Raw genomic sequence first — 115,343 nt, forward strand, 5'->3', positions numbered from 1 at the left:
CCGTGCCGCTGATGAAGGTGGTGGAAGTCATCGATGGCCTGCGTAGCGATCCGGCCGCCGGCGACGCGCTGATGGACCTGGCCCGCCGCATGGGGCACACGCCGGTGCGCGCGCGCGATATGCCGGGGTTCATCGTCAACCACGCGGGCCGCGGCATGAACACCGAAGGGCTGCGCGTGGCGCAGGAATCCGTGGCCACGTTCGCGCAGGTCGACGCCATCATGCGCGAGCAGGCAGGTTTTCGCATGGGGCCCTTCGAGTTGATGGACCTGACCGCGCTGGACGTGTCCCATCCCGTGATGGAATCGATCTACCGGCAGTTCTTCGATGAACCGCGGTTTCGTCCCTCGCCCATTACCACGGTGCGCCTGGCCGGGGGACTGCTGGGGCGGAAGGCGGGCGAAGGGTTCTACCGCTATGGGGACGCCCAGAAGCAACTGCCGGCGGAACCGGCCGCGCCGGCCTTGCCGTCCGACCTGAAGGTATGGGTCAGTGGCATTCATCCGCAAGGCCATGCCGCCGTGGCCGCGCTGCTGGACCAGCTCGGGGTCCAGCGTGCCTCGGACAGCCGTGCGCCGGATGACGCGCTTATCGTCGTGACGCCCTATGGCGAGGACGTTTCCACCGCGGTATTCACGCAGGATCTGGATCCCGCGCGCACGGTGGGCCTGGATGCCCTGCATGGTTTCGACCCCAAGCGACGGCGCACCGTCATGGCCTCGCCCGCGACGCTGCCGCAGTGGCGCGATGCGGCGCATGCCCTGTTCGCGTCGGATGGCGCACCCGTCAGCGTCATCGAGGATTCACCGGGCTTTGTCGCGCAGCGCATCGTCGCCACCATCGTCAATATCGCCTGCGACATCGCGCAGCAGCGCATCGCGACGGCGCAGGACATCGACAAGGCCGTGACGCTGGGCCTGGGCTACCCCATGGGTCCGCTGGCCATGGGCGACGTCCTGGGCGCCGCGCGCATCCTGGAAATCCTGCGCAATATGCAGCGCGTCACCGGCGACCCGCGCTACCGTCCCAGCTTGTGGTTGCAGCGGCGCGTGCAGCTCAAGATGTCATTGCTGGAAGGCTAGTCCGGCTGCTTGTTCAGTTTCCCGCAAGCAGGAGTGCGGGAACATCGCCGGCCTCGGGTCGGCGATGTTGTTGGTTTTCGAGATACGGCGATGGCCGTGCGGCCCGCGATACCGATATCGAGGAGACCTCGCATGGCCGATACCCCCACCATTCTGACCCGCCGCGGGTTCATTCGAGCCGGCGTGCTGGCCGGCGCGGCGCCGGCGCTGCTGGCCGCGACCGCGGCCGGCGCCGTCGACGAGGCCGATACGCAGAAGCCGGGCGCGCCCGTGCAAGCCGCCGGCAAGCCGCCGCAGGCCGATAGCGCCGCCGCGCAGGCGGATACCAAGGGTGGGCAGACCGTGGCGCTGGCGAACTACGCGGCGGCCTTGCGCTACGAGGACGTGCCGCCGGAAGTCCTGCAGCGGGCCAAGGACGGCATGACCGATGCGGTGGCCACCATCATCTACGGTGCCCAGCTTCCCTGGAGCAAGATGATCATCGCCTATGCCCGGCAGAACGGTGCGGGCGGCAAGAGCCAGATCCTGGGCAGCGGCACGCAGCCGGTGCATCCCCCCATGGCCGCCCTGGCGCAGGGCGCGATGGCGCATGCGTTTGAACTGGACAACTTGACCAAGCCCGACAGCGGCGCCCATCCCGGGGCCGCGCTGTTCTCTTCGGGGCTGGCGGTGGCGCAGGACCGCGGCCTGGGCGGCCGCGCGCTGCTGGCCGCCTTCGTCGCCGGTGCCGAAGTCATGTTGCGCGTGGGCTATGCGACCAAGCATACGAATGAAGAGCGGGGCTTTCATGCGCCCGGCACGACGGGGCCTTTCGGGTCGGCCATCACTGCCGGACACCTGATGGGCTTCGACAAGACGCATATGGTCAATGCGCTGGGCATCGCGGGCTCCTGCGCGGGCGGCCTGCTGGCGTTCGCGCATGCCGGCAACGGCGCGATGGTCAAGCGGCTGAACGTAGGGCGTGGCGCCGAAGGCGGCGTGGTGGCGGCCGACCTGGCGGTGCAGGGCTTTACCGGCCCCACCAACGTGCTGGAAGGCGAGGGCGGCTTCCTGCGCGCCTTCTGCCCGGAGTTCGATCTGTCGCAGCTGACGCGCGGCCTGGGCACGACGTACGAAACCATGAACCTGATGATCAAGCGCTATGCATGCCACATCACGGCGCATACGCCGGTGGAGGCGATGCTCAATCTGCGCAAACAGCATGGCTTCACCGCAGCGGATATCGCTGCGATCGGCGTGGCCGGCAATCGCCGCATGGCAACCGTCAACAACATCCCCGAGCCCGCCGACGCCTTGCTCGCGCAGTTCAGTATCCCGTTCTGCGTCGCGCTGTCGATGTACCGCAATCCAGTCGATCCGCGCTCCTTCGACGAGCATGTCGCGCAGGACGAGAACATCCGCGCATTGTCGCGCAAGGTCAGGATGACGATGACGCCCGGGCAGCCCAATAGCGACCTGGCGAGCACGGTGACGGTCACCTTGAACGACGGACGTACGTTCAGCGAGGAGGTCACCGCCTTCACCGGCACGCCGGAACGTCCGCTGGACCGGGCCGGCCTGCGCGAGAAGTTCATGTTGTTGACGCGCGATCATCCCGAGCAGGCGATGTCGCGGCTGTTCGACCGGATCCAGAATATCGAGAAGGAAAAGCAGCTGGACTGGCTGCGGGTGTAGGCAGCCGCGCGCGGCCCCGCCGCGCGTCCTAGAGGACGACCAGGTTGTCCCGGTGCACCAGTTCCGGTTCGGTCATGCTGCCGAGCAGCGCTTCGATGCGGGACGACGGCTGGCGCATGATGCGGCGGGTGTCGGCCGCGGAATAGTTGACCAGTCCGCGCGCGCATTCGCGGCCGTCCGCGTCCACGCAGGCGACGACGTCGCCGCGTTCGAAGTCGCCCTGCACGTCGGTCACGCCGATAGGCAGCAGGCTTTTGCCTTCCTGGCGCAGCGCGCGCACCGCGCCCTCGTCCAGCACGACGCGGCCGCGCAGGCGCAGGTGGTCCGCCAGCCATTGCTTGCGCGCCGACCATACCGGCAATACCGCGCGCAGCTCGCTGCCTATGCACTCGCCGCGCGACAGGCGCACCAGCACGTCGCGTTCGCGTCCGGATGCGATCACCGTATGCGCGCCGCTGTGGGCGGCGCGCTTGGCCGCCAACACCTTGGTCAGCATGCCGCCGGTGCCGATGCCGCTGCCCGCGCCGCCGGCCATGGCTTCCAGCGCGGGATCGCCGGCCTGTGCATGCGAGACGAAGCGCGCGTCGGGATACTTGCGGGGATCGGCTTCATACAGGCCGCGCTGGTCCGTCAGGATGATCAGCGCGTCTGCTTCGATCAGATTGGTGACCAGCGCGCCCAGCGTGTCGTTGTCGCCGAAGCGGATCTCGTCGGTGACCACGGTGTCGTTTTCATTGACGATGGGGACCACGCCCATGCGCAGCAGCGCGAACAGCGTCGAGCGCGCGTTCAGATACCGGCGGCGGTCGGCCAGGTCTTCGTGCGTCAGCAGGATCTGGGCCGTGCGCAGCCCGTATTCCGCGAAGGCGGCTTCGTAGGCCTGGGCCAGGCCCATCTGCCCGACCGCGGCGGCGGCCTGCAGCTCGTGCATGACCGACGGACGCTTGCGCCAGCCCAGGCGCGCCATGCCTTCCGCGATGGCGCCGCTGGAAACCAGCACAAGCTGCCTGCCTTGTTGGCGCAGCGCGGCGATCTGCTGCGCCCAGTGCGCGACGGCCGCGCGGTCCAGGCCCCGGCCCTCGTTGGTGACGAGGGTGGATCCAACTTTAGCGACCAGCCGGCTGGCGGCGGCGATGACGGATACGGCAGGGGTGTCGGCGGACATGACGAAAGCCGGAACGTATACGGGTGGCGGGCAATGGGGCGCCGCGCGATCGCGCCGCGGTGGATTGCGATTATGGCTTATTCGTCGCCGCTGCGCGGATCCGCGGCCGGCCGCGTGTCGTCCGGGCGCGGATCGGCCGCCGAGCGCGTGTCGTCGAAACGCGGATCCTCGGCAACATAGCTGCCGTCCGCCTGGTCCTGTGCGATCTGCTCCTTGCGCCGCTCCTCGTCCAGGTAATCCTGTAACGCCCAGATCAGGTCTTGCGTGCCCTCGCCCGTCAGCCCGGATACCGTGTGAACGGGGCCGGACCAGTCGAATTGCTCGCAGAAGCGGGCCTTGAGTGCCTGGGCGTCCTCGGCGGGCACCATGTCCAGCTTGTTCAATACCAGCCAGCGCGGCTTGGCCGCCAGGTCTTGGTCATAGCGGCGCAGTTCCTCGACAATGGCGCGCGCATCGGCCACCGCCTGCGGGATGGGGTCGGCCTCGGGATCGGGCGACGAAACGTCCACCAGGTGCAGCAGCACGCGCGTGCGCGCCAGATGGCGCAGGAACAGGTGCCCCAGGCCGGCGCCTTCCGACGCGCCTTCGATCAGGCCGGGGATATCGGCCACGACAAAGCTGCGTGCCGCAGATGTGCGCACCACGCCCAGGTTGGGATGCAAAGTCGTGAAGGGATAGTCGGCGATCTTGGGCTTGGCGTTCGAAATCTTGCTGATCAGCGTGGACTTGCCTGCGTTCGGCAGGCCAAGCAGGCCGACATCGGCCAGCACCTTCAATTCCAGGCGCAGACGCCGCTGCTCGCCTTCCTTGCCCGGCGTCCATTGGCGCGGCGCGCGGTTGGTGCTGGATTTGAAATGCAGATTGCCCATGCCACCCTGGCCGCCCGCGGCCAGCACCACTTCCTGGCCGTGCCGGCTCAGGTCGAACAGCTGTTCACCGGTATCGGCGTCATGCACGATGGTGCCCACGGGCACGCGCAGCACGATATCGGCCGCGGCGGCGCCGTACTGGTCCGAGCCTCGGCCGTTTTCACCGTTGCGGGCCCGATGCAGGCGCGCGTAGCGGAAATCGATCAGCGTATTGATATTGCGGTCGGCGACCGCGATGATGCTGCCGCCGCGGCCGCCATCGCCGCCGTCCGGCCCGCCCTTGGGAATGAATTTTTCGCGGCGAAAGCTCGCCACGCCGTTGCCGCCCTTGCCGGCAATGACTTCAATGGTGGCTTCGTCGACGAATTTCATGATGGCGATGCGCGATACCGCGCGATTCCGGTTTTGAGATTATTAAAGGATAAAAGCGGCCACGCCGCGCCGACAAGTCGGCTTGCTCGCCCCAGGTCTTTTGTCTTGGGGCTGCCCGGCGATGCATGTTGCCCCGACGCTGCGCCGACGAGTCGGCTTGCTGCCCCCGGGAGGGGCCTTTTTGTCTTGGGGCCGCCCGGCCACAAAAAAAGCCCTGCCGCACGCGACAGGGCTTTCTCGTGGTGCGGATAAGGAATCGCGCGCTTATTCGGCGGCGATGATCGATACCGTCTTTTTGCTCAGCGCGCCCTTGGTGCCGAACTGCACCTTGCCGTCGACCAGCGCGTACAGCGTGTGGTCCTTGCCCATGCCGACGTTCACGCCGGCGTGGACACGGGTACCGCGCTGACGCACGATGATCGAGCCGGCCGGGATCTGTTGACCGCCGTAGGCCTTGACGCCCAGTCGCTTCGATTCTGAATCGCGACCGTTCCGCGTAGAGCCGCCGCCCTTTTTCTGTGCCATGTTTAGCTCCTGCTATGGATACCGGTGCGCGTCAGGCCGTGATGGCCTCGATGCGGATTTCGGTGTAGTTTTGACGGTGGCCCTGATGCTTCTGATAGTGCTTGCGACGGCGCATCTTGAAGATCGTGACCTTGTCATGCCTGCCATGCGCAAGAACGGTCGCCTTGACCACGGCGCCCGCGACGATCGGCGTGCCAACTTTCAGCTGGTCGCCTTCGCCCACGGACAGAACCTGGTCCAGGGTGATTTCTTGCCCAATGTCAGCAGGTATCTGTTCTACCTTGAGTTTTTCGCCGGCTGCGACACGATACTGCTTGCCGCCGGTTTTTATGACCGCGTACATGGGTAATTTCCTATAAGGGTGATCCAGCGCGTAAAACGCTGAACTCATGATTCTAGCCCGGCCGGTGGCCAATGTCAAAAAGTCATGGCAGGGCAACGAGTTACGTGTTGCGGCGGTGGTGGCGGCGGCCCGCGGAGGTCGCGGATGGCGGCCGCCGCACGGTCGCCCGGCGCGGGTGGCCTCATTCGTGCCGAAGGGGTGTTGTCGCCGCACCGTCGTGGAAGACGGTTGTCCCCTTCGTTGTGGAGGAGCGGCTTGCCGCACCGGTGGCCGGGAGAACCCTCCCGCGGGATGGCGGCCGCCCGCGGCAGCGCGGTTTCGTCAAAGTGACACCGTATAATTCGCACGACCCCGGCCGGCTTGCATGGCGGGCGCGGGCCCGCGACATGAGCTTGCCGCTCGTCTTCCCACACCGGATACGTCTTGAATCTCCCCGAGCTTATTGCCCCTGTTGCCGACGACATGAAGGCGGTCGACGCCGTCATCCGGGCCCGGCTGAATTCCGACGTTGTGCTCATCCGTACCATCGGGGACTACATCGTGGGTGCCGGCGGCAAGCGCATGCGCCCCGCCTTGCTGCTGATGGTGGCGCGTGCCCTGGGGTATACCGGCATCCATCACCATACGCTGGCGGCGGTCGTGGAATTCATCCACACCGCGACCCTGCTGCATGACGATGTGGTGGACGAGTCCGATCTGCGGCGCGGGCGCCAGACGGCCAACGCGGTTTTCGGCAACGCCGCCAGCGTGCTGGTGGGCGACTACCTGTATTCGCGCTCGTTCGAGATGATGGTCGATGTGGACTCGATGCGCGTCATGGCCATCCTGTCGCAGGCCACCACGGTCATCGCCGAAGGCGAAGTGCTGCAATTGCTGAACGTGCACGACCCGGACGTTTCGCAGGACCGCTACCTGCAAGTGGTTCGCTACAAGACGGCCAAGCTGTTCGAAGCCGCGGCCCAGGTAGGCGCGGTGCTGGCAAACGCCACGCCGGAACAGGAACAGGCCGCCGCCGCGTACGGACGCCATATCGGCACGGCGTTCCAGCTGGTCGACGACGTCCTGGACTACAGCGGCGATGCCGGCGCGCTCGGCAAGAACGTGGGCGACGACCTGCGCGAAGGCAAGCCGACATTGCCCCTGATACGCCTGATGGAAGTCGGTACGCCCGCGCAACGCGAACTGGTGCGTACCGCCATCGAAACCGGACACGCCGACTTCGAGGCCGTCGCTGCCGCCATACAAGCCACGGACGCCTTGAGCCACGCCATGGAAGCCGCACGCGCGGAAGCCGAACTGGCGCGCCAAGCACTGGCCGGCTATCCGATTTCCGTTTATCAGCAATCCCTGCTAGAATTCTGCGCTTTCGCGGTAAACCGCGATCGATAGCTTGTAGATCGATAACGGGGCGTAGCTCAGCCTGGTAGAGTACTGCGTTCGGGACGCAGGAGTCGGAGGTTCGAATCCTCTCGCCCCGACCACTCAAGTGGTCAAATACCCGGAGCCAGATCAGTGGTTAGCTGATCTGGCTCTTTTCTATTGTGGATGTCGGTTCAGCGCAGATGCCGCCGCTCTCCCGGCACATCACGTTCATGATCGCGTCGCCCGCCAGCACAGCAGCGATCCCACGCACACCATGCCCGCGCCATTCCAGTACCCCGCGGCCAGCGGCGCGGAGAGCATGACAGCCGCCAGCGCCGAAGAGAAAAGCGGAATGAAGTAGGACGCCACGGCCAGCACTGCGATGTTCCCGTGCAGGATGCCGACGTTCCAGGCGGCATAGCCGAAGCCCATGGCGGCGCCGGCCAGCGCGATTTGCACCGCGACGCTGACGTCCAGGTGCATGGCCGTATCGGCGCCGCCCAGGTACTTGATCCAGAACGCCAGCGCGGTAAGCCCGAAGAACAGCGTCGCGCCGTTCTTCCCATTGGCCATCCTGGCCGTCGCCGTGCAATACGCCGCCCATATCAGCGCGCCCGCGAAGGCCAGGCCATAACTGAGCGGGTTGCCGCGGACATTGGCGAGCGTGCCGGCGAGGCCCAGTCCTTGTGCGCCGCCCTGCGCCCACCACACGCCGATGAAAGCCAGCAGCACACCGGGGATGATCAGCGCGCTGGCTTTATGCTTGTTGAATACAACGGCGAACAGGATCGTCAAGCTTGGCCACAGGTAATTGACCAGGCTTACTTCGATGGCCTGGCGGCTGCTCGTAGCATAACCCAGGGAAAGGGCCAGGCACAACTCGTAGGCAACGAACAATACGCCGCCCACATATAGATAGGCGCGTGGGAAAGCGCGCGGCCGCGGGAAACCCATGGTGGTGCAAAGCAGGATGAAGCCCACCGTATAAATCATCGCGGCGCCGCCCGCCGGCCCCATGGCCTCGGCCACGCCGCGTATCAACGCCACGATGGTGCTCCATAGCACCACCGCCGTCAGGCCTATCAACGTCGCCCGGTTCCTTGTCATATCCTCACGTCCAGATCTTCCATGGCCGCGGGCATCATAACGAGAACGGCGATAACCCTCTTCGCGAAGATCGGGGCCGCCGCTCCGGCCATCTCACGCGGCGGCCATGCGGTACGGTCTTCGTGACCGGCATCGCGCGGACGACGCCTGTATCCAGGCGCACCGAGCATGCGAGCCAGGCCGCACCGATGATCGGAGCGATCGGCACAAAAAGCCCGGTCAACCCGGTCGGTGCGCCAGCTTGCGCCGCATCCAGCCGTCCACGGAAAGAAAGCCCGCGCCGCCGACGCACAAGGCGGCGAGTCCGGCCAGATAGAGGAGGTCGGTTTCGTAGCCCGGTTGGCCAAAATGCGCGCCATGGGGGCCGAACGATTGCAGCTTGATCGAGCTGAATCCATTGGGCAGGTGCACGCTGACGATGGCGACGATCAGGACGGCCGCCATGGGGACGGTCGCCACGGGAATGAATGCGCCCAGCATGATCAGCAGGCCACCCAGCAGTTCCACGATGATGGTGGCCCATCCCGCGAGCGTCGCCAGCGGCATGCCCATCGCGTGCAGTATGTGTATGAAGTCGTCCGGTCCGCGCGCCAGCTTGGCCCAGCCATGCTGCATGAATCCGAACCCGACGATCAGCCGCAGTGGAATCGCATAAAGATCGCGGGCCATGGGCAAGGGGGAAAAGGCGAATTTGCGGGCGAGCAAGGACAGGTTCATGCGTGCTACCTCTACATCGATGTGCCGCGGTTCGCGCGGCGGGCTGCGTGCGCGGTGGGACGCCGGGCGACTCATCGGGCGGCGAAGTACCCCGCGGCAATGATGGCGAGCACCAGGCCGGCGATCGCCATGTGCGCGTAGTCGCGCTCCTTCAGGAACAGGGCGAGCATCAACGCGACGCGCGCAATGGGAAGCAGAATCAACACGGCGATGCCGATGCGGGACAGGTCCAGGGCGGCGATCGCCGCGCATGCCGGATAGCCGGACAGCGCGGGCAGGCCGGCCAAGGCGCCGCCCGCCACCAGCAGGCAAGCCGCCCACGTGCCCAGGCGCAGCAGCCATCCCAGCAGCGTTTCCTGGCGTGGTGCGCTGGAGGTGGGCGCCGTCATCCGGCAGCCCCGGGCAGCGTTACGCCCGCGGCGGCGAGCAGCATGCAGACCGCCAGCAGCATCAGCACCGCGATAAAGGCGATGCGCAGTTTGTCGCCCGGCACCTTGACGATGGCATGGGCGCCGGCCCAGGCGCCGACCACCGATCCCAGCATGACGGGTGGGGCGATGGCCATGTCGATGTCGCCGCGGGCGAAATAGGCGGCGGCGCTGGCGGCGGCCGTCACGCCGATCATGAAGTTGGAGGTTGCGGACGAGACCTTCAGCGGCAGCCGCAGGGCGCCGTCCATGGCGGGAATCTTCAGCACGCCGCTGCCGATGCCCAGCAGCGCTGAGATCATGCCGGCGCCGTACATCAGGCCCAGGCCCAGCGGCACGCGGTCCACGCGGTACGGCGTGCTGTGCCCGGAGGCCGGGTCGCTATAGCTGCCGTGCAGGCGCAGGCGGTCGGCCAGCCCGCGCGTGCCCACCGGCCCGGCGGAAAGGACCACGGTGCGCCGGGCCAGCATCTGCCGCGACGATATCGCCAGGATCAGCGCGAACAGCGCATACAGCCAGGCCGTCGGGATGGACCCCACCAGCCATACCCCGGATAAGGCGCCCAGGGTCGTGGCGCTTTCCAGGACGATGGCCAGCCGCACATTGGGCAGGCGCGCCCGCAGCAATGGCGCCGCGCTGGCGCAGGAGCACGCGATCACGGAAACGATGCTGGCGCCGATCGCCACGCGGATATCCAGGCCGAACAGCAGCGTCAGGATGGGAACGATGAAAATGCCGCTGGCCATGCCCAGCGCGCCGCCGAACGCGCTGGCACAGAATGCCGCCAGGAAGAGCCAGTGAAATTCCGAGCCGATCATGGCGGGCATCCCGGGATCAGCCGCGCGGGCGGCGGCGCAGCAGTGTCGAAAACCGGATCAGGTCGCCGCGGTAATACAGCTTCTCGTAGTCGATGGGCCGGGGCCCCGCGCAATACGACGTGCGTTCGATCAGGAAGATGGGCGCCCCGACGGCAACGTCCAGGGCCTGGGCGACACGCCTGTCGGCCACCGTGGCTTCGAGCTGATAGCGGGCTTCGACCAGCGGCAGGTCGTATTTGTCTTCCAGCAAGGCGAAGATCGGCTCGGCTTCCAGATCGTGGCGGACGATTTTTTCGCCGATGGCCAGGGGCAGGTAGGTCTCGTCCAGGGACAGCGGGACGCCGTCGGCCAGCCGCACGCGCTCGATGCGGTAGACCTCCGTGCCGGCGGACAGGGCCAGTTGTTCGGCCACGGCGTCGGTGGCCGGCACGATGCGCTTGCCCAATACCCGCGCGGTGGGGTGGCGTCCCAATGCCAGCATGTCTTCCACGAAACCGCTGAGCTCGGTCAACTGCTGCTGGATGCGGGCATCGGTGACGAAGGTACCCTTGCCCCGGCGGATTTCCACCAGGCCGCGCGCGACCAGGTTTTCCACCGCCTTGCGTACGGTCGTCCTGCTGACGGCGAAACGGGAAATGAGCGCGTCTTCCGAGGGCAGCTGGGTGCCGGCGGCGAGCTCACCCGCGGCGATATCGGCGGCCAGGGCGACTTCGACCTGGGCGTAGAGGGGCGTGCCGTGGGGCAGGTTTTCCATGGCGACATCGTGACGTCATGATGTCATGATGTCAAGTCTTTGCAAGCCACGGTTGGGTATCATCGAAGTTCCTTTGTAACGGGAGCATGCCATGGCCCAGGACAAGTGGTCTTCCAAGCAATACCTGATGTTCGAGAATGAGCGCACCCGCCCCGTGCGTGATCTGCTTTCCGCCGTGCCGACGGCCGAGGCGCGCCAGGTCATCGACCTGGGCTGCGGTCCAGGCAATTCCACCGAAGTGCTGGCGCAGCGCTTTCCGTCCGCCCGGGTCTCCGGGCTGGACAGCTCGGCCGACATGATCGCCGCCGCCCGCAAGCGCATGCCCGAGGTGCATTTCGAGGTGGCGGACATCCATGCCTGGAAGGCCCCGTCGACTTACGACGTCATCCTGTCCAACGCTGTGTTCCAGTGGGTGCCGGGCCACGAAACGCTGTTTCCCGCGTTGGTGGCGAACCTGGCCGAAGGCGGCAGCCTGGCCATCCAGATGCCCGACACGATGGAGGAAAGGCCGCATCGCATGATGCGGGAGCTGGCGGCGGACGGCCCCTGGGCCGACAAACTCAGCGACGTAAGCCAGGCGCGTACCGCGCTGCGGCCGGCGCAATGGTATTACGAGCTGCTGGCCCCGCACTGCCGCCGCGTGGATATCTGGCGCACCACCTATTACCACGTGCTGAAGGAAGGGCCTGTGGCCATCGTCGAATGGTTCAAGGGCAGCGCGCTGCGGCCCTTCCTGGACCCGCTGGACGAGGACGAAAGGCGAACCTACCTGGCCCGCTACACCGCGCTGGTCGAGCAGACGCACCCCCCCTTGGCCGACGGTTCCGTCCTGCTGCCCTTTCCACGCCTTTTCATCGTCGCGACACGTTGAGCAGGCATCCCGGGCGGCGCCGGGCTGCCTCGGCTTGGACGGCAATGGCCGGCTGGGGCAGCCAATGGCCGACCCGGGCCCAATGGCGGATCAGCGGCGGTGCGTGCGGCCTCATGCGGCGGCCGCACGTTGGCCGGGCCGCTACCAGGCGCCGCAATACTGGCCGGCGCGTTCCTTGATGGACGGCGCCAGCCGTTCGAAGGCGATCAGGTAGATCGCGCCTTCCGACGACGCCGTGGACCCGTGCACGGTGCCCGCCGGCAGGTCGATGACATCTCCCTTCCTGCACACGTAGTCGACGCCGTTGGCGTAAACCGTCAACGCGCCGTCCACGATGATCAACGTTTCGTCGGTGGGGTGGCTGTGCGTGGGGTGTTCCTTGCCGGGGGCGTCGCGTTGCACCTCGATGCAGCCCTGCCGCGGCAGCAGCGCCCGCAGGCCGGCCGCCAGATCGATGTCGCCAAGCAATCCCTTGATCACTTCCATGCTGTCCTCGCTTCAGATTTCGGTTTCGGATGCCAGGTCGGCAGCGCGCATGGCGTGGAACGGGCAACCCGTGGCGGGCCGGTTGTCGTCGCCTAGGAAGTACTGCTTGTATTCCCGGTTCGAGGGATCGCCGTAGGCGCCAAGGTCCCCCGACGGCGGAATCATGTCATAGGTGGCCAAGCGGTCCCGCACCTTCGCGACGCTGGCATTGCGCGAACGCTGCGTGCCCAGGATATTGTCGAAGACCCAGCGCGGCTGGAAGGTGATCATGAAAGAGCTGGAGCGCCGGCTTTGCCGCTGGACGTGGGCCGGCGTATTGCATACGACGAAAATCGGTTCGCCGGCAAAGCAGAACTCCCAATGCGGCGAATCCAGTTCGGCCGGGATATCGGCCGGCCATTCCACGTCGTCCAGCGAGGCCAGGCGGCCGAGCAGGGCCCAGAACTTGGCGCGATAGGCCTCCAGCGGCAGCAGCGGGCGGGGGCGGAAAAACACGACCAGCGATGTGTTGGGGCCGTAGCTGCGCGACGCGGCGACATAGGCGCGCAGGTTACGCGCCAGTCCTTCGATGTCGTCTTCATCGAGGAAAAGATAGCGCAGCTGGTCGGCGCGATATCCCGCGACGCCGAAGATGCAGGGAAAGGCCCGCGTATCGCTGTTGAGCGTGCTGGCCAGTTCCTGGAAAAGAATGGCTTGCCATGTGCCACCGGTGTGGCGTTGCTGGACTTGGGAACGGCTTAGATAGTCATTCACGGCTTTGTCTACCCATTCAGGTGGAGGGAAATGAATCGACTTGCCATGACGCGCGCGCGGCGTGATGCCGCATCGGCACGATGAGGGGGGCTAAGCTTGTTGCGTCATGCGCATCGCCGCCGCGCCGATACAGCCCAGGGCCGAGACGGCCGCCATGAAGAGAACGAATCCGGTATAGCCCTGCGCCGTGTAGGACAAGTGGCCGGGGCTGCCCGTGGCCGAGGCGGCCAGCAGGGATCCGATAAGCGGCTGCACCAACGCGGCCGTAATGCCAGCCAGCGTGGTGTTGAAGGATGCTCCGATGCCGATCATTTCGGTGGAGTACAGCTTTCTTACCGCTTTCAATACCAGCGGTACGGTGCCGCCGGCCACAAAGCCCAGGACGCTGAAGCACGCGATGGCGTATACATAGCCTAGCGATGCCAGCAATGCCGGAAGCAAGGTAAGCAGGATCGCAGCGCGCAGCAGGCAATTCCACAGCAGCGCGCGTCGCACGTTGCGGACGCGGTCCGACAAATGGCCGAGCAGGATGGAGCCGGCCACGTTGCTCACCAGGAATGCCAGGATGCAAGTGCTTGCCTGGTCCTTGCTGATCGAGAGCGTATCCCGGACCATGGGCAAGCCCCATACGCCAGATAGAGTAGTGACGGAGGCGAAGTGCGACGCGAAAACGACGGCGCATCCCCAGCTGCCGGCATTGCGCAGGCGGCTGCGGAACAGGCGCAGCGTCTGTCCGAGCCGGGGCAATAGTTCTTTCGGCGACATCGGGGCCTGGTCCGTTCGGGGGAATACCAGCGCGGAGGCCCCCAGGTTGACGGCGACGGCGCAGGCGACGATGGCGAAGCATTCGCGCCATCCCAGTTCCGATACGGCGTAGGCCAGCGGAGTGGTGGCGATCACCCCGCCGAGATAGCCGGATACCTGCGACAAGCCCGACATCAGGCCGAAGCGGCTTTGCTTGAATTTCAGGGCGACCAGTTTCAGCATCGCGGTGAAGACCAGCGCATCCCCGCAGGCCACCACCAGGCGCGCGGCGAAGGCGGCGGCGACGGTGGGCGCGAGGGCGAAACAGGCCGTGCCGGTCAGCGACACCAGCAGGCTGCCGAGCAGGACGCGCCGCACACCCAGCGTATCGACCAGGATGCCCGCCGGAATCTGCATGGCCAGATAGCCGTAGAAATAGCCGGAGGCCAGCATGCCCAGGCCCGCGCCGTCGATGGAAAACGACGCCGACAATTCGTTCAGCATGGATTGCGGCGCGAGCCGCTGCATGAACGCAATGGAATAGGCCAGCGCGATCAGGATCCAGGATGCGTACGCGCGTGCGGTGGGCCGGTCGCTGCCCAGCGGCAGCGATGGCGGGGAAAGCGAGGCGGCCTTGCTCATGACAATGTGGGTCGGCGGACGACGCCCAGGGAAAACAGTGCGTCGGTGGAATTGGGCGCCAGCGTGGCGATGCGCTTGCCCACATGCACGGCGGCGCCGCGATAGGTCGGCTTGCGGTGCTTGATATGGCCGTAGACGTCGCGCATGACCAGCGCGGGCAGTTCCAGTACCCGATCGGGATACAACCGCTTGGCGGCCAGCACCGCCAAGGCCAGCAGGCCGGCCCGGCCGCCGTTTTCCTTGGGCGGGTCGGCCTGCAGGTCGGGTACGACCTCCGCGCAGCGGCGCGCGTTGGCCAAAGCGACGATGGCATTGCGGGTCCGCCAGCAATACAGCAGCCGCGACTGATGCGGCCGCTGGCGGAAGGCCTCGGCGAATATCAGGTCCGTGATATCGCTGTATACCCCCAGGCCCTGGTAGGGAGGCGCCAGTTCGGTACCGGATCGGTACAGGCAAAGGTCGCCATTCATATCGAAGTACTGGTAAATCGAAAACCCGACGAGCTCCTTGTCGGCAAGAACGAGTACCAGGCCGTAACCGCTACGGAAAGGACTGTGGGTCGGCGTCCAGTGCGGTTCGGTGACATCCCAATTCATGCCGATAAGGCGATTGAAGGCGTCCATGGTGGCGGCGCGCTCGTCGACCGGAAAATCCTCGGCCCGGGGGAACGACCGGAGGGTGATGGTCTTTCCGTTCGAGAGAAGCTTGATCGGCATCGCGCAGCCCTGCCTTCTATATCGTTTTTTTGAAATACTCTTCGAACCTGCCCGTATTCCCGCGCGTTTCGCGCCGCGGTACGCGGATCGGTTCTTCCCCCATGGCAGCGGAATTCTCGACCATCCGCACTAAATGGTTCGCCGGTTTACGGTCAATTTTCGATAGAATTGGGTCAATACCCAAGCCCGTCCCCTTTCACCTAGCCGCGTCATGCAAGCGCCCGTCATCGCAGTAATCGCCTTCGACAGGATCAGCGCGTTTCACCTGTCGGTGCCGTGCGCGGTATTCGGCACGTACGGCGGGGTACCGGGGGCGCCGCGGTTTGCGCTGAAGGTGTGCTCCTCCGAAGGCGGCACCTTGGCCACCACCACATCGGGATTTGCGGTGGTGACCACCCCCTCGCTGGATATCACCCAGACGGCGGACGTGGTGGTGGTGCCCAGCTGGCGCGATCCCAAGGAAATCCCCCCGGCTGCCCTGGTCGATGCGATCGCGGCGGCCAGCGCGCGCGGCGCGCGGGTCGTGGGGCTGTGCCTGGGCGCCTACGTGCTGGCGGCCGCCGGCATCCTGGACGGCCGCCGCGCCACCACGCATTTCGCCTGGGCGGACCACTTCGCCAGCCAGTATCCCCGCATCAAGGTCGAACCCTCCGTGCTGTATGTGGACGACGGCAATGTGACGACCTCCGCCGGCACGGCGGCCGGCATCGACTGCTGCCTGCACATCGTGCGGGGGCTCTACGGCGCCAAGGTGGCGGATTTCGCCGCGCGGCGGCTGGTGGTGCCGCCGCATCGCCATGGCGCACAGGCGCAACTGCCGCCGCAGCCGTTTTCCACGGAAGGCGCCGGGTTTCGCCTGGCCGAACTGCTGGACTGGCTGCGTGGAACCATCGTGGAAAAACACACGGCCGACAGCCTGGCGGAACGCCTGGCCATGAGCCGCCGCACCTTCAACCGCCGTTTCCTGTCCTTGACGGGATGCAGCCTGAGCGAATGGCTGCTGGCCGAGCGGCTGCGGCTGGCGCAGAAGCTGCTGGAAACCACGGAGCTTCCGCTGGAAGTCATCGCCGGACGGGCGGGTCTGGGCAGCGGATCGTCACTGCGCCAGCACTTTTCCCGCAACTTCCAGATATCGCCTTCCGCCTACCGCCGGCAGTTCAAGCGGCAGGCCTGACGCCGCCTAGCGAACTTTCTTGCGCAGCCGCTTGAACCAGCGCGGCTGGTCGATGTCCTGGATGGCCTGCTCCAGTTTCAGCCCGTACATGTTGAGGAACTCGCGCGCGGTGGTTTTCCGGATGAGCGCCTGCATGTCCTTGTCCACGGCCCGGCAGACCGGGGGCAGCACGTCCGGCGTCCCGCGGTCCAGTCCGTGCGCGGCCAGGCGCTTGTCGACCAGGCGTTCGAATCGAGTCCGGAACATGCGGGGGCCGACGCGGAAAATTGCGATGTCGGACCCGTTTCCGGCGGCGAACAGCTGGCCGTCCGTTCCCATCAGGCGATCGAGCGTGCCATAGACGCGGCCGCGATGGTTGTAGATGTGATCGCGCCACCGGTCCGCGCGCTCCGCCAGCCGGGGCGCGGTGCGCCGGATGACCGACTGCAATGGCGACCACGAGGCAAGGAAGTCCAGGAATCCCGTGTTTTTGGCGTTTGCGATGGCCGCGCGGGCGGCTTGCACATCGCCATCGTTCACCACGGAGAGGTGAGTGAACTGCATCCTGAACAGCATGGTGGGAAGGTGCACGACGCGCTGCAGCAGGCTGTGCAGATGCAGCCATTGCTCGACTTCGTCGAAGGGCACGTCCTTTTCCCGCGCGCGCCGTTCGAGTTCCGGCCTCAGGTCGCTGAAGAACTGGGTGAGGGTATGCACGTTCAGCATGTCCTCTGCGTGGTGCATCAGCTCGACCAGGCGAAGGTCGTACTTGCCTGCCATCACGTCGGCGTTCAAGGACGCGATATGCAGGCTGTTCACGGTGTAGAGGATCTGGTCGTCGCAGGACGACGCGCCTTCGCGGGCGATGCCCAGGCATTCTTCCAGAAAGTCCTCGTTGCCCCGAGTGCACATTTTCGCCAACAGCGTGACGAAGCGCTGGCGGAATGCCGGGTCGGGATGCAGGCTCCAGCCCTCGTGCAGGCGGTCGAGCATCGCGGTGAGCGCGGCAGCGCCATTGGCGTCGATCTGTTGTGCGTGGCGCCATGCGTGCGCCGCGTCTGTCGGCGCCAGCGAGACTTCGCCAGGCAAGCGCGGCGCGAACCAGTTGGCGGCCGCGTTTTCCAGCATGTCCTTGGGATACAGGGGGGCCATCACGGCGTTGACCCACCCCGCGCGTTCCATCGCTTCGACGGGCAGCATGTCGACCATCGTTTCGGGAAATTCCGTCACGAAGCGGGTAGCCATGGTGTAAGTCTCGATATAGTCGGCGTCGGCCTCGACAAGCTCCACGTCCGGCGACAGGGTGCCGCGCAGCGCGGTGTTTTCGCAGACGGTCTTGTCCAGGGTCACGTGGCGTAGCTGGGCGCCGTAGCCATCCGGCGGCGTGACGATGGGGTTGCCCGCCAGGTCGATCTGCGTCAACGTGCTTGGCAGTTGATCGAGGGATGGAAAGGCCGTCAGCGCGTTGTCGGCCAGTACCAGCCAGGCCAGCCCGGGTACCTCGCGCAACGGTGGGCATGCGCGCAGGTTCAGCGAATGCAGCTGCAAGGGCCGGTGCGGATCGCCGGCCTGATACCACTGATTGACCGTTTCCCACACGGTCGCGCGGTCTTCATCCGGGTGCGCGGGCGCGCGGACGTAGGCTTCCAGGGTGTATTGCCATTGCGGGATCTTGCTGCCCAGCTGTTCCTGGAAGGCCAGCGTGGAATAGTCGCCGTAGCCCAGGCTGGTCACCTGGCGCAGCTGTCCGGTACGGCTGGCCAGGTACGTGGCCAGGTCGACGAACAGGTCGATGGCGGACTTCGCGCCGGGGGCGGGGTATATGCCGTCGTCGGTGTCCGCGGGCGTCCCGGCCGGGGACGAGGGCGGGCTCTCCACGGTGAAATGGATGAGGAAGGGATTGGCGGCCGCGGCATCGTCCGTGAACGCGGCGGGTCCGGGGTCGGCGGGGCCGTCCAGCGCGATCACGGGCCGGTCGCCGGCGGGGATGTCGCAGGTCGCGATCTCGCGCAGCAGGGCGGCGCCGATTTCCGTGCCGTTGATCATGCGCAGCGCGGCTTCCAGATGCGGGCTGTCGAGTTCGTCCGCGCCGGGCCCGGCCTGGACCTGGACCGAGAGCAGGCCCCACAGGCTGCGCAGGGGCGGTTCGGCGATGGGGGGCGGCAATTCCGCCGGCTGCCATGCCGCGCCGATGCCGGTAACGGGTGCTGTCATGGCCGCCAGGCCTCCTGTCCGTGCGTGAAGGCGCTGCCGGTGCGCGTCCGTGCGCGGCAATGGCTGCGACGTTGTCTCATGGTTGTGTACTCCCTTCAAGGCGCGTTGAGTGCCCCTGCCGTTCCGCGCTGTTCCCTGTGCGGATGAAATGCGCGTGCCGGAATGCGAGCGCGCCGCCCCGGCGGTCGGCGCACGCCGGCGTCGCCGGCGTTTTTTTCCGTAAAAGGCGTACGCCGGCACGCGAGAAGCCGGTGGACGCGTAACAGGGCGGCTGGTAAAACAGGCCACATGCGACTGGTGAACTGGAATATTCAATGGGGCCGCGGCGTGGACGGCAGAGTAGACCTGCGCCGCATCGTCGACGAGGCACGGCGCCTGTGCGACTTCGACGTCCTGTGCCTGCAGGAAGTCACGCGCGGTTTCCATGGCGATGCGGCCGCGGGCGGCCTGCCGGGCGGGCCCGACGCGGATCAATTCGCCGCGCTCGGCGCGCTGCTGCCCGGATATACCGTGCTCAGCGGTATCGGCGCGGACCTGCCCCCCGCGCGGCTGGGCGCGCCGCGCCGCCAGAACGGCAACGCCATCATTACGCGCTATCCCGTGGGCCCCGTATTCCGCCACAGCCTGCCGTGGCCGTCCGACCCCACGGTCAAGTCGATGCCGCGCGTGGCGCTCGAAGCGGTGTTGCTCAGCGATATCGGCCCTGTGCGGGTGACCACCACGCACCTGGAGTTCTATTCGGCGCCGCAGCGCCTCGCGCAAGCGCAGGCTCTGCGCGACTTGCACGTGGAGGCATGCGGCCATGCCATGCGGCCCAGTCCGCATGGCGACCCCAGCGGCCCCTTCGCCGCGGTGGAGCGTCCCCTTGCCGGGCTGGTCTGTGGCGACTTCAACAGCGCGGTGGACGACCCGGCCTATCAGCGCATGCTGGAGCCCATGCCGGCCGGCGTGCCGTCATTTAACGATGCCTGGCTGGCCCGGCATGGCCAAGTGCCGCACGCACCGACGGTGGGCGTGTACGACCGCGTGCAGTGGCCGCAGGGGCCCTTTGCCTGCGACTTCGTTTTTGTGACGCCGGACCTGGCCACCCGGCTTGTCCGGTGCGACGTCGACCCGCAAAGCGCGGCATCGGACCACCAGCCCGTCGTCGTGGAATTCCGCTGACATGACGCCGTGGCGGCCGCGAGCCTTCCGCGTCGCGCGCCGGTGGGGGCGTGTCCTGGCGCTGCTGGGCGCCGCCGTGCTCGTGCTGGCTGCCGCGGCCGGCGGGGTCGCGTGGTGGGCGATGCATGCCAGCCTGCCGCGCCTGGACGGCACCATCGACGCCACCGGCTTGTCAGCGTCCGCCACGATCGAGCGCGATGCCCGGGGGACCGTGACGGTGACTGCCGCGAATCGCCTGGACCTCGCCTATGCGACCGGCTACGCGCATGGCCAGGATCGCTATTTCCAGATGGACCTGCTGCGGCGGGTGGCCGCCGGCGAAGTCGCCGCGCTGGTGGGCGCGGACGCCATCCCCCTGGACCAGCGCAATCGCATGCATCGGTTCCGCGCGCGTGCGCAGGCGGCCTATGCCGCGCTGCCCCCCGGCCAGCGTGAGCTGCTGCAGCGTTATGCCGATGGGGTGAACGCGGCCCAGGCGGCGCTGCCGGTATGGCCCTTCGAATACGGGGTGCTGGGCGTGCGGCCGCAGCCCTGGCGTCCCGAAGACACGCTGCTGGTGGTGGACGCGATGTATCTGGACCTGCAATCGGCCGAATTGAATCGCGTGCTGTCGCGCGGTTTCCTGCGCGATGCGGTGTCCGCCGACATGCTGGCCTTCCTGACGCCGCGGGCCAGTACGCTTGACGCGCCGCTGGACGGCCTCGCTCCCGACGCGCCCACGCCGCGCGTGCCGCGCGCCCGGCCCGACTGGCTGGATGGGCGCGGCGCCGCGCGATCTCGCGCGGTTCCGGTGGATCGCAATGCCGGTGCCGCGGCGCCGGGGGACCATCACTCCGCGGGCCGGGCGGACGGTGATCTTGCCGCCGCGGTCGGTCCGCTGTTCGCCGGCATCTTCCCGCAGGAGGCCGCGTCCGATGAGGGCGGGGAGGTCGGCAGCAACGCCTTTGCCGTGGCCGGGTCGCACGGCGTGGACGGCGCGGCGCGGTTAGCCAACGATATGCACCTGGGGCTGCGGCTGCCCAATATCTGGTATCGCCTGACGCTGGTGCTGCGCGATGGGTCGCCGCGCCGCATCGCCGGTATCAGCCTGCCGGGCACGCCCGTGGTGGTGGCGGGCAGCAACGGCGACGTGGCATGGGGCTACGCCAACAGCTATGGCCACTACATCGACCTGATACACCTGCAGCGCGATTCCGCCGATCCGCGTCGCTATCGCGGCCCGTCCGGCGAATGGGAAACCGCGGTCGAGCACGATGAATGGATACAGGTGAAGGGCGGTGCGCCGGTACGAAGGCCGGTCCTGGAGACGCGTTGGGGACCGGAGCTTCAGGTAGGCGACGATACCTATGCCGTCGAGTGGGTCGCCTACCGGCCCGATGCCGCCGACCTGGGCCTGCTGGGCATGGAAACGGCGCGCGATGTGGACGAGGCGCTGCGCGTGGCGCAGCGCGCCGGCGTACCGACGCAGAACATCCTGGTGGCGGACCACGCGGGCCATATCGGCTGGACGCTGGCCGGCCCGTTGCCCTTGGCCACCCGGGATCCCGACGGCTATCCGGTCGACGCCGCGAAGGCGGCCGCGCCGGCCGGGCGCCTGCCGCCCCGGCAGTATCCGCGTGTCGTGGATCCGCCTTCGGGCCGCTTGTGGACGGCCAATAACACCCAGCTCGGCGAGGCCGCGCGCCAGCGCGCGATCGGCGACGGCGGCGCGGACGTCGGCCTGCGCGGCACGCAGATCCGCGACGCCCTGTTGGCGCGGGACCAGCACGATGAACAAGACCTGCTCGCCATCCAGCTGGACGACCGCGGTCTTTGGCTGTCGTTCTGGCGCCAGCTGGCGTTGGACGTGCTGGACGCGTCCGCGTTGACGCGGCATCCGGACCGCGCCGCGTTCCGCCGCATCCTGCTGCAGTGGAACGGCCGCGCCGATGTCGACCAGGCAGGCTATACGCTGGTGCGCGATTTCCGAGAAACGCTGTATGGCGCCTGGTTCGCCGGACTGGACGAACGGCTGTCGGCGCGCGCTCCGGAACTCGCGCCGTTGATTTCGGTGGGCCGCGCTTCCTCGCGGCTGGAGGCCGTCATGCGCGCCCTGGTCGATGCGAAGGCGTGGGTGCCCGCCCATTACGGCGACTGGCGCGCGTTCGTGCTGGCCGCCATCGACGAAACCATTACCCGCAACCGACCGCGCGGCGCGCCGCTGGAGCAGGCGGATTGGGGCGAACGCAACCAGCTGGCGATCGGCCACGCCTTCGCGGGCCTGCTGCCCGAGCCGGTGCGGGCGTGGTTCGCGGCGCCTGTGCAGGCGGTGCCGGGGGATATCAATATGCCGCGCGTGCAGCGGCCGTCCTTCGGCGCGTCCGAACGCTTCGTCGTGGCGCCGAGCAGGGAAGCGCAGGGAATACTCGAAATGCCGGGGGGCGCGTCAGGGCACCCCATGTCGCCATTCTTCCTGGCGGGGCACCAGGATTGGGTGGATGGCGCCGCGTCGCCCTTCGTGCCGGGCGCGGCGGCGCATACGCTTACGCTGCAGCCTTGATGCGTCGGCTATCCGGCGCCTTGCCTGGCCTTCGTGCCGCTGCCCTGATCTGGGGTGCCGCTACTCGGCCTTGATTTCGTAGGGCGAGAACCGGCTGAACGGCAGCGGTGTCGTGGCGGTCACGTTCCAGGTCTGCTTGTCGGGCAGGTTGAAAGTCTGGGCCGACGTGGTGCCGATGACATTGCCCTGGGCGTCCTGAAGCTGGAACAGCACCGACACGCGGTTCAGCGTCTTGCCGCTGTCGTTATGCACGGTGGCCCGGATGTAGGTGGTGCCCTTGCCGGTATCCTTCACCGCCGCCAGGTTGTCGATCGTGACGCCTTGAGGCAGCGATTGCGCCGCCGCGCTGAAGGCGGCGGCGGCAAGGATGGCGGTGGCAAGCAGGCGTTTCATGGGGGTTCTCCCGCGATAGGCGTCGCCCCCAGGATATCAGCGGGCGACCGGTAGCTCGAATCGTAGCGGAAGTCCGGTCATGCGTTCGAGCGCCGCCGGCTCCGTGTCGCCGAACATGTCGATGACGTAGACGCCGTCGGCGCGGATATCGAAGACGGCGACGTCGGTATAGACGCGCGATACGCAGCGCACGCCCGTCAGCGGATAGGTGCATTGCGGCACCAGCTTGCTTTGGCCGTCGCGCGTGGCCAGTTCCATCATGACGAAGACCTGCTTGGCGCCGCTGGCCAGGTCCATCGCCCCGCCCACGGCGGGGATGGCATCGGCCCCGCCGGTGTGCCAGTTGGCCAGGTCGCCGTTGACCGAGACCTGGAACGCGCCCAGCACGCAGATGTCCAGGTGGCCGCCACGCATCATCGCGAAGGAGTCCGCGTGGTGGAAGAAGGACGTGCCCGGCACCTGGGTGACCGGCTGCTTGCCGGCATTGATCAGGTCGTAGTCCTCCTGGCCCTTGGCCGGCGCGGGGCCCATGCCCAGCATGCCGTTTTCGGTATGCAGCACGATCTCGCGGTCGGCGGGCAGGTGGTTCGCCACCAGCGTGGGCAGGCCGATGCCCAGGTTCACGTAGGCGCCTTCCGGGATGTCCTGGGCGACGCGAGCCGCGATCTGGTCGCGGGTCAGTTTGGTGTTCATTGGTTTACGCTCCCATCGATGCGCACCACGCGCTTGACGAAGATGCCCGGGGTGACGATGGCTTCCGGTTCCAGTTCGCCCAGTTCGACGATTTCGCGGACCTGGGCCACGGCGACCTTGGCCGCGCTGGCCATGATGGGCCCGAAGTTGCGGGCGGTCTTGCGGTAGGTCAGGTTGCCCCAGCGGTCCGCGCGCTCGGCCTTGATCAGGGCGTAGTCCGCATGCAGCGGCAATTCGAAAACATACTGCTTGCCGTTCAGCTCGCGCGTTTCCTTGCCCTCGGCCAACGGGGTGCCGTAGGCCGTGGGGGTAAAAAAGCCACCGATGCCCGCGCCGGCGGCGCGGATGCGCTCGGCCAGCGTGCCTTGCGGGACGAGTTCCAGTTCGATCTTGCCGGCGCGGTACAGGCCGTCGAAGATCTGCGAATCCGCCTGGCGCGGAAACGAACAGATGATCTTGCGCACGCGGCCGGCGCCCAGCAGGGCGGCAAGCCCCGTCGTGCCGTTGCCGGCGTTGTTGTTGACGATCACCAGGTCCTTGGCGCCCTGGGCCAGCAGGGCATCGATCAGCTCGATCGGCTGGCCAGCGGGCCCGAAGCCGCCGATCAGGATGGTGGCGCCATCCGGGATGTCGGCCAGCGCCTCGGCGGCGCTTTCTACGAGTTTGGAAATCATGGGCGGTCCGGAAACATGGGGAGGTTCTACAATCCAGGATGCTTTCACGGCACGCCGGCCACCGTCAAGGCACTGTCCTCAGCGTGAACACTTTTGCCCTGGGGCCTGTTGACGGCCCCCACCTTGTTTTCGTGCGCCTGGCTGCCGCCGCGGGATATGACTTATGACAAGAAAACCCTACGACTCCAATCAGCTGCTAGGCGACGTTGCCTACGAGTCGGTACGCGAAGCGATCCTGGCCAATGACCTGAAGCCGGGCGACCGCGTGTCCGAATACAAGGTGGCGGAATGGCTCGGCATCAGTCGCACGCCAGCCCGCGAAGGGCTGCGCCGCCTGGAAAACGAGGGCCTGCTGACCCAGCATCCGCGCCGTGGCCTGGTGGTGGCGTCCATCGACGACGAGGCGGTGCAGGAGCTGTATGCCGTGCGCGAGTTGCTGGAAGGCGCGGCGGCGGCCTTGGCGTCCAAGCGCGCCACCGATGCGGAAATCGCCACGCTCAAGCATCTGGTCGACCATGAGTCCTCGATACGCGACCAGCCGGAGCAGATGTACGAGCACAACCGTACCTTCCACGACCTGGTGTACCGGGCCGCGCACAATCAATTCCTGCTGAAGTTCCTGCTGATCACGGCCGACACGCTCTCGGCGTACCGGAACATATCCACGCTGGTCATCGAAGAACGCCGCGAGCAGGTCATCGAGGAGCACCGCGAACTGTACGAGGCCATCGCCGCGCACGACGAGGCCGCGGCGCGCGCCGTGGCGGCCCGGCACGTGCAAAACGCGCTGCGGGCCCGGACGCGCGTCCAGCATACGAAGCTGGTCGGCGAGGCGCCGCGCCGGCCGCCGCTGGGCGGGGAAAAGCAGTCAGGCTGACGGCAGCGGCAGCGACGGCTGCGCCGGCAGCCGCATGAGCCTGTCGTACCAGTCGCCGGCGTCCCGCGCGCCCAGGGCTTCTTCGGTCAACAGCAGGAAGCGCCGCCGCAGTTCGGGGCCGGACATCGGCGTTTGCGGCATGCCCTTGTAGTCGCATGCCAGGGCCTCCAGGCGGCGTCCGTCGCGCAGCGTCACGGCGATGCGCGCGCTCCATGCCGACGGCAGCGCCTGTGCCGCGGACAGCGCGATCCGCCCGCACAGGTCCGCGATCGCGGCGTCGTCCAGCGCCGATGCGTCGAACGCGCGCGGGTCCTCGGGATCGCGGTACAGCGACAGGGCGACGCAGAAGGGCACGCTGTATTGCGCCGTCATGATGTCGCCGGGACGGCGGATGTCGTGATGGCTGACCACCTTTTCCGACATGCCCAGCGCCAGCTCGGCCACGTCGCCGCCGGCAAAACCGTGCGCGGCCATCATCTCGCGCAGGGCCTGCATGGCGGCCTGCGGCGTGACGTGGCAGGCATAGCGCTTCATGCAGATGCGCAGCGTTTCCCATTCGTTACCCAGGCCGGCCGTCAGCCGCTGCGGATCGGCATCGCGGCAATAGGTGTCCAGGAAGCCGAAGCGGCCTTCCAGGATGGTTTCGGGGCCGGTGTAGCCGTCGGCCGCAAGGCGCGCGGCCAGGATGCCGGCTTCGCACGCGCGGCCCATGTGCAGGCGCTTGACCATCGCGCCCTCGCGGGATTTGGTGAAGGCCAGCAGGCCCGCCGACAGCGATCCCGCGATGCCCAGGGCGCGCGCGATCCCGGCGGCGTCCAGCCCCAGCAGCACACCGGCGACGACGGCCGCGCCATAGGGGCCGGTCAGGCCCGGCGCATGGAAGCCCAGCTTTTCGCTGCTGTGGCGGGATGCGGCGCCGATGCGGAACAGCACTTCGCAGCCCGCGACGAAGGCGGTCAGCGCCCGCCGCCCGTCCGCGCCGGTTTCCTGGGCGACGGCGGCCACGACGGGGACCAGGGTGGCGCCCGGATGCACGCCGGCGCCGGGATAGCGCAGGCTGTCCTGTTCGAAGGCGTGGGCGGCCGCGCCGTTGGCCAGTGCCGCCTGGGGCGCCGTGACGCCGGGGCCGGCCGCGCCGAAGATGGTGCACGCGCCCTGGCCGCCGTAGCGGCGGGCGTAGGCCGCGGTCATCGTGCTCCAGGGAAAGCGCGCGCCGTAGACCATGCATCCCAGGGTGTCCGCGATGCAGGCCGCCGCGCGCTCCCGGACGTCCCCCGGGATGTCCTCGAATCGCAGGCTTGCGGCGAAGTGCGCCAGCGTCCTGGACGCGGTGTCGGCATCGTGCTCGGACGTCTCTTCCCGCGGCGGCTGGGGAGGGGAAATCGGGGGAAGTGACATGGCGCGATCCTGGGGTGTAGGCGTCTTTCAAAAATAGTATACCGTGGTATTCTAAACACGAAGGACAAGCCGCGGCCGGGACAAGGCCGCGCGAAACAGCGCTGGACACGGCCCGTGCCCGCCCTGCAAGGGCGCCGCGGCGCGCCGTCGCGCCAGCAGGAGGAGATCGGCGTATGGACATGCGGAGACGACGGCTCAATGCGTTGGGACTGGCGCTGGCCGGCGCCGCGGTCGTGCCGCGCGTGCGCGCGCAAGGCCCGGAAGAAGCCGCGAAATATCCGTCGCGCCCGATCCGCCTGCTGATTCCCTTTGCCGTGGGCGGCGGCACCGACATCATCGGCCGCGAAATCGCCCACCAGATGACCTTGGCCTGGAACCAGTCCGTCGTGGTGGAAAACCGGGCCGGGGGCAACAGCACGATCGGCCTGGAAATGGCGGCGAAGTCCGAGCCGGACGGCTATACCCTGACCATGATGACGGCCAGCGCCACCGTCAACGTCACGCTGCAGGGGCACAAGCAGCCCTACAACCTGCTGACCGATTTCGCGCCCATCTCGCAGATCACCTCGCAGCCCTACGTGCTGGTGGTCAATCCCAATCTGCCGGTGCGCAGCGTCAAGGACCTGATCGCGCTGGCAAAGGCGCGTCAGGCCAAGCCGATGACCTACGGGTCCTCCGGCATCGGCGGGCTCAGCCACCTGTCGGGCGCGCTGTTCTCCTCGCTGGCGGACATCCCGTTGACGCACGTGCCGTACAAGGGCGGATCGCCGGCCATGACGGACGTCGCCGGCGGCCAGATCGACATGCTGTTCTCCACCCGCCTGCAGGCCGATGTGCTGATCAAGGCGGGCCGCCTGCGTCCGCTGGCGGTCACGACGGACAGGCGTTCGCCGGCCTCGCCGGAGCTGCCCACCATGCAGGAAGCCGGCGTGCCCGGATACAACGTCGCGGGCTGGTACGGCATGCTCGCGCCGGCGCATACCCCTGCCCCCATCGTGAACAAGCTGAACAAGGAAATCGTGCGCATCGTCGCGCTGCCCGAGGTGGCGCAGCGCATGGCGGCCGACGGATCCGAGCCCACCAGCAGTTCACCGGACGCCTTTCGCGCCCACATCCGCGCCGAAGTGGAGCGGTGGCAGGCGCTTATCAAGAAAATGGGAATACCGACCGAATGAGCGATCCAGACGAACTCGAACGCGGCGGCGCATCCGCCGGGGCCGCGGGCCTGGCCCGCGAACTGGGAAACCGCATCGCCGCGCTGGCCTACGAGGACCTGCCCGGCGACGCCATCCATTGGGCGCGCGTCGGCCTGCTCGACACCATCGGCGTCACGCTGGCGGGGGCGCACGAGGAGGCGCCGCGGCTGGCCGCGCAGGCGCTGGACACCCAGGACGGTCCGGCGCTGGTGCTGGGCACGCGGCGCCACATTGGCGTGCTGGACGCGGCGCTGATCAACGGCACCGCCTCCCATGCGCTGGACTTCGACGACTGCAACAACACGATAGGCGGCCATCCCTCCGCGCCGGTCCTGTCGGCGCTGCTGCCGTTGGCGCAGCAGCTGAACGCCAGCGGGCGCGACTTCGTACTGGCCTATGTGGCGGGGTTCGAGGCCGAATGCAAGCTGGGGCTGGCGGTCAACTTTCACCACTACACCAAGGGCTGGCATCCCACGGCCACGCTGGGCACCTTCGGCGCCGCGGCGGCCTGCGCCAAGCTGATGGGCCTGGACGGCGATGCCACGGCCACCGCGCTGGCGCTGGCGGCCTCGTTCGCGTCGGGCATCAAGGCGAACTTCGGGACGATGACCAAGCCCTTGCACGTCGGCCATTGCGCGCGCAACGGGCTGTACGCCGCGCGGCTGGCGCGCCTGGGCTTCACCGCCAATCGCGCCACCGTCTTCGAGCACAGGCAGGGGTTCCTGGATGTGTTCAACGGGCCGGGCACCTACGACACGCGCCGCGCGCTGGACGCCTGGGCCGATCCGCTGGATATCGTCCAGCCTGGCATCGCCATCAAGCAGTATCCGTGCTGCGGCAGCACGCACCCGGCACTGGACGCCATGCTGGACCTGGCGCGCCGCCATCGTCCACGGCCGGACGACGTGGCCCGCGTGGACGCCTGGATCCATTCGCGCCGCTTGGCGCACACCAACCGGCCCGACCCGAACAGCCCGCTGGACGCGAAGTTCAGCCTGCAGTACGTCCTGGCGCGCGCGCTGCTGGACGCCAAGGTCGGCGTCGCCGACTTCGAGCCGGACGCCTATATGCAGCCGGCCGCGCGCGCGCTGCTGGGCCGCATCCACGTGGCGCCCTACGACCAGGCGGAGGAGGAAGTCTTTCCCGCCACCAACCACTTCGGCGGCCGCGTGCGCATCACGCTGCGCGACGGCACGGTACTGGAGTCGCAGGTGGACCAGCCGCTGGGGCGCACGTCGGCCAATCCGCTGCCGCCCGCGCTGCTGCGGGACAAATTCGTGCTGTGCGCCGAGCGCGCGCTGCGCAAGGATGCCGTGGGCGCCATCGCCGACGGCATCGAACGTGTTGAAACCCTGCCTCGCATGGAGGCGCTGATGGCGCTGATCGCAAGCGCCGCCATAGACTGAGGACCCGGAAGTGGAAGAGCATATTCATCGTTATGACGTGGTGGTGGTCGGCAAGGGCAACGCGGCGCTGTGCGCGGCGCTGTCCGCACGCGAGCATGGCGTGCGGGTCGCCATCCTGGAGGCGGCCTCCGAAGACGAATCGGGCGGCAACAGCCGCTTCGCCGGCGGCGTCATGCGCTTCGCCTACGAGTCGGTGGAGGACCTGAAGAAAGTCACCGACCTGACCGAGGAGGAAATCGCGACCAGCGATTACTTCACCAACACCACGGACGAATACTTCGACGACCTGTTTCGCCTGACCAGCTATCGCACCGATCCGCAGTTGTCGGAAATCCTGGTCACGCAAAGCCTGGACGTGATGGTGTGGCTGCGTTCCAAGGGCGCCAAGTTCGTGCCGAACTACGGGCGGCAGTCCTCTCTGGTCAACGGCCGGCGCAAGTTCTTCGGCCGCCTGCCCATCGAAGTGTCGGGCGGGGGCGCGGGCCTGGTGCAGTTCCTGGACAAGGCGGCCAGGAACGCGGGCATCGACGTGCACTACAAGACGCGCGCCAAGTCGCTGATCACGGAGGGCGACCGGGTCACCGGCATCCGCGGGACCCAGGACGGCCAGCCCGTCGTGTTCGAAGCCAAATCGGTGGTCCTGGCCTGCGGCGGGTTCGAAGGCAATCCGGAGATGCGCGCCCGCTACTTGGGGCCGGGGTGGGAACTGGCCAAGGTGCGAGGCTCGCGCTTCAACCAGGGCGACGGGCTGCGCATGGCGCTGGAAGCCGGCGCCGCTGCCCACGGCAACTGGTCGGGCTGCCACGCGACCGGCTGGGACCTGAACGCGCCGGAGTTCGGCGACGTCAACGTCGGCGACCAGTTCCAGAAGCATAGCTACATCTTCGGCCTGCTGATCAATGCCCATGGCAAGCGCTTCGTCGACGAAGGACTGGATTTCCATTCCTTCACCTACGCCAAGTACGGCGGCGAGGTCCTGAAGCAGCCCGGCCAGTTCGCCTGGCAGGTGTTCGATTCCAAGGTCACGAACCTGCTGCGCTCGGAATACCGCATCAAGATGATGACCAAGGCCACGGCGGATACGCTGGAAGAGCTGGCGCAGAAGCTGGAAGGCGTGGATCCGGCCGCCTTCCTGGAGACGGTGAAGTCCTACAACGCGTCGATCCGCAAGGACGTGGCTTTCGATCCGACGATCAAGGACGGCTTGTCCACCCAAGGCATCGAGCCGCCCAAGTCCAACTGGGCGCAGGCGCTGGATACGCCGCCGTACCACGCCTATGCGACGACCTGCGGCATCACGTTCACCTTCGGCGGCCTGCGCATCGATCCGGAAAACGGCCAGGTGCTGAACGTTCACCTGAACCCCATGCCGGGCCTGTACTGTGCCGGTGAAATGGTGGGCGGCCTCTTCTACTTCAACTATCCCAGCGGCACGGGGCTGGTGTCCGGGGCGATCTTCGGGCGCATCGCCGGGCGTGGCGCGGCGGAGGCGGCGCTGGCCTGACGTGGCGGGAGCCTCGCGGCACGGGCGGGCGAGAATGCCGGCACGCCGGCCGGGGATCCCGGCCGGCGGTCTTTGACGACAGGGAGTCGCGGCGGTTCTAATTGCACGGTATATCCCCTGAACCGTCGCGCGCGATTCCCGCGATCGCGCGGCGGTCGGCCGGTGCGCCGGCCTCGATACTTCGGAGTTTCCGTGCAAAACCACGAGCGCCGCGCCCTGGTGCTGTTTTCCGGCGGGCAGGATTCGACAACCTGCCTGGCCTGGGCCCTGGAACGCTATGCCCATGTCGAAACGGTCGCGTTCGATTACGGCCAGCGCCATCGCATCGAACTCGATGCGCGGCAAAACGTGCTGCGCGAATTGCGGGCCCGCATACCGCGGTGGGCGTCGCGCCTGGGCGACGACCACCTGCTGGATCTGTCCGTACTCGGGCAGGTAGGCGATACGGCCCTGACCAGCGACCGGCAGATCGAAATGCAGGCCAACGGCCTGCCCAATACCTTCGTGCCGGGCCGCAACCTGCTGTTTCTGACGCTGGCGGCGGCCCTGGGCTATCGCCGGCAGCTGGACGTGCTGGTCGGCGGCATGTGCGAGACGGACTTTTCCGGCTATCCCGACTGCCGCGACGATACGATGAAGGCCCAGCAGGTGGCCCTGGCGCTGGGACTGGGCACCCGGGTCACCATCGAAACCCCGCTGATGTGGCTGGACAAGGCCCAGACCTGGGCCTTGGCGCAGCGGCTGGGCGGTGACGATCTGGTGCGGATCATCATCGACGAAAGCCACACCTGCTATCTGGGCGAACGCGGCGTCCGCCATGACTGGGGCCATGGCTGCGGCACGTGTCCGGCCTGCGCCCTGCGCAAGGCCGGCTGGGAGCGCTGGGCCGGCGGCCAGGCCGCGCCGTTGCCGCCGGCGTAGGGCGGCCTGTCCGCAGTCTTGTCACGCTACGCCGGGCGGCGCGGCTGTGCGTCTCGCCTTGGCGGCCCGGCCGCCGATGCGCGTACCTATTCCGCGGCCGCGCCGCCCGGCGGGGTCGTATCGCCTTCGCCCAGCGCGCGCTGCATCAGCACCGTATCCCGCCATTCGCCCAGTTTGTGTCCGACCGACCGCAGCGTCCCGACGGGATGGAAGCCGCAGCGCGCGTGTACCGCCAGCGAAGCCGCGTTGGCGCTGTCGCCCACCACGGCCAGCATCTGCCTCCATCCCAGCGCCGTGCAGCGCTGGATCAGTTCGGCCAGCAGGCGTCCGCCTATCCCATGGCCCGCCATGCCGGGCTTGACGTAGACGGAATCCTCGCAGGTATAGCGATACGCCGGGCGGGGCCGGTACAGCGTGGCGTAGGCGTAGCCGGCGATCTGCCCGTCCAGCTCGGCCGCCAGGTAAGGGAGCTTGTGGGCCAGCACCGCCGCGCGCCGCTGCTGCATTTCCTCCAGGCTGGGCGGCGTCAGCTCGAAAGAGGCCGTGCCATGCAGGACGTGATGACTGTAGATGGCCTGGATGGCCGCCATGTCGTCGGCCGAGGCGTCGCGGATGATCGGGCCGGAAGAGAGGGTAGGAGGCATTGCGTGAAGACGGCAAAGGGATCGGAAGGGACCGGACGAAAAATCCGCGTGGGACAGCCGGCCGGGATCGAAGCGATGCGGAATTATGCGACAGTCCGCGCAAAAGCGGGAAGCGCCGGCATCCGGACATTCCCCGGCACGACGACGGGGATCAGGTGCAGGGGCGGCATCCCGCGGCAAGGGCCCGGCCCGCGCGGCCGCCGGCCTGGCCCAGGCGTTATGATTGCAAGCTTTTGGCCCGGTCCGCCCGGCTAGCCGCGCCCGCGCGGCGCGGGCGTCCTGATAAAACCCGCTCTTTCCGAGACGACACGCCATGCCGCAATACCGTTCCCGCACTTCCACCCACGGCCGCAACATGGCCGGCGCCCGCGCCCTGTGGCGCGCCACCGGCATGAAGGACGGCGACTTCGGCAAGCCCATCATCGCGGTGGTGAACTCCTTCACGCAGTTCGTGCCCGGCCACGTGCACCTGCGCGACCTGGGGGCGCTGGTCGCCGGCGAGATCGAAAAGGCCGGCGCGATCGCCAAGGAATTCAACACGATCGCGGTGGACGACGGTATCGCCATGGGACACGACGGCATGCTGTATTCGCTGCCGTCGCGCGAACTGATCGCCGACTCGGTCGAATACATGGTGAACGCCCATTGCGCGGACGCCATGGTGTGCATCTCGAACTGCGACAAGATCACCCCGGGCATGCTGATGGCCGCGATGCGCCTGAACATCCCCGTCGTCTTCGTCTCGGGCGGGCCGATGGAAGCGGGCAAGATCAAGTCGCCCACGGACGGCAAGGTGCTGGCCAAGATCGACCTGATCGACGCCATGATCAAGGCCGCCGATCCCAAGATGTCCGATGCGGAAGTCGCCGAGTACGAGCGCAGCGCGTGCCCGACCTGCGGCTCCTGTTCCGGCATGTTCACGGCCAATTCCATGAACTGCCTGACCGAAGCCCTGGGCCTGGCCCTGCCGGGCAACGGCACCATCGTGGCCACCCATGCCTGGCGCAAGGGGCTGTTCGAGGAAGCCGGCCGCCTGGTCGTCGAGCTGTGCCGCCGCTATTACGAGCAGGACGATGCCTCGGTCCTGCCGCGCAATATCGCCACCCGCGCCGCCTTCGAAAACGCCATGACGCTGGATGTCGCCATGGGCGGGTCCACCAATACCGTCCTGCACTTGCTGGCGGCCGTGCAGGAAGCCGGCGTGGATTTCACCATGGCGGACATCGACCGCATCTCGCGCCGCACGCCCTGCCTGTGCAAGGCCGCGCCGGCCACCGACAAGTACCACATCGAGGACGTGCACCGCGCGGGGGGTGTGATCGGCATCCTGGGCGAACTCGCCCGTGCCGGCCTGCTGGATCTCTCGGCGGGCAATGCGCACAGCGGCACCCTGGGCAAGGCGCTGGAAAAATGGGATATCAACGGCGGCGCCGGCGAGCAGGCCCGCACGTTCTACCGCGCCGCGCCGGGCGGCGTGCCCACCCAGGTGGCCTTCAGCCAGGACGCGACCTACCTGACCCTGGACCTGGACCGCAGCAACGGCGGCATCCGCGACCTGGCCCATGCCTATTCCAAGGATGGCGGCCTGGCGGTGCTGTACGGCAACCTGGCCGAGAAGGGCTGCATCGTCAAGACGGCGGGCGTGGATGAAAGCCAGCTGGTGTTCAAGGGCCGCGCGCGCGTCTTCGAAAGCCAGGACGCTGCCGTCGAGGCTATCCTGGGCGACAAGGTCGTGGCGGGCGACGTCGTGGTGATCCGCTACGAAGGGCCGAAGGGCGGGCCGGGCATGCAGGAAATGCTCTATCCCACGTCCTACCTGAAGTCCAAGGGGCTGGGGAAATCCTGCGCCTTGTTCACGGACGGGCGTTTTTCCGGCGGCTCGTCCGGCCTGGTCATCGGCCACGCGTCGCCGGAGGCGGCTGAACGCGGCACCATCGGCCTGGTGCACGACGGCGATGCCATCCACATCGATATTCCCAACCGCCGCATCCACCTGGATGTCAGTGACGCCGAACTCGCCGCGCGCCGCCAGGAAATGGACAGCCGTGGGGACAAGGCATGGAAGCCGGGCGAACGGCAGCGTGTCGTTTCCCAGGCGCTGCAGGCCTATGCCGCGCTGGCCACCTCGGCCGACCGCGGCGCCGTGCGCGACGTCAGCCAATTGACGCGGCGTTGATAGGCGGACGCCGGCCTGCTGGAGCAGCCCGCGGTCCCGGATCACCCGCACACGCTGTGTGGGTGACATAAAAACCCGGGCCCATGGAACTGAACGCCGGCCTATAGAACTGAACGGCCCCCCGAAAGCTGGACGGAAAATCCGGCCTTCGGGGGGCCGTTCACTTCAGGATCGGCCTTTTCTCGTCCGCGGCGTCCGTACGTGCCAGCGGCGCGGCGCCGCAGGCACTCGCCTCTACGCGCATTCCGAAGCGGGCTGTACCGCGATCACCGGCCCCGTCCGGCGGTCCAGCCGCCAGCTGTATAGCGCCACCAGCAATCCCCCCGCCGTCATCAGGCTGGCCACCCACGGCAGCGCGGCCAGGCCGGGGCCATGGTCGATGGTGAGTCCGCCCACCCAGGCGCCCGCGGCATTGCCCAGGTTGAAGGCCGCGATATTGAAGGCCGAGGCCAGGTTGGGCGCGCCGGCCGCCTTTTCCAGTACCCGCATCTGCAAGGGCGGCACCGTCGCGAAGCCCGCAGCGCCGAGCAGGCCGACGGTGATGGCGGCGGCGATCTGGGCGTGCGCCGTGAATGCGAATACCGCCTGCAGCAGCGCCAGGATCAGCAGCGTGCCCACCAGCGTGGGCATCAGCCGGCGATCGGCGAATTTGCCGCCCAGCGTGTTGCCGATCACCAGCCCCACGCCGAACAGCAGCAGGATGGGCGACACCGCGGTGTCCGGAAAACCCGCCAGCTGCGTCAGGATGGGCGCGATATAGGTAAAGGCCGCGAACACGCCGCCGAAGCCCAGCACGGTCATCAGGAAGCCCAGCAGCACCTGCGGACGGACCAGCGTGCGCAGCTCTTGCGCGAAATGGGCGCGGTGCTCGTCCCGGCTGCGCGGCACCAGCAGCGCGATGGCGATCATGGCCACGACGCCGATCGCCGTTACCGCCCAGAACGTGCTGCGCCAGCCGAAATGCTGGCCCAGCCAGGTACCCAGCGGCACGCCCATCACGTTGGCCAGCGTCAGCCCGGTAAACATCAGCGCGATGGCGGAGGCTTTCTTGTCCGCCGCGACCAGGCCGGTGGCCACGACCGAGCCGATGCCGAAGAAGGCGCCATGCGCGAAGGAGGTCAGTACGCGGGCCGCCATCAGCGTGCCGTAGCCGGGTGCCAGCGCACAGGCCAGGTTGCCCACGGTGAAAAGCAGCATCAGGCCCAGCAGCACCGTCTTGCGCTGCAGGCGCGACATCAGCGGCGTGACGATGGGCGCGCCGATGAAGACGCCCAGCGCGTAGCCGGTGACCAGCAGGCCCGCCGTGGACAGGCCGACGCCCAGGTCCGCGGACAGCTCGGGCAGCAGGCCCATGATGACGAATTCGGTGGTCCCGATGCCGAAGGCACCAGCGGCGAGTGCCCATAAGGCGATAGGCATGTCAGTTCCCGCAAAAAGGTTGGAAGCCTGCATTCTGCGCGCCGCCAACCGGGGGAAACAGACCGCCAGGAACAAAGGACTTGTACGCCCAGCGCAAAAATCCCTGCATGGATATCCGTCAGGGGCCTCGTCGGAGAGACCCGCCGGGAACCCTCGGCGTCAGAGATAGCCTTGTTCCATCTCGCGGCGGAATTGCAGGGCATCCTGGGCGTCGTCATAGTCCACGTCCGACCATTTCAGGGCCTGGGTCGCCCGGACGGGGCTCTTCAACTTGACCTCGTGCGCCAGCCCCAGCGGCAGGTAGCCGCCTTCCACCGAGTCGCGTGCCGGCATGAGCCGGCCGTAGACGGTGTAGCCGCCTTCGCCGTCCAGCACCTGCCCGGGCTTCATATCGCGCTTGGCCGTGGCCACGACGTCGCCGTGCCAGCCCGTGGGCGCGCCGGTGGGTTCGCGCCGCAGGGCCACGCTGGCCACGCTGATGCCCAGCTCCATCCCCATCAGGTGGTAGGGCTTGTACATGGCGGAATAGTTGCCGGTCGGGTCGGTCACCACGCCGTATTCCTTGAAGCAGCGCCGTACATAATCGCTGTCGGCCGCGATGACCACATACACGCCCCAGCGCAGATCGCGGTAGACCGGCCGGCCGTCGCGTTCCAGCGAGGACACCACTTCGACCTGGCCGCGGTGATGCAGGGTGCCGCCGTCCTCGCGTGGACGCAGCACCCGGGCCAGGTCGTCCACGCCGCAAGGCGGGAAATGCAGGCCCGACGGCGCAGGCAGCAGCCCGGTCGAATTGGACACCGCCGCCATTTCGATAGCGCTCTTCGTGCCGTCCAGGAAGCTGTTGAACATCTGGGCGTTGAAGTCGCCGGCGGCAACCATTTCCGGCGTGAAGCCGTAGTAGGGCCAGACCGTATCCGGTGTCGAGGTATGGAAAGCAGGCAGGTATTTGGTGCCCTTGCCGGCGGCAATGACTTCGAAGCCACTGGCACGTGCCCAGTCCACCATTTCGCAGATCAGGGCGGGCTGGTCGCCATAGGCCAGCGAATAGACGATGCCGGCCTCGCGCGCGCGGCGCGCCAGCAGGGGGCCGGCCAGCGCGTCGGCCTCCACGGTGACCATGATGATGTGCTTGCCGTGTTCGCAGCAGGCCAGCGCGTGCCGGATGCCGGCCGCGGCGCTGCCGCAGGCGTCGATGACCACGTCGATTTCAGGATGCGCGATGATGGCCAGCGCGTCTTCCGCGCAATACACGCTGCCGTTGCGGCAGGCCTGCCCGATCGAGGTGGCCTGCAGGGCGGCCGCGGGCCAGCCCACCTTGGTCAGCGCCGCGCGCGCCGACGCCGGCTTGAGATCCGCCACCGCCACCAGCCGCATGCCGGCGGTGCGATGCGCCTGGCTGAGAAACATGGAACCGAATTTGCCGGCGCCGATCAGGGCGATGCGTATCGGTTTGCCGTCTGCCTCGCGTTGCTTGAGCATGCGATGAAGATTCATTGTTGTCTCCTGGCGCCCCCGTTGGCGGATCCAGCCAGCTTACCGCAGGCAGGCGCGCCCGCGAGGGGCCGGCGTGGCGGGAATGTCGCGCCTACGGCGTTTGGGCGATCTGTTACGGCCCTAGCCGTCGGCGCGATAGAGTTCGCCGCCCAGCACATCGCGCCAGTTCGACCACGACAGGCGTGGCTTGTCCGAAACGTGCCGGTTATAGGGCGCGTCGTAGACGATGTGCCGCCAGCGCGGGCGGGCCGCGCCTTCGATGGCCGGGCGGTCGTCGATCAGGATATCGCCCTGCACCAGCGTCTTGTCGCGCGTCAGGATCAACCTTTCGGTCCACGGGCGGCCCAGGTGGCGCTCCACCCATTGGTATTTTTCCGCGACGCAGTTTTCGTATTGGCGCAAGGGAGAACTGCAAATGCGTACGTCCATGCCCACGGCCACCAGCTCGCGTATCGCGTCCAGGGCGCCCGGTACGGGCGGCAGATCGCGGATGAAGCCGGGAGCGGTGTAGAGGGCTTCCGCGCGCGGCCGCAGCGCCGGCGGATAGTCTTCCAGGATGTGGAAGGACCGGCGGTCCTCGAATTCCACTGGCGGGATGTCCGGATGGGCCAGGCGCCAGGCCGCGACGAAGGCATTTTCGAAATCGGCGAGCACGCCGTCTTGGTCGATCAGGATGAGCATGGCCCTGCGCGGGAAGGCTTAGAGGGAGACTATTGTGCCCTACGGCCGCGCGCGCGACGACCGCAGGCCCATGCAGGCAAGCTCCATGGCCGCGCCCCCACGAGCGCGCTACGGCCGCACACTTCCCGCTTGCGCGCTACGCCTGGGTCGAGGCCACGATGCGATAGCGTCCCGACCCGTCCTGCATGGAAGCCACCAGCACATACCGCTCATAGCGCCATTCGATGCGCGATGGCGCGGGCGCCGGCAATTCCCGTGTGTCCGCGTTGCGCAATAGCGTGACGTGCGGACGGAAATGCGGCTCGGGCCGCGCCGGGTGCAGCGCGCGTACCCAGTCCCATAATTGCCGGTGTTCGGCCCCCAGCTGCGCCGCGCCTTCGTCGGGATGCCCGTCTTCCGCGTCGGCCGGTCCTGCCCATACGATGCGGGGCCGCGGGAATGCACCATAGCGGCTAAGGATGACGGTGCCCGGCTGGATGCGCCGTCCCTGCGTCTCGCGCACCAGCGCGGGCAGCAGGTCGGCGGGGGTATCGCCCAGGAAGCCCAGGGTCAGGTGCAGCGTGTCGGGCCGCATGATGCGGCCGCCGCAGGTGGCGTGGGCGCGGGCGGCCCAGCCGCCCAGCTCGCGTACCGTCGCCGTGTCGGGCCAGAGCGCGAAGAACAGCCGGACGGACGGGCCGGGTGGATCGGATTGGGACGACGCGGGCATGGCTGGCATGGCGGATGGGGGCGGGAAAAAGGCCCCCAGTTTGCCATTCGCGTCAGCGCCGCGCCACGGGCTGTGCCAAGTGCGTGGCGTCGTTCCGCTCGGGGACGGCGGTGTCCGGGCCACCGGCCGGCGGGGCATCAGCCTGCCGCGCCGGGTCGCTGTCGGCCTGTTGCGCCGGTTCGGTGCCGAGTCCCCAGCCGCCGCCCAAAGCCCGGATCAGGTTTACCGTGGACCGGGCACGCTCGCCATCCAGCTGCACGGACACACGCTGCTGCGTGAGCACCGTGCGGTCGGAATCGATCACGTCCAGGTAGCTGATCGAGCCTTCCTTGTACTGGGTATGCGACAACTGCGCGGCACGCGCGGACGCCTGCACGGCGCGGTCCTGGGCCTGGGTCTGTTCGCCCAGGATGCGCAGATTGGCCAGGTTGTCCTCGACCTCGCGGAACGCACCCAGCACCGTCTGGCGATAGTTGGCCACGTCTTCCTCGTAGACGGCGCGCGCGCGGTCCAGCCCGGCCTGGCGGCGTCCCGCGTCGAAGATCGGCAGGCTCAGCATGGCGCCGGTCAGCGGTCCCAGCAGGAAGGTGCGGCTGGACCACTCGAACAGGTTGCCCAGCTCGGACGATTCATAGCCCGCGTAGCCGGTAATGTTCAACTGCGGAAAGAACGCGGCGCGCGCGGCGCCGATGCGGTCGTTGGCGGCCGCCATGGCGCGTTCGGCGGCGGCGATATCGGGCCGGCGTTCCAGCAGCGAGGACGGCAATCCCGCCGGCACATTGATCCCGATGCGCGCCAGCGGGTTGGGCGGCAGGGCGAATTCCGCCGGCGCCTTGCCCAGCAGCACCGCCAGCGCGTGTTCGGATTGCGCGCGGCGGCGGTCGATGCCCAGCGCCTCGGACTGCGCGGACGCCAGTTCGGAACGCGCGCGCGCCACGTCCAGCTCGCTGATATCGCCTTCCTTGTAGCGGCGTTCCACCAGGTCCAGCGTCTGCTGGCGCAGTGCCAGCGTCTGCACATAGATCTGGCGCTCGGCGTCCAGCTCGCGCACGATGAAATAGTTCTCCGCCACATCGCCTTGCAGCGCCAGCTGCACCGAACGCAACAGCGCTTCGCTTTGCTGCGCATCGGCGGTGGCCGCGTCGACGGTGGACGACACCCGGCCGAACAGGTCGGCCTCGTAGGAAACGCCCAGTTGCCCGCGCCATAGCGTGCTGGTGGTCGCCGGCCCGTTGTCGGGCAGTCCCTCCGACGCGGGCGAGGCCCGCTGGCGCGTGGGGCCGAAGTTGGCGGTGACTTCCGGGAACAGGCCGGAACGCGTCTGGCGTTGCAGCGCGCGCGCCTGGGCCAGGCGCGCCGCGGCGGCCTTCAAGTTCTGGTTGGCCTCGGCGGCCTGGCTTTCCAGGGCGTTCAGCGTGTCGTCGCCGAACACCTTCCACCATTCGCCGCGCAGCAGCGCTTCGGACGGTTGCGCGGTCTTCCATTGGCCGGCCTGTTGCGGCGGCAGCGCTTCCTTGAAGGCCGCCGTCACGGGCGCCGTCGGCCGTTGGTAGTCCGGCGTCAGCGAGCAGCCCGCCAGGATCGTTGCCATCAATGCCGACAACGCGTAGCGGTTCAGGGTTTTCATGCGGGACTTCATGTCTGTCATCCAGTTCGATTTATTCGGCGCCGGGCACGGGGTGGCCGTGGGCCGGGGTTTGGCCGTGCGGCGCGGTCGTCGGGGCCTCATGCTTGCCGGCCGAATGCAGCTTGCGCGGATTGAGCGAGCGCAGCGTCACGTAGAACACCGGCGTCAGGAACAGGCCGAACAGCGTCACGCCCAGCATGCCGAAGAACACCGCGATGCCCATCGCGTGGCGCATTTCGGAGCCGGCGCCCGAGGAGTACACCAGCGGCACCACGCCCATGATGAACGCGATGGAGGTCATCAGAATGGGGCGCAGACGCAGGCGGCAGGCCTCGACCGCGGCATCGAAGGCGCTGCGGCCCTGCATTTCCAGCTCGCGGGCGAACTCCACGATCAGGATGGCGTTCTTGCATGCCAGGCCCACCAGCACCATCAGCCCGATCTGCGTGAAGATGTTGTTGTCGCCACGCGTCAGCCACACGCCCGCCAGCGCGGCCAGGATGCTCATGGGCACGATCAGGATCACCGCCAGTGGCAAGGTCAGGCTTTCGTACATCGCCGCCAGCACCAGGAACACCAGCAGCACGCTGATCGGGAACACCCAGACGCCCGCGTTGCCGGCCAGGATCTGCTGGTAGGTCAGGTCCGTCCATTCGAACTTGATGCCGCGCGGCAGGGTCTGCGCGGCGACCCGTTCGGCCGCTTCCTTGGCCTGGTCGGACGAATAGCCGGGCGCCGGACCGCCGTTGATATCGGCGGCCGTGTAGCCGTTGTAGCGAACGACCATCTCGGGTCCGTAGGTCTGCGACACACGCACCAGCGAGGACAGCGGCACCATGTCGCCCGCGGCGTTGCGCGTCTTCAGCAGGCCGATATCCTCGGCCCGGGCGCGGAAGGGCGCATCCGCCTGGGCGCGCACCTGGAACACGCGGCCGAACCGGTTGAAGTCGTTCACGTACAGCGAACCCAGGTAGATCTGCATGGTGTCGAAGACATCGGTCACCTTCACGCCCAGCTGCTTGGCCTTGACGCGATCCAGGTCGACGTCCAGCTGCGGCACGTTGATCTGGTAGTTGGAGAACGATCGTCCCAGTTCAGGAGCCTTGGCGGCCGCCGCGACGAAGGCCTGCGTGGCGCGGTCCAGCGCCTCGTAGCCCAGCGCGGCGCGGTCCTCGATCTGCAGCTTGAAGCCGCCCAGCGTGCCCAGGCCCATCACCGGCGGGGGCGGGAAGACCGCGATGAACGCGTCCTTGACCGCACCGAACTTCTGGTTCAGGGAAGCGGCGATCTTGTCCGCCGGCAAACCCGCGCCCACGCGTTCCTCGAAGGGCTTGAGCGTGACGAACACGATGCCGGCGCTGGAGCTGTTGGTGAAGCCGTTGATCGACAGGCCGGGGAAGGACACCGCGTGGTCCACGCCGGGTTCCTTCATCGCGATGTCGCCCATGCGGCGGATCACGTCCTCCGTGCGGTCCAGGGATGCGCCGTTGGGCAGCTGGGCAAAGCCCACCAGATACTGCTTGTCCTGCGCGGGCACGAAGCCGCCGGGCACGATATAGGAGATGGCCACGGTGCCAGCCAGCAGCAGCGCGTACACCGCCAGGCTGGCGGACTTGCGTTTGATCACGCCGCCCACGTTGCCGGAATAACTCTCGGATGCACGGTTGAACACACGGTTGAACCAGGCGAAGAAGCGTCCCAGCACCTTGTTCATCGCCCGCTGCAGCCAATCCGGCTTGGCGTCATGGCCCTTGAGCAGCAAGGCGGCCAGGGCCGGCGACAGCGTCAGCGAGTTGAAGGCCGAGATCACGGTGGAGATCGTGATCGTCATGGCGAACTGCTTGTAGAACTGTCCCGTCAAGCCCGTCATGAAGGCCAGCGGCACGAACACCGCCGCCAGGGTCGCGGCGATGGCGATGATGGGACCGCTGACTTCGCGCATCGCGCGATAAGTCGCTTCGCGCGGCGTCAGGCCGGCGGAGATATTGCGTTCGACGTTTTCCACCACCACGATGGCGTCGTCCACCACGATCCCGATGGCCAGCACCATGCCGAACAGCGACAGCGCGTTGATCGAATAGCCGAAGGCCAGCAGCAGCGAGAATGTCCCGATGATGGACACCGGCACGGCCAGCAGCGGGATCAGCGAGGCCCGCCACGTCTGCAGGAAGATGATCACCACGACAACGACCAGCGCGATGGCTTCGAGCAGGGTATGCACCACGGCTTCGATACTGGCGCGCACGAACTGCGTCGGGTCGTACACCACGTCGTACTTCACCGACGGCGGGAAGTCCGCCGACAGTTCCTTCATTGCTTCGCGCACCTGCTTGGAGACGTCCAGCGCGTTCGCGCCCGGGGCCTGCATGATGCCCAGTGCCACCGCCGGCTTGTTGTCCAGCAAGGAACGCAGGCCGTATTCGGCGGCGTCCAGTTCCACGCGGGCCACGTCGCCCAGGCGCACCACGCCGCCGTCCGGCGACGTCTTCAGGACGATATTGCGGAATTCGTCCTCGCTGGCCAGCCGGCCCTGCGTGTTGACGTTCAATTGCAGCGGCACGTTGGACAGGGTGGGCGATGCGCCGATCACCCCGGCCGCCACCTGCACGTTCTGCTCGCGGATCGCCGCGACGACATCGGAGGCCGTCATGCCCAGCTGCGCGACCTTCTGCGGATCCAGCCAGATGCGCATGGAATAGTCGCCCGACCCCCACAGCTGCACGTCGCCGACGCCGGAGATCCGCGACAGGCGGTCCTTGACGTTCAGCACCGCATAATTGCGCAGGTACGTCATGTCATAGCGGTTGTCCGGCGAGATCAGGTGCACCACCAGGGTCAGCGTGGGCGAGCTCTTGGCGGTGGTCACGCCCAGGCGCTGCACGTCATCGGGCAGCCGCGGCAGCGCCTGCGATACGCGGTTCTGCACCAGCTGCTGCGCCTTGTCCGGGTCCACGCCCAGCTTGAAATAGACCGTCAGCGTCATGTTGCCGTCGCTGTTGGCCTGCGCCTGCATGTACAGCATATTCTCGACGCCGTTGATCTGTTCTTCCAGCGGCGCGGCGACGGTTTCGGCGATGACCTTGGGGTTGGCGCCCGGATACTGGGCATGCACCACCACGGATGGCGGTACGACTTCCGGATATTCCGATATCGGCAGCTGGAACATGGCCAGTATCCCGGCCAGTAGTATCAGCACCGACAACACGCCCGCGAAGATCGGGCGGTCGATGAAGAATTTGGATATGTTCATGACGCTCTCGGTGGCGATTCAGGTCAGGCGGGGTCGGCGGGCGTCTTGGTCCGGCTGGTCCGTATCGGGGACTCCAGCCCGGCCATGGGCACGACGGTGGGCGCAACGGCATCGCCCGGGCGCACGCGCTGCAGCCCGTTGACGACGATGTGTTCGCCCGGCTTCAGGCCGTCGGTGATGACGCGCAGGCCGTCCTGGGACGCGCCCAGCTGGACTTCGCGGTATTGCACGTGGTTCTGGCCGTCCACGACCATCACGAAACGCTTGTTCTGGTCCGTGCCCAGGGCGCGTTCGTCGATCAGGATGGCGTTGTGCGGATTGCCGCCGCCCAGGCGGATACGGGCGTACAGGCCGGGCACCAGCGTGCCGTCGCCGTTCTCGAAGGTGGCGCGCACGCGGATGGTGCCCGAGCTGGTGTCCAGCCGGTTATCGACGTACTGCACGTTGCCGCGGCGCGAATAGCCGTCTTCATTGGCCAGGCCCATGTACACCGGCACCTGTCCGCCCTTGCCCGTGCGGGCGGGATTGACGTACTTCAGGAAGCTTTGTTCGTCGACGTCGAAGGAGGCGTACATGGGATCGACCGAGACCAGCGTCGTCAACGGCACCGAAGCGGCGCCGGCGGCCACCAGGTTGCCCACCGTCACTTCCGCCCGCGATACGCGGCCCGACACGGGCGCGACGATATGGGTGTAGCCCAGGTTCAGCCGGGCGATCTCCAGCGCCGCCTGCGCCGCCTTCAGGTTGGCGGCGGCTTCGCGCGCGTCGTTCTGCTTCTGTTCGAAGTCGCGGCGCGCGATGGCGTTGTCGGTGATCAGGCGCTGGGCCCGGGCCAGTTCCGACGCCGTGTAGGCCACGCGCGCCTTGGCGCCGGCCAGGTTGGCCTCGGCGCGGTCCACCTCGGCCTGATAGGGCAGGGGATCGATGGTGAACAGCTCATCGCCCTTGCGGACCAGGCTGCCGTCCTTGAAATGCACGGCCATCAAGGTGCCGGACACGCGCGGGCGGATCTCCACGCGGTCCACGGCTTCTAGGCGGCCGGAATAGCTTTGCCAGTCCGTGATGGAGCGTTCCACCACCGCGGCCACGTCCACGGGCGCCGCCGGCGGCGCGCCGGCGGCCGTGGCGCTATTGGCGCCCTGGCCGCGAACCAGAATGATGCCGCCGGCGATGGCGATGACGACGGCGAACGTGGCCGCCAGTGCGTAGCGACTGCGCAACACAGACATGTGAGTCCTCTTTCTTAGGGATAACGGCGGTCGTGGACGATACTTCCCGGGTGCGCGACAGCGGCGCGGGTCACGGAAACCGGGCACTTATGCCCGGTGGCGGGCGTAGCCGCCTTGGCGCTGGGTTTTATGGTTATCCACGCCTGGGCGTGGTTTGCCGGCCGGCGGGTCCTTGGCGAAAACCGGCCTGGCGCGGCGCGCATTCGTGACAGAGGGCGGGGAAGCCGGTATCCCCGGATATCCGGGCGCCGGCCTGTCCACTTCCACCGAATTAATCGGAATGGCGCCATTCTGGCTGTTTTGTCTGGCCGAATAAATATCTATACTTGAACAACTCTATTCGGCGAGTTCGAACAATAATTTGTTCATAATGCCGTCACCCAGCATCCCTCGAGGTCTCTCCATGGATCGTTTTCAGGCCATGCAGGTATTCGTCAGGGTCGTCGACGCGAACAGCTTCACGCGCGCCGCGGATCACCTGGCGCTGCCCCGTACCACCGTCACCACCATCATTCAGAACCTGGAAAAGCTGCTGAATGTGCGTCTGTTGAACCGCACCACCCGGCGGCTCAGCCTGACGCCGGACGGCGCGGCGTACTACGAGCGCTGCGTGCGCATTCTGGCCGACGTGGAAGAAGCCGAGGCCGCGTTCATGGACGCGTCGCGGCGCCCGCGCGGCAAGCTGCGCATCGACACCCCCGCGGCGATCGGCCGGCTGATCCTGATCCCGGCGCTGTGCGAGTTCCACCAGCGCTATCCGGACATCGAACTGGTCATCGGCATGGGCGACCGCCCCGTCGACCTCGTACAGGAAGCCGTCGACTGCGTGATCCGCGTGGGCGAACTCAAGGATTCCAGCATGGTGGCGCGGCGCATCGGCGTGTTCGAGGGCATCACCTGCGCCGCCCCGGACTACATCGAGTCCCATGGGGAGCCGCAAGCGCTGGAAGATCTGGCCGACCACGCCGCCGTGCATTACTTCTCCAGTCGCACCGGGCGTGTCATCGACTGGGACTTCATGGTGGACGGCCAGGCGGTGGAAGTCAAAATGCGCGGTGTCGTATCCGTGAACGACGCGGACGCCTATATGGCGTGCGGGGTGCAGGGCTTCGGCCTGATCCAGCCGCCGCGGTACATGGCCTTGCCCTATCTGCAGACCGGTGCGCTGAAGGAAATCCTGCCCGCATGGAAGCCCAAGCCCATGCCGATCTCGGTCGTCTATCCGCACAACCGGCATCTGTCGCCCAAAGTACGCGCCTTCACGGACTGGGCCGCCGAAATCTTCAGCCGCTGCCCGCTGCTCAGCGGCCGGGGCGACGCGGTGGACAGCGAGTGCACCTGGGCCGGGCAGGAACGCATGAAAGCGGAAGCCGTGGTCAACCAGGCCCAGCGCGCCGCCCAGAAGGCCCGTGCCGAGCACATGGGCCGTGCGGGCCAGGCCGGCGTCGCGGCGCAGTCTTCCGCGGATGGCGCACAAGCCGAGCGCGTGGCCGCGCAAGCCGCCGCGGCCGCCGCTCACCGGCCCCAGCCTGGCGCGACGCCCGTGGCCAAGCGCGCGGCGGTGACGCCGTGATCGCTGGCGGCGCGGTGCCCGCGGGTCGCGCGCGTATGCCGGCGAGCCGGGCGTGGATGACGGCCCGGACCGCGGTGTCCTAGCGGGCAGGGCGCGCGGGTGAAAGGTTCCCGTCTGTCGCTGACGTCCCTGCGGATTTTCCTGGCCGCGGCGCGCTATCTGAACTTCAGCCGCGCGGCGGAACAGCTGCACCTGACCCAGAGCGCCGTCAGCAAGCATATCCAGGCCCTGGAAACGCGCCTGGGCGTCAGTCTGTTCAGGCGCACCGCCACCGGCTTGCGCCTGACGCATGCCGGCGCGCTGTACCTGGAACGCGTCAGCGCCGCCGTGCGCCTGCTGGACGAGGCCGATGCCGTGGTCGCCCGTCCCGACGCCCGGGTGGCGCTGAACATCGCGGTGTCCCCATCCTTCGCCCAGTTCTGCCTGATCCCCGGCCTGCGCGAATTCTTCGATGCGCACCCGGAAATCCGCATCAATCTGCGGCCGCGCCTGCTGGAAGGGCGCGACAAGGCCGAACGTTTCGACGCGGAAATCCAGTTGCACACCGGACACCGCAGCGGCATGAGCACCCAATACCTGTGCGGGCGCGAAATGGCGCTGGTCGGCGCGCCGTCCCTGTTCGCCCGCAACCCGGTGCACGACATGGATGACCTTGCCGGGGTGCCGCTGCTGAAGCGGGCCCAGCGCGGCTACGGGTGGGATGAATGGAAGGCGCACATGGCCCCCTCCTGGCCCGGCCCGGCCGCCACCGCGCCCGAATACGAAGGCTTTTCCGTGCTGATGCCGGCCGTGCTGAACGGCCTGGGCGTGGCCATCGCCCCGCTGTGCATGGTGGCGGACGCCTTGCAATCCGGCCAGCTGCGGCGCCCCTTCGGCGAATCGGTCGAAGGCCGGTACGCGTATTACCTGATGCGCCCGCGCCCCGACGTCGGCGGGCCCTATCTCGATGCCTGGTGCGAGTGGATCGCGGCCCGGGCCGTCGGCTTGAACGAAACCGTAGCCGCCCTGGCCTGAGCCACCCCGCGTGTGCTGGCGGCATTCCATTATGGAATACCGCATGCCCATACTTCCCTTGCGGGCGACCGGCCACATCCGCAAAATCCGAAGGTAACTTTTTATTGCCGCGGGGCATGATCATGAAATATTGGAATTCCCTCTTCGCGACTGTCGCCCTGGCGGCGGCCGTCGCGGCGCCGGCCTTGGCCGCCTATCCCGAGCAGCCCATCAAAGTGGTCGTTCCCTATACGGCCGGGGGCAGCTCCGACGTCATCGCCCGCGCGATCAGCGACGAACTGAGCACGGCGCTGGGGCAATCCGTCATTGTCGAGAACCGCGCCGGTGCCGGCTCCATGATCGGCACCTCCTACGTCGCCAACGAAAAGCCGGACGGCTACACGCTGCTGCTGGCCGACGTGCCGTTCACCATCGTGCCGGCACTGTATGGCGACCGCATCAAATACAACGCGCAGACGGGCTTCGCGCCGATATCCCTGCTGGGCCTGTCGCCCATGTACCTGTTCGTCAATCCCGCCTTCCCCGCCAAGACCGTCAAGGAGCTCATCGAGGCGGCGCGCGCCAAGCCGGGCACGATCTCCATCGGCTCGGGCGGCAACGGATCGCTCACGCACCTGATGGCGGCGCTGCTCATGCTCAACGCCAATATCAAGCTGGTACATATTCCCTACAAGGGTGCGTCGGCCTCCGTGAACGACCTCGCGGGCGGACAGATCGATGCCAGCTTCACCACCATGCCGACGGCGACCGCGCTTTTCCAGGGCGGCAAGATCCGTCCGATCGCCGTGTCGGCGCCGCAGCGGCAGAAGGAAGCCCCCGACGTGCCCACCTTCGACGAGGCCGGCGTTCCCAACATGGGCGTGCAAAGCTGGTGGGGCCTGGTCGCGCCCGCCGGCACCCCGCCAGCGGTGCAGGAGAAGCTCAGCGCCGCCATGGCGAAGGTCATGCAGTCGCCCAAGGTCCAGTCGCGCCTGAACAGCGTCGGGGTCAACCTGCCGCCCGATACCAGCGCCGCGGCCCTGAAGACGCTGCTGACCGCCGATTTCGCGCGGTGGCAGGATGTGGTCAAGCGCGCCAACATCACGTTCGAATAAGGACGCGCCCGCATGAACGCATGGCTGGACGACGCCGCGGCGGATGCCGCGCTGATGAATGATTTCCACGCAATCTGCGCTTTCGGCGGTCGCCTGTCCGGCAGCGGCCAGGATACCGCCGCGATCGCCTGGGCGCTGAGCCGCATGCGCCAGATCGGCGGCGAGGCCCAACGCGTGCAAGTGCCGTATGACGGCTGGCAGGCCGGCCCGGCGAACCTGGCGCTGGCCGGCCACGACCAGCCGCTGGCATGCCGTGCGCTGCTGCGATCCGCCTCGACGCCGCCAGGCGGCCTGGAAGGCGAACTGCTGGATCTGGGGGAAGGCCGCACCGAGGATTTCGAGCGCGCGGGCGACGCCGTGCGCGGCAAAATCGTGCTGGTGCGGCATGAATACCCCTTCTCGCCACGCCACATCCATCGCCGCCGGAAATACGACCTGGCGGTCGAGCGCGGCGCCACGGCCTTCCTGATCGCCAACCCAGTGCCCGGTGGCGGCCTGCTTTCCGGTTCCTCCGGGCGGCCGCGCGGCGGCGCCGGCATCCCGGCCGCCTACGTCGACCACGCCACGGGCATGGCCCTGGCCCGTGCCGCGGCCCGCGGTTCGGCGCGCGCCCATCTGCGCATCGAAGGCCGGGAAGACGAAAGCGCGATGGCCGACCTTGCCATCCTGGACATTCCGGGCGGCACGGACAGCCGTATCGTCATCAGCGCGCACATGGACGGCCACGACCTGGGGACGAGCGCCCTGGACAATGCCACCGGTGTCGCGGTGGCGCTGGCCGCCGCCCGTGCGCTGGCGCCGCGCTTATCCGCCCACACCCATGGGCTGCGCGTATGCCTGTTCACGGCGGAAGAATGGGCGTTGGCCGGTTCGCGGCGCTATCTCGCCGATATGGACCCGGTCCAGCGGCAGTCGCTGAAGCTCAACATCAACCTGGACACCGTCGGCGGCGATACGCGGCTGACGGCCCTGATCAGCGATTTCCCCGCATTGGCGGGCTTCGTTGCCGATGCCGGCGTGGATGCCGGCGTACCGGTATCGACCTACCTGCCCTTGATGCCGAATTCGGATCACGCCAATTTCGCCGCGCACGGCATTCCCGCATTGCGGCTGGTGGCCGGATTCGATCGGCCCGAATCGGCGGTCAACAACATCCTGTCGCCGGGGGATACCCAGGCGGTCGTGCAGGAAAGCGAACTGCGCACCGCCCTGCGGGCGACCTGCGCGATGGCCTGGCGCGGGCTTACCGCCACGCAAGAGACGCTGGATGCGCTGGCGCGCCGTTGATCGGATGGATTCGGCTGATATTCAGGGGTGAATCGGGCTGATAATCAGCCCATTCCTGCGGAGCGCGGCGGCCCAGTGCCTAGACTCGCGCCTTTCGCCGCTGGGCGGCAGACAGGAAGGAAGTCGAATGAACGCGATGGTCAGCCCCACATCCATAGATCTTCGGATGGTCCACACGGGGGCTGGCGGTCGGCCTCACCACCCGGCCGACGGGCGGGCAGAGACGCTGGCCGAGCCTTGCGACTGTCATGCCGCGATCGTGGCATTCGAAAGCGTCCCGGGGCCGCGCCGCAAGCGCGCGGCGTCGGACGACGACGTCATCGAATGCCTTGATGCCCCCGACCCTGAAACGGGACCGGCGACCATCGTGCAGCGAATCCCGGTCTGATCCGTTTCGGGAAGTTGCCCGATGGCCGCCGTCATGCGGGCGCCATGCCAGCCTGGTTACAGGTCCAGCTTCGTGACCTTCGTGCCCTGGATCGACAGATCCGCCATCAGGCCGGCGTTGGTCAGGAAGAACGCCACGACCGCCTGCTTGGCGGTATTGGTGTCCACCGCGCCATTCGCGCCGATCTTCGCCACGGCCACGGATGCATCCGCGCCCGCGCTCCAACCCTTGCTGTTGCGGAATTTGTTCAATTCATCCTGCGTCATGAACATGATGATGATCGCGCGCGATTGGGCGCCGGCCTGCCAGCCGATCGACCCGGACGTCATGCTGTAGTAGCCGTCGTTCGCATTGCCCACGCGCAGGGCGCCTTCGCCGTATTGCGCGCCCACTACGAAGCCGGCTTGCAGCACGCTCGGGAAGACCAGGATCCCCTTGGCGTTGTTGGCCATTTCGCGGGACCCCTTCACCGTAGAGTAGAGGCGGTTCAATGTCGCATCGACGCCGCTGTTGATTTCCTGGCGCTTGGTGCTCGGCGAGGCCGACGATTTGGGGCCGGTAGTGCTGCAAGCGGCCAGCGCCGTGGCCAGCATCAGGGCGGCCGGCAAAGTCACGAAATTTCGACGGTTCATTGCTTGTTCTCCCAGCGTTGTACGAGTGCAGCGGGCTCGGCCCGCATTGGTTTGAACGGCGGCGCAACTGCTCTGCCACGCGCTCCGAACCCATTATTCGCCACAACAATCCATACAACGGCGACATTCGCCTACCGATTGCAACTCAACGCGCGTACAGCTTCTCGACCGGGACGGGATGCGCCTTCCAGATACGCTCACAATACTCGCGGATCGCGCGGTCAGAGGAAAACTTTCCTGTGCGCGCCGTGTTCAATATCGACATCCGGGTCCACGCCTGAGTATCCCGATAGGCTTCGTCCACCCGCGTCTGGCAGGCGGCGTAGGAACTGTAGTCCGCCAGCAGCATGTAGGGGTCATGGTGCAGCAGGTCCTCGAGCAGGGGGGCGAACAGGGTACTGTCGCCGCGGGAAAAAAATCCGGATTGAATGAGATCGAGAACAGATCCCAGTTCCGGATCGCGGGCCAGGTAGTTCTGCGGCCGGTAGCCTTCCCGCCGCAGCGCGTACACCTCTTCGGCGGTGAGTCCGAACAAAAAGAACTGGTCTTCGCCCACTTCGTCGCGGATTTCGATATTGGCGCCGTCCATGGTGCCTATGGTCAAGGCGCCGTTCATCGCGAACTTCATATTGCCGGTGCCGGACGCTTCCTTGCCGGCCAGGGAAATCTGCTCCGACAATTCGGCGGCGGGATATACCCACTGCCCGAGCGTGACGCTGTAGTTCGGCAGGAACACCACCTTCAGGCGGTCGTGTACGTCCGGATCGTTGTTGATGACGTCGCCGATCGCGGTGATCAGCTTGATCATGAGCTTGGCGCGGGCATAGCCCGGTGCCGCCTTGCCGCCGAAGATGAAGGTGCGCGGCGCGATGTCCAGATTGCGTTGCGATTTGATCCGGTGATACAGGGCGGCGATGTGTAGGGCGGACAGGTGCTGCCGCTTATATTCGTGTATCCGCTTGACCTGCACGTCGAACATGGAATCGGGGTCCACGCGTATGCCCGTCTTGCGCAGGATCACCGACGCCAGGTCGACCTTGTTGGCGCGCTTGATGGCGCGCCACTCGCTGCCGAAGGCGGCATCGTCCGCGTACGGCTCGATGTCCGACACCCGCGACCAGTCCTTGATCCAGTCGTCGCCGATGCAGCGGCTGATCAGCTTGGTCAGGCGGGGATTGCTCAGGGCCACCCACCGCCGCGGCGTGACACCATTGGTCATGCTGTCGAATTTCTCCGGCCACATGGCGTAGAAGTCCTTCAGCAGGTCTCGTTTCAGCAGCTCGGAATGCAGGTTGGCCACCCCATTGATGGCGTGGCTGCCCACGCAGGCCAGATGCGCCATGCGGACATAGCGTTCTCCGGTTTCATCGATCAGGGACAACCGCGCGATGCGGGTCTCGTCGCCGAAGAAGTGTATGCGCGCCTCGTTCAGGAAGCGCGCGTTGATTTCGTAGATGATCTCAAGATGGCGCGGCAAGACCCGGCGGAACAAATCCAGGGGCCAGCGCTCCAGCGCTTCCGGCAGCAGGGTGTGATTGGTATAGGCGAAGGTCTGGCGCGTGATGTCCCACGCGCGCTCCCAGGGAACGAGATGTTCGTCCACCAGCAGCCGCATCAGTTCGGCCACGCCGATGGCCGGGTGCGTATCGTTCAACTGGATGGCGAACGACTTGTGGAACGACGTCACCGATTGGCCGCGCTGCCGTTGCAGGCGCAACATGTCCTGCAACGAGCACGAGACGAAAAAGTACTGTTGCTCCAGCCGCAATTCCTTGCCCTGGCGGCTTTCGTCATTGGGATACAGCACCTTGCTCAGGTTTTCCGAGGTGACCTTCTTGCTGACCGCGCCCATGTAGTCGCCGCGGTTGAAGACGTGGAAGTCAAAGGCCTCGGTCGCTTCCGCGCGCCATAGCCGCAGCGTATTGGTCGTGCCGACCCGGTAGCCCGGGATAGGGGTATCGAACGGCACGCCGGCAACCGTTTTCTCGGGCACCCAGCGCACCCGAAAGCGCCCGTTGTCGTCCGTGTATTGCTCGGTGTGTCCGCCCAGTTTGACCTGGACGGCCCACTCCGCGTGCTGGATTTCCCACGGGTTGCCGTAGCGCAGCCAGGCATCGGTATTCTCGACTTGCCAGCCATCCATGATGGTCTGGTAGAAGATCCCGTATTCATAGCGGATCCCGTAGCCGATGGCGGGAACTTCCAGCGTGGCAAGCGATTCGATGAAGCAGGCCGCCAGTCGTCCCAGGCCGCCGTTGCCCAGGCCCGGTTCTTCCTCCTGGCGCAACAGTTCGTCCAGGTCCAGCCCCAGCTCGCTCATGGCCAGCCGGATTTCGTGCGAGATGCCCAAACTGAGCAAGTTATGGCCCAGATAAGGGCCCATCAGGAACTCCGCCGACAGATACGCCACTGTACGGGGATTACGTTTCTGATAGGTAGCGGCGGTATCGAACCATGACGGCACGAGACGATCACGCACGGTATGCGCGAGCGACTGGTATAGGTCGTTCTTGGAGGCAATATCCAGTGATTTGCCCTGGGTATATAGAAGGTGGTCCAGAAAAGCCCGTTTCAGGGATTCGCGGGAGAGCGACGACCGGTCATGTTCCAGGCGCGCCCCTGCCGGGGAGGAGATGTTCGCGGCACCGGCGGCGTTGACGCCTGCGGCAATGGTGGCGTTGGCGTGATCGTTCAAGATGGCTTCCCTGGGGTCGATCGAGGTCAACAAAAATCCTAATCCAAAAGAATGGCCATTGAAAGGTTACGGGCTGAACATTCGGCAACAAGGTTCAAGCAAGATCTCACTCGGCCGCCCGTAAGTTTTCCCACACGCGCCAAAGCCCGCATGGCAGTTCGTCGCGACGCGCACCTATTTCGCCGCCCGCTTGCCGTCACTAGACTCGAACACACCGCCTCGTAGCTCGCCGCCGGGCGGTCTTTCCGCCCACGTCACGTCTTCCCTTCGCCTCGTGCGATGACTTACAGGTAATAAAGCCATGGCTGCCATCAACGGCTCAAGCGCCCCAGTAACGATCCACCAGGGTGGCGCCGCGGACCGCATGCGTGCCGCGGATCCCGCGAAGCGTCCCTTCCTGAAGCGCGTCGGCACCCGCAAGCGCCTTGGGGCGATCCAGCAGGCGAACCTGGAAAGCATGGCCCAGTCGTATACGGGCGCACCGGACAACAGTCCCGGCCGCGCCGGGTCCAGCTCGCGCAAATCCGCCTACAAGCTCCGCAGACAGCTCTATTCGCTGCTGGACATGCTGGCGGCAGGGCAGGACCGGGGACTGCCCCAGCCCAGGGATGCGCTGCATATGCTCCTGGGAATCGTCGCGACGCAGAAGTTCGGCGCGTCGTGGGAGCGCACCGCGCAACCGTTCGTCGATGCGTACTTCAACGACGCTCCGCGCGAGAACATACTGCTGGTGCTGAATCGCCTTAACGACCTGGCGGCCGCGGAATCGCTGTGGGCGCAGATGCCCGACACCAATCGCCAGGACGTGCAGGGCGTCATGGCCGCCTTGAAGCGCTCCGCCATGCGGGAGCTGGCCGGTCGCGGCATAGGGCTGCCCTTGCACATGCTGGCGGGATCCCTGGCGGAGCGCCAACCCGACTCCCGGCTGATCGCCAAGGCTTGGTTCCAGCTGGAAGAGGGCGTGCGCGAAGCGGCATACAAAGAGCGCGTGCCGCCCATCGATTACCTGCAAGCGGGGTTGGAGCGCCTGCCGTCCGCCTCGACGCGGGTCCTGTCGGCCGTATTGGCGAACCGGGTGCCCGCCCACGCGCGCATGGCACGCCATATCCTGGACAACGCGATAGAGCATACGCCCCGCGATCCCGCCATCGAGGACGGGCGCGAACGCCTGCAAACCTATATGGTTTCCGAAGCCGTGCGTTTGCATGTCGTCTCCTGCATGGAACGCAAGATCGCCGAAGCCGTCTCCCGGTTCGAGAACGCGGTGCGGCCCGGCGTCCGCACCGCCGAGGTCGCGAACCGCGAGTGGCACGATATCCGGCGCATGCTGGACACGCTGGGGTGGATCTATCTGCAAAGCGACCGGCACGATGCCTCGGACGAACGCGTCATGGTCGACGCCGCGGCGGAACTCCACTTCGCCTGCGCGGTCATGCTCATGCCTCACCCCACGGCGGCGGCTTTCCTGGAACGTCTGGATACAGAGCGGCTGCTGGCGATGCATGCCCACCAGCACGAGTGGAGCGACGAACAGCGCGTGCATTTGGCAGCGCCGCTGCAACAGGCCTGCGAGGCGCGATTTAGCGCTTTGCGGGATACCGTTGAAGCGGCCCGTTCCGACGTGGAAACCGTAACGGGCCAGGACCGGCGCATTGCCACCGCGCACGCCCTCCTGGCCCTGAGCGACGCCTTGGCCGCCTGCGAACGTTTTGCGCGCCGCAGCGGCAACCCGCGCGGCTGGCGCGAAGACCCGCGCGTCGACGCCGCCATTCAGCGCGCGGCCGGCAGCCTGCGCATGCCCGGCGAACCGGGCAATGTGCTCGGGCAGCCGTCGCTGCGTGCCCTGGGCGATGAAGCCTTCGGGCAGCTGCGGCAAATCGATGCTCCCCAGGTGGCGGCGGCCCTGGCACTGGACCTTGCCGCCGTGGCCGCGGAGATCCGGCGGCGTCTCCTTCACCTCGACATGGAAGTGGATGCACGGCTTGCCCAAATGGCGTCTTTATTGCGTAGCCCTGGGCTGGCGCCGCGTCCCTTCGTCGCCGCCATCGCCTCGGTCGCGCTGGCGGAGATGTCGCGCTGCGAGTCGATGGCGGCGTTTCGGGACGGGGCCGTCGAACACGGTGTGCATGCGGCATCGTCCGCGCTCAACCGCCAGATCGCGATGATGTTGTATCGCAAGGATGGCGCGATGCCGATGCAATGGACGGAAGCCCGGCGCCACATCGGCGGCCTGCTCGATGCGCTGCGGCGCATACGCATGGCGGGCCGTGATGACGGCACGGACGCAGAACACTGGCATCGCGTGACGCTGGCGCCGCTGGACACGGCGATAGCGGTACTGTGCGCGCTTGGCCGCCATTTCGGCGTCCAGCCCCCGGATGCGGCGAATGCCGACGTATTCCCGGCCGCGACGGATCCCTACTGGAATCCGGGTTGTCTCGCCGAAATCGCTCCGTTCTTCGGCCTGCGATACGAGCCCTCGCTGCGCATGGCCGTGCCGCTGTGCGGCTCCATGCACCGCGCACGGCTGCTGGCCGCGCTGGGCATGAGGATGGCCCAGCCCGATTCCTCCGCCACGCAAGCGGGCGTGGCGAGGGTCGACGGGCAATCCCAACTTGTCCAGATCGACAAGTCCTTTCACGATGCCGCGCACCGGCGCGGCGAACTTTCCCTGACCGTGCATGGCCCGGCATCGCGTGCCACCCTTGCGCCGCGTTCCGCCGCCGCCGGGAGCGAATTGGTGGGGCAATCGCCATGGTCACTGGAGGGCGAACTCGGCAAGCTGGGCGCGTTCGGCCAGGGGGCGGACCTGGCATTGACCCGGCTGATGTCAGCGATGGCGCAGGGCGCCGCCGATTTTGTTCGCGATGCGCGCGAACTGCCCCAGGCATGGCGGTGGTCGTCCATGCTGGAGCCGCAGGCCGTACGGCATATCCATTTCGGCGTGAACGAAATGCCGCAGGGTGGCTATCGGGTGGATGTCTCGGCCTGCCTAGAAACCGGTCGGGCGGATATGGAAGTCCAGCTGAACTTCGCCATGCGCGTGAACGCGACAGCCGGTCGGGTAACCGGTCTGATAGTGCCCCCAGAGGCCCGCTTGCTGCCCGCGGAGGCGGCCGCTTCCGGAAACATCGCCGCAGCAGGGGTTACTACGGGTGGGTTCGCAGCTGCCAAGGCGCCCGGCGATGGCAGGACGCTGGTCGCCGCCGCAGCCGCCTGACACATCGTTTCAATCCCTATCGCGGAACCCAATTCATGACGCTTGCAGCCACCGGCGCTTCCAGTCGCACTCCAGAGCTCGTCGAGCCCGTCTCGACTGTCAAGACGGAAAAAGACACCTACGTCGCGAAAGTCAGCAAGCCCAGAGCCTCCTTCCGGCGCCGCTTTACCTTGGACCAACGGGGCGGCGCCACACGCAGAATGGTGGACACAAAGAACCCCGGTACGGCGCGCCATTCGTCGGCTGTGGCGGCACGCAAGGCGACCGCGGAATCCGCCGCCGCGCAGCTGGGGGACGCGCGAGCATACGCAGACGGCGGGCAAGCAAGTGACGGACGTCCGCGCGAAGGCCAGCTTGGTTACCCGGCAGGCCCGCATGGCGTCGTTATGCCAACGGCGCAATCCGGTGCAACTGCCGCGGGTTTGCCGCCCGCCGCGCCGTTCTCCACCGATGTTTCCCTGTCATCCGATACCCGGCCGCAACGTGCGGTCCAACAAGGCCCCATCCCCGGCGTGTCCGCCCCGAGCGGCGGCGGCGCAGCCACGCCCTTGCGGCGCGCGGCCGCCCGCTTCGTGGACGCTTTCCATGGCCTTCGTACCTGGATCCACGACGGCGTCGGCGGCACGGGGCAGCGGTCCCGGCCAGCCCGCATACAGATCTCCGGGCCCATACAGATTTCAGATCCCATTCCTGATGCAAGCGGCGGCGCCGGCAGCAAATTCGCCCCGGCGCGTTCATCCGAGTTGCCCACCTACAAGTCGGCGGACCTGATAGCGGGTGTCGCCGACCTGCTCCGCAAGGACAAGCTGCTGGATACCATGGTCCGCTTTTCGGGTGCGGACATCACCTACGAGAAGCTGCTCTACCTGCTCGAACAGCGGTGGTATCGCATCCGGGTCGACGAGGCCGGGCTAGGCTTCGACGCGCCCTTGGGCGGAACGGCCGATTCCCTGGCCCGGCGTCTGGTGAGCACGCTGCGCAGCTATGAAGACCCATGGCGCATCCTGGCTTCGGTGCACGACCTCGCGGTCAAGCATCCGGAACTCCTCGTGGCCCGCGAGCGGTACCTCGCCTACCGCGGCGAGCACTATCCGGATTTCGCCGCAATACTCGAGCGCTTGGGTGCGGTGTCGGCCGATGCGCCCGTGGACGCGATCAAGGCCAATATCGCGGCCAAGCGCGCCGAGAGCGAAGCGCAGGGGATTCCGTTCGACGTGGACGCTTATATCCTGGACAACCCGCTCGATCCCCAAGCCCCGCATCCCGTGACGGCCGGGCAGCTCAGCAAGGACCTGCAGAGACTCCAGCAATGCACGCCCGACATGGCCCGCTTCATCGAGCAAGTGGACTTGGCGGATTGTTTGCGGGAGTACCGGCTCCGGGAGGCGGCCGGCATGTCGGTCAGCCAATCGTAGCCCCGCGCGGTACCTGTTTCGAACCGGGCCGCTCATGAGCGGCTGCTAAACTCTGCGCAGTTTCCAGCGAGCGCGCCTTGGTTCGAGTACTTCACACATCAGATTGGCAGATCGGCAAGCTGTTCGGCCAGTTCGACGCGGACGACGCCGCCATCCTGGCGGATGCCCGTTTCCAGGTGGTCGAGCGCCTGGCGGATGCCGCTGCCGCGCATCGCGTGGACATGGTGCTGGTGGCGGGTGACGTCTTCGACGCACAAACCGTCACCGACCGCACCGTCCATCGCCTTTTCAACGCCATGGGCGGCTACGGCGGGCCATGGGTACTCATACCCGGCAACCATGATGCCGCCTTGAGCGAATCCGTCTGGACCCGCGCCGCGCGGCTGAACGCGATCCCGCGGCATGTGCATGTTTGCCTGGCGCCGCAACCGCTTGTTCTGCGGGAACAGGGCGTGGCCATCCTGCCCGCCCCCCTGACCCAGCGCAACACCTACACCGATCTGACGGAATGGTTCGCCGGCGCGGATACCGCGCCTGGCCTGCTGCGTATCGGCATGGCGCATGGCAGCGTGCAGGGCATCCTGGCCGAAGACATAGACTCGCCCAATCCCATCGGCACTGGCCGGGCACGGCAGGCCCGTCTGGATTACCTGGCGCTCGGGGATTGGCACGGATCCCGGCAGATCGACGATAGAACCTGGTATAGCGGTACGCCCGAAACCGATCGCTTTCGGGGCAATACGTCGGGCCAGGCCCTGCTGGTGGAATTGGAAGGGCCCGGCGCCGCGCCGGCCGTCACGCCGCTGGCTACCGGTGCCTACCGCTGGCGGACGGAAAGCCTGCGGATGCAGGTTCCCAGCGATATCGAACATGCCGTGCTGCGGCTGGAATCCTTGGGCGCCAAGGATGTCGTACAGCTGGATTGCGCCGGACAAGTGGATCTGGACGGCTACCGGCGGTTGCAGCGGGCCATCGGGCAGGCGCGTGGCGCCACCCGTGCGCTGCTTGCCGATTTGTCCGCGCTGACGCTGCGGCCCACCGACCACGACATCGAAGGGTTGCAGGCGGACGGCTATCTGGGCGAGGTCATCGCGGCCTTGCGTGGCCGGCAGGACGGCCCGGACAGCCAGATCGCACGGGATGCGCTGGCGTTGCTGGCGGGCATCCTGGACCGGCGCGCGGGGCTGCAGGATGCCGCGGCCCAGCCCGTTCCCGCGGAAGGCACGCCTTGAAGCTCACCCACATCCGCGTCGAGCAATTCCGGCAATTCCGCGAGGCCATCGAGATCGGTGACCTGCAGGATGGCATCAATCTGTTCTCGGGACCCAACGAGGCGGGAAAGAGCACCCTCGTTGCCGCGATCCGGGCGGCATTTTTTGAACGCTTCCGTTCCAGCGCCGCCGAAGACTTCCGGCCGTGGGACGAGCCCTCGGCTTCGCCCGCGGTGACGATCGCCTTCGAACATGCCGGGCAGCAATATCAGCTGATGAAGCGCTTCCTGGGCCGCAAACGTTGCGAGCTTCATGTGGGCGCACGCCTGCTCGACGGCGCGGAGGCCGAAGAAGCCCTCGCCGTGCTGCTGGGTTTCCAGCACGCGGGCAAAGGCGCCAGCAAGGCGGAACACTGGGGCATCCCCGGACTTCTCTGGATACAACAGGGCAGTGGGCAGGATATCCGCGAGCCCGTCGCGCATGCGACGGGCCACCTTCGCACGGCGCTCGATGCGTCGCTGGGCGAGGTCGCGAGCACGCAAGGCGACGATGTCATCGCGGAAGTCCAGGCGGCGCGCGATGCCTTGCTGACGCCTTCCACGGGCAAGCCCAAGGGCGTCTACGCGACGGCGCTGGAAAAAACGGCGGAGCTGCAATCCGTGCTGGCGGGCTTGCAGGCCGAGATTGCCGAATATCGCCACAAGGTCGACCAATTGGCGGCGCTGCGCCGCGAGCATCAGGAGGATGCCGCGCAACAGCCCTGGGCGGTGTTTCGCGCACAGGAAAAAGCGGCGGCCGAAACCCTGCGCGAGATCCAGGGATTGCAGGACGCGCTGGCCATGGAACGTACCCAGGCAGGGCGGTGGGAAAGCAGTGCGGAGCTGGCGCGTAGTCGCCTGGAAGCGCATGCGGCGGAAGAACGCGCGGTTCTTGCCCGGCAGGAGGCCTTCGAAAGGGCAACGGCCGCCCACGCTGCCGCGGTGGCGTCGGTGGATCCCTGGCGCCTGCAGTTGGAGCAAGCCGAGTCTGCCCTGGCGAGCGCGCGCCGACAGCTGCACGACGCCCGCCAGGAGGAAGCGCGGCAGCGATGGGCGCACGAGCGCGCCGCCACGCAGGCCATGCTGAATGCCGCAACACAGGCGCTGGCCCGGGCGGAGGCTGAACAGGCGCGTCTGATCGAACACAGGCGTCAGGCGTCGGCCTGCCGGATCGACGAAAAAGACGTCCAGCGCTTGCGTGAAGCCGATCTTGCCCTGCGGGAGCTGGAGCTTCGCCGCGGCGGCGTGGCGACCCGGCTGCGCTACCGGCTGAACGGCCAGGCACGGATCGACGTGGGCGGTGAAGTTGTCGGCGGAGCCGGCGAACGCCAGCTGATCGCCCCGACCATCCTGGGCCTGCCGGGCCTGGGCGAGCTCGAAATCATCCCGGGCGGCGCCGACCTGGCGGCACTGCGGCGCGAGCAGGACGAATGGATGGCGCGACGCCATGATTTGCTCCAGGGCGCCGGTGTTGCCAGCCTGCAGGACGCGGAAGCGCGGCTAGTCGCGCACGCCAGGCATCTGGCCGAAGCGCGTAATGCCGAGGCCACGCTGAAGGGGCTGGCCCCGCGCGGCATCGAGGCATTGCGCGCGGAACTGGCGGACGCCCAGGCACGCATCGTAGATATGGACGCGGCCGCGGCCCGGGGTGTGGTGGCGGAAGATGGCCGGACGCGGCTTTCCGTGCCGGACGCCGAAGCAGCGGCCGCGGCGGCGGAAGATGCCGTACGGCGAGCCACCGAAGGCTGGCATGCGGCGCAATTGGCCGAAGGCCATGCCCGGGCGCGGGCCGAGGCCGCGGGACGGGAACGGGATACCGCGCGCGCCGCCATGGATACCGAGGGACGCGCCGGCAGGGTGGCGGAGACGGAGCGTGAACTGGCGCACGCCAGCGCCGAACGCCACGCCGCCCTGGCTCGGGCGCAAGCCCTGGAACGCCAGGTGGCGCAGTCGCGTCCGGACATCCTCAGACAGGACATCGAACGTTTCCGCCGCAGCGCCGAGCAACACGAAAAGCGCCATAACGACCGGCGTGATGCCTTGTTCCGGCTGGAAGCGGAACTGCAAGTGGCCGGCGCCCAAGGCCTGGATGAGCGGGTGGCCGAGGTATCGCGCGACCTGGCGCAGGCGCAGCGGCAGGCCGCGGAACTGGAACAACGGGCGCGCACGCTGGATTATCTGCTGGACTTGCTGCGCGACAAGCGCGATACGCTGACGCGGCGGCTGCAGGCACCGCTGCGCCTGCGCCTGCAGCATTATGTCGACCTGCTTTTTCCGCAGGCGCGCATCGATATCGATGAAGACCTGATGCTGGGCGCGTTGACGCGCCCGGGCCGCGCGGGAGTCGAAACCAGTGCTTTCGACGCCCTGAGTTTCGGGGCGCGGGAACAGATGGGCGTCATCGCGCGTCTGGCCTATGCGGATCTGTTGCGCGACGCGGGGCGGCCCACCTTGATCATCCTGGACGATGCCCTGGTCCACAGCGACGATGTCCGCCTCGCGCAGATGAAGCGTGTGCTCTACGACGCGGGAACGCGGCATCAGATCCTGCTCTTTACCTGCCATCCGGCGGACTGGCGCGACATCGGGGTGGCGCCTCGTCCGCTGGACGGCGCGTTGCCCTGACGGGAAACGGAGCGGTATCGGACATCGCCCCGGCTTGTAGGAAGTTACGTATCTACGCCGTGGCGTTACGGGGAGGCGTCCGGGTTCGCGGTAAACTGCCTCCATCCCGATATATTGGGGCCGAACCCCCGGGGAGCCCTATCCGGTTCCCGGTAGTTGCGTCGCCCACCTGCCGGCGCGATACGGTGTCATCGCTTCATGTCGCCGTATTGCGACAGAAAGTGGTGTTAAACGTCACATACAGTTACACTAATACAGGCAAACTCCTAAAATCATTCATGACGGAACTGCGGCTCCCTTTGGAATAGTAGGACTATGCCCATACCATCCGGCGACATGCCCCCGTACGACAAGGCCCGAGCGCTCAGCGACTTGCGCGGCGCCGGCCGTGTCGCGCTGCTGATGGCGCCCCGGCTTGGCGACACCCTGCTCATGATGACGCTGGCCCAGAACCTGGCCGTGCATGGGCGGCAGGTGACGGTGTTTGGCGACTATGTCCATGCGCTACGCGAATGGTTTCCGACCATGGACGTGCGGCCGTCCTTGCCTCAAGCCCAAGCCCGCGACACGCTGGCCGCCTTCGACTGCGTCGGCCAGATGCACATCGGCTGGCCGTATACCCTGCACGATTGCCACGACCGCTATTTTTATTACGACGCCCATGTGGTCGTGACCGGGCGTGGCTTCGTCAAGCTGTTCCAGATCCGCGATTTCTGCCGGGATGAGCTGTCCTTGCCTGGCGCCACCACGGACAACGCCCTGCAGCCGCTGAATCGGGCCGCGCATCGGTCCAGCCCCGGACGCATCGTTCTGCATCCCACCTCGACGGAGGCGCTGCGCTGTTGGGCGCCGCAGCACTTCGAGGCGCTGGGCTTGCGGCTGCTCAAAGACGGATACGAACCCAATTTCCTGGTGGCGCCACACGAGCGCGCGGAGTGGACCTTCCTGCGGGATGCCGGCCTGAAGGTACCGGAACTGGCATCGCTCTCGGACGTCGCGACGCTGATCCATGCATCCGGGTGGTTCATCGGCAATGAATCCGGCCTTGGACACCTGGCGTCCAACCTCGGTGTGCCCACGTTGTCGGTTACCGGGCGTCCTACCCGGACCAAGGCGTGGCGTCCGGCCTGGGCGACCTCGCGCATCGTCTATCCCGCCTATATCCCCGGCGGCCGCTGGCGCGATCGCCTTTGGCGGCACTGGCTGTCTCCGCGCAGCGTCATGTGGGCATTCCGCCGCCTGCAGCAGGACGATCGCCGCAATCCCGTCGTGCCTCCGTGGACCGCCGCGTGACGTCGCGGTCCGGCTGTTTGACCCATTCCACCCGCAAGTGGCAAGCTTGCGTCGCACCACCGAGGCAGCCCGAATCATGCATGGGGTGTACGAATCGGTATTGCCCCCATTTCGTGATTTGAGTTTATGCCTCCGTTATATTTCCGTTCGGCCGCGATACTCGCGCTCCTGGTCCCCGCGTGTGCCTTGACCAGCGCCGCGGCGGGACCCACGCTGCTCTACGTGGCCGGCCTGCTGGCCATCGTCGCCATCGTCCACAATAGCGCGCGGCGCTTCGAGCCGGCGGACTGGCGGTCCCTGATGCCCGTGATGATCGCCTTATGCGCGCCGCTGGCTTCGGTGCTCTTGACTACCGCCATCGTGAATGGCGCCTGGAGCGCCTCCGAATTCGAAAAGTTCTTTCGTTTCGCGCTGGCCTGTCCGATCTGCTGGCTGCTGCTGCGGGCGCCCGCGCGGTGGTTGCAGCAGGTGCAATGGAGCCTGCTCTTCAGCGCCTTGGCCGGCTCCATCATGCTGGTGGTCATCATGCACGCTGTCGGATTGGGCCGAGGCACCGTCAGCGATTTCGGCGGCAGGTACAACGCCGTGGCGTTCGCCGATCTGACCCTGTTCTTCGGCCTCGCGTCGCTGTTGACGCTGCCGTGGACGCTGAGCCGATGGCCCCGTCTGGAACGGTGGCTGAAGATCGTCGCCGCTGCGTTGGCGCTGTATGCCACCTGGCTGTCGCAGACGCGCAGCAGCTGGATGCTGCTTCCGGTATTCGGTCTGGTGGTGCTGCTGTCCCGCGCCCATTGGTCGCGCAAGACCAAGGGGCTTTTCGTTGCCGGTGTCGTCGTCGTTCTGGCGGCAGGCTCGCTCGTACTGTGGGAGTCGCACAGCAGCCGCATGCAGGAAGTCGCCTCGGACGTGGAAGCGTACATGCATGATGCGGACCGGGACACGTCGGTCGGCATCCGCATGCAGCTGTGGCACGCGTCCTGGCTGATGTTCCTGGACCATCCCGTGATCGGAACCGGCGCCCGCAACTTCCGCGCAAACCTGGCCGAGCTGCGCGACCGCGGCATCGTGACGCCGCTGGTGGCGAGCGATTACGGCGAGCCGCATAACGACCTGATCGCCGCCATGGCGGGCTATGGCGCCGTGGGCCTGCTGGCGATGCTCTGCCTGTATCTCTTGCCTGCCGCGGTGTTCTATCGCCGCTTGTTTTCGCCGGATCCCGTGATCCAGGTAGGCGCTCAGATTGGTCTGCTGTTTTGTCTGGGCTATACGGTATTCAGTCTTACCGAGATGATGTTCCGCAACATGCGTAGCGTCCCCATCTATGGCGTCACGATGGTCCTGCTGTTTGCATTGACCTCCGTGCGACGCCCGCATCCCGTCGTCACCCGGCCGGATGCCGTGCCGCAGGCAAGCACCTGAGGGCTTTTTCAACGGTGTTTCCTTACGCTGCCTGGGCATGGCACGTCCAAGGGGCGTACATGCCGCAGGTGCCGCCAGGATCTACACCGGCGTCCGGCCACGTCCGGCGCACCGCCTCCGTTTGCGCAGGCATTGAACGTCTTATGCCCAGTCGACAGCGCTTTTAGTTTCGTCCGATTCTTCTTGGAAGCGGGAACAATGGCGTAACGTTTCTGCAAACTTGCCCGAGGTTTTCCGTAGCGGACGCGGTGATGCCGTGTGGCTTGCACGCGGGTTCCGCACCACGCCACGGTACCGATCGGCGCGCGTTCCCGCGCGCCTTACCTGTCGGAGACGCTATGGGCAAGTTCACTGAAGAACAGCTGCAGCTCGCGAGTTCGCTCGCCTTGGAGCGCAGTTTCGTGCTTGGAAATACGTACCTTACGGATAAGGATGCCGCCTTCGCCGGCGGCGGGTTCGTCGAAGGGCTGGGAAGCGACGACGCCGACGTCGACATCTACGTGATCCGCGAGTCGCACCTGACCATGGCGCAGGTCGATGCGCGGCGCTACGACCGCATCGTCGGACGTGGCGGGGCGCGCCTGACCGCCCGCGACCGCAAGGCGGAAATCTGCCGCATCTATATCGTGGTGCCCGGCACCTCCATCAAGGTCGGCTTGCATTACCGCACCTGGGACGAGCTGAACGGCCTCACGATCGCCATCCACCTGCTTCACGAGGCTGGGCATCGCAATCCCTTGGCGTCCGCCGAACCTTTGCCCTTGCGCGACCTGCTCTTCCTTCATCGGCTCTACACCGCGCACGACATCCAGGGGCCGGACCGCTTGGCCCGCGTGCGCCATGAAATCGGGCGCCACAGGTTCCTGCACTTGTTGTATCGACGCAAGGCATGCAGTCACGCCTTGCTCGCCAACCTGCTCCATGCCTGGAGCCAGGGCGCGTGGCGCCAATGCGCCGCGCTGGCCCACGAAATGGCGGTCGCTCATTTCCAGGCCTATACCCATCTGCTCGGCAATACCCACTACCACCCGGTATGGATCCTGCCCTACGCCCGGTATCGCGGCGTGCCGGAATCCCTGGTCTCCAAGCTGGTGCGCATCATGGTCGACAAAGAGTCGTCCAGCGATGAAGAGGGCAGGCGCTTCGTGGTCGGATGCCTGGACTTCATCGACGAGGTCATGGCGGCGGCGGTCAACCCGCTAAGCCGCGTCAGCGGACACTCCTGCCGGGAAGCCGCATGCGCAACCCTGGAAATCCAGCTGGCCCGGCAGCCGCATGCCTGCCCAGAGTGGGAAGCCGCCTATTACCGCAAGGTATATGGCATGAACGACATCATGATGCGCGAGTGGCTGGAACGCTACGGCGACGCGATCCGCGTGCCGTAGCGGCTTGCCGCCGCCTTCGACACTTCGGCGCGTACCGAAGCAAAGCGCTCGCACGGTCCCTACACTGAGCTCGTGGAACTCGGAGGGCACGAGCACATGATGGACTACGCATCCACCTTGCATTGCGACAACACGACGGCACGCCAGCGGCAGTGGGTGCTGGTCGTCATTTGCGCGGCGGTCCTGGTCGCGCAGATCGATACCGCCGTGGTCAACCTTGCGGTACGTCGTCTCCAGGATTATTTCCATGCCGAAGTCAGCCAGCTGCAGTGGGTGGTCGACAGCTACAACCTGGTTTATGCGTCGCTGCTCCTGACAGGCGGCCTGCTGGCGGACATGCTGGGGCGGCGCCGCATTTTCATGTGGGGCATCGGCATCTTTACGGCGGCTTGCGCCGCCTGTGCGCTGGCGCCATCCGTCGGCGGTCTGATCGCGGCGCGCGCCGTGGCCGGTGCCGGCGCGGCGTTGGCCATTCCGGCTTCGATGTCCATAGTCAGGGTGGTGTGGCGCGACGGCGGTCAGCGGCGCCAGGCGATGGGTGTTTGGGCCGCGTGCAACGGGATTGCGTTGGCGGTGGGGCCGACGCTGGGCGGCATATTGATCCATGCCTTCGACTGGCGCAGTGTCTTCCTGGTGGTCGTGCCCTTGGGATTGCTGGCGGTATTCATGGCCCGGCCCCTGATCCCCGAGTCCGCGGATCCGCACGGGCGCGACGCCGACCCGGGCGCGCAGATAATGGGCGCGCTGGGATTGGGCAGCATGGCGTACGCCGCGATATGCCTGGGCGGTTCGGCCTGGGAGGCGGCAGGCGCGGCAGTGGTCAGCATGGCCGCATGGGTGGCGTTCGTGGCCACGGAACAGCGGCGCGGGGCGCGCGCGCTCGTACCGTTGGAGATTTTCCGTGTGCGCGACTTTCGGGCAGCGATCGTTGCCACCGTGGGCATGACGTTCGGCATGTACGGCCTGATTTTCCTGCTGCCGCTGGTGTGGCAGCGCACCGGCAGGCTGGATACGATCGGCGCAGGTATCGCGCTGCTCCCCATGGCGCTGGTGTTCGTGCTGGTATCCCCCTGGTCCGGCAAGCTGGTTGGCCGGTTCGGCAGGCGGCGGATGGCAGCGGGGGGTGTGGCCATCATCGGATGCGGATTGCTGCTGGTCGGCGCGACCGCCAGCCAGGCGCGCATCTTCTTCGCTGAAGCTGGTTTGGCCCTGACAGGGCTGGGCATGGGCATGGCGACGGGCCCGCTGATGGATACCGCCGTCAGCGCGGTGGAAGCCGCGCGCGCCGGAACCGCTTCGGCCCTGGTGAATACGGCGCGCATGGCCGGTGCGACAGTGGGTGTCGCCTTGCTGGGCGCGGTGTTCGCGCTGGGCCACGGCGGCATCGCCGGCTTGCGCGCCGCGATGCTGGTGGGGGGTGCCGTCCAGATCGCCTGCGCCCTGATCGCCTCGAGATCCATCGGGACGGCGCCTGCCAGGGAAAGCAAGGCTTAAGGCTGCAAGCGATCACCGCATACGGATGGAGAAGGCACGGCCGGCCGCCGCTGCCGCCGATGCGGTCAAGATGACGTCCCGGGTTCCCCCTTCCCGAATGGCGGCGAAGCGGCGCCTGGCGCATCCGCTGCCCGACGCGTGAACAAATCGCGCAGCAGATCGATGGGGACAGGAAACACCACGGTGGACGAACGATCGTTGGCGATGTCGTACAGCGTGGACAAGAACCGCAGTTGCATCGCTTCAGGCAGCGCGGCCAGGGTGCGGGCGGCTTCAACCAGGCGTTCCGCGGCCTGGTGTTCGCCCTCGGCGTTGATGATCCGTGCGCGCCGGTTGCGTTCGGCCTCGGCCTGGCGGGCGATGGCGCGGACCATATTTTCGTTCAGGTCCACGTGCTTGATCTCCACATTGGCGATCTTGATTCCCCAGTTATCCGTTTGCCGGTCCAGGATCTGCTGCAGGTCCGCATTCAGCTTGTCGCGTTCGGACAGCATTTCATCCAGATCGTGCTTGCCCAGGACCGAACGCAGCGTCGTCTGCGCGAGCTGGCTGGTGGCCTGCATATAGTGCTCGACCTGGATGATGGCCTTGTTGGGGTCGACGACGCGAAAGTACACCACTGCATTGACCTTCACCGATACGTTGTCGTGCGAAATAATGTCCTGGCTGGGCACGTCCAGCACGATGGTGCGCAGGTCGACCCGCACCATCTGCTGGATGATAGGCACCAGCAGGATCAGGCCAGGGCCTTTCACGCCGGTATAGCGGCCCAGCGTGAAGACCACGCCGCGTTCGTATTCGCGTAGGATGCGCACCGACGTCAGCACCAGCGCCACCACCAGGACGGCGATAACGGCATAGGGAACCAGGGCGAAAATCACGATAGCTTCTCCTTGCTTGCGTCGCGGACGTCCGCCACGGTCAGGACCAGGCCGTCGCGGGCGATGACGGTGACGCTGTCGTCGGGGGTGTAGGGGCCGGTGCCGCGAGCATCCCAGATTTCGTCGCCCATGCGTACGCGCCCCTGTTGGCCGGACCAGGACAGCACGACGGCGGCATGGCCGATCAGGGCGCTGTCGCCGCTAACGCCCTTGCGGCGATGCGCGCGCACCGAGACCGTCAGCAGCAGTGCGAGCAGCAGTGCGATGGCCAGCGTGGCGGTCACGACGACGGGTAGGGACAGGGCGAAGGCGGGCTGGCTGCTGTCGAACATGAACAGCGACCCGAGCGCGAACACGACCGCGCCCACGGCACCCACGAGTCCCAGCGTAGGGGTAAAGGCCTCGGCGGCCATGAGGGCGATGCCCAGCAGCACCAGGCCCACGCCCGCATAGTTCACCGGCAGCAGGTTCAGGGCGAACAGGCCGGTGACCAAGGCCACGGCGCCGAGCACGCCAGGCAGGATGGCCCCGGGCGTCATGAGTTCGAACACGATGCCGTACACGCCCAGCAGCATCAGCAGGTACGAGATATTCGGGTTCGTGATCACGCCCAGGAAGCGAGTCCGCCAGTCGGGTGTCATGGCGACCACGGCCGCGCCGCGCACCGAAAGCGTGACCGGCCTGTCGTTCAGCTTGACGGTACGGCCGTCCGCCTGGGCCAGCAGGCTGTCCATATCAGGCGCGATGATCTCCACGACATGTGTCCGCAGGGCTTCCTGCGCCGTAATGCTGACGCCCTCGCGTACGGCCTTCTCGGCCCACTCCGAGTTGCGGCCGTGCAGGTCCGCCAGGCTGCGGATGAAGGCCGCGGCATCATTGATGGCCTTGCGTTCCGAAGCCGTCTGCGCATCCGTGGCCGGCGGATCGCGGTCTGCCGTCCGGTCCGGGTCTGTCTCCGTGGCCGGGTCATCGGCCTTGCCCGGTGCGGGCGTCTTGCCGGGCGCGGATCGGGTCTCCGGCGCCGACTGCTTTCTTTTCGGCGCGGGCGATCTGTCCCGCTCCGGTTCCGAGGGCGCTCCCATGCTGACCACCGTGGCCGCGCCGATGTTGGTGCCGGGGGCCATCGCGGCCAGATGGCTGGCGTAGACGATATAGGTGCCTGCGCTGGCGGCTTGCGCGCCACCCGGCGCGACATAGGTGATGACGGGGACGGGCGAGGCCAGCATGGCCTGGATGATCTCCCGCGTGGAGGACACCAGGCCGCCAGGCGTATCGATACGGATGATGACCGCGACGGCCTTGCGCGCCGCGGCGGCGTCCAGGCCATGCGCCAGGTATTCCGTCGTCGCGGGACCGATGGCGCCTTTCACATCCAGCAGCAGGATGGTCGGCGCGAGGTCCGGCGTTCGGGCCCCGGCCGCGGCGGGTGGGGATTGCGCGTGCGTGGAAGACGCGGGCACCGGTTGCGGGGCGACCCCTTGGGCGTATGCCGTGGCGCGCAGCGCAAAAACCGCTATCGCTGCCGCCAACAGGCAGAGCAGGGGCAGGGCGAACGGCGGTTTGGCGGGTACTTGCGCAAACCGGGGACCGCGGAATTCCGGCAAGTGATTCTCCTTGCTCGGAGACTGGCCGTTAGCGGATGGGCTGTGGCCTTGTACTCAACATACTCCGATTTCGGCGCATCGGCCAGATCATTGCCGGGTCGCGCCAAGCATGCGCTTCTTTCGCGGCGGCGCGGCGCCGATGCACGGGGCGTAGGTGAAATCCACGGTCGACGGCACGATGGCCTGCATGCCGGCGATCAGCCCACGCGCATCGCCGCGCCGCCACTGAAAGGCATACTGCAATGGCGCCAGGGGCGATCGCACCCCGATCCTGTGCAGTTTCAAATGGTTCGCCCAGCCGGCGGGCAGAAAACCGACGCCCACGCCGGCGCCTATCATGCCGGCCACCGCCACCCAGCTGTTGCATACGATGCGCTGCGCGACCGTCGCCTTGTGCGTCAGCAGCCAATCGTCGAGCAGCCGCATGGTGCCCGCCCCGGACGGCAAGGTGACGAGCGGATGCCGGCGCAGCAAGTCCGTCACCTTGGCGTTGCGCGCCTGCCCCGCCAGGGCCGGCGCAACGGCCCATTCGAAGCGGGCATTGCCCACCGACCGCGATACCAGCTCGCTGCGCGGCGACAGGCCGGCAATGACGGCGAAGTCCAGCTCGCCATCGGCCAGCCGTTGCTCCAGTACCCCGCCGACATTGACATAGGGCTCCAGTACCAGCTCGGGGTGCGCCGCGCGTACCCGCGCCACCATGGCGGGCAGCCAGGTCAACGCCGACAAGTCTCCCACGCCGAAGCGGCAATGGCCGCGCAGGGTCGGCGTGTCGGCCCCGCTGCGTTCGAACACGGCGGCCGCATCCAGCACCTGCAAGGCCGCCGGCAGCAGGCGGCGCCCGACATCCGTCAGCACCGCCTTCTGCCTGCTGCGGTCGAACAAGGGCTGGCCGATGGCGGATTCAAGCTCGGACAGTCGCTTGGAGAGCGCCGATATGGACAGGTGGATGCGTTCGGCGGCGGTTGCGAAATTCGCGCAATGGGCGGCCCACCAGAACGCTTCGAGCTGCTTGACGGAAGGCAGGGCCATGGTGTTTGTTCGATAAAAGCGAAATACGGGGTTTCGAATATATCGCTTTTATCGTTGGGGAGGCGGGCCTAAAGTGTCGGCCAAAGTCACCTTCTTCCTGCCTTGTATGCCCCGCACGCCACCCTCATCGCCCACCACGGCCCCGCATCGGCCCGCCATCCTCGCGCGCATGCTGTCCCTCGAGGACTTCGAGCCTGCCGCGCGCCGCCGCCTGCCGCGGCCTATCTACGGATACATCGCCGGGGCCGCGGAAGACAACGCGTCGCGTGACGACAACCGCGCCGTGTTCGACGAGTACGCCTTCGTCACGCGCGTCCTGCGCGACGTCTCCCACCGCAGCCAATCGGTGGAGCTCTTCGGCGAACGGTACGCGTCGCCGTTCGGCATCGCGCCCATGGGGATCGCGGCACTGTCCACTTACCGGGGCGACCTGGTGCTGGCGCGCGCCGCTCGCGACGCGGGCATAACCGCGATCATGAGCGCCACCTCGCTCATCCCCATGGAGGAACTCGCCCCGGCCTGCCCCGGCACCTGGTTCCAGGCTTACCTGCCGGGCGACCAGCCGCGTATCGACGCCCTGGTCGATCGGGTGAGGGAGGCCGGTTTCAAGACCCTGGTCGTGACGGTGGACATCCCGATCTCGGCCAACCGCGAGAACAACGTGCGGACGGGATTTTCCACGCCATTGCGTCCGAGCCCACGGCTGGCCTGGGACGGCATGGTGCGTCCGCGCTGGCTGCTCGGTACCTTGCTGCGCACGTTGGTGCGGCATGGCATGCCGCATTTCGAGAATTCCTTCGCGACACGCGGCGCGCCTATTCTTTCGGCCAACGTCCTGCGGGACTTTTCGGCCCGCGACAACCTGAGCTGGGAGCACATGGCCGCGATCCGGCGGCGCTGGGCGGGCCCGCTGGTCGTCAAGGGCGTACTGAGCGTGGACGATGCGCGGATCGCGCGGCAGCTGGGCGCGGATGGCGTGATCCTGTCCAACCATGGCGGACGGCAGCTGGACGGCGCGGCGTCGCCCATGCGCGTGTTGGCGCAGGTCGTGGACGCGCTGGGGACGGATTATCCCGTCATGATCGATGGCGGCTTTCGCCGCGGCTCGGATGTGCTGAAGGCCCTGGCGCTGGGCGCGCGCATGGCCTTCGTCGGCAGGCCCTTCAACTACGCCGCCGCGGTGGCTGGCGAGGCCGGTGTGCAGCATGCCATCGCGCTGCTGCGCGCCGAGGTCGACCGCAACATGGTGATGCTGGGGGTGAAAGCCTGCGCGGAGCTGGGGCGCGACGCGTTGATACGCAAGCGTTGAAGCCGGAATGCGCACTTAAGCCTTGCCGGCGGGGACTAAGCGGTAGGGCTACCGGCTTTCCAAAAAGGAAACTATTGCCGCGATCCTCGCAGCGCGCGGCGCAACAGCAGTCCGACGGCGGCGGTTGCCAGCGCGCCGTACAGGCTGGCGGCCGCGTAGGCGTTGGCATAGCTCTTGGCGTCCGGCAGGCCGGCGGCGCGTGCGTGGTCCAGCATGCCGAAAAACACCATGCCCACGATCGCCACGCCGAAGGCACCGCCGACCTGTTGCGCGGTACTGAGTACGCCGGACGCCGCGCCCGTGTGATGTTCGGCGACCTGGCTCAGGAGGGTGTTCATCAGCGGCGTGATCAGCAGGCCCTGGCCTACGCCCCATAGCGCCAGCAGGGGCACGAACACACCCGCATGCAGCGGGGCGGCGAGCCATGCGGTGGCGGCGCACAGTGCGCATGCGGTCGCGGCGATCGCCGCCCCAACCCGCAGCGCCGCACCGCTTTTGTGCGCTGGCAGGCGGCCGGTCAGGATGGAGGTCGCCATGAAGGTGATCGCGTTGCACACCAGCATCAGTCCCGCTTCAAGGGGCGTCAGGCCCAGGCCGATCTGCGCCAGCAGCGCGAAGGCCAGGTAGGAGGCGTTGAGCGTCGAGTAGAACAACAGCACGACGCCCACGCCGCGCGTAAAGACGCGATCGGAGAACAGCCGCATGTCGACCAGGGGCGCCAGGCCGGCGCGCGACCGGCCGCGCTGATGCGAAACGAAGCAGGCCAGCACGGGAAAGGCGCACGCCATCATGACCAGCGAACGCGCCGGCCACCCGGCTTCGCGCCCTTCGATCAGGGGATACAGCAGCAGTCCCAGGCCCAGCGTGATCAGCGCAACACCCGCCGTGTCGATGCGCGACCCGGCATGCGTGGGCGTCGTGTTCGCGATCAGCGCGGGCGCGGCCAGGCAGGCGGCCACGCCCAGCGGCACGTTGATCAGGAAAACCGGCCGCCATCCCATGCCCCACAGATCCGCCGACACCAGCAGGCCGCCCAGTAACTGGCCGGCGATGCAGGAGAGTCCCAGCGCCACGCCCAAGGCGGCGAAGGCGGTGGCCCGCTGGCCGGGCTCCACGAAGGTCAGCCGGATCAGCGCCAGCACCTGCGGAAACAGTATGGCTGCCGATAAGCCCTGCACGATGCGCGCGGCGATCAGCATGCGCGGCGTGGGTGCCAATCCGCACAGTGCCGAGCAAAGCGTGAATGCCGCCAGGCCGGCGAGAAACATGCGGCGTCTGCCATGGATATCGCCCAGACGGCCACCGGTGATCAGCGCGACCGCATACGCCAGGCCATAGCCGGCGACGATCCACTGGACCTGGGCGAAGCTGGCCCCTAGCGTCTGCCGGATGCTGGGAATCGCCACGTTGACGATGAAGACGTCCATGACGGTCATGAAGGTGCCTGTGAGCATGACGATCAACGCCAGCCAGGCCTTGAGCGTCAGGGCGGGGGCGGGTGCCACGTCGCCGCCGATGGCGCGGGAGCAGGTTTCTGCCATGTGGGTTCCTGTGGTGTCGGTGCCGGGGCGGCTCCGTATGGACATCAGGATAGGCAGCACCAGATAATAGGTATAGATAAGTCTTTATCCTATTAGTAATGCTGACAGCGACTGCACGTCGGCGGGTAGCGGAGGAGCGGCATGGTCAATTTGCATCGCGCCGAACATCGGCGCGCATTGGCGGATTTCGTCCGGGCGCGGCGCGAGCGCACGCGGCCCGAGGACGTGGGTCTGCCCATCGGGCCGCGGCGGCGCACGCCGGGGCTGCGCCGCGAGGAAGTCGCGCAGTTGGCCGGCGTGGGCGTCACCTGGTACACATGGTTCGAGCAAGGCCGCGATATCCAGGTATCGGCGGATTTCCTGGAGCGCCTGTGCCGGGGCTTTCGCCTGGATCCGGCCGAGCGCGGCCATTTGTTCACGCTGGCGCAGCATCGGCCGCCGCCCCATCCGCCGCTGCGCGACGCAGAGGTCTCGCCCGCCGTGCGCGCCGTGCTGGATGCGATGCCGTTTCCGGCCTATATCCGCACGCCCCGCTGGGACGTGGTCGCGTGGAACGGCGCGGCGCGCGCGCTGTTCGGGGATTACGGCGCGCTGCCGCCGGAGTCCCGGAACGTGTTGATGCTGGTGTTCACCACCCCGCACTATCGCCGTTTGATGGTGGATTGGGAAGGCGACGCCCGCCGCGTCATGGCCAAGTTTCGCCTGGACCATGGCCGCGCCAACGGCGATGCGTCCTTTGCCGCGTTGGTGGCGCAGCTGTGCGACGGAAGCCCGGAATTCAACCTTTGGTGGCCGCGCCAGGATGTGTGGGGGCAGTCGGAAGGCCTGAAGCGGATCCGCCATGAAACGCTGGGCGAAATGACCTTCGAGCACACCGCCTTCACCGTGGAAAGCGCGCCGGATCTGCGCCTGGTCGCGTATACGCCGGCGTCGGATCAGGACGCGGCGTTGTTGCGGCGGCTGGTCGGTGTGCCTGTGCACTGATCGGATTCGCAACGGCGCTCGTACCCGAGCGAACTCGCCACGGCCCTTGTATCCGGGGTCGACATACCTCGTGGCGTGTAACCCTGTATCCTTGGCACTACCAATCCGGTGATTTCAGGAGTAGCGAGCATGGCGAAAGGTCAACTTCGCGGTAATAAAGAATCGAAGAAGCCGAAGCAACCCCCCAAGCCCGCGCCCGTCCCCGCGACGGGACCGGGTTCCCGCGCCTCTACCGGAGGTGTTCAATCGAAGCCAAAGCAGAAGTAAGTCGGGATTCCCCCTGGGATGACAGAACGCCGGTCAGGGGTGAACTCTTCGGCGTAGAACGTCTGGCCCAACATGCCCGCAGCCTCGCTGCGGCGCAGACGATCACCTCCAAACCGCGCCGGGTGCCCGCCCTGCGCAAACGTCTCGATGGCAATGCGGCCGTACTGTTGGCCGCCTATCGCGCGAACGCCCTGGAGCTCGAAAACGGCCGCGGCATAGAGCCCGCGGCAGAGTGGCTCCTGGACAATTACCACGTCGTGGAAGAGCAGATCCGTCAGATTCGCGACGATCTGCCGCCTGGCTTCTATCGCCAACTCCCGAAGCTTTCCACCGGTCCTTTTGCGGGTTATCCGCGGGTACTGGGCGTGGCCTGGGCTTTCATCGCGCACACGGACAGTAATTTCGACCCGGAGACCCTGCGGCGCTTCATCGCGGCGTACCAGACGGTGCAGACCTTGAGCATCGGCGAACTCTGGGCCATTGCGATTACCTTGCGTATCGTGCTCGTGGAAAACCTGCGCCGGCTTGCCGAGGAGATCGGTGCGGGGCGCAAGGCGCGTGATAGCGCCGATGCCTTGGCCGACGTCATGCTGCGTTCGGACAGCGCGTCCAGCGTCCTGAATTTCGACGCCATGACGCGGTCGCAGGGGCTTTTGTCGGAAATTTTCTCCGCGCAGCTCAGCAAGCGTCTACGCGACCGCGATCCCCGCGAAACCCCCGCGCTGACCTGGCTGCAGGAACGCCTGGCCGCGCAGGGTACCTCCATGGATGCCGCGGTGGAACAGGCGCAGCAGTGGCAGGGCGCATGCAATGTCAGCGTGCGCAACGTCATCACCAGCATGCGCCTGATATCGGACATCGATTGGGCTGACTGGTTCGAAAGCGTCAGCCTGGTCGATGCCCGCTTGCGGGAATCCAGCGCTTTCGCGGACATGGATTTCGCAACGCGCGACCTTTACCGCAAGGAAATCGAGCACCTGGCGCGCGCGTCTCGCCTTGATGAACTGGAGGTCGCGCATGCGGCGCTGGATATCGCGGCTATCGAAGGGACCCTCGCGCAGGGAGAAGAGCGCGAACGGGTCGTGGACCCGGGGTATTACCTGATAGGCCGCGGGCGGCGTGCCTTGGAGGCGCGGATTGCGTACTCGGCGCCGCTGCGTCTGCGTCTGGACCGGCTCGCCTCGCGTGCCGGGATACTTGGATATATGGCTGCCATTCTCGTCGTGGCGGTCGCGTTGACGGCGATTGCGGGCTGGGCGCTATGGCGGCTCGGCGCCGCCTTGCCGTGGATTGGGCTGTTCCTGCTGTTGGCATTCCTTTCCGCGACCGAACTTGCGACCGCGCTGCTGAATCGGCTGATCACCTGGAAACTGGGTGCCGCGGTATTGCCCGCGATCGAGCTGACCAGGAACGTTCCGGAAAAATATCGAACGCTGGTCGCGGTGCCCATATTGCTGTCGACCGAGGCGGAATTGCTGGCCCAGATCGAACAGCTGGAGGTGCTCTATCTCTCCGGCGCCGGGGGCGACCTGGTGTACGCCCTGCTTACCGATGGGCCCGATGCCCCGACCGAGCACGCCGGCGCCGATGCCTCGATACTCGCGGCGGGCGCCGCGGCCATGGCGCAACTCAATCAGCAGCATGGACCCGCGCCGGCCGGCACCCGGTTCCTGTTGCTGAACCGGCGTAGGTGCTTCAACGCGGCCGAAGGCACGTGGATGGGTTGGGAGCGCAAGCGCGGCAAGCTCCACGAACTGAATCGCCTGCTGCGGGGTGCCACGGATACGAGCTACACGCCGATTCCAGGTCTGACCCAGCACCTGCCCCCTGACGTCCGCTATGTCATTACGCTCGATGCAGACACGCGATTGCCTCGCGACGTGGCCCAGAAACTCATCGGCAAGATGGCGCACCCGCTGAATCGGCCTCGCTTCGATGCCACCGAACAGCGGGTCGTGGAGGGACATGCCATCCTCCAGCCCAGGGTGACGCCCTCTTTGCCCCTGCATCGGGAAGGATCCCTCTACCAACGGTTGTTCTCCAGTCCCGGTGGCATGGACCCGTATGCCGCGGCGGTGTCCGATGTTTATCAGGATCTGTTCGGCGAGGGTTCTTACGCCGGCAAGGGCATCTATGACGTCGATGCCTTCGAGGCAGCACTCGCCGGCCGCGTGCCGGACAACGCCATGCTCAGCCATGACCTGTTCGAAGGCGTATACGCTCGAGCTGCCTTGGTCTCGGATATCGAGGTCGTGGAGGAATTTCCCGCGCGCTACGACATTGGCGTCCGGCGTACGCATCGCTGGACCCGCGGCGACTGGCAACTGCTGCCCTGGCTGTTCGGACGCTCGGTGGGCAATCGCACCGTGTGTTCGATCGGGCGGGGAAAAATGGCGGACAATCTGCGCCGCTCGCTGCTCGCGCCCACGAGCTTCCTGGCGCTCGTGGCCGCGTGGATGTTGCCGCTGCCCGCGGCATGCCTGGCCATGATCTTCATCGTACTGTCCCAGGCGATTCCCACCGCGTTCTCCTCGTTCAGCTTTGCGGCTTCCCGGCGCAGCGGCGTGTCGCTGAGCCATCGTACTCTGCTCTTCGGCCAGGACGTGTCCTTGGCGGGTCAGCAGATCCTGGCATCCTTCACCTTGCTGGCGGACACGGCGTGGCGGATGGCCGATGCCATCGTCCGCACACTCTGGCGGCTGCTCGTCAGCCGTCGCCATCTGTTGGAATGGACGACGGCGGCCCAATCCGCGGGCATCGCCCGATCCGGGATCGCGGGCGTTTATCGCATGATGTGGCAAAGCGTCGCGCTTGCCGCGCTCGTGGCCGGCGCCGCCCTGTGGGCGCAGCCGGCTTCGTGGGTGCTCATCTTGCCTTTTTTCCTGCTATGGCTGTGTGCGCCGGCCTACGCCTGGTGGATCAGCCGGGCACGCGCGCAGGCCAACCAATTGCGGGTGTCGCCCTTGACCGCGCTGTCGCTGCGCCATACGGCCCGCCGGACCTGGCGGTTCTTCGAAACCTTTGTCACGCCGGCCGATCACCACCTACCGTGCGACAACTTCCAGGAGACGCCGCAGCCTGTACTGGCGCGGCGGACTTCGCCGACGAACATGGGGCTCTATCTTTTGTCCATCGTGGCGGCGCGCGACTTTGGCTGGCTCGGTACGCGGCGCGCGATGGAAAGACTCCAGGACACGCTTGCCACGATGCGCAAGCTGGACCGCTACAAAGGGCACTTTCTCAATTGGTACGCGACCGACGACCTGCGTGCGCTTCCGCCCGCCTATGTCTCTTCGGTCGACAGCGGCAATCTTGCCGGACATCTCATTACGCTCGCCCAGGCGTGCGAGGAATGGGCACACGATTTCATCAGCCCGGACACCCGCGCCGGGCTGATGGATAACCTGGCGCTGGCGCGCGATGCCCTCACCGATATGGTGGTGCCGGGGAACGAGCCCCTGCGTCAGGTCGCGGCGTCATTGGATGAGATGGCGTCCCTGCTGCAAGGCCATCAGGACCTGGCGTCTTTGCTGCCCGCGCTAGGGCGGCTCGCATCCAAGGCGGCCAGATCGGCCGAGATACTGATTCCCGCCGGGGGCGATCGATCCACCGTCGATCTGGTTTTCTGGACCGACGCCCTGGCCGCCGCCATACAGGAACACCGGGACGACATTGAAGGCCTGCGCCAACCCACGGATGTCGGCGACCGCTTGCGCGAACTCGCGGCCGGCGTACGGGCAATGGCGACCGATATGGATTTCGCCTTCCTGCTCGATCCGGAGCGCAAGCTGCTGTCGATCGGATATTCGGTGGCCGATAACCGGCTGGATAGCGGCTGCTATGACTTGCTGGCCTCCGAAGCGCGCCTGGCCAGCCTTTTTGCCATCGCAAAAGGCGATGCGCCATCCAGGCACTGGCTGCGGCTGGGTCGCATTTGCACCCCTGTCGGCCGTGGGTCCGCGCTGATTTCGTGGTCCGGATCCATGTTCGAGTATCTGATGCCTTCCCTCGTCATGCGGGCGCCGGTAGGCAGTCTGTTGGAACAGACAAATCGAATGGTGGTGAGGCGTCAGCAGCAATATGCGGCTGAACTCGGGCTGCCCTGGGGGCTTTCCGAGTCGGCCTATAACGCCCGCGATATCGAGTTCACCTATCAGTACTTCAACTTCGGCGTTCCCGGTCTGGGACTCAAACGCGGCCTGGCGGAGAACCTAGTCGTCGCGCCGTACGCGACGGGGCTTGCCACCATGGTGGACCCCGAGGGGGCGCGCGCCAACTTTGGCCATCTCGCGGAGCTGGGCGCCCTGGGCCGTTTCGGCTTTCACGAGGCGCTGGATTTCACACCCTCGCGCTTGCGCGAAGATGAAGAGGTCGCCATCGTGCGCAGCTTTATGGCGCACCATCAGGGCATGACCATCGTCTCGATCGCCAACGCCCTGCACGATGGGCTCATGCGCGAGCGCTTCCATCGCGAGCCCATGATCCAGGCTTGCGAGGCCTTGCTGCAGGAGCGCGTACCGCGTGACAAGACCGTCGCCCATCCGCGCGCGGAAGAGGTCAAGGCTTCCGCCATGCGGGCGGACGGGCCGGCCAACAGCGTGCGGCGCTTCCAAGGGCTTCCCGCGGGCCCGCCACACACGCATTTGTTATCCAACGGGCGCTACACGGTGATGCTGACCACCGCCGGAGGCGGGTATAGCAAATGGCGCGAGAATGCGGTCACGCGATGGAGTGCGGATCCGACACGGGACAAGTCCGGCTCTTTTATCTTTCTGCGCGATCTACACCGGGACACCACCTGGTCGGCCGTCCCGGAACCCACGGATGCCAGCCTGGAGGAGATCCGGATCGACTTCTCGGAGGATAGGGCGGACTTCATGCGCCGTGACGGCTCGTTGACCACCACAACGCAGATACTGGTCTCCGGGGAAAGCGATGGCGAAGTGCGCCGCGTGTCCCTGGTGAACAGCGGCCGGCGTGCGCGCGATATCGAATTGACGTCCTACGCCGAGCTGGTCCTGGCCACGCCTGCAGCCGACCGCGCTCATCCGGCGTTTTCCAAGATGTTCGTGGTGACGGAGTTTCTGCCCGACTTCGGCGCATTGATCGCCACTCGGCGCCGCCGCTCGTCCCAGGAACCGGAGATATGGGCGGCGCATTTCGCGGTGATCGAAGGCGAGACGATCGCGCCGGTCCAATATGAAACCGATCGCGCGGGTTTTGCCCGCCGAGGGGCCAGCGGCGGGCGGCCGGACCGTCCCGCAAGGGCCGAACCGCTGAGCAATACCGTTGGAACGGTGCTGGACCCTGTATTCGCGCTGCGTCACAGCGTGCGGGTCCCGAGCGGGCAGGTTGCACGCGTATCGTTCTGGACCCTGGTGGCTGACACCCGTGTCGCCTTGCTTGACCTTGTCGACAAGCACCATGATCGTAGCGCGTTCGAGCGGGCCGAGACCTTGGCCTGGACACAGGCGCAGGTCCAACTGCGTCACTTGGGCATGCAGACGGACGAGGCAGCCAGTTTCCAGCGGCTGGCCGCGCCGCTGCTCTATCCCGATTCGCGTTTCAGGCCCGCTTCCTCAACCATCATGCGAGGGGCTGGCAGCCAGGCCGGGCTCTGGCCTTATGGCATATCCGGGGACCTGCCCATCGTGCTGCTGCGTATCGACGATATCCAGGATATGCCGCTGGTCAGGCAGATACTGCGGGCGCACGAATATTGGCGGATAAAGCGCCTTGCGGTCGATCTGATCATCCTGAACGAGCGCGCCTCCTCGTACATCCAGGACCTGCAGAATGCCATCGATACCGCGGTCCGCAGCAGTCAGGCGCGGCCGAGGTTCGGCCAGGAATTAGCGGAAGGGGCCGTGTTCACATTGCGGGCGGATCTCATGACCTTGCCGGGCCGGGAACTGGTTCAGGCGGTCGCCCGTATCGTCCTGCAGGCCGTCCATGGATCGGTGGCGAGCCAACTGGCTCGTATCGTCGATGCTTCGCCCCGGGCGAAACCACATCCCAAGGCCATACCGTCGTCGGGACCGCCGGTGCCCCTGCTGCCTGCGGCCGAACGCGAACTTTTCAACGGGCTAGGCGGGTTTGAACAAAACGGCAAGGAGTACGTGATCGAATTGCAGAGGGACGCGTGTACGCCCGCGCCCTGGATCAACGTCATCGCCAATCCCCGGTTCGGCTTCCAAGTCTCGGCGGAAGGCAGCGGCTATACGTGGTCCGAGAACAGCAAGGAAAACCAGCTGACACCGTGGTCGAACGACCCCGTGATGGATCCGCCCGGCGAGGTGTTTTATCTACGGGACGACGTGAGCGGAGAGCTTTGGAGCCCCACCGCGCTTCCCATACGAAACCGGGAGCCCTATATCGCGCGGCATGGTTTCGGCTACAGCGTCTTCGAGCACCGGCACGGTGGCATCGCCAGCACGCTGCTGCAGTACGTGCCGTCCCAAGACCCCGTCAAGATCTCGCGCCTCACGCTGTTCAACGATTCGGATCGGCAGCGCACCTTGTCGATCACGGCTTATGTGGAATGGGTATTGGGAACCGCGCGCGCCGTCTCGGCGCCTTTCCTCATTACCCGGAAGGACGACGCCACGGGGGCGATCCTGGCAAACAACCCATGGAGCCTGGGGTTCGCCCAGCGCACGGCTTTCGCCGATCTGGCGGGATGCCAGACTTCGTGGACAGGGGACCGGCGCGAATTTCTCGGGGACAACGGCGATATCGCCTTGCCCGGCGCCCTGCTCGGCAATGAGGCCTTATCGGGCCGCTGTGGCGCGGCCTTGGATCCGTGCGCGGCACTGCAATGCACGATCGAACTGCAGCCGGGGGAAACGAGGGAGATCGTATTCTTCCTGGGGCAATGCGATTCGCCCGACGAGGCCCGCGCCCTGCTGGCGCGCTACCGTGCGCGGGATCTGGACGAAGTCCTGGACCAGGTGAAAGCCGGCTGGCAGGCGCGGCTGGGGACGGTGCAAGTGACCACCCCGGATCGCGCCATGGATATCCTCCTGAACGGCTGGCTGCTGTACCAGACGATTTCCTGCAGGCTGTGGGCCCGCTCGGCGTTCTACCAATCCAGCGGAGCCTACGGTTTTCGCGACCAGCTCCAGGACAGCATGGCCTTGACCTTCGCCATGCCGGAGGTGAGCCGGAGCCAGCTGCTGCGCGCCGCATCCCGTCAGTTCGTCGAGGGCGACGTGCAGCATTGGTGGCTTGCCGAGTCGGGCCTCGGTGTTCGGACGCGGATTTCGGACGATCGCGTGTGGCTCGCTTTCGCCGCGGCCCATTATGTGCTGAGCAGCGGCGATGACGCCGTCCTCAATGAGCAGGTCGGCTTTCTTCAGGGACCCGCGCTGGATCCCGATGCGCACGACGCCTTCTTTCAACCCACGGCATCCGAAGAATCGGCCGACCTGTTCGAGCATTGCGCTCGCGCGCTGGATCAATGCGTCGCGTTGACGGGCCAACACGGCTTGCCCCTGATGGGAACGGGCGATTGGAACGATGGCATGAGCCGCGTAGGGCAGGCCGGACAAGGCGAGAGCGTGTGGCTGGGCTGGTTGTTCCGGCGTACCATCGATATGTTCGAACCCATCGCCCGGCAACGCGACCCGGCGCGGGCGCGGCGCTGGCGCGAGCATGCGGACCGCGTGACCGCGGCCATCGAGGCCCACGCTTGGGATGGGCAATGGTATCGGCGCGCGACCTTCGACGACGGCACCTGGCTGGGTTCCTCGGCGAGCGAAGAATGCCGTATCGACTCCATCGCGCAATCGTGGGCGGTGTTGTCCGGGGCGGCTCGCCCGGAACGCGCGCGGATGGCCATGGCCAGCTTCGAGCGGCATCTGGTGCGACCTGAAGATGGCGTGGCCGTATTGTTTTCGCCGCCGTTCGATCACATGGATCACGATCCCGGCTACATCAAGGGCTATCCACCGGGGCTGCGCGAGAATGGCGGCCAGTACACCCATGCAGCACTGTGGGCGGTCCTGGCTTACACAAGAATGGGCGACGGAGACAAGGCCGCCGCGCTGTTTTCAATGCTGAATCCGCTTAACCACACAGCCGACCCGGCGGGCGTGCAGCGCTACAAGGTCGAACCCTATGTCGTGGCGGCGGATATCTATTCCGTGGCGCCGCATGTCGGCCGTGGAGGCTGGACCTGGTACACCGGATCGGCCGGGTGGATGTATCGGGCGGGCGTCGAGGGCATACTGGGTATCGCGCGGGCGGGCGGCTTCTTAACCATCAATCCCTGCATTCCCGCCGGCTGGGAGGGGTTTTCCGCGGCGGTAACCGTGGACAAGAGCGTATTCGACATCCGTGTGAACAATGTGTCGGGGCGCGGCCGCGGCGTTACGGCGGTTCAGATGGATGGCGCTGCCTTGGCTTGCGCAGGCGAACACGCGGCAGTGCCCCTGGATGATCGCCGCCATAGCGTTGTCATCACGCTATAGCGGCACAAGGTCATCCCAATTGCTGTACGAGTCGCGCCTCGACCGCCCGCTTCAAGCGCGCCAAGGTTTCCGGGGAACTGGGGTCTTCCACGTCTATCAAGACCTCGGTCCAGCTGTCCACAGGTTTCGCGCCGAGCTGCTGGAAATAGGGAGAGTTGGAATCGATGGCCCAGACGGGGGTGCTGTTGCCGTCATCGACGCGGTCCTTGATGGCGCCCACGTACTTGACCTGCCGGAAATCGCCGGTCGGGATCTGGTGTTCCGAAATTATTCGCTGCATGGTGCTCTCCAAACGGTGTGGGGCGGTTCAAGCCGACCCCTATGTGCCCTGCGGCCGAGGCAAGCGTTATACCTGGTGCGCCAACCAGAGCTGATGCATCGGCCCTCGAAGCGTGCGCCATAACGCCTGTATCCACGTAGTATGAACGAAGTTGAAGCGAGGCGATCATGTCCAAACATGCAATACCCGCCGATCGGTTTGTTACCGAGGTCAATCGGCGCCTGAAGAACATGCCGGGCTATCGGGAAGGCCTTGCCGTTTTCCTGACGCCGGAGGGCGCCTCCGCCACGCGCGCCACGGGGTATGGCTGGACCTTTCCGGACGATCCCGCCAGCGAGGGCGCCGTCAAAATGGCCATCGACCAGGTCCAGCAGACTTTCGAGGTATACCCGCCACTGCGATCGCCCTCAGGGTGAAGCGGGGTCGAGACGGAAGGCGCCGACCAGGGTCACGAGCCGCGCGGCCTGGGCGTTCAGGCTGTCAGCCGCGGCGGCCGACTCTTCCACGAGCGCGGCGTTGCTCTGGGTTACCTGGTCCAATTGGGTGACGGCCCCCCGGCCTTGGTCGCCGGCACGCGCAGCCTCCACGGCGGCATTCAGCGCGAGGATATACGCCAATGTGACCCGATTCCCGTGATTAGTCCGGAAACGATATAGGGCCAAGATGGCTATCGATCGGGTCGATCAGAGTGTTGAATTTATCCGCCACTGCGGCCGCCTTCACGTTGAATATCGTTGATGCACGTGTCGATCGAATTGCAGTTTCGCGCGCCGCATGGATGTCACCCCAGCTAGAATCGCCCCATTTTCAAGACATGCCGGGGAAGGGGATGGCCAGCATCTACGATCTGAAGCCCAGGTTCCAGCAGTTGCTGGATTGGCCGACGCGCAAGCTTTATCAGGCTGGCGTGACGGCCAATCAGGTCACTTTGGCCGCGGCGGTGGCCTCGTTGGCCCTTGGCGCCTGCGTGGCCTTCGTGCTGGCAGGCGCGGCGGGGAGCACACGGGTGACGGCGATCTGGCTGGCCTTGCCGGTATTCCTGTTCCTGCGCATGGCGCTCAATGCCATCGACGGCATGATGGCGCGCCGTTATCAGATGCAAAGCGCGCTGGGGGCGCTGCTGAATGAAGCGGGCGACGTGGTGTCCGATGCCGCGCTCTATTTGCCCTTCGCCTTGCTGCCCGGCGTGAGCGGCGGCTGGGTTGTCACCTTGGTGCTGCTGGCCGCCTTGAGTGAAATGGTGGGCGTACTGGGCCAGACCATAGGCGGCGGCCGCCGCTACGATGGCCCCTTGGGCAAGAGCGACCGCGCCTTCCTGTTCGGCCTTATCGGTCTGCTGCTGGGCCTGGATGTGCCCTACGCGGCCTGGTTCACGCCCGTGATGATCCTGGCCAACGCGTTGTTGCTGGTGACGATCTGGAATCGGGGCCGCCATGCGTTGCGGGTCGCATGCAGCCCGGACGCGGAGACCTTGCCATGAGGGCGTGGTTTTCCAGCGGTGTCTTTCCCGCTTCGCAGTTGCCGCTTTATTACGCCTTCGGCGGCGTGCTGGTACTGCTGATCGTGGCCAGCGTGGTTTCGCTGGCCATGAAGCGCGCCCGCCCCGGCAAAAACTATACGGAATTGCGTCAGCGCGTGCGTACCTGGTGGTGGATCGCGGCCATCTTCGGCGTAGCGCTGTGCCTGCATCCCAAGGGCGCCATTATCCTGATGGCGGTCGTCAGCTTCCTGGCCTTCAAGGAATATCTGTCGCTGCTGGCGACGCGGCGAGCCGATCACGTGGTGCTGCTGTGGGCCTATCTGGCCATTCCCCTTCAGTATTTTTGGGTCTGGCAGGATTGGTACGGCATGTTCATCATTTTCATTCCGGTTTACCTGTTTCTCTTCCTGCCGATGCGGATGGCCATGGTCGGAGAGACGCGCGGATTCCTGCATGCGGCGGGCACCCTGCACTGGGGCATGATGACCACGGTGTTCAGCCTCAGCCACATCGCCTTCCTGGTCAACCTGCCCGATTTGCATGGTCCCCGTCCGCTCACCGGCGGCATGTACGTGTTCTATCTGCTGCTGCTGACGCAACTGAATGACGTGGCGCAATACATCTGGGGCAAGTGCCTCGGCCGCCACAAGGTGATCCCCAAGGTCAGTCCCAACAAGACGGTGGAAGGACTGGTCGGCGGGGTGTTGACCACCACGCTGCTGGCCTGGCTGCTGGCGCCGTGGTTCACGCCGTTCACGCCCATTCAGGCCGTGCTGGTGGGCCTGATGATAGGCGTGGCGGGATTCATCGGCGATGTGGTGATGTCCGCCGTCAAGCGCGACATCGGCGTCAAGGACGCCAGCAGCATGCTGCCGGGCCACGGCGGCATCCTGGATCGCCTGGATTCGCTCAGCTATACCGCGCCGCTGTTCTTCCACGTGTTGTACTACCTGCACTATTGAAGCGGACGGGGCGATGACGCGCTGGCAACGATTCCTGCGCATGGCTTTCGCCGTCCTGGTGGCGTGGCCGGTCGTGCGTCTATGGCTGGGCGTGAACGTCCGGCACCGCGAACGGCTGCCGCTGCGCGGGCCCGCCATCGTGGCGGCCAATCACAACAGTCATCTGGATATCTGCACCCTGTTGTCCCTGTTCCCGCTGGCGCGGGTGCCCGACGTGCAGCCCGCGGCGGCGGCGGACTATTTCATGAAAGGCGGCGCGCTGACCTGGATCGCGCGCAACCTGGTGGGCATCGTGCCCGTGGTGCGCGGCGGTATGGCCACCGGCAACGGCGAGCCGCGCGATCCGCTGGAGGGCTGCTACGAGGCCCTGGAGCGGGGCGCCATCCTGGTGATCTTCCCGGAAGGCACGCGGGGCGAGCCTGAGCGCATGCAGGTCCTGAAAGCCGGGATCGCCCGCCTGGCCCGGCGTTTTCCGGACGTGCCGGTGGTACCCCTGTACATGCATGGCCTGGGCAAGGCGATGCCCAAGGGGTCTTTCATCCCGTTGCCGGTTTTCGTGGATATCTTCGTGGGTCGGGCGTTGTCGTGGCGCGGCGATGCGGCGGACAACAAGGCGCGATTCATGCAGACCCTGAGCGACTGTTTTGCCAAGCTCAGGCTGAAGGCGCGTCCGATAAGCGGCGAGGCGCATCCAGAGGATGGCCCACCGTACGCATGACTGCTCCTGCGTATCGCGAATATGGTTCTACCGGTGGACGACGGTTTCGCGTCCGAAATTTGATGCGATAGGGTGTCGACCACTCAGTCTGCGCCGCTACGCTCGATGAAGGCATCCGCACCAACATGGAAGCGCGATACCAAGGCGGCAATCTGCCGGGTATTGAATGACCTACGGCCCGCCAGAATCTCGGAGATCACACTTTGACTTCCCACCTCAGGCAGGTCGGACTGAGTTAGCCCGTGCTGATCCATCAAGAAGCGCAGCACATCCCGCGGTGATGAGGCCGGTATGGAATGGTGATCAGCCTCGTACTCATGCACCGCCGCGGTCAACAGATCCAGTAGGTCCGCAAGCGGATGCGCAGCGTCCTCACGCGCCGGCGTGTCGCGGGTTTCATCCAGAATCGCTTCAATCAGCGTCAAGGCGCGGTCGTAGTCCGTCTCATTGCGGATCGCCCCCACGCCCGCTACAGCACGAAACTCTCCATAGCTGCGCGCCACTTCGGCCAGGTCCGGGATCACGGCTTCCATGAGTCGTACTCCTTGTGCGTAAAAACGTGTTTGATAAAGACGGTCTGCGATCTGAAGACCACATCGGCAACGATGCGGTATTTGTTCCCGCCGACGTCGAAAACTACATAGCCCTTCACCCAGTCGACTGTATTGAACACCGATTTAAGCGCCGAGAAATCGGTTGCTTCCGCATGTTGTACCGTAGTGTGCCAATGAAGCAACGCGTTGGCAGAGCCCGGGTGAACGGCCCAGAACGCACGTAGTGACCGTTTGGAAATGATGTGCATAAGCGATATTATCGCAAACACAAATAATTATAGCAAGACCAGATGTCGAAATTGACGCAGTAGAGGCGTAAGCACTCGCCCGGTACCGTCTTGACGGGTACGGACGCGTTGCTTAGAGCTCGACGTTCCAGGGCAACAAGTCGGCGACCCGGTTGATCGGATAGTCGCCGATCACCGAGAGCACATGGCGCAGATAGGCCTCGGCATTATTGCCGCTGAGCTTGGCCGTTTCCATGAGGCTGTACATGGTGGCCGCACGCTCGCCGCCGCGTTCCGATCCGAGGAACAGATAATTCTTGCGGCCAAGGGCGACGCCACGCAGAGACCGTTCTGCTGCCGAGTTATCGATCTCGACTTCGCCATCATCGAGGTAACGCGTCAATGCCCGCCACTGGTTCAGGGCATAACGGATAGCGTCGGCAGTCACTGACTTGCGCGACAGCGTGGGCAGCTGCGCTGCCAGCCATTCCTGCAATGCGGCGACGATGGGTGCGGCGCATTTCTGGCGGACCAGGCGCCGCTGGTCGGGAGGACTTCCCTAGATGTCCGCCTCTACGCGATACAGCTCGGTGGGCTTGCCCTGTCTGTCCGGACACGATTCCACATGGCGTTTCCGGCAGCCGTGGCAGGGCACGCCCAGAACGCACATAGCCGTCAAGCCACCTGACCACGATTTTGAGGAAGTTCGCCGGTGCGGGGCTTATATTGAGAATCTTCCAAATGCCTGCGCTTTCAGAAGTTTTTGTGATGGTGCCCGGGGCCGGAATCGAACCGGCACGCCTTGCGGCGGGGGATTTTGAGTCCCCTGCGTCTACCAATTTCACCACCCGGGCAGGTCGTGCGCAGGCGTCTGTACGGGTGCGGCCGGGTCCCGGGAGGGAACGGACGACCAAGACGCTGCGTGGCGGAAGGCCCGCATTATAGCCCACTTGAAAACCTTCCCGCCGCCCCCATATCCCAGCCCATCGGCGGCGCAGCGCTTGCCGATCCGGCCCGGCGGCTCGACCGCCATCCCACCAACGCAGACACCAAGATTTCGACATGAGCGAAACCGCATCCCAATCCGCATCGGAAACCCTGGGCTTCCAGGCAGAGGTCAAGCAGCTGCTGCACCTCATGATCCATTCCCTGTACAGCAACAAGGAAATCTTCCTGCGCGAGCTGGTCTCGAACGCCTCCGATGCCTGCGATAAGCTGCGCTTCGAGGCGATCGACAACCCATCGTTGATGGAAGGCGATACCGAACTGGGTATCCGGGTGGACTACGACAAGGCCGCCCGCACGGTCACCATCTCGGACAACGGCATCGGCCTGTCGCGCGAGGAAGCCGTCGCCAACCTGGGCACCATCGCCCGTTCCGGCACCCGCGAGTTCTTTTCCAAGCTGACCGGCGACAAGCAGAAGGACGCCCAGCTGATCGGTCAGTTCGGCGTCGGCTTCTATTCGTCCTTCATCGTGGCGGACAAGGTCACCGTGGTCAGCCGCCGTGCCGGTGCGCCCGCGGACCATGCGGTGCGCTGGGAGTCGGATGGCCAGGGTGAATTCACCATCGCCCAGGTGGAAAAGTCCGGCCGCGGCACCGATGTGACGCTGCACCTGCGCGCCGACGAGGACGAACTGCTCAGCAGCTGGAAGCTGCGGGAAATACTGCGCCACTATTCCGACCACATCTCCCTGCCCATCCGCATGGCCAAGGAAGAATGGGATGCGGAAAAGGGCGAGCAGGTCCGCAAGGATGAACTGGAGACGGTCAACCAGGCCAACGCCCTGTGGACCCGTTCCCGGAACGACATCACCGAAGAGCAATACCGCGAGTTCTATAAGCACGTCGCGCACGACTACGACGATCCGCTCGCCTGGACGCACAACCGCGTGGAAGGCCGCAGCGAATATACACAGCTGCTGTACATCCCCAAGCACGCCCCCATGGATATGTGGGACCGCGACGCGCGCCGCGGCGTGAAGCTGTACGTCAAGCGCGTGTTCATCATGGACGACGCCGAACAGCTGCTGCCGATGTACCTGCGCTTCGTGCGCGGCGTGATCGACTCGGCCGACCTACCGCTGAACGTATCGCGTGAAATCCTGCAGGAAAGCCGCGACGTGCGGGCCATCCGCGAAGGGTCCGCCAAGCGTGTGTTGTCGCTGCTGGAAGACCTGGCGGAAAACCGCAAGGACGACTACGCGGTGTTCTGGGAAGAGTTCGGCAAGGTGCTGAAGGAAGGCACCGGCGAAGACACCGCCAACCAGGAACGCATCGCCAAGCTGCTGCGCTTCGCCTCCACGCATAACGAAGACGGCGCGCAGAATGTCTCCTTTGCCGACTATGTGTCGCGCATGAAGGAAGGCCAGGACAAAATCTATTACGTCACGGCTGAAACCTATGCCGGGGCCCGCAACAGCCCCCATCTGGAGATTTTCCGCAAAAAAGGCATCGAGGTGCTGCTGCTGTCCGATCGCGTGGACGAGTGGATGCTGTCGTATCTGCGCGAGTTCGACGGCAAGTCGCTGGTTTCGGTGGCCAAGGGCGGCCTGGACCTGGACGCGCTGGCGGACGAGGAAGAAAAGAAGCGCCAGGCCGAAGTGCAGGAATCCTTCAAGCCGCTGGTCGAACGCCTGAAGACCGCGCTGGGCGACAAGGTGGCCGACGTGCGCGTGACGCTGCGGTTGGTCGATTCGCCGGCCTGCATCGTGGTGGGCCAGAACGAGCTCAGCCCGAATATGCTGCGCATGCTGAAGGCGGCGGGTCAGGAAGCGCCGGCGGTCAAGCCCACGCTGGAAATCAATCCGGAGCACGGACTGGTGGAACGCGTGCGCGATGCGGCTGACGCGGATTTCGACAACTGGGCCCAACTGCTGCTGGACCAGGCCATGCTGGCCGAAGGCGCGCAGCTGGCGGATCCCGCGGCCTTCGTGAAGCGGATGAATGCCTTGCTGCTGAAGGCATAAGGCGCGGCGCGCGCCTCCCGGCGTCGCGCTGCTCGAAGTCCGGGTTGGACTTCTTGTACAGCGGGATGTCGTGGAACGTGACGGGGATTCCGGCATGTATGGGGTGGATAGCCTATGGGCGATCCACCCTTTTTACTGAAGGCTGAACGCGGCGTGACGGATGCGCTAAACGATTTATTCCCGCCATCCGCGCATTGCCGCCTCACATCTCGATGCGCTCCACCTTGCCCACCAGCAGGATGTAGGAAAGCGCGCCCAGCAGCGCGAGCGAGGCCACATACACGATGGCCGGCGCGAAGTTGTTCTGCGTCACCAGGTAGCCGATGACGATGGGCGTGCAGATCGACGACAGGTTGCCCACGAAGTTGAACACGCCGCCGGTCAGGCCCAGCAGCCGCACGGGGGCCAGCGTGGACACCAGCGACCACGTGATGGAGGCCAGCCCATTGCCGAAGAAGGCCAGCGCCAGGAAGAAGATGACCCAGGCGGTGGAGTCGGTGTAGTTGGCCCCTATCATGGACGTGGAAATCAGCAGGCCCAGGATGATGGGCAGCTTGCGCGCCATGCCCACCGAGGCGCCGCGGCGGATCAGCCAGTCCGAGAGCACGCCGGAGCACAGCACGCCGATGAACGCGGCCAGGAAAGGTACGGACGCCAGGAAACCCGACTTGATGAAGTCCATGCCGCGGTACTTCACCAGGTACGTGGGGAACCAGGTCAGGAAGAACCACAGCGTCGAGGTCAGACAGAACTGGCCCAGGTAGACGCCCCACAGCTTGCGGCGCGACATGACCAGGCCCAGGTCGGCCCAGGCGAAGGGCGCTTTCTTTTCGGTGACCCGGCGTTCCAGGTCGACCACGCCGCCGCCCTGGCGGATGAGTTCGATCTCGGTCTCGTTGGCACCGCGGAATTCCCGGGGTTCCCGGTAGACGAGGAACCACAGCACGCCCCAGACGATGCCCAGCAAACCGGTCGTAATGAAGACCATGTGCCAGCCGTAGCGGTGCTGCAGCCAGGCCAGGACGGGCGTCAGGAACGCCAGCCCGACGAATTGGCCCGAGGTATAGAAGCCGATGGCCGTCGCGCGCTCGCGTTCCGGAAACCACGTCGTGACGACGCGGTTGTTGATGGGATAGGCCGGCGCTTCCAGCGCGCCGACGGCCAGGCGCAGCACGAACAACGCCACAAAGCTGCTGGCGAAGCCCATGAAGAAGGTAGCGGCGGACCATAGGATCAGCGCGATGGCGTAGAGCAGGCGCGGGGCCACGCGGTCGACCAGCCAGCCGCCGGGGATCTGCATGGCTGCGTAGGTCCAGCCGAAGGCCGACAGGATCAAGCCTTCATGCACGGTGTCCAGGCCGAACTCGTCTTTCAGCGCCGGCGCGGCGATCGAAAGGTTGCTGCGGTCCAGGTAATTGATCACCACGGTAATGAACAACATCACCATGATCAGGTAGCGGCTGCGAGTGGCTTGTGCGCCGGGCAAGGCGCCGGTGTATGCGGTCTGCACGGGTGGTCTCCTTGTTGTTGTCCTTGGGCTCGATGGTCCCGCTGAGCGCGCGGTACGCGCGCGGCGGGCATATCCTCTCGTTATCGCGGTACGGCGGGTCGCGCGATCATGGGCCTCGTACGGCGCCCCACACGCGGGCGCCCGCCTACCATTCAGCGAAGCTGCCGTCCTGGTGGCGCCACACCGGGTTGCGCCAGCGGTGTCCCACCGCGGCCCGCTCCTTGACGTATTCCTCGTTTACCTCGATGCCCAGGCCGGGGCCTTGGGGGATCGCGACCATGCCGTCGCGATAGGCGAAGACTTCACGGTTGCTGACATAGTCCAGCAGGTCGTTGGCGGCGTTGTAATGGATGCCCAGGCTCTGTTCCTGGATGAAGGCGTTGTAGCAGCCCGCGTCGATCTGCAGGCAGGCTGCAAGGGCAATGGGGCCCAGCGGGCAGTGCAGCGCCAGCGCGACGTCATAGGTCTCGGCCATCGCGGCGATCTTGCGCGTTTCGGTGATGCCGCCGGCATGGGAGGGATCGGGCTGGATGATGTCCACGTAGCCTTCGGACAGGATGCGCTTGAAATCCCAACGCGAGTACAGCCGTTCGCCCAGCGCGATCGGCGTGGACGACAGCGGGGCCAATTCCTTCAGGGCTTCGGCGTGTTCGCTGAGCACCGGTTCTTCGATGAACATCAGCTTGTAGGGCTCCAGCTCCTTGATCAAGACCTTCGCCATGGGCTTGTGCACGCGCCCGTGGAAGTCCACGCCGATGCCCACGTCGGGCCCCACCGCATCGCGCACCGCGGCAACGTTTTCCAGGCACTTGCGCACCTTGTCGTGCGAGTCGATGTACTGCAGTTCTTCCGTGCCATTCATCTTGACCGCGGTGAAGCCGCGCTCGACGGCGGCCTTGGCCGCGGCCGCGGTATCCGCGGGGCGGTCGCCGCCGATCCAGGAATACACGCGTATGCGGTCGCGCACGTTGCCGCCCAGTAGCTGGGATACCGGCACGCCCAGGGCCCGGCCCTTGATATCCCATAGGGCCTGGTCGATGCCCGCCAGCGCGCTCATGTGGATCGCGCCGCCACGATAGAAGCCGCCGCGGTACAGCACGGTCCAGTGGTCTTCGATATTGCGCGGATCCTTGCCGACCAGGTAGTCGGACAATTCCTCGACCGCCGCGGCGACGCTGTGCGCGCGGCCTTCCACGACGGGTTCGCCCCAGCCGGCGACGCCTTCGTCGGTCTCTATTTTCAGGAAGCACCAGCGCGGCGGAACGATGTAGGTGGTGAGCTTGGTGATTTTCATGCTTGCTGTCCGGTTTGGGGATAGGCCTTGCGCCACGCCGCCACGAAGTCGCGCGCGTTGGCGGCGACGTCCGAGGCCGTCATGCCGGGTTTGTACAGGGCGGAGCCCAGGCCGAAGCCGCTTGCGCCGGCCTGCGCGTATTCCGCGATGCGCGCCGGCGTGATGCCGCCCACGGGCACCAGCGGGACTTCATTCGGAATGACCGCGCGCCAGGCCTTCACCACCGCCGGTCCCAGCTGTTCGGCGGGGAACATCTTCAATACGTCCGCGCCCGCCGCCAGGGCGGCGAAGGCTTCCGTGGGCGTGGCCACGCCGGGGCAGCAGGCCATGAGGGCGGACTTTGCCGCGCGGATCACGTGCGGGTCGCTGTGCGGCATGACGACGATCTCGCCCCCCGCCTTGACGATCTCCGGGCAGATGGCCGGATCCAGGACCGTGCCGGCGCCGATCATGCAGTCCAGCGGCGAGGCCTGCCGCAACTCGCGGATGCTGGCCAGGGGTTCTGGCGAATTCAGCGGGACCTCGATGATGCGGAAGCCCGCCTGGTAGAGCGCGTCGCCGACGGCTTCGGCCTCGGCGGGCTTGATGCCGCGCAGGATGGCGATCAGGCCGCATTGGGTCATCGCGCTCTGCAAGGGCGTTTGTGCGGTGGGGGAAAGGGGAGGCATGGCGGTTCCTCGTTGCGGTTCAGGTTGGTGCGGCCAGGCCGGCCGATACGGCCAGGCGCCACAGGCCGCGTGGCGCCGCCTGTCCGGCCAGGGAAGGCGCCGCCAGGCCGAAACGCGGCAGGGCGCTCGCATAGCGGCGGCATAAATCCTCGTCGCCGCAGAGGGCGATGCGCGACGGCATGCCGCGCGCTTGCAGCAGCGTACGCAAGGCGTCGATTTCGTGTCCGATCAACAGGCCGGACAGGTAATCCGGCTGGGCCGTCGGGGCCAGCTGGCCCGTCAGGCCCAGCGCACGCGTGCTGAAAATGGTGGAGAGCACGCCACCGCGGCCCAGCGCCGAGCCCGCGACGTCAAGGCCGCGCTGGAGGGCATCGTCGTCGGGCGCGGCGGGATCGGCCATGGTGCGGCCCAGGATGGTGTGCGCGCGCAAGGCGGCATAGACCTCGCCCGTCATGAAGGTATCGAATTCGACGATGCGGCCGCCGCGTACGCGCACCCACTTGCAGTGGGTGCCGGGCAGGCCGACCAACAGGTCGTCCTGCACGTCGGGAAGGCTGTCGATCACGCCGATGACCTGCGTTTCTTCGCCGCGGATCACGTTGGGCAGCCCCTGGCGCTGCAGCAGGCCGGGAATGATATGCAGCGTGGCGCCGCGCCGCGTATCCACGTCGGTCAGGCGCGCACCGATGTCGCGCGGATCGGCGGGAAGGTCCAGATAGGCCGCCTCGGCCCAGCCTTGGGCGCTGCCCACCATGCCGCAGGCGATCACCGGCAGCCCCGGCGTGGCGCGCAGCCAGTCGCCGCAGGCCTGTTCGAAGGCCAGCTCGAAGCCGGACGCCGGCGCCGCAGAGGCCGGGCCGTCCGCGGGCGCCGAGGGCAGCCGCATGATGCCCCATGGCAGCTGGCGGGCGTCCAGGACGGCGCCGCCGGCGTCCATGCGATAGGCGCGCAATGACGATGTGCCCCAATCGAGGGCGATGAGGGCTGGGGTGGGCGGCGCGTCGGCATTCATGGAAGCCTGTCCTTGTGTGTGGGTTCTTGCCTGTCTCCGCGGGGAATTCTAGTACCCATGCCAAATTTGCTCAAAATATAGACTCCAGTCCCACATATAGGGATAAACTGCAGGCCGAATGTGAGGGCCACAGCAAGGCGCGTGCGCCCCGGGCGCAGCGGATGCCGGCGCCCACGGCTGGGTGGTCCTGCCGTGATGGGTGCGGCGAGCCTGCAGTTGGCCGTGGTGGCGTCGCGCTGGAATACACGGAGGGTAGCGGTGGGGATGGAATCGACGGAACAAGGCCTGCCGCCCGGCGCGGCGCCGGACGGGCAGACCCCTGGCACGCAGACCTTGATGCGCGGGCTGGCCGTCGTCCACGCGGTGGCGGAAGGCGCGCGCGACCTGCGCGCCATCTGTGCGCGCATCCAGGTCGCCCGCAGCACGACCCATCGGCTGGCCAGCTGCCTGGTGCAAGAGCGCTACCTGCGGATCCTCCCCGGCTATGGCTATACGCTGGGGCCGCGCTTGATCGAACTGGGCTTCCAGGCGCGCGAGGAAATCCCGCTGGCCACCCTGGCCCGGCCCTATCTGGACGAACTGGCACGCATCAGCGGCGATACCATCCACCTGGCCGTGCGCGACGGCGCCGAGGCGCTCTACCTGGAAAAAATCCCCGGCAAGAAAGGGCTGGAGATGCGCTCGCGCGTGGGGCACCGCATGCCGCTGGCCGTCACGGGCGTGGGCAAGGCCCTGCTGCTGGACGGCGACGAAGCCGAATGGCTGGCGATGCTGCGCGCCGGTTCACCCGTTTCCCCCAAGGCGGCGGGCAATTCCCAGCCGGAAGAACGGTTCCTGGCGCGCATGCACGACTACGCGCGCTCCGGCTATGCCTTCGACCTGGAAGACAACGAGCCCTCCATACGCTGCGTGGCCGCGCCGGTGCGCGACGCCGCCCGTGCCATCGTCGCGGCGGTCAGCGTCTCCAGCACGATTCCCTACATGCCCATGGAGCGTATGCGCGAAATGATTCCGGCCGTGCAGTCGGCCGCGCAGCGGATTTCGAGCGAATTGGGATGGCGTCCGCCGGAGGCGGCCGGCTACCCCGCCGGAAGCGCGCGCCTGGAGAAGCCGCAAAGGTGACCGAACCTGGCCCATTCGAACGCGGGGCCGGGATCCGTCTTGCGCAGCGGCGCGATATCGGAATGGCCGCGCACCGCCCGCAAGGGATAGCGCGCGCTTAGCGCGGGGGCTAGGCGGGCCAGCGCCGCATATTGCGCGTCGGTATAGGGCAGGACATCCGTGCCTTCGAGCTCGATGCCGATCGAAAAATCATTGCAGCGCTCGCGGCCGTCGAAACGCGACACGCCGGCATGCCAGGCGCGGCGGTCCGTGCTGACGAACTGCACGATCGCGCCGTCGCGCCGCACGAAGAAATGCGCGGACACCCTCAGGCCACGCAGGCACTCCAGCCAGGGATGTGCGCCGTGGTCCAGGGTGTTCAGGAACAGGCCATGGACGTGCGGGCCGCCGAATTCGCCGGGCGGCAGGCTGATGTTATGGATGACGAGCAGCGATATCGTGGTGCCCTGGGGCCGGTCGTCGCAGTTGGGCGAGGGCGCGTGCGTGACGTTGCGGTCGGGTTTCAACCATCCGTGCCGGTCCAGGTGCAGGGCCATTCGCTAGCGTGTCCTTTCGATCAAGATTTTTCCCCCAGCCGCGCATGCTCCTGGCTGCACCAGGTACGGCCGCCGATCAAGGCGGCTTCGGAGCGGGGCAGGTGGATGCCGCAGTGCGCGCAGCGCACCATTTGTTCGGCCGGCACCGGCCGCGGGGCGGCCCGGCCGCGGGGTTTTTGCGTCGCATTGGCGGCCTGCCCATTGCGGGCCTTGGCGCGCGCGACGATGCGCGCGATGGTCAGCGCGACCAGCACGGCGATGATCCAGAAAAGCAGCTTGCCCACTTCAACTCCGATGCAGCAGAACTTCCAGCACGAAACGGCTGCCGGTATACGCCAGCAGCAGCAGCGCAAAACCCGACAGCGTCCATCGCAGCGCCACACGGCCGCGCCAGCCCTTCAAATAGCGGCCCAGCAGTAGCACGCCGAAGGTCAGCCAGGACAGCAGCGTGAAGACGGTCTTGTGGTCGAACGGCAGCATGCGTTGAGTCAGCATATACGACGCCACGGACCCGGTGATGACGGTCAGCGTCAGCACCGCGAAGCCGACGGAGATAATGCGGAACAGCAGGCGCTCCTGCATGAGCAGGGGCGGCTGCACGTCCAGCACCTTGCCCATCAGGCTGGCGCCTTGACCCTCTTCCACGGGACGGTGCAGATGGCGGTCGAGCAGGGCCATCAACATCGCCTGCACGGCCGCGACGGTCATCAGCCCGTAGGCCATCAGCGCGATCACCAGATGGACCCGCAGCCACGAACTGTTTGCGTGCGGCACGACCTGGCCTTGCGGAAAGGCGCCCGCCAGCGCGCAGACGAAGGCCGCCGCGGGCAGCAGCAGGAGCAGCAGGCCGTCGATGCGCACCACCAGGCTCTCCAGCCAGAAAATCACCATGCCCAGCCAGATCGCCGCCGACATCGCCAGCGCCCAGCCGATGAAAAGATAGGGGCCACCCAGCACGGATTGGTAAAGCGCCACGCCCTGCAGGAACAGGGCGCCGGTCAGGCAGGTGCGGGCGACCCGCCCCGCATGCTGGATACCGTCCGTGCTTGCCAGCCGCCGCCAAAGGGACACGGCGAGCACCGCGTACGCCAGCGCGGCGACCGCGTGAAATACAATGCCTGATGACATAGGAACCGTTGTTGTTCTCGATGGGGCCCGCGCGCGGGTCGATCCGGCCGGTTGCCGGTACTGCGCGCGCCGGCGCGATAGCGCTGAGCCGGCCCCTGCCAGCCGACTAGTTTAAGCGGAAACGCATCTCATGCTCGATAACCTTACTCAACGCCTGTCGCGTGTCGTCAAGACCCTGCGCGGGGAAGCACGCCTGACCGAAGCCAACACCCAGGAGATGCTGCGCGAAGTGCGCATGGCCCTGCTGGAGGCCGACGTGGCGCTGCCAGTAGTGCGCGATTTCGTGGCCCGGGTCAGGGAAAAGGCGCTGGGCGAAGAAGTCGCCAACAGCCTCAGCCCAGGGCAGGCGCTGGTCGGCATCGTCCACAAGGAATTGACCGCGCTGATGGGCGGTGACCTGGGGGCGGAGGCTGGCGAACTCTCGCTCGCGGTGCAACCGCCCGCGGTCATCCTCATGGCCGGCCTGCAGGGCGCCGGTAAAACCACCACCACCGGCAAGCTGGCGCGCTGGCTGGCCGAGGGCAATCACGTCCAGAACGGCCGCAAGACCGGCAAAAAGAAAGTCGCCGTGGTCAGCGCGGACGTCTACCGGCCCGCCGCCATCGAGCAGTTGAAAACCGTCGCCGGGCAGGTGGGCGTCGATTTCCTGCCTTCGGATCCCAGCCAGAAGCCGGAAGACATCGCCCGCAACGCGGTGGACCACGCCCGCCGCTATCACTACGACGTGCTGATCGTCGATACGGCCGGCCGCCTGGGCGTGGACGAAGCCATGATGCGCGAAATCCGCGCGCTGTACGACCTGGTCAAGCCCGTTGAAACGCTGTTCGTCGTCGACGCCATGCAGGGCCAGGATGCGGTCAACACCGCGCGCGCCTTTGCCGACGCGCTGCCGCTCACAGGCGTTGTGCTGACCAAGCTGGACGGCGACGCCCGCGGCGGGGCCGCCCTGTCGGTGCGCCATGTGACGGGCAAGCCGCTGAAATTCGTCGGTGTATCGGAAAAACTGGACGGGCTGGAGGCCTTCTATCCCGACCGCATGGCGCAGCGCGTCCTGGGCATGGGCGACATCGTCTCCCTGGTCGAGCAGGCGCAGCGCAATATCGATATTGCCGAAGCCCAGAAACTGGCGACCAAGCTCAAATCGGGTAATAAATTCGATTTGAATGACTTTCGCGAGCAACTCGGGCAGGTCAAGAAAATGGGCGATATGAGCGCGCTGCTGGAAAAGCTGCCCGCCCAGTTTCAGCAAGCGGCCGGTCAACTGCAAAACGGGCAGGCCGACAAGCAGTTGCGCCGTACGGAAGGGATACTCAGCTCCATGACGCCGGCAGAGCGCGCCAAGCCCGAGCTCATCAAGGCCTCGCGCAAGCGTCGTATCGCCGCGGGCGCCGGCGTTCCGGTTCAGGAAGTCAACCGCCTGCTTTCCCAGTTCGAGCAGATGCAGGGGATGATGAAGCAGATGAAGAAGGGCGGCATGGCCAAGATGATGCGTGCCATGGGCGGCCTGAAAGGCCTGGGCCGTTTCGGCGGCGGCATGCGCTGAGCCTTACGGTTCGACGGCAAAAAAAACGGCCAGGGCGACCCTGGCCGATGTGACCGGAGCGGGAGGGGAAAAATCCGCGCCGGCAAGCCCGTCGAACACGCTGCGGAAGTTCGATGGCAGGGCCCATTATGCTGATGGGGTGAAAGAAATACCGTCAAGGAGTTGTAACTAGTTGCGATAGGCGTGTTGCCCAATGCGCCGTACCGTAACAGCTCCCCGCCATTACCCCCCGCCCACGGCGACAACGATCTCGAGCCTGTCGTTTTGTTTCAGGATCGTCTCCGCGTGCTGACTTTTAGGAACAATTTCGCCGTTCCTCTCGACTGCCACGCGTTTGCCGACATACCCCATCGTTTCCAATAAGTTCAGCACTGTCGTGCCAGCGTCGATGTGCCGGGGTTCGCCGTTCAGTTGGATATTCATCATGGTGCGTAGGCCTGCGGTTCAGGGGCGTCCCGTCGCCGCGTAGCGATTGGTGGCTTCCAGCAGGTGGGCGAGAATGCCCGGCTCGTCGAAAGCATGCCCGGCATCCGGGACGATATGCAGCCGCGCTTGCGGCCAGGCTCGATGCAGATCCCAGGCCGTTCGTACCGGCGTACACGCATCGTACCGCCCCTGCACGATCACGCCCGGCACGTCATGCAGCTTGTGCGCGTCGCGGATGAGCTGCCCTTCCGCCATGAACCCTTCGTTGACGAAATAATGGTTCTCTATGCGCGCGAAGGCCAGGGCGGCGTGATCGGCCGTATGGCTTTGCTGGTGGCGGGCGCTGGGCAGCATGGTGATGGTGCTGTCTTCCCAGCGGCTCCATGCCTTGGCCGCCGCGAGTTGCGCGACCGGATCGCTGCCCGTCAGCCGGCGGTGATAAGCCTGGACCAGGTCCCCTCTTTCCTCCGGCGGAATAGGCGCCAGGTATTCTTCCCACAGATCGGGGAACAGCTCGGATGCGCCGTGCTGGTAATACCACTGCACCTCGGTACGCCGAACCGTGAAAATCCCGCGCAGGACCAGTGCCGACACGCGATCCGTATGCGTTTGCGCGTAGGCCAGCCCGAGGGTGGACCCCCACGAGCCGCCGAACACCAGCCAGCGGTCCGCGCCAGCGATTTCGGTACGCAGCCGTTCGATGTCCGCCACCAGATGCCAGGTGGTGTTGTTCTCCAGGCTGGCATGCGGCCGGGAGCGTCCGCAGCCCCGCTGGTCGAACAGCAGCACGTTGTACTGCGCCGGGTCGAATAACTGCCGATGCACGGGCGAGCAGCCGCTGCCCGGGCCGCCATGAAGGAAGACGGCCGGCTTGCCGGCGGGATTCCCGCACAGCTCCCAATACACCTGGTGGCCATCGCCGGTGTCCAGCATGCCGTGGCGATACGGTTCGATAGGGGGAAAGAGCATTCAGGCGACTCGCTTGAACATAAGGTCCCAGACGCCGTGGCCCAGACGCAAGCCACGGGTTTCGAATTTGGTCTGGGGACGGAATTCGGGGCGCGGCGCATAGCCGTTCGCGGTGTTGCGCAGCAGGGGCTCGGCGCCCAAGACTTCGAGCATTTGCTGGGCGTAGTGTTCCCAATCGGTGGCGCAGTGGATGTAACCACCGGGCTTCACGCGGCTGGCCAGCAGGGCGACGAAAGGCGCCTGGATCAGGCGCCGCTTGTGGTGGCGCTTCTTGGGCCAGGGGTCCGGGAAGTAGATATGCACGCCGTCCAGCGAATCCGGGGCAATCATGTCGCGCAGGACTTCCACCGCGTCGTGCTGGATGATGCGGACGTTCCGCAGGGCCGAGGCTTCGATGCGCTTGAGCATCGACCCGACGCCGGCATTGAAGACTTCCACGCCGAGGAAATTGTCGCCGGGGCGGTCCAGCGCGATGCGCTCGGTGGTCTCGCCCATGCCGAAGCCGATTTCCAGGATGGTGGGCGCCTGGCGGCCGAAGATCGCGTTGGGATCCAGGCGGCGCGGCGCGTAGGGAATGGACCACTGGGCCAGCAGGCGTTCCAGGGCGTCGCGCTGGCCTTGGGTGATATGGCCGCGGCGGTGGACGAAACTACGGATGTGGCTCGCGCCGGGGCCGTCCGCGGCGGAGTCGGAGGACGCCGGAGCGGCCTGCGTGGATGGCGAAAGGAACGACGGCGATGGAGGCTCGTCGTCTTCGGATATGGGCGTGGTATTCATAGCCCGCCATTGTAGTGGGGCCGGGGTGGTGCGGGACAGGCGGGGCGGGATGGGAATAGCACTGCGCTGGCGATACGGCCGGGCCGCGCTATAATCCGTGTCCCTGCCGCTGACGGTTATCAGCGGTACGGCCATCGCGGGTGTAGTTCAATGGTAGAACGGCGGCTTCCCAAGCCTCAAGCGTGGGTTCGATTCCCATCACCCGCTCCAAGTTTCCCCTCTAGTGAACGAGAATTTCGCTGGCATCCAAAGGATTACTGGTGCTCGGTGACGCACAGGCAAGCGCTGCAGACCGAGAGGCCTTTGCGAATGCGCGCCTCATTTGACCGTTTGCAATTGGGCCTAGGAGCAATGTCCGAAATGGGTCGATAGCAGTCGTTCTTGCTGAGTCCGATTAACGTCTGCGTTTAGCTGCAAGCACGAGCGCATCCCAGTCATTTGGCGGATTCCCTCTATCCAGCATCTTCCTGAATACACGGTAAGCATCGTCGTCGCTTTCGTAAGCGCGTTTCGTGTCTTCATCATTGACCCATGCAAACACAATGATCTTGCTGGCTGCATGGTATCGAAAGAACAGGCGGTACTGCTGGAAGAACTTGGCCCGGAACCAATGCTTGTGCTGCTCTCCCAACGTTCCGCCTTGTCGGTATTCAGCTCGCGTCGGATCTTGAGGAATAACCTCGAACGACAATCGCGCGATAGCAGCTAAGCGTTTCGTGGCATTGCGTCGATGGTATCCGTCCGGATCCTTGCGCTTCAGTGCTTCAACCTGCTGCTGAAGATTCTCTAGCTGCGCACGAAAAAGCGGATGCAGGTAGATAGTCCAGCCGTTGACCGTGATGGGGCTGTTCGATTCAGCGGTCATTCATCATTCGCGGACAGCGGCGCATCCAAGTCGATATCTCCCGCTTCGCGCGCAGCCTTTTTCATGGAGGCAAGCAAGTCGTTCGACAGGGGGACGAGGCGTTCTGGATGTGATGCGATGTCGTGGGCGAGAAAAGTCAGGAATGCCTCAAGCGCGGGATCTGCCTCATCAGCATCTTCGGCACGTGTGAGCACCACTTCTCCGTTGTCGCGAATGCTGTAGTGAATCTTGTCGCGTTTCTTCAGGCCGAGGGCACGCCTTACAGTTTCGGGAACGGTGGTCTGGTAGCGCTCAGTGAGGGTGGATTCGACGTCGAGGGTTGCGGGCATGATGATTTCCCAGGGGCGGATAATACATGGTAATGCAATTGCATTACCATGTCCAGGCGGAGGTCGCTGCCAAGTTTCTTGACCGTCCGCTCCACGCCTTACGCTGGTGAATCAGGCAGTGGGAGGGCGCTTCATGCTCATGAGCTCGGTCACTTCGTGCCGATCCTCTGCGGATGAGATCGGAACTGCCAGCCATTTCCCGTCAGGATATGCGTGGGCCTCGTCGTAGAGCTTGACCAATTGCGGGCGCCAGAAATAACGCCGCTCCTCGAACTTCTCTCGCTCGGCGCGCCCCAGGACCACTTGCACTGAAAGCAGCCGGTACCCCGGCTGCAAGGTGCAGAACGCCTTGGTCTTCTTGTAGCGCAGGGTCCATCCGCGCTTCTTGCCACCATAAAGCCACTCTGGTACGAACACACCGGGGTAGGATTTGTCGATCCAGCCCTGCAGCGCGACCCAATGCTTGAATGCCGCCGGCCCGATCCAGTCGCGAACAGCAGGTTCGTCGGGCGGTGCCGATTTATCGGCGATCCTGTCGCCGATCGCAGGTGACTGTTGCCAGTCGCTTTCCTGCTGACTGTCATGGCGGGCTCGAAAGTTCATATATTTCCAGCTTTGGCGGGAGGCTCCGACGGTGCGTCATGGCGTCGGATGCATGTTCAGGGCGGATCTTTTCATATCGACTTTTGTTTGGATTCTGAACGATTGATGGTACGAATTGAAGGTCCAAGACTTTCCATTTTCATGTGTACCAAGCACATGGGTTCAAACCGCTTGGATCGAGATGGCGACGGGCCCGGGGCCGGATGCGTGGTGGGCCGATTGGCGGATAGGCGTAGACGCGCCGAAGCGGTACGTTGACTGGTTCGCTTCCAACGTCCGAAGCATCCACAGCGGGGTTCCCGATGACAACACGAAAGAGCCGTGCCGCGCCGGCCAGCGCTGTCACCCTGGAATCGCCTATCACGTTGGGGCCGCTTCTTTCCTTTCGCGGCTTGAGTCCGGACAACAATCACTGGAGGGTCACTGCGCTGATCGGCATCGATGTCTCGGCGCCTACGCCCGCCATGCTCATCGAGGGCCGCGATGCGGGGCCGCCGCGTATTCTGCTGACCTACGGTGCCCGGCGCTATCTGCGGTATGACCTGACGTGTCCGGTAGAAGCCGACGAACGCAGAGTCGAATACGGACTTGCCGACGGGCCCAAATGGACGTTCACCGTGCCAGGCCGGGCGCAGTGCGCGCGCATGGCCTATGTATCTTGCAATGGCTTTTCCGATCCGAACGCGATGCGGAAGGTGGTCAAGCCCCAGAACGCGGTGTGGGAAGACTTCCTGTACAGCCATGATCGTCGCTACCGTGGTGACAAGCTGCTCGATAAAGAGCAACTCTGGCATGAGACGCGCGTCCACGATCGTGGCGTACAGCGGTTCCACTTGCTTCTGATGGGCGGCGACCAGATTTACTTCGACTCGATCTGGGGCGACATTCCGGCGCTGCAGGAATGGGTGGGGAAATCTCGCCAGGAACAACTTTCTTTCCCGGTGTCCGACGAGCTGGACCGCGCTATAGAGGCTTACTATTTCACGCTCTATGAGCAACGCTGGCTGCCTCGCAGCCGGGGTGGATGGGGCAGTGCCACCCCCGCTTTCGATGCCGCGGACGCGATGGCCGGGACGCCCACGATCATGATGTGGGACGACCACGACATCTTCGACGGGTGGGGATCCTACACCTGCGAGATGCAGCAAAGCCCGCTGTTCAAAACGCTGTTTCGCCACGCCCGGCGGGCATTCTGGGTTTTCCAGATGCAGCATGTCCTGTCCGACCTGCCGGACCTGATGGACGCCACCCCGCCGGGATTCGCGGCCAAGGACCCGATGTACGCGGATATCCCCTGGGCGGACGTCCTGCGCGGCGATCCTTTGGCATTGCCGCTACTGTACGGGCAGCCCGGTTTCTCTTCCTTCTACGAAGTCGGCGCCGTTGCGCTGGCCGTCCCGGATTTGCGCACCGAGCGTTCGCGTACCCAGGTGCTGGGTGCAAATACCTGGGCGCGGATCAAGGACAGGCTGGGGATGCTGGATGGCCCCGATTCGCCAGGCCAATCGGGTCAACCGGGTCGCCATCTGATCATCATGTCCTCCGTACCGGTGGTGCATCCGAAGCTCGCCTTGGCGGAAGGCTGGGTCGACACCTTTGGTCAAGACCGCGTCCTGGATAGCGCCGCGGACGACCTGAGGGACCAGTGGGCGCACGACGATCACGAAGGCGAGCGCAAACGGCTGTTGGAGGTCTTGACCGCTGTCGCGAAGTCGACAGGGCTGCACGTTTCCGTGGTTTCGGGAGACGTGCATGTGGCGGCGAGCGGCGTGGCATACCCGCATGGCGACACGTCCGCCGCGGTACGGATCCCGCAGTTCACGTCTTCAGCTGTGGTCCATCCCTCCCTGACCAGCATTGCGGAGCGGCTTTTCCTGCTCCTGCTCAACAATATGGCGGCAAAGCCGCAAGTCATCGATGCCGCTTACGTTGCAGAGATGCTGATGTTCCCCGCGTATAACGAGCCCATCATGGCGGCAAGGAACTGGCTGGCGCTGGAGATCGATGAGTCGACGGCCGAGCGCAAGCTCTGGGCGACTTGGCGATGCGAGCGGGAGGACGGGTTTTCCAATCACCTTTTGGCCCTGCCTTCCGGAAACGGATAGGTCGAGAGAGCCCATTCCATGCGGGAATGAGCGCTATCCCCGTTGGATGGCTACCCAACGCCTCGGTGGCGTGAGAGCGTAGCGGCATCACGACTCACCCAACGAGGGACCCATCATGGGCAAGCTACAAGGCAAGACGGCCGTCATTACCGGCGGCAGCAGTGGAATCGGGCTGGCGACCGCGGAGCGCTTCGTCAATGAAGGCGCATATGTCTTTATCGCCGGGCGGCGTCAATCCGAACTGGATCGCGCAGTCGCCAGGATCGGCCGTAACGTGACCGCGGTCCAGGCCGACGTGACCCAGCTCGAAGACCTGGATCGACTGTATTCGGTCGTCGGCCGCGAACGGGGGCAGTTGGATATCCTGTTCGCGAACTCGGGATCGATCGAGCACAGGACGATCGAGCAGATCACCCCCGACCACTACGCCAAGACCTTCGACGTGAACGTGAAGGGCCTGATCTTCACGGTCCAGAAGGCCCTTCCTTTATTGACGGGCGGCGCAAGCGTCATTCTGACGAGCTCCGTCGCCGGCGTGATGGGTTTGCCAGCCCACGATACGTATAGCGCGGCCAAGGCGGCAGTACGGTCGCTGGCGCGAACCTGGACCATCGAACTCAAGGGGAGGGGCATCCGCGTCAACGCGATCAGCCCGGGGGCGATCGACACGCCCATCATCGAGAGCCAGGTCTCGACCGCGGCGGAAGCAGAGGCGCTGCGCGCGAAGTTCGCCGCCGCCACGCCGTTGGGGCGGGTGGGCCGCCCGGAAGAGTTGGCATCCGCGGCGCTGTTCCTGGCATCCGAGGACAGCAGTTATGTCGCGGGCATTGAGCTCTTCGTTGACGGTGGCTTGGCGCAGGTTTGACATTCCGGACCACGCGGCTCGGAGGAACAAACGGTTACCGGACGCGACGGCGAGGCACTCATCAGTAGCGCACCGCCCTCGCGTTTGGCGCAAAGAGTTTCAATGTCGCGCGGGACCGTGTGGCAAAATCGGCACCAGCATGCAGCGCGCATCACCACGCTGCATAGGATGAAGAGGCTTCGTCCATCAACAGCTTGTGGGGGCACGGTCTCATCACCCGCTCCAGACTGTTTCGAGGCAGGCCAGATCAGCCTTCGGCTATGCATCGAAATGGCCGCAGCGCTTCTGTAGGGGTAGGGTGCATGTCCACACACATCTTGAGCCGCCGCGTCGGGGTTCTGTTATTCCTTGCCTTGGTCGCGGGGTGTTCCTCGACCAAGCCCAGTCCCGGCACGCCGGCGAAGAGCGCGACCTCCAGCAAGAGTCCCAGCGCCGCCGCCGCGAAGGTCGGCGATGCCTGCGCATCGAATCGTCGCAAATGCATCTACGAGGGATCGTATGAGTCGGGCGAACGCAACTATGCCGAGCAGGAAGCGAAACGTTTGAATATGGCTGAATTGGAACGGCTACGCCGCAGCTTCGGCAACTGACCGCGGCGGGACGTCGCCGTAGGCCCATGGCCGCGGCAGGAAAGGGACGCAGCCCTTCAAGGACGTGCGGTAACGACGTGAGCCTGCGTTTTGCCGGACACCGCGCCGTTACCGCAGGTCCGCGCGATGGCCTCTGCTGCCTGGATGGTGGCTTTCTCCAGCGCCGCCGTATCGCGCGCCGCGATCTCGTCCCGTAACGGCGTGCCCTGGCAGAAGGCGACCGCGGCGACGCGCGGGCTTGGCGTCGCGCTGACCCGCGATATCGTTTCGATACGAACGTCGGAGAAACCGGCGGCCTGTACATCCGCTTCGATCTGCGCCTTGCGGTGATATCCATGCGGCGTGCGGGCCAGGAAGCGCGGCGGATCGAGCGGAAACAGGGTGGCCAGGGTATCGGTCACCACGCGGGCGAAATCGTTGTCCTCGATGCGATCCCAAACGCTGAACAGGAAGGTGCCGCCAGGCTTCAGTACCCGCAGCGCTTCGCGATAGGCGGCGACGCGGTCCGGAAAGAACATGGCGCCGAACTGGCAACACACGACGTCGAAGGATGCGTCAGGAAAGGGCAGGCTCAGCGCATCCGCCTGCTGCCAGACTATCCGTTCGTCGGTGCCCTGTCTCGCGATTGCCCTGTCCAGCATCGGCTGGTTCAGGTCGGTCACGACATACCGCGCGTCCGGCGGCAGAAGAGGGGCAAGCGCGCGGGCGACGGCGCCGCTGCCCGCTGCGGTTTCCAGGATGGCCCGCGGGGCGTGCGCCATCACGCGATTAGCGAGATCCGCGGCGTACTGTTCGAAGATAAGCGGAACGAGATAGGCGTCGTAGGTCTCGGGTACCGAGCCCGCGAATACTTTATCCGATTGGGCCATGGTCGAGCTCCCTTTCCAGCCCGCGCGCTTTGGGTTGCAGCCTCGGGGCTGCGCCGGCCGCGGCCGGCGCAAGCCGCCGCGGCGGCGTCAGCCGTTGACCGGAATGCGCTTCACGCGGGATTGTGCGCTTTCGGTCTTCGGCAAGGTCACGGTCAGCACGCCGTTCTCGAAGCTGGCCTTGACCTGGCCTTCGTCGATGTCGTGGCCGATGGGGATCACACGCTCGAAGCGCCCATAGAAGCGCTCGGAGAACTGGCGCGCGTTGTCTCGCGACTCGGCGCGCTTTTCCCCGCGCAAGGTCAGCGTGCCCTCTTCGAGCAGGATCTCGACGTCCTTCTCTTCCATTCCCGGCAGTTCGGCCGTGACCCGGACGGTCTGGCCTTCCTCCGCGACTTCGATGTTGGGCCAGCGCGAGAAGGCACGTGCGGTCGGGAGGCCTATGTCGAAGTTGCGGAAGAGGTCGTCGAACAGCCGGTTCACTTCCCGGTGCAGGGACATCAGCCCATTTGGGTCGCCCGGCCGATACGTAGCAGGAGCCTGAGAGTCGCGGCTCCCGGGGACAAGATTACGTACGCTCATCATCTTCTCCTGTTGAAGTGGCGAAGCATCCGCCGGCGGCGCGACGGCGCCCGCCGTTGATCCAAATCCCCGACCGGCCTTGCGGCCGGCCGGCAAGGCGGATGTTGGGTATGGCGGCGTGATTTTCAAGAGGGCATGTCGTCCCGCGCGAACCGGCTTTTTTGGGTGCCGGATCCTCCCCAGCGCCCGCTATTGCGGTCGACGCCTTAGAACGGCCGAGCAACCGCGTTTGCATTCCGCGTGTTTTCGTGCGCGCGGGCGTTCAAACGGATATGCCCGCCGACTGGATAAGCCCGCCCCACTTGGCGGCTTCCGACACCGCGATCTTGCCCATATCCGCCGCGTTCGCGTAGTTGGCCAAGTAGCCGTTCTGTGACAGGCTCTCGGCCAGCTTCGGGTCCTTCATGATCGCGGCGAACGCCTCATCCAGCTTCGCGATGGCCGCGCGCGGTGTGTTTGTGGGCGCGCTGATGCCAAACCAGTTGTCGACGTCATAGCCGGGTACCCCCGCTTCTTTCAGCGTGGGCAGTTCCTGCAAGGCGGGCACGCGCCGGGACGAGGCCACGGCGAGTCCCCGCAACTGCCCGCTGCGGATGAAGGGCAATGCCGACGGGATGCTATCGAACAAAAACGAGACGCTGCCCGCCAGCAGATCCGTCATGGCCTGCGCGGATCCCTTGTACGGGACGTTGGTCAGTTCCACGCCCAGCCGTTGGCCGAGCAGGACGCCTTCCAGGTGCGATAGGGTTCCATAGCCGGACGCGTAGTTCACGCTCTTGCCGTTCTTCTTCAGCCAGGCGACGAACGCGTTCATGTCCTGAGCGGGTACCTGCTTGTTCACGACCAGTACATGCGGCGCGCTGCATAACAGCGAGACGGGCTCCAGGTCGCGCGCGATGTCGTTGCGCGAGGCCTTGTTCATGTGGGTGCCGATGGTCAGCGTGGTGACGGGGCACAGGAAGATGGTGTTGCCGTCCGGCGGGGATTGCACGGCGACGCCGAGTCCCAGCATGCCGCCCGCGCCGGGCCGGTTGTCCACGATGACGGAGCGGTTCAACACCGGGCCCACGTGCTGGGCAAGGAGCCGCGCCAGGATGTCGGCGGAGCCGCCGGGAGGGTACGCCACCAGCAGGCGCAGGGGTGCCTCGGATTGCGCGTGGGTCCAGGTGGGCAATGCCAGCGCCGCGGCCGCCGCCGCCAGGCCACCGGCTCGGCGTAGGGCCTGCCGGCGGGATGGCGCCAGCGGCAGATCGGATTCGCGTGAGTCGGTCGGGGGCATTGATTTTCTCCTGAGGTCGGCGGCTGGCCGGGTTGTTGATCGAATACGCGCATCGATCGCGGCAATCGCCCCGATCGGAAGCGGTGGCGGTTCCTACGTCGGCAGCGGCATCGCCCTGTTCGCGGACCGCCGCTTCAGCCATTGCAGGGCAAGGAAAAGCGCCGTGGTCAGCAAGGTCAGCAAGGTGGAGAGCGCCAGGATCGTCGGGTTGATGTCATCGCGGATGCCGCTGAACATCTGTCGAGGAATCGTGGTCTGTCGCGGCCCGGCAAGGAACAGCGTGACCACCACCTCATCGAAAGACACCGCGAAGGCGAAGATCGCGCCGGTCAGGATGCCGGGTAGCACGAGCGGCAGCGTGATCCGCCGCAGCGTCTGCCAGCGCGATGCGCCCAGGCTGGCGCTGGCCTTGGCCAGGCGCTGGTCGAAGCCCTTGAGCGTCGCCAGTACCGTCGTGACCACGAATGGCGCTCCCAATAGCGCGTGGGCCAGTATCAGTCCGGCATAGGTTTCGTCCAGCGCAATGTCGCCGAAGAAAAAATACATGCCGACGGCGACGACCACGATGGGCGTCACGATGGGCGACAGCACCAGCGCGATGATCACGCGGCGTCCGGGAAAATCGCCGCGATCCAGGCCCAGCGCGCATGGCACGCCAAGTACGGTCGCGAGCGCCGTCGCGGCGGGCGCGATGATGAAGCTGTTGCGCATCGCGGCCGTCCAGTCGGGTGACGCGAACAGCCCGGCATACCATTTGAGCGAGAACCCGGTAACCGGATAGCCCAGGAAACTGCTTTCGCTGAAGGACAGGGGAATAATGGCCAGTATGGGCAGCAGCAGGAACAGCAGTACGCCGTACCCGATGCCTCGCAGTACGTAGTACCAGGTTTTTTCCACCAGGGAGGTATAAGGGGCGAATCGAGGCATGGGTGTCATCGCCTCCGACGAAGGTAGAGACCCATGCGGCCGAGCAAACGGATCGCCCCATAGGATGCGGCGGTAGCCGCCAGCAGCACCGCGCCCAGCGCGCAGGCCAGGCCCCAATTGATTTGCTGATTGGTGAAGTAGGCGACGTAGTAGCTCATGAACTGGTCGCCCGCACCGCCCAGGAACGCCGGCGCGATGTAATAGCCCAGCGCCATGATGAAGGCCAGGAGGGCGCCCGCGGACACGCCGGGGACGGTTTGCGGAACGTAGACGCGCCAGAATGCCTGAAAGGGATGGCTGCCCAATGAAATCGCCGCGCGCTGGTGGGCCGGTGAAATGTCCTTCATGACGCTGTAGATCGGCAGGATCATGACCGGCAGCAGGATGTGGGTCATCGAGATATAGACGCCCAGCCGGTTGAACAGCAGGTCCAGCGGCCCGCTGATGAGGTGCAGGGCACCCAGCAGTTTATTGACGGCGCCTTCCCGCTGCAGCAGCACCATCCACGCGGCAATGCGCACGAGCAGGGATGCCCAGAAAGGGATCAGGATGCCTATCATCACCCAGCCTGCCCTGCGCGCGGGCAGGGTAGTCAGCCAATAGGCCACGGGATAGCCCAGGAGCAGGCACATCACCGTCACGACGGCGCTGACCTGGAATGTGCGGCCAAGGATGGCCAGGTAGGTGGCATGCGACGCGGGCGCCCGCCGGATGGCGCCATCGGGCGTCTGCTCCAGGTCCACGGCGGTCAGCAGGAAATTCGCCGTCCATGGCGCGGCCGCGCGCCCCAATACCTGCCAATACGCCAGCTCTTCCCACCGCTTGTCCGCCCGTGCCAGGACCGCGCGCGCGGTGGCGGGCGACAGGCTGCCTGCATCGATGGCCTGCCTGGCGGCGCGCGCGCCGCGGTTGAGCATGGCGCGGAAGCCCTGCTGTTCGTATTCCAGGCGCTGCGCCATCCGTCCCAGGGCGCCGCGAGCCTCGACCGCCGCGGCCAGGTCGCGTGCGACGCTGTCGTAGACAGCGCCGTCAGGCAATGCGGCGCGATCCCAGGCGCGCAGGACGGCCGCGCTGCGCGGCAGCGCATCGCGGACTTCGGGGCTCCAGACCGACAGGGCAAGCACCTTGCCGATGGGCAATAGGAAGAACACGATCATGGACAGCATCAGCGGCGCGATCAGCGCCAGCGCCATGGCCGTGCGAGCCCGGCTTTCGCGTGCGAGGGCCGCCTTGATCGACCGCGTCGCCGCCGCGTCGAGCGTTGCGGGTGGCGCCATCCGGGGCGCCGCCGTCGCGATGCGGGACATGGCGCTTATCGCGCGGCCCAGGCGGCAAAGCGCTGGTCCAGGTCGTCGCCGTGCTCGTTCCAGAATTCCGCGTTCTGTATCAGCGCGGTCTTCAGGTTCTCCGGGGCGTTGGGCATCGATTCCAGTTGTTCCGGTGTCATCTGCTTGAAGGCATCGAGGTTGACCGGCCCGTTCGGATAAATGGTGACGAAGGTCTTCTGCGGCTCCGCCTGTAGCGTGTAGGCGATGTATTTCTGGGCCAGCGCCTTGTCGGGCGCGCCCTTGGGAATGACCCAGTAATCGAGGTCGGAGAGCGTCTGCCGCCACACGATGCCGATATTCGCGCCCTCGGTCATCGCCGTGCGTACACGCCCGCCGAAGGAGGTCGTCATGGCCACGTCGCCGGCCGCCACGATCTGCGCGGCCTGCGCGCCGGCGGTCCACCACTGGATATAGGGCTTGAGTTTGTCCAGCTGCTTGAAGGCGCGATCGACGCCGGCGGGCGTTGCCAGCAGGGCATAGACGTCCTTGGGCGCCACGCCGTCGGCCATCAGCGCGAACTCCAGGGTGCCCCGCGCGCTCTTGCGCAGGCCGCGCTTGCCGGGGAATTTGCCGACGTCCCAGAAGTCCTGCCAGCCGCTCGGCGTGCTCTTGACCAGTCCCTTGTTGTAGGCCAGGACGGTCGCCCATACGAAGAAGCCGGCGCCGCACTCCGTCACCGCCTGCGGCAGGTACCGCGACTTGCCGCCCAGCGCGTTCCAGTCCAGCGGCTCGTAAAGTCCCTGGTCGCAGCCGCGCGTGACGTCCGCCGATTCGACTTCGACGACGTCCCAGGTGACGCGGCCTGCATCCACCATGGCCTTCACCTTGGCCTGCTCGCCCGCGTATTCGACCACCGTCACCGGAATGCCCGCGGATTGGGTGAACGGCTCCACGAACGCCTTGCGTTGCGCCGCGCCGTTGGCGCCGCCGTAATTGACGACGGTGAGCGAGCCGGCCGCATGCGCCGTGATGGCGGTCATGGCGGCCAGCAGGCCGGTGGCGATCTGGGTATTCAGCTTCATGGAGATCTCCTCGATTCGCGAAGGGCGGTGCCAGGGCCTGTTAACAGGCCCTAGGGGAATATCCGGACGTGCGGCGTATCGAAGCCGAGTTCGACAGGCTGGCCGGGCTGGAAGTGGCGCAGGCAGGGGTCGTCCAGCGTGACCTTGATGAAGCAGGTCGCGCCCGCCTCCTGTCCCAGCGTGCACTGCAGGCGGAAGTGGTCGCCGTGATAGATCAAGCCCATCGCGCGTGCCCGGATCCGGTTGGCCGCGGGCGCAGCGGCGTCCAGCACGGCGATGCGTTCGGGCCGGATGCAGGCGTAGGCCGGCGAGCCGGCCGGCAAGGGGGCGTCGGCGATGCCCTGTATGCGGGTGCCGTCCGGTAGCGCGACTTCGCATACCTGGCCGTTGCCGCCGGTGACCACGCCGCAGAACTGGTTGCTGTCACCCACGAAGTTCGCCACGATGCGGTTGGACGGGGTTTCGTACAGGCTGCGGACTTCGTCGATCTGCTGGATGCGGCCGCCCTCGAAGATGGCCACGCGGTCCGACAGGGTCAATGCTTCGCTCTGGTCGTGCGTCACGTAGACCACGGTCAGGTTCAGCCGGCGATGCAGTTCCTTGATCTCCAGCTGCATGTGCTCACGCAGGCGTTTATCCAGCGCGCCCAGGGGTTCGTCCATCAGCACCAGCGGCGGATCGAAGATCAGCGCGCGGGCGAGCGCGATACGTTGCTGCTGCCCGCCGGACAGTTGCGCCGGGCGACGCTGCGCATAGGCATTCATGCGCACCATATCCAGGGCGGCGTCCACGCGCCGGGCGATGGCGGCCTTGTCGAGGCGGCGGATGCTGAGCGGATAGGCGACGTTCTCCCATACGGTCATATGCGGGAACAGCGCATAGCTTTGAAAGACCACGCCGATCTCGCGCTTGTGCGGCGGGATGCGATTGATCACGCGTCCGTCCAGCGATATTTCGCCGTGCGTGGGGTATTCGAAGCCGGCCAGCATCATCAGGCAGGTGGTCTTGCCGGATCCGGAGGGGCCAAGCAGCGTCAGGAATTCGCCGCGGCGGATGTCCAGATCCAGGTCCTTGACCACGTACTGTTCGCCGTCATAGCTCTTGTCGACGGCGCGGAAGCTGACGAGTACGTCGTCCGAGCGTGCCATTTTTCCCCCTGGCATGTCCTTGTTTGGCCGGTGAGTGTGGGCGGCACGATGCTGCCGCCGCCCGGGCTCCCGATCCAGAATGAGCAAAACATTACCGGGGTGCGCGCGCCGCTACAACTCGTTGATGGGAACGCCGGATTCGTCAATGACGATGCCAGGGGATCCATCGTCGTTGACGCCGCCGGCTTGCCGATCCACGAATTTACGCGCCGCAAACCCCTGCCTAAACTGGCCGCCGTACTCGCAACACTCAGGAGATGGTGCCGTATGCCCGCCGATGCCCGGCTACCCCTTACGCTGTTCGACAAGCTGTGGCACGCGCACGTCGTCCACGAGCGCGAGGACGGCCAGACGCTGCTGTACATAGACCGGCACTATGTGGGTGACGATCTCCCCATCGAGACTTTCCGCTCCCTGGGGCGACGGCGGATTCCGATACGCCGCCCTGAAACCATCGTCGCGTCGCCGGACCACTATGCGCCCACGTCGGGCGCGCGCATGGCCGACGTGGTGGACGACCCGCGGCGCGCCATGATCGAGGAATTGCACAGCCAAGCCCGGGCGGCGGGGTTCATGCACTTCGGCCTGGGGGATGCGCGGCAGGGTATTGTCCACGTGGTCGGGCCGGAGCAGGGCCTGACGCTGCCTGGCATGACGGTGGTGTGCGGCGACAGCCATACCGCCACGCATGGGGCGTTGGGCTGCTTCGCGCTGGGCATCGGCGCTTCCGAGGTCGCCCACGTGCTGGCCACGCAGACACTCTGGCAGCGCAAGCCTCGCACCATGCGCGTGCGGCTGGACGGCGTCCTGCCCTTTGGCGTGACGGCCAAGGACATGATCATGGCCGTGATCCGGCGTATCGGCAGCGCGGGCGCGTCCGGGCACGTCATCGAATACCAGGGGCAGGCGGTCCGCGCCTTGTCCATGGAAGGGCGCATGACGCTCTGCAATATGTCGATCGAGGCGGGCGCCCGGGCCGGCCTCGTGGCGCCGG

Annotated in this window: 96 protein-coding genes, 3 tRNA genes and 1 pseudogene (2 of these 100 only partly in view); 42 read left to right on the forward strand and 58 right to left on the reverse strand. The window is 66.3% G+C overall.

The window, feature by feature from the left end:
- Together AKI39_RS01545 and AKI39_RS01550 are read left to right on the forward strand one after the other, a co-directional pair.
- Positions 1 to 1,082, forward strand: partial view of a 3-hydroxyacyl-CoA dehydrogenase gene (locus AKI39_RS01545; RefSeq protein WP_066641947.1) — the 3' portion only. Its footprint begins 391 nt before the window's first position; 1,082 of the gene's 1,473 nt are visible here — the last part of the coding sequence; its start codon lies off the left edge, out of view; its stop codon occupies positions 1,080 to 1,082.
- A 132-nt stretch (positions 1,083 to 1,214) separates the two neighbouring features.
- Positions 1,215 to 2,756 carry an MmgE/PrpD family protein gene (locus AKI39_RS01550; protein ID WP_066631799.1) on the forward strand — a complete coding sequence of 514 codons (1,542 nt, stop codon included), beginning with the start codon at positions 1,215 to 1,217 and terminating at the stop codon, positions 2,754 to 2,756.
- A gap of 28 nt (positions 2,757 to 2,784) precedes the next feature.
- Here AKI39_RS01550 and proB read toward each other — a convergent pair whose 3' ends face one another.
- The 4 genes from proB to rplU form a co-directional block, all read right to left on the reverse strand.
- Positions 2,785 to 3,921 (reverse strand): glutamate 5-kinase, encoded by a 1,137-nt coding sequence (proB, locus tag AKI39_RS01555; RefSeq protein WP_066631803.1) that lies wholly within the window; start codon positions 3,919 to 3,921, stop codon positions 2,785 to 2,787.
- Positions 3,922 to 3,998: 77 nt separating this feature from the next.
- Positions 3,999 to 5,162, reverse strand: coding sequence for a GTPase ObgE (gene obgE / locus AKI39_RS01560; protein ID WP_066631805.1), 1,164 nt, complete (start codon positions 5,160 to 5,162; stop codon positions 3,999 to 4,001).
- 264 nt (positions 5,163 to 5,426) lie between these two features.
- Complete coding sequence (gene rpmA, locus AKI39_RS01565) at positions 5,427 to 5,687, reverse strand: 50S ribosomal protein L27 (protein WP_066631806.1); 261 nt, start codon at positions 5,685 to 5,687, stop codon at positions 5,427 to 5,429.
- 31 nt (positions 5,688 to 5,718) lie between these two features.
- Positions 5,719 to 6,030 carry a 50S ribosomal protein L21 gene (gene rplU, locus AKI39_RS01570; RefSeq protein WP_066631807.1) on the reverse strand — a complete coding sequence of 104 codons (312 nt, stop codon included), beginning with the start codon at positions 6,028 to 6,030 and terminating at the stop codon, positions 5,719 to 5,721.
- A 423-nt stretch (positions 6,031 to 6,453) separates the two neighbouring features.
- Here rplU and AKI39_RS01575 point away from each other — a divergent pair, with 423 nt between their 5' ends.
- Positions 6,454 to 7,419, forward strand: coding sequence for a polyprenyl synthetase family protein (locus AKI39_RS01575; RefSeq protein ID WP_066631810.1), 966 nt, complete (start codon positions 6,454 to 6,456; stop codon positions 7,417 to 7,419).
- 15 nt (positions 7,420 to 7,434) lie between these two features.
- Positions 7,435 to 7,511 (forward strand) — tRNA-Pro (locus AKI39_RS01580).
- A 109-nt stretch (positions 7,512 to 7,620) separates the two neighbouring features.
- On the opposite strand, the gene yddG is transcribed toward AKI39_RS01580, so the two are convergent.
- The 5 genes from yddG to AKI39_RS01605 all read right to left on the reverse strand — a co-directional run bounded on the left by yddG (position 7,621) and on the right by AKI39_RS01605 (position 11,216).
- A complete protein-coding gene (gene yddG, locus AKI39_RS01585) occupies positions 7,621 to 8,499 on the reverse strand; it encodes an aromatic amino acid DMT transporter YddG (protein WP_066631811.1) in 879 nt (292 codons plus the stop codon).
- Between the two features lie 219 nt (positions 8,500 to 8,718).
- Positions 8,719 to 9,216: a DoxX family protein gene (locus tag AKI39_RS01590; RefSeq protein ID WP_201258541.1), complete on the reverse strand. Its 498-nt coding sequence runs from the start codon at positions 9,214 to 9,216 to the stop codon at positions 8,719 to 8,721.
- A 71-nt stretch (positions 9,217 to 9,287) separates the two neighbouring features.
- Positions 9,288 to 9,605, reverse strand: coding sequence for a DUF1634 domain-containing protein (locus AKI39_RS01595; protein WP_066631812.1), 318 nt, complete (start codon positions 9,603 to 9,605; stop codon positions 9,288 to 9,290).
- Positions 9,602 to 10,462 (reverse strand): sulfite exporter TauE/SafE family protein, encoded by an 861-nt coding sequence (locus AKI39_RS01600; protein ID WP_162493858.1) that lies wholly within the window; start codon positions 10,460 to 10,462, stop codon positions 9,602 to 9,604. Before AKI39_RS01600 ends, AKI39_RS01595 begins: the two co-directional genes overlap by 4 nt.
- A gap of 16 nt (positions 10,463 to 10,478) precedes the next feature.
- On the reverse strand, positions 10,479 to 11,216 hold the full coding sequence (locus AKI39_RS01605) for a GntR family transcriptional regulator (RefSeq protein ID WP_066631819.1): 738 nt from the start codon (positions 11,214 to 11,216) through the stop codon (positions 10,479 to 10,481).
- Between the two features lie 91 nt (positions 11,217 to 11,307).
- Here AKI39_RS01605 and tam point away from each other — a divergent pair, with 91 nt between their 5' ends.
- On the forward strand, positions 11,308 to 12,087 hold the full coding sequence (tam, locus tag AKI39_RS01610; protein WP_066631821.1) for a trans-aconitate 2-methyltransferase: 780 nt from the start codon (positions 11,308 to 11,310) through the stop codon (positions 12,085 to 12,087).
- A gap of 141 nt (positions 12,088 to 12,228) precedes the next feature.
- On the opposite strand, the gene AKI39_RS01615 is transcribed toward tam, so the two are convergent.
- The 4 genes from AKI39_RS01615 to AKI39_RS01630 form a co-directional block, all read right to left on the reverse strand.
- On the reverse strand, positions 12,229 to 12,573 hold the full coding sequence (locus AKI39_RS01615) for a cupin domain-containing protein (RefSeq protein WP_066631822.1): 345 nt from the start codon (positions 12,571 to 12,573) through the stop codon (positions 12,229 to 12,231).
- Between the two features lie 12 nt (positions 12,574 to 12,585).
- Positions 12,586 to 13,326: a YqcI/YcgG family protein gene (locus AKI39_RS01620; RefSeq protein ID WP_066631825.1), complete on the reverse strand. Its 741-nt coding sequence runs from the start codon at positions 13,324 to 13,326 to the stop codon at positions 12,586 to 12,588.
- 90 nt (positions 13,327 to 13,416) lie between these two features.
- Entirely contained in the window at positions 13,417 to 14,712 is a 1,296-nt protein-coding gene (locus tag AKI39_RS01625; RefSeq protein ID WP_066631831.1) for an MFS transporter, read from the reverse strand.
- Positions 14,709 to 15,428: a hypothetical protein gene (locus AKI39_RS01630; protein WP_066631832.1), complete on the reverse strand. Its 720-nt coding sequence runs from the start codon at positions 15,426 to 15,428 to the stop codon at positions 14,709 to 14,711. Before AKI39_RS01630 ends, AKI39_RS01625 begins: the two co-directional genes overlap by 4 nt.
- A 211-nt stretch (positions 15,429 to 15,639) precedes the next feature.
- Here AKI39_RS01630 and AKI39_RS01635 point away from each other — a divergent pair, with 211 nt between their 5' ends.
- Entirely contained in the window at positions 15,640 to 16,602 is a 963-nt protein-coding gene (locus AKI39_RS01635; protein ID WP_066631833.1) for a helix-turn-helix domain-containing protein, read from the forward strand.
- A 6-nt stretch (positions 16,603 to 16,608) separates the two neighbouring features.
- Here AKI39_RS01635 and AKI39_RS01640 read toward each other — a convergent pair whose 3' ends face one another.
- Entirely contained in the window at positions 16,609 to 18,795 is a 2,187-nt protein-coding gene (locus AKI39_RS01640; RefSeq protein WP_066631834.1) for an NEL-type E3 ubiquitin ligase domain-containing protein, read from the reverse strand.
- 288 nt (positions 18,796 to 19,083) lie between these two features.
- Between AKI39_RS01640 and AKI39_RS01645 the strand changes: the two genes are divergently transcribed.
- Both AKI39_RS01645 and AKI39_RS01650 read left to right on the forward strand, forming a co-directional pair.
- Positions 19,084 to 19,959 carry an endonuclease/exonuclease/phosphatase family protein gene (locus tag AKI39_RS01645; protein ID WP_066631835.1) on the forward strand — a complete coding sequence of 292 codons (876 nt, stop codon included), beginning with the start codon at positions 19,084 to 19,086 and terminating at the stop codon, positions 19,957 to 19,959.
- A gap of 1 nt (position 19,960) precedes the next feature.
- Positions 19,961 to 22,498, forward strand: coding sequence for a penicillin acylase family protein (locus AKI39_RS01650; protein ID WP_066631837.1), 2,538 nt, complete (start codon positions 19,961 to 19,963; stop codon positions 22,496 to 22,498).
- Positions 22,499 to 22,558: 60 nt separating this feature from the next.
- On the opposite strand, the gene AKI39_RS01655 is transcribed toward AKI39_RS01650, so the two are convergent.
- Genes AKI39_RS01655 through AKI39_RS01665 form a run of 3 tightly spaced genes read right to left on the reverse strand, consistent with a single transcriptional unit; the run spans position 22,559 to position 24,258 of the window.
- On the reverse strand, positions 22,559 to 22,891 hold the full coding sequence (locus AKI39_RS01655) for an FxLYD domain-containing protein (protein ID WP_066631839.1): 333 nt from the start codon (positions 22,889 to 22,891) through the stop codon (positions 22,559 to 22,561).
- A gap of 36 nt (positions 22,892 to 22,927) precedes the next feature.
- Positions 22,928 to 23,584, reverse strand: a complete 657-nt coding sequence (locus AKI39_RS01660) for a 3-oxoacid CoA-transferase subunit B (RefSeq protein ID WP_066631840.1) — start codon at positions 23,582 to 23,584, stop codon at positions 22,928 to 22,930.
- Positions 23,581 to 24,258, reverse strand: coding sequence for a 3-oxoacid CoA-transferase subunit A (locus AKI39_RS01665; protein ID WP_066631841.1), 678 nt, complete (start codon positions 24,256 to 24,258; stop codon positions 23,581 to 23,583). The genes AKI39_RS01660 and AKI39_RS01665 overlap by 4 nt, the downstream gene beginning before the upstream one ends.
- A gap of 163 nt (positions 24,259 to 24,421) precedes the next feature.
- Here AKI39_RS01665 and AKI39_RS01670 point away from each other — a divergent pair, with 163 nt between their 5' ends.
- Positions 24,422 to 25,135 carry a GntR family transcriptional regulator gene (locus tag AKI39_RS01670; RefSeq protein ID WP_066631843.1) on the forward strand — a complete coding sequence of 238 codons (714 nt, stop codon included), beginning with the start codon at positions 24,422 to 24,424 and terminating at the stop codon, positions 25,133 to 25,135.
- Here AKI39_RS01670 and AKI39_RS01675 read toward each other — a convergent pair.
- Positions 25,127 to 26,533, reverse strand: coding sequence for an MmgE/PrpD family protein (locus AKI39_RS01675; protein ID WP_066631845.1), 1,407 nt, complete (start codon positions 26,531 to 26,533; stop codon positions 25,127 to 25,129). The two genes, AKI39_RS01670 and AKI39_RS01675, sit on opposite strands and share 9 nt — an antisense overlap.
- A 179-nt stretch (positions 26,534 to 26,712) precedes the next feature.
- On the opposite strand from AKI39_RS01675, the gene AKI39_RS01680 reads away from it, so the two are divergent.
- The 4 genes from AKI39_RS01680 to queC all read left to right on the forward strand — a co-directional run bounded on the left by AKI39_RS01680 (position 26,713) and on the right by queC (position 31,560).
- Positions 26,713 to 27,708 carry a tripartite tricarboxylate transporter substrate binding protein gene (locus tag AKI39_RS01680; RefSeq protein WP_158515139.1) on the forward strand — a complete coding sequence of 332 codons (996 nt, stop codon included), beginning with the start codon at positions 26,713 to 26,715 and terminating at the stop codon, positions 27,706 to 27,708.
- Complete coding sequence (locus AKI39_RS01685; protein WP_066631849.1) at positions 27,705 to 29,135, forward strand: MmgE/PrpD family protein; 1,431 nt, start codon at positions 27,705 to 27,707, stop codon at positions 29,133 to 29,135. Before AKI39_RS01680 ends, AKI39_RS01685 begins: the two co-directional genes overlap by 4 nt.
- A gap of 10 nt (positions 29,136 to 29,145) precedes the next feature.
- Complete coding sequence (gene tcuA / locus AKI39_RS01690; protein ID WP_201258542.1) at positions 29,146 to 30,639, forward strand: FAD-dependent tricarballylate dehydrogenase TcuA; 1,494 nt, start codon at positions 29,146 to 29,148, stop codon at positions 30,637 to 30,639.
- Positions 30,640 to 30,831: 192 nt separating this feature from the next.
- Positions 30,832 to 31,560, forward strand: a complete 729-nt coding sequence (gene queC, locus AKI39_RS01695) for a 7-cyano-7-deazaguanine synthase QueC (RefSeq protein ID WP_066631850.1) — start codon at positions 30,832 to 30,834, stop codon at positions 31,558 to 31,560.
- Positions 31,561 to 31,646: 86 nt separating this feature from the next.
- Here the strand turns inward: queC and AKI39_RS01700 are convergent, their stop codons facing one another.
- A complete protein-coding gene (locus tag AKI39_RS01700) occupies positions 31,647 to 32,204 on the reverse strand; it encodes a GNAT family N-acetyltransferase (protein WP_066631851.1) in 558 nt (185 codons plus the stop codon).
- Between the two features lie 313 nt (positions 32,205 to 32,517).
- On the opposite strand from AKI39_RS01700, the gene ilvD reads away from it, so the two are divergent.
- Positions 32,518 to 34,380 (forward strand): dihydroxy-acid dehydratase, encoded by a 1,863-nt coding sequence (gene ilvD, locus AKI39_RS01705; protein ID WP_066631852.1) that lies wholly within the window; start codon positions 32,518 to 32,520, stop codon positions 34,378 to 34,380.
- A 234-nt stretch (positions 34,381 to 34,614) separates the two neighbouring features.
- On the opposite strand, the gene AKI39_RS01710 is transcribed toward ilvD, so the two are convergent.
- From AKI39_RS01710 to AKI39_RS01740, 7 genes are all read right to left on the reverse strand, one after another.
- Positions 34,615 to 35,799 (reverse strand): MFS transporter, encoded by a 1,185-nt coding sequence (locus AKI39_RS01710; RefSeq protein WP_066631853.1) that lies wholly within the window; start codon positions 35,797 to 35,799, stop codon positions 34,615 to 34,617.
- A gap of 159 nt (positions 35,800 to 35,958) precedes the next feature.
- A complete protein-coding gene (locus tag AKI39_RS01715) occupies positions 35,959 to 37,296 on the reverse strand; it encodes an NAD(P)H-dependent oxidoreductase (protein ID WP_066631855.1) in 1,338 nt (445 codons plus the stop codon).
- A gap of 120 nt (positions 37,297 to 37,416) precedes the next feature.
- The gene (locus AKI39_RS01720; RefSeq protein WP_066631862.1) at positions 37,417 to 37,977 is read right to left on the reverse strand and encodes a 5'-3'-deoxyribonucleotidase; all 561 of its coding nucleotides are present in this window, start codon (positions 37,975 to 37,977) and stop codon (positions 37,417 to 37,419) included.
- A gap of 136 nt (positions 37,978 to 38,113) precedes the next feature.
- A complete protein-coding gene (thpR, locus tag AKI39_RS01725; RefSeq protein ID WP_066641954.1) occupies positions 38,114 to 38,686 on the reverse strand; it encodes an RNA 2',3'-cyclic phosphodiesterase in 573 nt (190 codons plus the stop codon).
- 52 nt (positions 38,687 to 38,738) lie between these two features.
- Positions 38,739 to 40,325 (reverse strand): efflux transporter outer membrane subunit, encoded by a 1,587-nt coding sequence (locus AKI39_RS01730; RefSeq protein WP_145925168.1) that lies wholly within the window; start codon positions 40,323 to 40,325, stop codon positions 38,739 to 38,741.
- Positions 40,326 to 40,344: 19 nt separating this feature from the next.
- The gene (locus AKI39_RS01735) at positions 40,345 to 43,563 is read right to left on the reverse strand and encodes an efflux RND transporter permease subunit (protein WP_066631864.1); all 3,219 of its coding nucleotides are present in this window, start codon (positions 43,561 to 43,563) and stop codon (positions 40,345 to 40,347) included.
- 23 nt (positions 43,564 to 43,586) lie between these two features.
- The gene (locus AKI39_RS01740; RefSeq protein ID WP_066631866.1) at positions 43,587 to 44,792 is read right to left on the reverse strand and encodes an efflux RND transporter periplasmic adaptor subunit; all 1,206 of its coding nucleotides are present in this window, start codon (positions 44,790 to 44,792) and stop codon (positions 43,587 to 43,589) included.
- A gap of 403 nt (positions 44,793 to 45,195) precedes the next feature.
- On the opposite strand from AKI39_RS01740, the gene AKI39_RS01745 reads away from it, so the two are divergent.
- From AKI39_RS01745 to AKI39_RS01765, 5 genes are all read left to right on the forward strand, one after another.
- Positions 45,196 to 46,365, forward strand: coding sequence for a LysR family transcriptional regulator (locus AKI39_RS01745; protein WP_083228573.1), 1,170 nt, complete (start codon positions 45,196 to 45,198; stop codon positions 46,363 to 46,365).
- A gap of 99 nt (positions 46,366 to 46,464) precedes the next feature.
- Entirely contained in the window at positions 46,465 to 47,379 is a 915-nt protein-coding gene (locus AKI39_RS01750; RefSeq protein ID WP_066631868.1) for a LysR substrate-binding domain-containing protein, read from the forward strand.
- Positions 47,380 to 47,501: 122 nt separating this feature from the next.
- Positions 47,502 to 48,473, forward strand: coding sequence for a Bug family tripartite tricarboxylate transporter substrate binding protein (locus AKI39_RS01755; protein WP_158515140.1), 972 nt, complete (start codon positions 47,502 to 47,504; stop codon positions 48,471 to 48,473).
- Between the two features lie 12 nt (positions 48,474 to 48,485).
- A complete protein-coding gene (locus tag AKI39_RS01760; protein WP_066631873.1) occupies positions 48,486 to 49,760 on the forward strand; it encodes a M28 family peptidase in 1,275 nt (424 codons plus the stop codon).
- A 127-nt stretch (positions 49,761 to 49,887) separates the two neighbouring features.
- A complete protein-coding gene (locus AKI39_RS01765) occupies positions 49,888 to 50,148 on the forward strand; it encodes a hypothetical protein (RefSeq protein WP_066631875.1) in 261 nt (86 codons plus the stop codon).
- 56 nt (positions 50,149 to 50,204) lie between these two features.
- On the opposite strand, the gene AKI39_RS01770 is transcribed toward AKI39_RS01765, so the two are convergent.
- Both AKI39_RS01770 and AKI39_RS01775 read right to left on the reverse strand, forming a co-directional pair.
- Positions 50,205 to 50,780, reverse strand: coding sequence for a BPSL1445 family SYLF domain-containing lipoprotein (locus AKI39_RS01770; protein WP_066631877.1), 576 nt, complete (start codon positions 50,778 to 50,780; stop codon positions 50,205 to 50,207).
- Between the two features lie 145 nt (positions 50,781 to 50,925).
- Positions 50,926 to 53,391 (reverse strand): glycogen/starch/alpha-glucan phosphorylase, encoded by a 2,466-nt coding sequence (locus AKI39_RS01775; RefSeq protein ID WP_443103566.1) that lies wholly within the window; start codon positions 53,389 to 53,391, stop codon positions 50,926 to 50,928.
- Between the two features lie 385 nt (positions 53,392 to 53,776).
- Between AKI39_RS01775 and AKI39_RS01780 the strand changes: the two genes are divergently transcribed.
- The 8 genes from AKI39_RS01780 (at position 53,777) to AKI39_RS01815 (ending at position 67,575) form a co-directional block, all read left to right on the forward strand.
- Complete coding sequence (locus AKI39_RS01780; RefSeq protein WP_145925169.1) at positions 53,777 to 56,695, forward strand: hypothetical protein; 2,919 nt, start codon at positions 53,777 to 53,779, stop codon at positions 56,693 to 56,695.
- Between the two features lie 35 nt (positions 56,696 to 56,730).
- Positions 56,731 to 58,110, forward strand: coding sequence for a hypothetical protein (locus AKI39_RS01785; protein WP_145925170.1), 1,380 nt, complete (start codon positions 56,731 to 56,733; stop codon positions 58,108 to 58,110).
- A 77-nt stretch (positions 58,111 to 58,187) separates the two neighbouring features.
- Positions 58,188 to 59,342, forward strand: coding sequence for a metallophosphoesterase family protein (locus tag AKI39_RS01790; protein WP_066631885.1), 1,155 nt, complete (start codon positions 58,188 to 58,190; stop codon positions 59,340 to 59,342).
- Entirely contained in the window at positions 59,339 to 61,984 is a 2,646-nt protein-coding gene (locus AKI39_RS01795; RefSeq protein ID WP_066631887.1) for an AAA family ATPase, read from the forward strand. Before AKI39_RS01790 ends, AKI39_RS01795 begins: the two co-directional genes overlap by 4 nt.
- Positions 61,985 to 62,299: 315 nt before the next feature.
- Positions 62,300 to 63,277, forward strand: coding sequence for a glycosyltransferase family 9 protein (locus AKI39_RS01800; protein WP_066631888.1), 978 nt, complete (start codon positions 62,300 to 62,302; stop codon positions 63,275 to 63,277).
- Between the two features lie 126 nt (positions 63,278 to 63,403).
- Complete coding sequence (locus tag AKI39_RS01805) at positions 63,404 to 64,696, forward strand: O-antigen ligase family protein (protein WP_066631890.1); 1,293 nt, start codon at positions 63,404 to 63,406, stop codon at positions 64,694 to 64,696.
- Between the two features lie 338 nt (positions 64,697 to 65,034).
- Positions 65,035 to 66,081 carry a hypothetical protein gene (locus tag AKI39_RS01810; protein WP_066631892.1) on the forward strand — a complete coding sequence of 349 codons (1,047 nt, stop codon included), beginning with the start codon at positions 65,035 to 65,037 and terminating at the stop codon, positions 66,079 to 66,081.
- A gap of 99 nt (positions 66,082 to 66,180) precedes the next feature.
- Entirely contained in the window at positions 66,181 to 67,575 is a 1,395-nt protein-coding gene (locus tag AKI39_RS01815) for an MFS transporter (protein WP_066641956.1), read from the forward strand.
- Positions 67,576 to 67,640: 65 nt separating this feature from the next.
- Here the strand turns inward: AKI39_RS01815 and AKI39_RS01820 are convergent, their stop codons facing one another.
- The 3 genes from AKI39_RS01820 to AKI39_RS01830 form a co-directional block, all read right to left on the reverse strand.
- Positions 67,641 to 68,456, reverse strand: coding sequence for a slipin family protein (locus AKI39_RS01820; protein ID WP_066631894.1), 816 nt, complete (start codon positions 68,454 to 68,456; stop codon positions 67,641 to 67,643).
- Entirely contained in the window at positions 68,453 to 70,060 is a 1,608-nt protein-coding gene (locus tag AKI39_RS01825) for an NfeD family protein (RefSeq protein ID WP_066631895.1), read from the reverse strand. The genes AKI39_RS01820 and AKI39_RS01825 overlap by 4 nt, the downstream gene beginning before the upstream one ends.
- Positions 70,061 to 70,147: 87 nt before the next feature.
- Positions 70,148 to 71,092 (reverse strand): LysR family transcriptional regulator, encoded by a 945-nt coding sequence (locus AKI39_RS01830; protein ID WP_066631896.1) that lies wholly within the window; start codon positions 71,090 to 71,092, stop codon positions 70,148 to 70,150.
- 106 nt (positions 71,093 to 71,198) lie between these two features.
- Between AKI39_RS01830 and AKI39_RS01835 the strand changes: the two genes are divergently transcribed.
- Entirely contained in the window at positions 71,199 to 72,401 is a 1,203-nt protein-coding gene (locus AKI39_RS01835) for an alpha-hydroxy acid oxidase (RefSeq protein ID WP_083229054.1), read from the forward strand.
- Between the two features lie 71 nt (positions 72,402 to 72,472).
- Here the strand turns inward: AKI39_RS01835 and AKI39_RS01840 are convergent, their stop codons facing one another.
- On the reverse strand, positions 72,473 to 73,942 hold the full coding sequence (locus tag AKI39_RS01840) for an MFS transporter (RefSeq protein ID WP_066631897.1): 1,470 nt from the start codon (positions 73,940 to 73,942) through the stop codon (positions 72,473 to 72,475).
- Positions 73,943 to 74,083: 141 nt separating this feature from the next.
- On the opposite strand from AKI39_RS01840, the gene AKI39_RS01845 reads away from it, so the two are divergent.
- Both AKI39_RS01845 and AKI39_RS01850 read left to right on the forward strand, forming a co-directional pair.
- Complete coding sequence (locus AKI39_RS01845; protein ID WP_066631899.1) at positions 74,084 to 74,926, forward strand: helix-turn-helix transcriptional regulator; 843 nt, start codon at positions 74,084 to 74,086, stop codon at positions 74,924 to 74,926.
- Positions 74,927 to 75,171: 245 nt separating this feature from the next.
- Positions 75,172 to 83,664, forward strand: a complete 8,493-nt coding sequence (locus AKI39_RS01850) for a GH36-type glycosyl hydrolase domain-containing protein (protein WP_066631901.1) — start codon at positions 75,172 to 75,174, stop codon at positions 83,662 to 83,664.
- A 10-nt stretch (positions 83,665 to 83,674) separates the two neighbouring features.
- Here the strand turns inward: AKI39_RS01850 and AKI39_RS01855 are convergent, their stop codons facing one another.
- Positions 83,675 to 83,944, reverse strand: a complete 270-nt coding sequence (locus AKI39_RS01855) for a hypothetical protein (protein WP_066631902.1) — start codon at positions 83,942 to 83,944, stop codon at positions 83,675 to 83,677.
- Positions 83,945 to 84,111: 167 nt separating this feature from the next.
- Between AKI39_RS01855 and AKI39_RS01860 the strand changes: the two genes are divergently transcribed.
- The gene (locus AKI39_RS01860) at positions 84,112 to 84,360 is read left to right on the forward strand and encodes a hypothetical protein (protein WP_066631904.1); all 249 of its coding nucleotides are present in this window, start codon (positions 84,112 to 84,114) and stop codon (positions 84,358 to 84,360) included.
- Here the strand turns inward: AKI39_RS01860 and AKI39_RS01865 are convergent.
- Positions 84,352 to 84,561 carry a hypothetical protein gene (locus AKI39_RS01865; protein ID WP_066631906.1) on the reverse strand — a complete coding sequence of 70 codons (210 nt, stop codon included), beginning with the start codon at positions 84,559 to 84,561 and terminating at the stop codon, positions 84,352 to 84,354. The two genes, AKI39_RS01860 and AKI39_RS01865, sit on opposite strands and share 9 nt — an antisense overlap.
- Positions 84,562 to 84,773: 212 nt before the next feature.
- On the opposite strand from AKI39_RS01865, the gene AKI39_RS01870 reads away from it, so the two are divergent.
- The 3 genes from AKI39_RS01870 to AKI39_RS01880 are packed head-to-tail and all read left to right on the forward strand — an operon-like array spanning position 84,774 to position 87,104.
- A complete protein-coding gene (locus AKI39_RS01870; RefSeq protein ID WP_066631909.1) occupies positions 84,774 to 85,424 on the forward strand; it encodes a CDP-alcohol phosphatidyltransferase family protein in 651 nt (216 codons plus the stop codon).
- Positions 85,421 to 86,386 carry a phosphatidate cytidylyltransferase gene (locus AKI39_RS01875; protein WP_066631911.1) on the forward strand — a complete coding sequence of 322 codons (966 nt, stop codon included), beginning with the start codon at positions 85,421 to 85,423 and terminating at the stop codon, positions 86,384 to 86,386. Before AKI39_RS01870 ends, AKI39_RS01875 begins: the two co-directional genes overlap by 4 nt.
- Positions 86,387 to 86,426: 40 nt before the next feature.
- On the forward strand, positions 86,427 to 87,104 hold the full coding sequence (locus tag AKI39_RS01880) for a lysophospholipid acyltransferase family protein (RefSeq protein WP_201258543.1): 678 nt from the start codon (positions 86,427 to 86,429) through the stop codon (positions 87,102 to 87,104).
- 83 nt (positions 87,105 to 87,187) lie between these two features.
- Here the strand turns inward: AKI39_RS01880 and AKI39_RS01885 are convergent, their stop codons facing one another.
- The 4 genes and pseudogenes from AKI39_RS01885 to AKI39_RS01900 all read right to left on the reverse strand — a co-directional run bounded on the left by AKI39_RS01885 (position 87,188) and on the right by AKI39_RS01900 (position 88,739).
- Positions 87,188 to 87,637: a helix-turn-helix domain-containing protein gene (locus AKI39_RS01885; RefSeq protein ID WP_066631915.1), complete on the reverse strand. Its 450-nt coding sequence runs from the start codon at positions 87,635 to 87,637 to the stop codon at positions 87,188 to 87,190.
- Positions 87,625 to 87,906, reverse strand: coding sequence for a type II toxin-antitoxin system HigB family toxin (locus tag AKI39_RS01890; protein ID WP_066631919.1), 282 nt, complete (start codon positions 87,904 to 87,906; stop codon positions 87,625 to 87,627). Before AKI39_RS01890 ends, AKI39_RS01885 begins: the two co-directional genes overlap by 13 nt.
- A gap of 112 nt (positions 87,907 to 88,018) precedes the next feature.
- Positions 88,019 to 88,471 (reverse strand): annotated as a pseudogene (locus AKI39_RS01895) (IS66 family transposase); the annotation flags it as partial.
- A gap of 183 nt (positions 88,472 to 88,654) precedes the next feature.
- Positions 88,655 to 88,739, reverse strand: a tRNA-Leu gene (locus tag AKI39_RS01900).
- 208 nt (positions 88,740 to 88,947) lie between these two features.
- Here AKI39_RS01900 and htpG point away from each other — a divergent pair.
- Entirely contained in the window at positions 88,948 to 90,855 is a 1,908-nt protein-coding gene (gene htpG / locus AKI39_RS01905) for a molecular chaperone HtpG (RefSeq protein ID WP_066631921.1), read from the forward strand.
- A gap of 202 nt (positions 90,856 to 91,057) precedes the next feature.
- On the opposite strand, the gene AKI39_RS01910 is transcribed toward htpG, so the two are convergent.
- The 4 genes from AKI39_RS01910 to AKI39_RS01925 form a co-directional block, all read right to left on the reverse strand.
- A complete protein-coding gene (locus AKI39_RS01910; RefSeq protein WP_066631923.1) occupies positions 91,058 to 92,365 on the reverse strand; it encodes an MFS transporter in 1,308 nt (435 codons plus the stop codon).
- Between the two features lie 145 nt (positions 92,366 to 92,510).
- Positions 92,511 to 93,659, reverse strand: a complete 1,149-nt coding sequence (gene dgoD, locus AKI39_RS01915) for a galactonate dehydratase (protein WP_066631924.1) — start codon at positions 93,657 to 93,659, stop codon at positions 92,511 to 92,513.
- Positions 93,656 to 94,327 (reverse strand): 2-dehydro-3-deoxy-6-phosphogalactonate aldolase, encoded by a 672-nt coding sequence (locus AKI39_RS01920; protein ID WP_066631925.1) that lies wholly within the window; start codon positions 94,325 to 94,327, stop codon positions 93,656 to 93,658. Before AKI39_RS01920 ends, dgoD begins: the two co-directional genes overlap by 4 nt.
- A gap of 19 nt (positions 94,328 to 94,346) precedes the next feature.
- Complete coding sequence (locus tag AKI39_RS01925) at positions 94,347 to 95,339, reverse strand: 2-dehydro-3-deoxygalactonokinase (RefSeq protein ID WP_066631926.1); 993 nt, start codon at positions 95,337 to 95,339, stop codon at positions 94,347 to 94,349.
- A 264-nt stretch (positions 95,340 to 95,603) separates the two neighbouring features.
- Here AKI39_RS01925 and AKI39_RS01930 point away from each other — a divergent pair, with 264 nt between their 5' ends.
- A complete protein-coding gene (locus AKI39_RS01930; protein ID WP_066631927.1) occupies positions 95,604 to 96,461 on the forward strand; it encodes an IclR family transcriptional regulator in 858 nt (285 codons plus the stop codon).
- Here AKI39_RS01930 and ampD read toward each other — a convergent pair.
- From ampD to AKI39_RS01945, 3 genes are read right to left on the reverse strand one after another with little or no spacing between them, the layout of a single operon-like run.
- On the reverse strand, positions 96,419 to 96,997 hold the full coding sequence (ampD, locus tag AKI39_RS01935) for a 1,6-anhydro-N-acetylmuramyl-L-alanine amidase AmpD (protein ID WP_066631928.1): 579 nt from the start codon (positions 96,995 to 96,997) through the stop codon (positions 96,419 to 96,421). The two genes, AKI39_RS01930 and ampD, sit on opposite strands and share 43 nt — an antisense overlap.
- A gap of 20 nt (positions 96,998 to 97,017) precedes the next feature.
- A complete protein-coding gene (locus tag AKI39_RS25685) occupies positions 97,018 to 97,281 on the reverse strand; it encodes a PP0621 family protein (RefSeq protein WP_066631929.1) in 264 nt (87 codons plus the stop codon).
- A gap of 1 nt (position 97,282) precedes the next feature.
- Complete coding sequence (locus tag AKI39_RS01945) at positions 97,283 to 98,125, reverse strand: cytochrome C assembly family protein (RefSeq protein ID WP_066631930.1); 843 nt, start codon at positions 98,123 to 98,125, stop codon at positions 97,283 to 97,285.
- A gap of 130 nt (positions 98,126 to 98,255) precedes the next feature.
- Between AKI39_RS01945 and ffh the strand changes: the two genes are divergently transcribed.
- Positions 98,256 to 99,668 (forward strand): signal recognition particle protein, encoded by a 1,413-nt coding sequence (gene ffh / locus AKI39_RS01950; RefSeq protein ID WP_066631931.1) that lies wholly within the window; start codon positions 98,256 to 98,258, stop codon positions 99,666 to 99,668.
- A 222-nt stretch (positions 99,669 to 99,890) separates the two neighbouring features.
- Here ffh and thiS read toward each other — a convergent pair whose 3' ends face one another.
- Genes thiS through trmB form a run of 3 tightly spaced genes read right to left on the reverse strand, consistent with a single transcriptional unit; the run spans position 99,891 to position 101,840 of the window.
- The gene (gene thiS / locus AKI39_RS01955; RefSeq protein WP_083229055.1) at positions 99,891 to 100,091 is read right to left on the reverse strand and encodes a sulfur carrier protein ThiS; all 201 of its coding nucleotides are present in this window, start codon (positions 100,089 to 100,091) and stop codon (positions 99,891 to 99,893) included.
- A gap of 21 nt (positions 100,092 to 100,112) precedes the next feature.
- Positions 100,113 to 101,063 carry a prolyl aminopeptidase gene (gene pip, locus AKI39_RS01960; RefSeq protein WP_066631933.1) on the reverse strand — a complete coding sequence of 317 codons (951 nt, stop codon included), beginning with the start codon at positions 101,061 to 101,063 and terminating at the stop codon, positions 100,113 to 100,115.
- A complete protein-coding gene (gene trmB, locus AKI39_RS01965; protein WP_066631934.1) occupies positions 101,064 to 101,840 on the reverse strand; it encodes a tRNA (guanosine(46)-N7)-methyltransferase TrmB in 777 nt (258 codons plus the stop codon).
- 136 nt (positions 101,841 to 101,976) lie between these two features.
- On the opposite strand from trmB, the gene AKI39_RS01970 reads away from it, so the two are divergent.
- A tRNA-Gly gene (locus AKI39_RS01970) sits at positions 101,977 to 102,050 on the forward strand.
- A 184-nt stretch (positions 102,051 to 102,234) separates the two neighbouring features.
- Here the strand turns inward: AKI39_RS01970 and AKI39_RS01975 are convergent.
- The 3 genes from AKI39_RS01975 to AKI39_RS01985 form a co-directional block, all read right to left on the reverse strand.
- Positions 102,235 to 102,705: a type II toxin-antitoxin system YhaV family toxin gene (locus AKI39_RS01975; RefSeq protein ID WP_066631936.1), complete on the reverse strand. Its 471-nt coding sequence runs from the start codon at positions 102,703 to 102,705 to the stop codon at positions 102,235 to 102,237.
- Positions 102,702 to 103,034, reverse strand: a complete 333-nt coding sequence (locus AKI39_RS01980) for a type II toxin-antitoxin system PrlF family antitoxin (protein WP_066631938.1) — start codon at positions 103,032 to 103,034, stop codon at positions 102,702 to 102,704. The genes AKI39_RS01975 and AKI39_RS01980 overlap by 4 nt, the downstream gene beginning before the upstream one ends.
- Positions 103,035 to 103,145: 111 nt before the next feature.
- Entirely contained in the window at positions 103,146 to 103,637 is a 492-nt protein-coding gene (locus tag AKI39_RS01985) for a DUF3788 domain-containing protein (protein ID WP_066631943.1), read from the reverse strand.
- 302 nt (positions 103,638 to 103,939) lie between these two features.
- On the opposite strand from AKI39_RS01985, the gene AKI39_RS01990 reads away from it, so the two are divergent.
- From AKI39_RS01990 to AKI39_RS02000, 3 genes are all read left to right on the forward strand, one after another.
- On the forward strand, positions 103,940 to 105,742 hold the full coding sequence (locus AKI39_RS01990) for an alkaline phosphatase family protein (protein WP_066631944.1): 1,803 nt from the start codon (positions 103,940 to 103,942) through the stop codon (positions 105,740 to 105,742).
- A gap of 115 nt (positions 105,743 to 105,857) precedes the next feature.
- The gene (locus AKI39_RS01995; RefSeq protein WP_066631946.1) at positions 105,858 to 106,607 is read left to right on the forward strand and encodes an SDR family NAD(P)-dependent oxidoreductase; all 750 of its coding nucleotides are present in this window, start codon (positions 105,858 to 105,860) and stop codon (positions 106,605 to 106,607) included.
- A gap of 302 nt (positions 106,608 to 106,909) precedes the next feature.
- A complete protein-coding gene (locus AKI39_RS02000) occupies positions 106,910 to 107,197 on the forward strand; it encodes a hypothetical protein (protein ID WP_066631948.1) in 288 nt (95 codons plus the stop codon).
- Between the two features lie 56 nt (positions 107,198 to 107,253).
- Here AKI39_RS02000 and AKI39_RS02005 read toward each other — a convergent pair whose 3' ends face one another.
- The 7 genes from AKI39_RS02005 to AKI39_RS02035 form a co-directional block, all read right to left on the reverse strand.
- Positions 107,254 to 108,066 (reverse strand): class I SAM-dependent methyltransferase, encoded by an 813-nt coding sequence (locus AKI39_RS02005; protein WP_066631949.1) that lies wholly within the window; start codon positions 108,064 to 108,066, stop codon positions 107,254 to 107,256.
- Between the two features lie 87 nt (positions 108,067 to 108,153).
- Positions 108,154 to 108,564 (reverse strand): Hsp20/alpha crystallin family protein, encoded by a 411-nt coding sequence (locus tag AKI39_RS02010; protein ID WP_235610725.1) that lies wholly within the window; start codon positions 108,562 to 108,564, stop codon positions 108,154 to 108,156.
- Positions 108,565 to 108,907: 343 nt separating this feature from the next.
- Positions 108,908 to 109,924, reverse strand: a complete 1,017-nt coding sequence (locus AKI39_RS02015; RefSeq protein WP_066631951.1) for a Bug family tripartite tricarboxylate transporter substrate binding protein — start codon at positions 109,922 to 109,924, stop codon at positions 108,908 to 108,910.
- Between the two features lie 93 nt (positions 109,925 to 110,017).
- On the reverse strand, positions 110,018 to 110,860 hold the full coding sequence (locus AKI39_RS02020) for an ABC transporter permease (RefSeq protein WP_066631952.1): 843 nt from the start codon (positions 110,858 to 110,860) through the stop codon (positions 110,018 to 110,020).
- Positions 110,857 to 112,158, reverse strand: coding sequence for an ABC transporter permease (locus AKI39_RS02025; protein WP_083228574.1), 1,302 nt, complete (start codon positions 112,156 to 112,158; stop codon positions 110,857 to 110,859). Before AKI39_RS02025 ends, AKI39_RS02020 begins: the two co-directional genes overlap by 4 nt.
- A gap of 5 nt (positions 112,159 to 112,163) precedes the next feature.
- Positions 112,164 to 113,201: an ABC transporter substrate-binding protein gene (locus AKI39_RS02030; RefSeq protein WP_066631955.1), complete on the reverse strand. Its 1,038-nt coding sequence runs from the start codon at positions 113,199 to 113,201 to the stop codon at positions 112,164 to 112,166.
- A 50-nt stretch (positions 113,202 to 113,251) separates the two neighbouring features.
- Positions 113,252 to 114,349 (reverse strand): ABC transporter ATP-binding protein, encoded by a 1,098-nt coding sequence (locus AKI39_RS02035; RefSeq protein ID WP_066631959.1) that lies wholly within the window; start codon positions 114,347 to 114,349, stop codon positions 113,252 to 113,254.
- 267 nt (positions 114,350 to 114,616) lie between these two features.
- Here AKI39_RS02035 and leuC point away from each other — a divergent pair, with 267 nt between their 5' ends.
- Positions 114,617 to 115,343 carry the 5' portion of a 3-isopropylmalate dehydratase large subunit gene (leuC, locus tag AKI39_RS02040; protein WP_066631960.1) on the forward strand. It continues 704 nt past the right edge of the window, so only the first 727 of its 1,431 coding nucleotides appear in the window; it begins with the start codon at positions 114,617 to 114,619; its stop codon lies off the right edge, out of view.

This window comes from Bordetella sp. H567, from assembly GCF_001704295.1.
In the GTDB taxonomy this organism is placed as follows: domain Bacteria; phylum Pseudomonadota; class Gammaproteobacteria; order Burkholderiales; family Burkholderiaceae_B; genus Bordetella_C.

Bases quoted from the DNA above. Each gene is read 5' to 3' on its own strand.
- AKI39_RS02000 (WP_066631948.1), top strand. From the start codon at position 106,910: ATGTCCACACACATCTTGAGCCGCCGCGTCGGGGTTCTGTTATTCCTT.
- tam (WP_066631821.1), top strand. From the start codon at position 11,308: ATGGCCCAGGACAAGTGGTCTTCCAAGCAATACCTGATGTTCGAGAAT.
- proB (WP_066631803.1), bottom strand. From the start codon at position 3,921: ATGTCCGCCGACACCCCTGCCGTATCCGTCATCGCCGCCGCCAGCCGG.
- AKI39_RS01615 (WP_066631822.1), bottom strand. From the start codon at position 12,573: ATGGAAGTGATCAAGGGATTGCTTGGCGACATCGATCTGGCGGCCGGC.
- htpG (WP_066631921.1), top strand. From the start codon at position 88,948: ATGAGCGAAACCGCATCCCAATCCGCATCGGAAACCCTGGGCTTCCAG.
- AKI39_RS01765 (WP_066631875.1), top strand. From the start codon at position 49,888: ATGAACGCGATGGTCAGCCCCACATCCATAGATCTTCGGATGGTCCAC.
- AKI39_RS01835 (WP_083229054.1), top strand. From the start codon at position 71,199: ATGCCCCGCACGCCACCCTCATCGCCCACCACGGCCCCGCATCGGCCC.
- AKI39_RS01740 (WP_066631866.1), bottom strand. From the start codon at position 44,792: ATGTCTGTGTTGCGCAGTCGCTACGCACTGGCGGCCACGTTCGCCGTC.
- AKI39_RS01990 (WP_066631944.1), top strand. From the start codon at position 103,940: ATGACAACACGAAAGAGCCGTGCCGCGCCGGCCAGCGCTGTCACCCTG.
- AKI39_RS01975 (WP_066631936.1), bottom strand. From the start codon at position 102,705: ATGACCGCTGAATCGAACAGCCCCATCACGGTCAACGGCTGGACTATC.
- AKI39_RS01655 (WP_066631839.1), bottom strand. From the start codon at position 22,891: ATGAAACGCCTGCTTGCCACCGCCATCCTTGCCGCCGCCGCCTTCAGC.
- AKI39_RS01875 (WP_066631911.1), top strand. From the start codon at position 85,421: ATGAGGGCGTGGTTTTCCAGCGGTGTCTTTCCCGCTTCGCAGTTGCCG.
- AKI39_RS01800 (WP_066631888.1), top strand. From the start codon at position 62,300: ATGCCCATACCATCCGGCGACATGCCCCCGTACGACAAGGCCCGAGCG.
- rpmA (WP_066631806.1), bottom strand. From the start codon at position 5,687: ATGGCACAGAAAAAGGGCGGCGGCTCTACGCGGAACGGTCGCGATTCA.
- AKI39_RS02015 (WP_066631951.1), bottom strand. From the start codon at position 109,924: ATGCCCCCGACCGACTCACGCGAATCCGATCTGCCGCTGGCGCCATCC.
- AKI39_RS01855 (WP_066631902.1), bottom strand. From the start codon at position 83,944: ATGCAGCGAATAATTTCGGAACACCAGATCCCGACCGGCGATTTCCGG.
- AKI39_RS02020 (WP_066631952.1), bottom strand. From the start codon at position 110,860: ATGACACCCATGCCTCGATTCGCCCCTTATACCTCCCTGGTGGAAAAA.
- AKI39_RS01550 (WP_066631799.1), top strand. From the start codon at position 1,215: ATGGCCGATACCCCCACCATTCTGACCCGCCGCGGGTTCATTCGAGCC.
- AKI39_RS01670 (WP_066631843.1), top strand. From the start codon at position 24,422: ATGACAAGAAAACCCTACGACTCCAATCAGCTGCTAGGCGACGTTGCC.
- AKI39_RS01945 (WP_066631930.1), bottom strand. From the start codon at position 98,125: ATGTCATCAGGCATTGTATTTCACGCGGTCGCCGCGCTGGCGTACGCG.
- obgE (WP_066631805.1), bottom strand. From the start codon at position 5,162: ATGAAATTCGTCGACGAAGCCACCATTGAAGTCATTGCCGGCAAGGGC.
- dgoD (WP_066631924.1), bottom strand. From the start codon at position 93,659: ATGAAAATCACCAAGCTCACCACCTACATCGTTCCGCCGCGCTGGTGC.
- thpR (WP_066641954.1), bottom strand. From the start codon at position 38,686: ATGCCCGCGTCGTCCCAATCCGATCCACCCGGCCCGTCCGTCCGGCTG.
- AKI39_RS01830 (WP_066631896.1), bottom strand. From the start codon at position 71,092: ATGGCCCTGCCTTCCGTCAAGCAGCTCGAAGCGTTCTGGTGGGCCGCC.
- AKI39_RS02030 (WP_066631955.1), bottom strand. From the start codon at position 113,201: ATGAAGCTGAATACCCAGATCGCCACCGGCCTGCTGGCCGCCATGACC.
- AKI39_RS02010 (WP_235610725.1), bottom strand. From the start codon at position 108,564: ATGTCCCTGCACCGGGAAGTGAACCGGCTGTTCGACGACCTCTTCCGC.
- yddG (WP_066631811.1), bottom strand. From the start codon at position 8,499: ATGACAAGGAACCGGGCGACGTTGATAGGCCTGACGGCGGTGGTGCTA.
- AKI39_RS01700 (WP_066631851.1), bottom strand. From the start codon at position 32,204: ATGCCTCCTACCCTCTCTTCCGGCCCGATCATCCGCGACGCCTCGGCC.
- AKI39_RS01840 (WP_066631897.1), bottom strand. From the start codon at position 73,942: ATGGCAGAAACCTGCTCCCGCGCCATCGGCGGCGACGTGGCACCCGCC.
- AKI39_RS01930 (WP_066631927.1), top strand. From the start codon at position 95,604: ATGGAATCGACGGAACAAGGCCTGCCGCCCGGCGCGGCGCCGGACGGG.
- pip (WP_066631933.1), bottom strand. From the start codon at position 101,063: ATGCTCTTTCCCCCTATCGAACCGTATCGCCACGGCATGCTGGACACC.
- AKI39_RS01605 (WP_066631819.1), bottom strand. From the start codon at position 11,216: ATGGAAAACCTGCCCCACGGCACGCCCCTCTACGCCCAGGTCGAAGTC.
- AKI39_RS01640 (WP_066631834.1), bottom strand. From the start codon at position 18,795: ATGACAGCACCCGTTACCGGCATCGGCGCGGCATGGCAGCCGGCGGAA.
- AKI39_RS01760 (WP_066631873.1), top strand. From the start codon at position 48,486: ATGAACGCATGGCTGGACGACGCCGCGGCGGATGCCGCGCTGATGAAT.
- AKI39_RS02005 (WP_066631949.1), bottom strand. From the start codon at position 108,066: ATGGCCCAATCGGATAAAGTATTCGCGGGCTCGGTACCCGAGACCTAC.
- AKI39_RS01590 (WP_201258541.1), bottom strand. From the start codon at position 9,216: ATGAACCTGTCCTTGCTCGCCCGCAAATTCGCCTTTTCCCCCTTGCCC.
- AKI39_RS01755 (WP_158515140.1), top strand. From the start codon at position 47,502: ATGAAATATTGGAATTCCCTCTTCGCGACTGTCGCCCTGGCGGCGGCC.
- AKI39_RS01660 (WP_066631840.1), bottom strand. From the start codon at position 23,584: ATGAACACCAAACTGACCCGCGACCAGATCGCGGCTCGCGTCGCCCAG.
- AKI39_RS01600 (WP_162493858.1), bottom strand. From the start codon at position 10,462: ATGATCGGCTCGGAATTTCACTGGCTCTTCCTGGCGGCATTCTGTGCC.
- AKI39_RS01635 (WP_066631833.1), top strand. From the start codon at position 15,640: ATGCAAGCGCCCGTCATCGCAGTAATCGCCTTCGACAGGATCAGCGCG.
- AKI39_RS01860 (WP_066631904.1), top strand. From the start codon at position 84,112: ATGTCCAAACATGCAATACCCGCCGATCGGTTTGTTACCGAGGTCAAT.
- AKI39_RS01685 (WP_066631849.1), top strand. From the start codon at position 27,705: ATGAGCGATCCAGACGAACTCGAACGCGGCGGCGCATCCGCCGGGGCC.
- AKI39_RS01880 (WP_201258543.1), top strand. From the start codon at position 86,427: ATGGCTTTCGCCGTCCTGGTGGCGTGGCCGGTCGTGCGTCTATGGCTG.
- AKI39_RS01680 (WP_158515139.1), top strand. From the start codon at position 26,713: ATGCGGAGACGACGGCTCAATGCGTTGGGACTGGCGCTGGCCGGCGCC.
- AKI39_RS01845 (WP_066631899.1), top strand. From the start codon at position 74,084: ATGGTCAATTTGCATCGCGCCGAACATCGGCGCGCATTGGCGGATTTC.
- AKI39_RS01595 (WP_066631812.1), bottom strand. From the start codon at position 9,605: ATGACGGCGCCCACCTCCAGCGCACCACGCCAGGAAACGCTGCTGGGA.
- AKI39_RS01770 (WP_066631877.1), bottom strand. From the start codon at position 50,780: ATGAACCGTCGAAATTTCGTGACTTTGCCGGCCGCCCTGATGCTGGCC.
- AKI39_RS01625 (WP_066631831.1), bottom strand. From the start codon at position 14,712: ATGAGCAAGGCCGCCTCGCTTTCCCCGCCATCGCTGCCGCTGGGCAGC.
- AKI39_RS01815 (WP_066641956.1), top strand. From the start codon at position 66,181: ATGGACTACGCATCCACCTTGCATTGCGACAACACGACGGCACGCCAG.
- AKI39_RS01650 (WP_066631837.1), top strand. From the start codon at position 19,961: ATGACGCCGTGGCGGCCGCGAGCCTTCCGCGTCGCGCGCCGGTGGGGG.
- AKI39_RS01890 (WP_066631919.1), bottom strand. From the start codon at position 87,906: ATGCACATCATTTCCAAACGGTCACTACGTGCGTTCTGGGCCGTTCAC.
- AKI39_RS01720 (WP_066631862.1), bottom strand. From the start codon at position 37,977: ATGCTCATCCTGATCGACCAAGACGGCGTGCTCGCCGATTTCGAAAAT.
- ilvD (WP_066631852.1), top strand. From the start codon at position 32,518: ATGCCGCAATACCGTTCCCGCACTTCCACCCACGGCCGCAACATGGCC.
- AKI39_RS01630 (WP_066631832.1), bottom strand. From the start codon at position 15,428: ATGCCGATCAAGCTTCTCTCGAACGGAAAGACCATCACCCTCCGGTCG.
- AKI39_RS01810 (WP_066631892.1), top strand. From the start codon at position 65,035: ATGGGCAAGTTCACTGAAGAACAGCTGCAGCTCGCGAGTTCGCTCGCC.
- ffh (WP_066631931.1), top strand. From the start codon at position 98,256: ATGCTCGATAACCTTACTCAACGCCTGTCGCGTGTCGTCAAGACCCTG.
- AKI39_RS01920 (WP_066631925.1), bottom strand. From the start codon at position 94,327: ATGCCTCCCCTTTCCCCCACCGCACAAACGCCCTTGCAGAGCGCGATG.
- AKI39_RS01925 (WP_066631926.1), bottom strand. From the start codon at position 95,339: ATGAATGCCGACGCGCCGCCCACCCCAGCCCTCATCGCCCTCGATTGG.
- AKI39_RS01885 (WP_066631915.1), bottom strand. From the start codon at position 87,637: ATGGAAGCCGTGATCCCGGACCTGGCCGAAGTGGCGCGCAGCTATGGA.
- trmB (WP_066631934.1), bottom strand. From the start codon at position 101,840: ATGAATACCACGCCCATATCCGAAGACGACGAGCCTCCATCGCCGTCG.
- rplU (WP_066631807.1), bottom strand. From the start codon at position 6,030: ATGTACGCGGTCATAAAAACCGGCGGCAAGCAGTATCGTGTCGCAGCC.
- AKI39_RS02025 (WP_083228574.1), bottom strand. From the start codon at position 112,158: ATGTCCCGCATCGCGACGGCGGCGCCCCGGATGGCGCCACCCGCAACG.
- AKI39_RS01870 (WP_066631909.1), top strand. From the start codon at position 84,774: ATGGCCAGCATCTACGATCTGAAGCCCAGGTTCCAGCAGTTGCTGGAT.
- AKI39_RS01985 (WP_066631943.1), bottom strand. From the start codon at position 103,637: ATGAACTTTCGAGCCCGCCATGACAGTCAGCAGGAAAGCGACTGGCAA.
- AKI39_RS01995 (WP_066631946.1), top strand. From the start codon at position 105,858: ATGGGCAAGCTACAAGGCAAGACGGCCGTCATTACCGGCGGCAGCAGT.
- AKI39_RS01745 (WP_083228573.1), top strand. From the start codon at position 45,196: ATGGATCGTTTTCAGGCCATGCAGGTATTCGTCAGGGTCGTCGACGCG.
- AKI39_RS01785 (WP_145925170.1), top strand. From the start codon at position 56,731: ATGACGCTTGCAGCCACCGGCGCTTCCAGTCGCACTCCAGAGCTCGTC.
- AKI39_RS01665 (WP_066631841.1), bottom strand. From the start codon at position 24,258: ATGATTTCCAAACTCGTAGAAAGCGCCGCCGAGGCGCTGGCCGACATC.
- AKI39_RS01715 (WP_066631855.1), bottom strand. From the start codon at position 37,296: ATGAATCTTCATCGCATGCTCAAGCAACGCGAGGCAGACGGCAAACCG.
- AKI39_RS01675 (WP_066631845.1), bottom strand. From the start codon at position 26,533: ATGTCACTTCCCCCGATTTCCCCTCCCCAGCCGCCGCGGGAAGAGACG.
- AKI39_RS01645 (WP_066631835.1), top strand. From the start codon at position 19,084: ATGCGACTGGTGAACTGGAATATTCAATGGGGCCGCGGCGTGGACGGC.
- AKI39_RS01805 (WP_066631890.1), top strand. From the start codon at position 63,404: ATGCCTCCGTTATATTTCCGTTCGGCCGCGATACTCGCGCTCCTGGTC.
- thiS (WP_083229055.1), bottom strand. From the start codon at position 100,091: ATGAATATCCAACTGAACGGCGAACCCCGGCACATCGACGCTGGCACG.
- AKI39_RS02035 (WP_066631959.1), bottom strand. From the start codon at position 114,349: ATGGCACGCTCGGACGACGTACTCGTCAGCTTCCGCGCCGTCGACAAG.
- ampD (WP_066631928.1), bottom strand. From the start codon at position 96,997: ATGGCCCTGCACCTGGACCGGCACGGATGGTTGAAACCCGACCGCAAC.
- AKI39_RS01735 (WP_066631864.1), bottom strand. From the start codon at position 43,563: ATGAACATATCCAAATTCTTCATCGACCGCCCGATCTTCGCGGGCGTG.
- AKI39_RS01980 (WP_066631938.1), bottom strand. From the start codon at position 103,034: ATGCCCGCAACCCTCGACGTCGAATCCACCCTCACTGAGCGCTACCAG.
- AKI39_RS01710 (WP_066631853.1), bottom strand. From the start codon at position 35,799: ATGCCTATCGCCTTATGGGCACTCGCCGCTGGTGCCTTCGGCATCGGG.
- AKI39_RS01780 (WP_145925169.1), top strand. From the start codon at position 53,777: ATGGCTGCCATCAACGGCTCAAGCGCCCCAGTAACGATCCACCAGGGT.
- AKI39_RS01730 (WP_145925168.1), bottom strand. From the start codon at position 40,325: ATGAAGTCCCGCATGAAAACCCTGAACCGCTACGCGTTGTCGGCATTG.